The sequence below is a fragment of the Promicromonospora sp. NPDC050249 genome (assembly GCF_040656015.1).
GTDB lineage: Bacteria > Actinomycetota > Actinomycetes > Actinomycetales > Cellulomonadaceae > Promicromonospora.
This window is the reverse complement of record NZ_JBFAKY010000009.1, coordinates 53,557-168,899: the sequence shown is the minus strand read 5'-3', so window position 1 is coordinate 168,899 and position 115,343 is coordinate 53,557. Positions and strand designations below refer to the sequence as shown.

Here is a 115,343-nt window from a genome sequence, read left to right as displayed (position 1 = left end):
GCCGGTCTTCCCCGACGCCGCTGACAGCAGGCTCGGCGACTGGCCCCGCGCCACCGGGCTCGCCGAGGACGTACGCCGATACGGCGCCTGGATGCGCGAGCAGGCCAAGGAACGCATCGGTGACCTCTACCCCGACGCGACTGTCGTCGACGAGAAGACGAAGAGAAAGATCGAGGCCACCACAATCGCCTGGATCTGGGCCCGCACCATCACCTGTCCCAACCCCGCCTGCGGTATTGAGATGCCCCTCGTCCGCTCCTGGTGGCTCGGCAAGAAGAAGGGCAAGGAGGCATATGTCGTCGCCAACATCGTCGACGACGCCGACGCACCCAGCGGGCGACGGGTCGAATTCACCATCGGACATGACAAGGCGAAGGGCCAGACCGCATCCACGGACGGGACAGTCGGCCGCACGGGCGCCCGATGCATTGCCTGCGGCACCGCCGTCAACTTCAAGTATGTCCGTGCAGAGGGCGTCGCTGGTCGGATGAGCCAGCAACTCATGGGCATCGTCGCCGAGGGAAAGCGTCAACGCATCTACCTGCCGCCGAGCCAGCAACACGAAGAGGCCGCAGGAAGTGGAACCCCCCGCGATGCGCCAGCAGCCAAGATTCCGGCTCAAGCGCTCAGCTTCAGAGTTCAAGCCTACGGGATGACTCGATGGTCAGACCTGTTTACCAACCGCCAGCTGGTAGCACTGACGACGTTCAGCGACCTCGTGGCCGAGGCGCGCGCGAAGGTCGTGAAGGACGCCGTCGCCGCGGAACTCCCGGCGGGTGCTCGCCTCGCAAACGGCGGCACCGGCGCCGAGGCGTACGCCGACGCCGTCGCCACCTATCTCGGCATGGCTGTCAGCCGACTCGCCGATTACGGCGGCACGATCGCGACCTGGATGCCGGACCCGAAGAACGAGGGTATCCGCAACACGTTCGCCCGGCAGGCCATCCCGATGACCTGGGACTTCGCTGAAGCCAACCCGTTCAGCGAGTCGTCGGGGAATTTAGGATTCATGCTGCGCGGAGTCGCCCGTGTCCTGGATGAGGTTCCGGCAAAGGTGGTGTCCGAAGCTGTTCAGGCTGATGCGGCGACTCGAGAGTACACAAACCTGCTCGTCTCGACCGATCCTCCCTACTACGACAACATCGGTTACTCCGATCTTTCGGACTACTTCTACGTTTGGCTACGTCGTTCGCTCCGCGACGTCCATCCGACGCTCTTCGCCTCGATGCTCGTACCCAAGGCGGAGGAACTAGTTGCCAACCCGTACCGCCACAGTGGCAAGGCTGGCGCCGAGAAGTTCTTCGAGGCCGGTTTTGAGAATGTCTTCGCTCAGGCGCGGAAGAATGCATCCGAGCACTATCCGATCACGGTGTACTACGCCTTCAAGCAATCCGAACTCAAGGAGGAGGGGATCACCAGCACCGGCTGGGCAACGATCCTGGAGGGCATGATCCGCGAGGGCTGGGCGATCACTGCGACCTGGCCGGTGCGCTCGGAGCGCAGTGGCCGGATGATCGCGGTCGGTACAAACGCGCTTGCGTCGTCGATCGTGTTGGTGCTGCGACCGCGCCACGAGACCGCGGGGCAGACCACACGCCGAGGCTTCCTCGCGGCGCTGCGCCGCGAGCTCCCCGATGCGTTGGAGAAGCTGAGCGAGGGCGCGATCGCACCCGTGGACCTTACGCAGGCGACCATCGGTCCCGGCATGGCGGTGTTCTCGAGCTTCACGCGGGTCGTGGAGAACGACGGCAGGGACATGCGTGTGAAGTCGGCGCTCATGTTGATCAATCAGGCGCTCGACGAGGTGCTCACTGAGGGCGAGGGCGACCTGGACGCCGACACTCGGTTCTGTCTCAAGTGGTACGAGCAGTACGGGTGGGGGAAAGGCCCGTTTGGTGATGCGGACCTGCTGACCCGCTCGTACAACACCTCGGTGCGCGGCGTTGCGGACTCCGGGGTGGCCACGCAGGGCGAGGGCATCGTGCAGCTCGTCGCGCCGGCGGATCTGGCGCCGAACTGGAACCCAGTCAAGGACGACCGGATCTCGGTGTGGGAGGTGATGTGTCACCTCGCCCGGGTGCTCTCCGCCGAGGACGGCGGGCTGGCACCGGCGGCGAAGCTCATGGCTGCGGCGGCCGCGCGCTCCGATGTCGAAGTCGAGGCCGTGCAGCGCCTGGCGTACCGGCTGTACGAGATGACGAAGACCTCGCGCACCGATGATGCACGACTGTTCAACCTGGTCGGTGGATCGTGGGCGGATCTGACCGTGGCAGCTGGCAAGGTGCAGGCCAGGACCGAGATACAGGGCACGCTCGACTTTGAGGACGAGGGCTAATGGCGAAGAGCAACATCGAGGCTGTGCGTACGGCACTGGAGGCGCTGACCGGCGTGCTCGACCCGTACATCGATCAGATCACCGCCAAACACGTGCCCGACGGTGAGAACTGGACCGCGCTCCTGGCCGCAAAGGACGCCCAGAAGGGGATCACCGGGAAGCCGTACTCACGTACCGATCCTCAGGATCAGTTCCGGATCATCACCGAGCCGATCGGCTCGCTCGGGTACGTCTTCAACGAACACCTTTCTCGTGGTGAGCAGAACTTCGTCAGCGAGCTGCGAACGGTCCGTGACGCGGTGGCGCACTTCAAGCCGTTCTCGCCCGACGACGCCGTACGTGCACTCGATACCATCGAGCGAGTGATGCGGGCGATCGGTGCAGCGCGCGAGGCCGACACGGTACGCACTGCTCGGCTGGACATCTTGCGTGGCAGCTTCGAGCAGCAGACCCGCAAGGCGGTGCGTACTGCTGCGGCGTTGCCAGGCACGCCGGATGCGGAGTTGCCGTCGTGGCGGGACGTACTGAAGCCTCATCCGGACGTGGCCAAGGGCCAGTACAACAACGCGGAGTTCGCGGCCGACCTCTACTCGGTGGCGGTGCGGAAGAACGCGGCCAAGGAGTACCAGGACCCGGTCGAGTTCTTCCGGAGGACCTACATGACTGACGGTCTCAAGGAGCTGCTGCGTCGCTCGGCCGCCCGGATCTCCGGTGACGGCTCGGCCAACCCGGTGATCAACCTGCAGACCACGTTCGGCGGCGGAAAGACCCACTCGATGCTTGCCGTCTGGCATCTCTTCTCCGGTCGCCAGTTGCACGAGCTACCGCAGAACGTCCAGGACGCGTTCGATGGTGCGCAAGGCTCCGTGGTAGGTGCGCAGGTGCGCAAGGCTGCGTTGGTCGGCAACGAGATCGCGCCGGCGGAACCGGAGACCAAGCCCGACGGCACCGTGGTGCGCACTCTGTGGGGCGAGCTCGCGTGGCAGCTCGGCGGTGCCCAGGGCTACGCGATGGTCGCCGAATCGGACAAGCAGGGGACCAATCCCGGCAACAAGCTGCGCGACCTGTTCGAGAAGTTCGGCCCGGCCGTGGTGATGATCGACGAGTGGGTCTCGTATGCCCGCCAGCTCCCCGACGGCTACGACAAGGACGACCCGCGGGCTCGCGAGGTCGGTGGCGGGCTGTTCGAGACCCAGTTCACCTTTGCCCAGTCGCTGACCCTGGCGGCCGAGGCGGTGCCGGGCACGCTGCTGCTGGTCTCGGTGCCAGCTAGCGAGCGCAAGCAGGACGGCGAGGCCAGCTCTGACGGCGGAGAGGCCACGGCGGCGAGCGACCTCGAGGTCGGCGGCCAGCGTGGTCGTGATGCCCTGAACCGCCTGGACAACGTGATCCGTCGGGTTGCCTATCAGTGGAGTCCGGCGACCCGGGACGAGTCCTACGAGATCGTGCGGCGCCGACTCTTCACCGAGCCGGACGCGAAGGCGAACGCGACGATCGCGACCGCCGCCCGACGATTCACCGATTACTACCGGCATCATCCCAAGGAATTTCCGGCCGGCGTCGGGGAGAGCGAGTATGAGTCGCGGATCCGCGCGGCCTATCCCATCCACCCCGAGTTACTGGACAGACTCTATTCGGACTGGTCGACGCTGGAGAAGTTCCAGCGCACGCGCGGTGTGCTGCGGCTGATGAGCCACGTCATCCACCAGCTCTACGAGCGACAGGATCCCTCACCGCTGATCATGCCTGGGTCGATCCCGCTCGATGCTCAGCCGGTGCGCTCGGAGATCGTCCAGTACGTCGGCAACGCGTGGGACGCGATCCTGCAGTCGGAGATCGACGGCGACAACGCGGTCGCCAAGCTCGTCGACGACGAGCGGCCCGCACTGGGTGACCGCTCGCTCGCGCTGCGTACGGCCCGGACAATCTTCGTCGAAGCCGCACCGACGCTCGACGCCGCGCTCAAGGGCAAGGACCGCAAGCGGATCACTCTCGGCGTGGCCATGCCGGGTGATGTACTGGGCAACATCGGGTCGGCGCTGGACGGGTTGCAGGAGAAGTCGTCGCACTACTACGCCGAGGACGGCCGGTACTGGTACGACACCCAGCCCTCGCTCAACCGGCTCGCCGCTGAGAGGGCTGCGCAGCTGTCGACCGACGCCGTGCACGGCGAGGTGGCGACACGACTGCGGCAGGCGTTCAAGGGCTCGACCGACGTGATCGCGGAGGTGCTGCACCCGGAGTCATCCTCGGACGTGGACGAGGCCGAGCACCTGCGGCTGCTCGTGGTGCCGCCGGGGTACGTGCACAACGGCAAGGACAAGGAGTCCACCGCGTCGAGGTGGGTCGGTGAGGTGCTGCGGCAGCGCGGTAAGGCCCCGCGGTCGAACGTCAACACGATCGTCGCGGTCGCCGCCGACGAGAAGCAGTGGGGATCGCTGGAGTCAGCGGTGCGCTCGTACCTGGCGTGGAGCTCGATCTTCCGGGAGACCGCACGCCTCGACCTCACCCAGTCCGCGGCAGCGCAGGCGCAGTCGATGCTGGAGACCCAGAACCGTACGGTGGACGACCGGCTAGCGCACACCTGGATCTGGGGACTACACGCGGTGCAGGACGATCCGCAGGCACCGTTCGTTGTCGGGCAGGTCAGGGCCGACGGGCAGGAGAAGAACCTCACCAAGCGCATCGGCGCCAGGCTCGCGAACGCCGACTACGCCCACTCCTACCTCGCCAACCGCGTGGTGCGCCTCGACATCGAGGAGTTCCTGCGGGCCCGGTGGACGCGTGGGTTCATCGGTTTCACCGAGCTGTGGACGTACTTCTGCCGCTATCCCTACCTGCATAGGCTGCGGGACAAGTCGGTGCTGGTGCGGGCGCTGGAGGAGGCACTGCTCGACACCGGGTTCATGGACACCGGGTTCGCCCTCGCCACAGGGTTCGACTCGGCTGGCGGCGACTTCCTCGGGCTGGCAGTGCCTTTGGAGGACACCGAGTTCGGTCCGTTTGACGACAAGGCGCTGATCGTACGTCCCGATCTCGCGGTCAAGCAGCGTGAGCGTGAGCAGCAGACGGTGAGTGAGCCGGCTCCGGGCCCTTCGGCCGGTCCTGCACCGGGACCGAGCGTCACACCTACGCTGGCGCGCGGGCCGGGGCCCGTCCCGGCGCTGCCGCGGAAGGTGGTGTCCAACGCGTCGTTCTCCCTGCGGCATGTGGTCGACCCAACCGGTGACATGCCGGGTGATCTGCGGACGATCGCGGCGGAGATCCTGGAGGTGCTGCGCAACGCCGGTCCCGACGTTCTCGACATCACGCTCACCGTGGAGGCGCAGAAGGCCGACGGGTTCAACGAGAACACCGTGCGCGCGGTGAAGCAGAACGCCGGGGATCTGGGTGTGACCGACAGCGGCTTCAAGGACCTGTAGTGGGGCCGATCTCGGCACCGCAACCAGTGGGATCACGGGTCGTCGCGCCCGACCCGTCGATCACATCAGCGATCGGCCGTCACCACACGCTGGTGACGGCCGTCGCGGACCTCGTCGACAACAGCATCGACGCCGGGGCGACCAACGTGCTCGTCAGGTTTCTGGTCCACGGCGCCCGACCGGTCGGCCTCCGGGTGGTCGACGATGCCTCCGGTATGGACTCGTCCGACATCGACCACGCGATGACGTACGCCAGGAAACGCGATTACGACGGCAAGGATCTCGGGCATTTCGGAATTGGCCTCAAGGCCGCGTCGCTCAGCCAGGCCAACACGCTGATCGTCTGGTCGAGGAAGTACGGGTCACCCGCCGTCGGTCGGCGCCTGCGTCGGGACACCCTCGACACCGGCCCGCTGGTCGAGGAGTTCTCCAGCTCCGACGCTGCCGAGAGCCTGGCGGGGGCCGGGGTCGACTTCGCTATGGACACCGGCACGATCGTCGAGTGGCAGGACGTCCAGACCTTCCTCACATCGTCCAGCGACGAGGACCAGGCGGCCTGGACGACCAAGACCATCCAGGACCTGATCAACCACCTGGGACTGGTGCTGCACAGGATCTTGGAACGTGGCGAATTGACACTCAACATCGACATCTATGACGTGTGGCTGGACTTCCCCGGTCCGCCGCGGCCGGTGCGAGCGATCGACCCGTTCGCGTATCGCGGCATAGGACAGCCTGGCTATCCGAAGGTCCTTCCGGTCGCGGTCGGTGGCACGTCAGGTACCGCGAGGTTGCACGTCTGGCCGCAGCACGACAAGGGCCTGGGCTTCGTGCTGGGTGGACGCTCCGGGACCGAGACCCAGGGCCTCTACATCTACCGCAACGATCGGCTCCTGCAGGCCGGAGGCTGGAACGGGCTGGCGACGCCCAACGTCGATCTCGTCTTCGCACGGATGTCTTTCGACCTGACCGTCGAGATGGAGCGTCACGTCACTATCAACCCCGAGAAGGTCGGCACGACCTTCGACGACGAGTTGCGCGGCGCCTTCGTACGGGCACGGACCGTGGACGGCACGACGCTCGCCTCGTTCCGTGAGGATGCGAAGCGGGCCGCGAAGGTCGCCCGGCAGCGGGTCGCCTCACCCATCGAAGCGCCAAAACCCGGTGACGGGCTTGCCGCCCCGGTGAGGGAGGCGTTCTCGACCCATACCGAGCCCAACGATGCTTTCCCGATCGACATCAGGTGGAGGGTACTGCCCGAGAGCCAGGTCTACGACATCGACGTCGACCGCCACGAGCTCGTGCTCAACGCCCGCTACCGCACCGCGATCGTCGGCCGCAAGAGCCTGGATCGCAACGACGCTCCGCTCGTCAAGAGCCTGCTCCTGCTCCTCCTCGAAGACCACTTCATCGGCACAGGCAGCGGTGCCCGAAAGAAGCGGGAGGACGCGGCGTGGCAGGGCGTCATGCTCGCGGCCATCCAGGCACAATCCGCGGATGGAGTGTGATCGAGCATGAACAACCCGACATCGGAGCTGACCCCGGAGACCCTGGGGACCTACTTCCGTAGCGGGACAGCCACCGTTCACCATGTCAGCGCCTCACCCGAAGTGCTCTTCGTGATCGACAGTCCCGGGCAGAAGATCTCTGTGCTAACCCCGCGCAACGGGATGGTGCTCGACACCGCGACCATGCGACGGGTCACCACCGGAACGCAGACGCGAGGCGGCGTCGAGTACGCGCGACTGACGCTCGATGCGCGTGGCATGCACACCGAGGCGTACGGGCTGGTGCTTTCCATTCTGCAGGCGATGCAGGGCGGGGCGACCTTCTCGGCCGCGTCGTCGGCCGCGATGACGAACATGAAGACCCTGCTCGCCGCCAAGCCGCGGATCTCCGAGGAGAAGCAGATTGGACTGGTCGGAGAGCTTCTGCTCTTCCGTGCGCTGCTCGATGCCCACGACGAGTTCAGCGCCATCGACTGGTGGCTTGGGCCCCTCGCGGAGGAGCGTGACTATGCTTTCCCTTCCTTCGACGCCGAGGTCAAGACGACGCTGAGTGAGACTCGGAGCCACGTCATCCACGGTGCCGGGCAGCTCGAGCCGAGTCCGGGGCGGTCGCTGTGGCTGGTGTCTATCCAGATCACCCGGGCTGGCGGCGACCCCAACGGGGTCGCGCTACCCGGCCTGATCCAGGAGATCCGCGACCGACTCACATCGACGAGGGATCGATTCCTCGCGTACCTGACCGCCGAGGGTTGGGATGACGACGATGTCGCTATGTATCCCACCGCTTACACGCTACGCACCACGCCCGCGGCGTACCTTGTCGACGAGGACTTCCCGGCGGTGACGCCTGGGCGGCTACATGCCGTCGTGCCGCACAGCGACCTTGTCAGCGACGTCAATTATCGGGTGGACGTCTCGTCTCGCGCGGCGGGGGACCCAGGCGACCCACTCACTTCCTTCATCACCGCACCTACGCAGGAGGCCTGACGTGTCCGATCCGTACAGCGTCGCGATCGTGGGTGTCACTCGCGGCATGAGCAAGAGTGATCCGAAGCCCATGCTCAAACGTGTTGCATTCGAGCTCGACGACGCGGGCATCTCCGGCTACTCCGAGGCCGAGCTGGTCGATGCGATCACGGCGCCGGATGCCAACTCGGCTGCTCGTTACGAATTCCACATTCAGCTCTCCAAGTGGGACGCGGTGCCCGCCCCGGCCTGGGCAGCGGATACAGACGCCAACTCGCAGGAGCGGCGCGATGCCATCCTCACTGCGCTCGGCTTCTCCGAGGAAGCTCAGGCGAAGATCAACCATGCCTTTCAGGTGAACCTGGCCAGTGCGGTGGTGATCTCCGGCAAGCAGGCCGACTGGGATCCGTGGTACGACCCCGAGTCGGGACGCACCTTCTACTGGGAGGGCTATCGCGGCGTCCTGGAGTCGAAGGGCTGGGACGCCGGCGCTATCACGGAGCTCAGCCGCAGCACGGACGAGGTCGTCAAACGCCTGGCGAACCCCGAGCGGGACGACCCGTACCAGTCCAAGGGCCTCGTGGTCGGGCACGTGCAGTCCGGCAAGACCGCGAACTTCACCGGTGTGATCGCCAAGGCGATCGATGCTGGCTACAAGCTCGTCATCGTCCTGACCGGCACCATCGAGCTCCTGCGCGGCCAGACCCAGCGACGGCTCGACATGGAGCTCATCGGGGAGGAGAACATCCTCGGCGGCGTTCCGCGCGACATCTCCGAGCTCACCGCGTCGGTCGACTACATCGGCGACGGTGACGTCGACTGGTCAGACGGAAAGTTCGTCTCATATGGCAAGGACCCCAAGGAGCTCGGGATACCCGGAATCCGCCGACTCACCGGGGCGAAGGACGACTACAAGCTGCTCAAGGCCGGCCTCGGCTACCTCGACTTCCGGCAGACCGACCACCTGGTTGACCCGGCACGGCCGCTTTATGACCCGCAGAACCTTTACCGGCCCGACATTCGCATCGCCGTGGTGAAGAAAAACGCGTCGGTGCTGCGGAAGCTGGTCCACGACCTGCAGTCGACCAAGACCGACCTCGGTGAGATCCCCGCACTCATTATCGACGACGAAGCCGACCAAGCCTCGATCAACACCACTCGGCCGAAGAAGGACTCCGCGGAGGCCAAAGAGCGTACGGCGATCAACCGCCTCATCGCCCAGCTTCTCGGGGAGCTCGGGCGCGCACAGTACGTGGGCTACACCGCGACTCCGTTTGCGAATGTGTTCGTCGACCCCGAGGACTCCGAGGACATCTTTCCCAAGGACTTCATCGTTTCGCTCCAGCCCCCGCCCGGTTACATGGGCGGCGCAGCCTTCCACGATCTCGACCGCGACCCGGACGACACCGAGGAACGCACCGTTGCGAACTCGAACGAGAAGGCGTACGTCCGTTCACTCGTCGCAGACCCGGACGACACTGCCGAGCGCGACGCGGAGCTGCTTGCCGCCCTGGACGCCTTCGTCCTCGCTGGGGCGATCAAGCTGCACCGAGCCGCCGCGCTCGGCAATCCGAAGTTGTTCCGGCACCACACGATGCTCGTCCACGAGTCGGTGAAGACGGCCGAGCACGAGCTGCTCGCCGCAGACATCCGTCGTGTCTGGGACGCGGCCGGATACAACCTGCCGATGGGGCTCAAACGACTCCAGGACCTGTGGGCCAACGACTTCCGCAGCGTCACCGCTGTTCGGGCGCCCGAAGAACCTGTCGTCGCCGCGTTCAAGGAGTTGATCCGGCACATCGGGCACGCGGTAGGCAAGATTGCCGAGGGCGTCAACCCGGTTGTGATCGTCAACGGTGTCGCGGAGAGGGACTACGAGCAGGAAGACATCGACTTCCAGAAGCGCGATGTCTGGAAGGTGCTCGTCGGTGGCGCAAAGCTTTCCCGCGGCTTCACCGTCGAGGGCCTGACGATCTCCTACTACACCCGACGCACGGTTGCCGCCGACACGCTCATGCAGATGGGGCGCTGGTTCGGCTACCGACCGCACTACCGGGACCTCGTCCGCCTCTACATCGGTCGCAACGTCCCCGGGCCTCGAAACACGGTAATCGACCTGTACAAGTCCTTCGAGTCGATCGTCCGCGACGAGGAAGACTTCCGCGAGGAACTCCGTCGTTTCCAGGGCTTTTACGGCGATGGCCGGCCTCGAGTGCGTCCGATGGACGTCCCCCCGCTCGTTTACCAGAGCCTGCCCTACCTCAAGCCCACCGGCGCGAACAAGATGTACAACGCCGAGCTCACCGAGCAGGGCGAGGGTGGCAAGGTCGTCGACTTCAACCAGCAGGGTGAGCACGACGACAAGAAGAACGAGGCGCACTTCGAAGCCGTCCAGACGCTCCTAGATGCCGCCGCCGAGAGGGGCGAGTTCTTCTACCTCAACAAGGCCCGGGCGCCGCGGCCGTGGAAGGCCCGCTACGGCGTCGTCGACGCCGAGTCGCTGATCAAGGTCATCGAGAATTTCGACTGGGCCAAGAACTTCAAGATCGGCCCTTACCTAGCCTTCATGCACAAGGCAATCACCGAGGGCACTCTCAAGGACTGGGCCGTCATCGTTCCGGACCTCGACTCTCTCGAGCCCCGCAACATCGGCGATCGGAAGCTCAGGATCATGCGCCGCTACCGTCGTGACGACCGGCCCTGGCAGTTCTCCGGCTCGTCGACCCGCCAGCGTGAAGCCCTCCTGGCCATCTCGAGCGGAATCGACTCGGAGACAGTCGACGTCGACGGCGCCATCGCGGAGGCGCTCGAGCTCCCGGCATACAAACACGTCAAGGATCTTAAGATCCCGACGCGTGGCGCGTTCCTTCTGACCTTCGCTGGCGACAGCAGGTCGCCGAAGTTCCATGACGCCAAGGGGTACACCGATCCGAGGATGCTGCCGGATCCGACAGCCACCAAGGACATCGCGACGCTGTTCTCGTACGCGCTCCCTTTGGCCGCTGCGCCTGCCGGTCGCATCGCGTTCACGGTGCGTCGCGAGGATCGCCCTGACGACGCGATCGTCGACACGGAACCGACGGACTAGGGACTCGCACATGGTGCTCACGCAAACGCAGGCCAGCATCGAGTCCAAGCTCAGCAACGGCGGCGACTTTCTTCCCTACATCGAGGAGATCCGCTTCCCGATGTACAAGTCGCTCGAGGACGATCTCACGCTGCGGCTCAACTGGCCGATCGTCGCGCTGATCGGGCCGAACGGCACTAACAAATCCTCCGTGCTGCAGGCGATCTCTGCTGCACCGGAGGGTCGTAGCCTGGCACAGTTCTGGTTCTCGACCGCGGTAGACGATATCGACAGTGGCATACGTGGCAAGGCGACTCATCGGTTCGTCTACAAGTACAGGTTCGACGGCTCCGGTACGAGCGCCGAGTGCCGGAAGTATCGCGGCTCGAAGCAGTACCGAGCCGCGGACGTCCCCAAGGAGCTTCGCGGAAAGAGAGATCCCGACTACTGGGAGCCGACCAAGCGAGTCGCCGGGGACGGCATGGCCGAAATTCCAGCAACTGGCTTTGACTCGATGCTGTCCAAGACCCGTGACCGCTGGAACCAGATCCAGAAGAACGTCGTCTACCTGGACTTCCGCTCCGAACTCAGCGCGTTCGACAAGTACATTCACCACCAGTCGTTCAACTACTGGACGCCAGACGCGACGCAGAAGCGATACAAGGCGGTTCTCAAGTCGAGGTGGATTGCGAAAGCTCTCGAAGGACTCCCCCTTCCCAGGGATCAAGCCGATCGGTTGATCGAGAAGGTCCGAGACCTCGCGCAGCTCGAGGTTGATGCTGTTGCAGAGATCCTGGGCAAGCCGATCGAGTCGATCGCGCTGGTCCAGCATCGATTTTTCGGTCCTACTGGATACACCGTGAGACTCCGCCTCAAGACGACGGGAGCCGCCTACTCCGAGGCACACGCGGGCAGTGGCGAGTACGCAGTCGTTCGGCTCGTCGACGCCATCCGTCGTGCTCCCCAGCGCTCGCTCATCCTCCTCGACGAGCCGGAGGTGTCGCTCCATCCCGGAGCCCAGGCCGAACTGCTCCGTTTCATCGAGCGTGAGGTGCTCAAGCACGGACACCAGGTCGTCATGTCGACACACTCACCAAGCCTCGCTGCGGGGCTCCCGCCGCAAGCGATCAAGGTTCTCGGGTTCGACACCAGTCGACAGCGTGTCGTGCTGCTGGCCGATGGGTGCTCACCCACCGAGGCCTTCGCACATCTAGGTCACACCACATCGGGCCCGACCCGACCACGGCTGATCGTCGAGGACGACCTCGCCGCCGAGATGGTGAGGGCTAGCCTGAGGCGCCACGCCACAACCAAACTCGACACGTTGGAGATCGTGCCGTTCCCCGGTGGAGCGGACGGCATCGTCAAGAACGTCCTCTCGACGCTCGCTCTGGCGGGCGTCCAGAAGGCGGGGATCCTGCTCGATGGTGACCAGTTACCGATGACGGCTTCCACCGCCCGCGACGCCAAGAGTGATGCAAACGGAGCCAAGGCAGCTGGCGACCTCGATGCGCTGAAAGGAATCTGGGCGGAGCAATTCCATAAGACCCTACCCCTCCTGCACTCCAACTCAGACGGACGAAACAAGGTGGAGACGTTGCATCTCTCCCTTCTCTGGGCGGATGACCATCTCGGGTTCCTCCCCGGCAAGACACCTGAGGAGGCCATCGCCACAGCAGCCGACTTGGTGCCCGCGGTGCCGGGTGGTGATTGGAAGGCATACTGGGCCGACAAGGTCAAGTCGGACCTCCACTTGACCGCCAACGAGGTGGTCACGGCCGAACAGATTCTTCAGAGCCAGCAGGCGGAACTGGCAGGCCTGCCCGCCGACTCGAGCCTCCTGAAGGAGATCCATGAAACCGTCGGTCGGATCCTCGATTGGTGATGTAGCGGGCACTTCGGTGCTCAGAGGATTGGCGTTCCAATCCCTGTAGTCGCGGTCTCCAGTTTCGTGCCACCGAGTTCGGAATTCTCGGAGATCGAGAAGGTCCTCGAAGACGAAGCACTCGCCCTACGCCTCATCCTCGACGAGGCCGGCGATGAATCGCTTCTCAAGCCCGACGTCACCGGGTCACGGCGTAACCCGTACGCCGAACTCCCTCTCCTGGAGACGGGCCTGTCCTTGAAGTGGTCCCTGCGCACCGACCGTGCCCAGGACTGCCGGTCCCAGGGCGCGAAGATGTCGACGCTCCACCGGGGCCGGATGCCGCACTTCGCCGCCTTCACCATGGAGCCACGGCCAACCATGCTCAATCTGCTTGCTGGCGGATCGGGCGTCGTGGACTGCGTCTACTGCCTCGATCTAACGACGCTGCAGGTCGCGGTCGACAACGTGTACTCGCGCACGAACCAGAGGATCAGAACTCGGGACATGTTCCGCAGGCTCGTCGACATGCGACGGATCCGCGGCTACGACGAACTTGTCGCAACGGTCTCGGTGATGTGATCGAGTCATCGGGCTGCCGTGCCAGCGCTCTCGTCGAGGTAAGCGCCTGCTCCAGGTGAAGTTGTGGGTGAAGAGCTACCGTCGCAAGTGGCTGACGGTTGGCGAGGTTCGGTACCCCCGTTAGCCTGGCAAAGGCTCGAGGCCTGCAGACGGATGCAGGCAGCCAGGGAGGTCTGCCGAAGGTGTGGGGTACGCCGGATCCTGAGCTGCAGGAACAGGTGCGAGAGCGTCAGCGAATCACGATCGCGAACTACACCAATGACCCTGACCTGCTCGAAGAACACGTGGGCATGGAAGACAACTTCCAAGCGGGCGGCTACGGGGAACGCCAGGTCGAGGAGCTGCTTCAGAACGCGATCGATCGGCTCGTTGAGCCCGGACGTGCCGAGTTCCGGCTGGCCAACGGCACGCTCTACTGTGCAAACGAGGGCGAGCCTTTCGCAGCTGCAGGAGTCAGGGCCGTCGCGGGCGCGTTCCTCAGTCCAAAGAGAGACGAGCAGATCGGCCGGTTTGGCCTCGGCTTCAAGTCAGTACTCGGCGTCACGGACCACCCCCAGATCCTCAGCCGGACCGTCTCCTTCGGGTTCAACGAACCGGAAGCTACGGAACTGCTCTCTGACCTGCCGTACCGTCCCACGCGCGTTCCGACGCTGCGTGTGCCCAGCATCATCGACGCGAGGGCGTGCGCCGCAGAGGACCCTAACGTCGCTGAGATGATGGAGTGGGCGGCGACGATCGTCCGGCTTCCCCTTGTGCGTGGTGGTGCCCGACTGCGCGAGCGACTCAAGGGCTTCGACTTTCGGTACCTGCTCTTCCCTGACCGGCTCAACCAGGTCGTAATCTCGCTTGGAGAGCGCGGGGAGGTTGTCTCCCGGTCGTACCGAAAGACCGTGGACGTCGACTCCGGGCTCGTCACGCTCAAGTCCCCAGACGCCGACGACGGGGTGTGGCGGGTGCTTCACCGGGAACACCATGTCTCGGAAGGGGCCAAAGCCAACCTTCCCGGATTGTTCCACCGCGACCGCGTTCGAGTGTCGTACGCGCTCCCGGTGGGCCAAGGGCGGCGCGAGGATGGCGAGTTCTGGGCCTGGTTCCCGCTCCAGGACAAGACCACAGCCCAGGGCATCTTCAACGCGCCGTGGCAGGTGAACGACGACCGGACATCGCTGCTCCCGAGCAGCGAGCTCAATGGTGAGATGCTCAATGTCGCCGCCGAACTGCTCATCGACGCCGCGTTGCTCGAGTCGACACCTGCGGATCCGGCCAAGCACTTCGACGTGCTGCCCGCGCGTGGCCGTGAGGTTCGTTCGGCCGCCGACGCCTACATGTCCGGGCGAGTGCCTCAGCTTGCCCGCCGGCACCAGCTCATCCCGACCGCGTCGGGAGAGATGCGCAGCCCCGCAAAGGTGCGGGCGCCGTTCGTAACGAACGCGAGTGGCGACCGTTCGTTCGCGTTGCCTTCCGAGACAATTCGCCTCTGGTCCGAGGCCACAGGTGCGATCGACACGCCTCACTGGTCCTGTTACCAGACGCCAACGCGCGCTGCGCGCCTTACCCAGCTCCTGTCCGACGAGAAGGAAAAGATCTCGGCGACGCCAATCGCGCCCGCCGCATGGCTCGCGGAGGCTGCCGCGCCGCGCACTCTCGAGTCTCTCGATGCGGCACTGACGATCTTCCTGAAGCTTAAGGAGCAGCAGGAGCAGGTCTGGCGCCAGTTCACCGGAGCCCTTGTTGTGCCGCTCGAAAACGGCTCAATAGCGCGGATCTCGGATTTCAACAAGATTCTGCTCCCGGTCGAGGGGGTGCCGAGCCCCAACAACGTGCAGCTTGTCGCATCGGCGTTCGCCGCGGCCCCTGAGGTCAGGAGCAAGCTTCGCCGCCTTGGCGTCCACGAGGTCTCGCGCGATCAAGTCGCCATCGCCGCGGCGGCTTCTGCCAACTCCACTTGGCGCGAAGGTGATTGGAAGCACTTCTGGGAGCTGGTCTCCCAGGCGTCGCCCGACGCAGGGCGGACCGCGATCGAGGGCATCCAACAACTCAAGATCGAGATCCAGGTACCGACGAAGGCTGGAACGTGGCGGCCTGCGTCGCAGGTCTTCCTCGACGCCCGCCAAGTCCCCGGCTTGCCCGAGCGCCAGGTAGACATTCCTGGCGTGAAGGGGCGCAGCGACCTGGTGGGCTACGCGGGCTGCCTCTCAGGCGTGGCAGAGAACTGGCCCGTCCACCAAGGTGAGGTGTTCGAGGAGTACCGGGTCGCGATGCAGGCCCAACTCGAGAAAGAACTGGCGTCACAGTACGGGCGAAACGTTCGGGCGAAACTTCGTTTCGACGCACGCAAGGGCTCCGGACCACTCGAGATCCTCAAAGAGCTCGCTCAGGTCGACACTTCGGAAGCTGACATGGCTCGAGCGCGCCTCACTGTCCTCATCGCCGAGGGCATGCCCCAGCAGCGGATCAGCGTCTTGGTCGACATTCGCGGTGTGCAGCATCCGAAGAAGGCCGAGTTCGATGCCGTCGAGACGTGGTGCGTTAGGAAGTACGGGCTGTTGAACAGCACCTGGGGGGCGAGGAAATCCGAGAATGTCCTCGCCAAGGCGCTCATGGAGTACGGCGATTTGCTTCCGGTAGTCCGCGATTCGCTCGCTGGGCACTTCGCTCTGCCGAGCCGGCTCGATGAGATCCCCACTGCCATCCTGAGGGAGTTCCTCGGGCGCAGCGGGTATACCGTCGGCAACGCGGCGCTTCTCGGGAACGTTCTTGGTGAGTCGGCCGCACGCCCAGAACTTGCTGGCGTGACTGCCGTTCCCGCTCTTGAAATTCGCGGCAGGATGGTCCAGGTCACCCCGATCAACCAGGTCGTCATCGCAGCAGCCGACGAGCTGGACGACCTGGCCTCGCACGGGCTCCGGTACATCCCGTCGGGTCCGTGGGGCGAGGCACTCTCGAACGCGTGGAATGTGCAGACGGCTGCTGACCTCGTCGCGCGCTCGATCGACTGGGACGCGGTCGGCGATGCAGTTCCAGTCCTTGATGTGTACCCGACGCTCGACCGAGTACTTCCGTCGGGGTCTGGAGTGGACAACGCAATGTTGCGTCGGTGCAGCTCGATCGTCCGGCGCACGACGAGTCCTACCGGTTTTCGCGAGCAGCGACTCAGCGGACACGTTGACGGGTACACCGTGCTTGTCGACGCCGAGTTGTCGGACGCCGACGCACTTGTCGAGGTCAGCAGACTTCTTCGGCTCGGGCTCACGCGTACTGACGCTGAGGGTGTCATCGCAAGTGACGAGCGTCTACGCAAGAACGCACTCGTCCAGACCGTGCAGGCCGCGCCGACCGAGAGCGCAAAGCTCCTGAAGCTCGTCGAACGCGCGGGTCTGGTCGCAAACCTGCCTGATGGTCTCCTCGACATCATCGAGGAGAGGCAGGGCAGGCAGTCCGACGCGGCCGTCGCTGACATCTTCCTCAGCACCTATGGCAACGACTCCCTACGCAGGCTCAAGAGCGCGATCGCTGCAAGGCACCTTGCGGTTCCGCGAGCGTGGGCCGGTTCCTCCGAGGCCGAGGGGTTCGTCACCAACTTGGGATTTCCCCGTGCATTCGCGGGAACCCGTGAGAAGAAGGCACCCGCAGCCGATATCGTTCCCGGCAGGGTCGACCTCAAAGCGCTCCACGACTTCCAGGAACACCTTCTCGATCAGATACGCGAACTGGTCCTCATTCGGGAAAAGGACGGTGAGCACCGCCGGGGACTCCTGTACCTGCCAACGGGCGCTGGAAAGACCCGTGTGACGACCGAATCGATCGCTCGGATGCTTCGGGATAACGAGCTTGCCTCGCCCGTCCTGTGGATCGCGCAATCCGAGGAACTGTGCGAACAGGCAATCGTCAGCTGGGCCGAGGTCTGGCGTGCTATCGGCGACCAACGTCCGCTCGAGATCACACGCTACTGGGGCGCCTACGAGGCGGACGAGTCCCTCCAAGAACTTCAGATCGTAGTCGCGACCGACGCCAAGCTCGCGCAGATGATTGACAGCCCGGTCAACAATCAGGCCCACCGCTGGCTGCAGGACGCCAAGCTCGTCGTCATCGACGAGGCTCACCGCGCTGGGTCTCAGCGGTACACCAAGATCCTCGACTGGCTCGGCATCGATCAGCGCCGGGGATCCCGCACTGCGCGCCCGCTGCTCGGTCTCACAGCAACGCCGTACCGAGGCACCAACCTCGAGACCAACAGACTCTTCGCCCAGCGCTTCGGCGACCGGCGACTCGAGGCGCTCGACCGGGAGAACCCCACCGAGCAACTGCGCGAGATGCGTGTGCTCTCGAACGTTGAGCACCAGCTCCTGGACTCGAAGGTCACGATCTCCGAAGGCCCGACGATGGGCAAGACCGGAGCGGTCGCGTGGGACGACGTCTCGCGAGCAATCCTCGACCAGCTCGGCTCCAACCTCGACCGCACCCAATTGCTTGTCAACCACATTCTGCGTCAGGAGCCCGAGTGGCCGATCCTCGTGTTCACACCGTCCGTGGTCTCGGCGCATGTGACCGCTGCACTGCTTCGGACGCTCGACCGTACGGCCGAGGCCGTGGACGGTGAGATGAGGGGGCAGGAGCGCCGGCGCAAAATCGAGAGCTTCAGGAGTGGCGAGACCAAGGTCTTGGTGAATTGCGATCTGCTTACCCAGGGCTTCGATGCCCCAAAGGTGCGGGCGCTCTACATCGCACGCCCGACCTTCTCGCCGAACCGTTACGTCCAGATGGTCGGACGAGGCCTCCGCGGGCCACTGAATGGCGGGACCGAGAAGTGTCTCATCGTAAACATCGTCGACACGTTTGAGCAGTTCGACAAAGACCTCGCCTACACGGAGTTCGACTACCTCTGGACCCAAAAGGGAGCCCGAATCAAGTGACCTCTCCTGGCCAGGCTTCATACATCGAGTACCTTCGTAACAACTTCGTCGGGCCAAAGAACGGTCACGAGGACGAGGTCATCGAAGGCAGCCCTGTCTACGCCTACCTCACCGGAATGCTCTTCCCCGTTGAAGTTGGGGAAGGCCTGCCTCCAGATGATCTGGATGAAGATCTGCTCCCGAGCGAGACTCCACTCGACGAGGCGGACGATTCGGTCGACCCCTCCGAGGGCGAGGACGAAGCCGCCGATGACGACGACCTCGGTGGTTTGACAGCTGCGACCGGCTGGGCGCCGTCGTCGCTTGGTCTCTCGTTCATTCACGATGCCAACGAGCTCATCGTCCGAGTCCGCGCCGCACGGTACGAGTGCATCGAAGTCGCGGACGACAATGACGACAACGATGACGTGGAGTCCGATCCCGGCGTCAAGGTCGATGTCGCGGATGAGGTTGCCGTACCGCCCCATCGCGAGGCGTGGAAGCGCGTGCCGCTGCCTGAGACCGCGGTCTCCGTCACGACCGGAAGCACCGGCGCCCACGATCTGTGGGGCGGGCGCGCTCGCTTGCAGTGGCGCTCACGCCCTGAGAGAGACGAGCCCATCGTCACCGTCGCTCTGTCGAACGCGGCCGAGGTCCCCCTCGGCCGCGCGAAGCGCGAGATCGCCGACGTGCTTTTTCAGGCGAGCTTTTCCATTGAGGTGGTCACCGGTGAGATCCGTCCCTACCCGGGAAGTGTCGTCGTTAACGCCAGCGAAGAGGACCGCGAGCTCGATTACCGCTACCAGCGGCACACCAGCTACGCCGTCGGCCACGGCGTAGCTGGCACTTGGGGAGCCGAGCGGCCGGTTCAGAAGATCGAGACCGACTCCCTACCCGTGGAGACCGTGCGGCCCATCAAGCGCCTCGAGATCGTGGACGACACACTCAAGATGAGCTGGCTTGCCGACGAGAGCATCGCCCCAGATGTGCTCCGCGACAGGCTGATTGCTTCTACGTCGGGCTACGCGGCATGGTCGGCGAGGCAGAGAGTCGTAGCCGAGAGCGCCCGGCCCGACCAGATGGATGTCGCGGAGGCGATCGTCGACCGTCAGGACACGGCAATGTCGCGCATTCGAGACGGTATCGACCTCCTCACATCCAACGAGCAGGTTCGCAAGGCGTTCCGCATGGCTAACCTCGCCATGCGGATGCAGGCCGTGAGCCCCAAGAACCCCGACCCGGCATGGCGACCGTTCCAGCTGGCCTTCATCCTTCTCGCTCTGCGCTCTACCGTTGAGCAGGAGCACGACGACCGCGACCTCGTCGACCTCATCTGGTTCCCCACCGGTGGTGGCAAGACCGAGGCTTACCTTGGCCTCGCCGCGATCGAGATGGTCCGTCGTCGGCTCGACCGCGGATACGCGGGCGCCGGCACCGCCGTCATCACTCGCTACACGATGCGTCTGCTCACCGCACAGCAGTTCCAGCGCGCCTCCCGACTCGTTTGTGCCCTCGAACTCCTCCGTCGCGATGGCGAACCACTCAAGGGCACGGCGCCCTTCAGCATCGGGCTGCTCCTCGGAAACTCGACAACACCGGGCACCTATGCGTCTGCACAAGTGCAACTCGATGAGCTGATGAACCAGCAGACACCGCAGAGCCCGTTCCAGGTCCGAGTCTGCCCGTGGTGTAGCACCCCGCTGCTTCCCCCGCGACGCTCGATCCACAAGGAGAAGTACGGCTTCCGTGCGACGAAGCACTCGTTCACGGTCCGCTGCGTCTCGGACGTGTGCCCGTTCACCGAAGCTTTGCCGCTCCAGGTCGTCGACCAATCGATCTACGAGAACCCGCCGACGATCGTCGTCGCGACCGTCGACAAATTCGCGCGGTTAGCGTGGATCCCCGATGGCGGATCGATCTTCGGCCTGGACAGCGCGCCCTACGATCCGCCCTCCCTTCTTATCCAGGACGAACTTCACCTCATCTCCGGGCCACTCGGGACCATCGTCGGCATCTATGAGGCTGCGATCCGTGCGCTCCTCGGCTGGCGTGGCACCAAGCCGAAAGTCGTCGCCTCGACCGCGACCATCCGGTCCGCCGACGAGCAGGTCAAGGGCCTCATGGCCTCGCGTGTCGATGTCTTCCCACCCGCTGGCGTGGACGCCGACGACAGCTACTTCGCCAAGCTCGACACAGAGGCCCCGGGCCGTCTCTACGTCGGACTCATGCCACAGGCATTCCCGCAAGCGTGGGCCATCGGCCAGGCGGCCGGCCGACTCCTCGCCGCGGCCGAGTCGGTCGAGCTCACCCCTGCCGAACGAGACGCGTACTGGACGCTCGTGCTTTACCACAACAGCCTGCGCGAGCTCGGTCGGACTGTGACGATCCTGCGTGACGACGTCCGAGACAACCTGCAGCGCGAGCACGAGCGAGGGCTCTCCGAACGAACGCTCTCACCTGACGGCGTCTTCGAACTCACGAGCAACGTGAGTTCCCACGAACTCGTCGAGATTCTGGAGCGCCTTGAGACCCACGTCGACGAGGATGGCGCTATTGATGCGATCGCCGCGACGAACATCCTCTCGGTAGGCATCGACGTCCCTCGACTCGGTCTGATGCTCGTCAACGGGCAACCGAAAGCAACGGCCGAGTACATCCAGGCGACAAGTCGCGTCGGTCGTGACAAGGTGCCGGGCATCGTCCTGGCCCTCTACCGATCCGGCAAGGCGCGCGACCGTTCGACCTTTGAGTCCTTCAGGAACTTCCATGGGTCGTTCTACCGGTTCGTCGAGCCCACCTCGGTCACGCCGTGGGCGCTTCAGGCCCGTCGTCGCGCACTTCGCTCGGCCCTCGTCATCATCGCGAGGCACGCGATCGGATGGAGCAGCAACGACGATGCAGCACTGTTCGACTCCGAATCGGTCCAGGTGAAGAAAGCGATCAGCTTGCTCCTCGATCACATCGCGATTGCCGACCCGCGGGAGGCCAAAGCCACCGAGCTCGAGCTCCGTGCAGCGGCGGCGGACTGGAGCATGCGCGCGAAGGACAAACGATTGCCCCTGAAGTACGAGTCGCGCCGAGACCCCAAGGAGCGACTCCTCAAGAACTTCGGGGACAATGCCCAGGGTTGGGCGACGATGCACTCGATGCGTTCGGTCGACAAGTCCGTCCGTATTCGACCGGTCGGAGAGAAGGCATGAACAAGCGCATCCTTCAGGTCACCGTCGCCCAGCTGATTTCACCGTTCAGCCCCGGAGCGATCGTCGACATCCTCGGCGAATCCTTCGTGACCCAGACCGCGGAGTACTGGCCGAAGCGCAGCGTGCTACCCGAGATCGAGTGTGAACGGCTCTCCTCCCGGCTCGGCGTCCAGAGGCTCTACGGCCCGCCAGCGTCGGAGAACCCCGAGGACCCGAAGTCGATCGCGGTCAAGGTCGCTCGCTTTCCTGCATGGCTCTTCTGCCAAACGTGCCGGCGAATGATCAAGTGGGGCCCGAAGGAGGAGCAGAGCGCTGCTCCCGTATGTCCCCACGATTCCGGCCGCCTGGTCCCGATGCGTTTTGTCGTCGTGTGCCGCGAGCGCAGCCACGCGACCGACGTGCCATGGGTCGACTGGGTGCACCGTGTGGCCAAGGACGGAGTGGCGTGTATGGACGCAACACACCTGCGCTTCCAACAGGTCCGGGGCGGATCCCAGGGTCTCTCCGGACTCGAGGTCCACTGCGACGCCTGTCAGACCCGTCGAGCGCTTGGTGACCTGCGAGCAGATGTGCTTACCCGCGATGGACTCACGTGCCGCGGCATCCAGCCGTGGGAGTCCACGTGGGGCCAGTGCGCGAGCCCACTGGAAGTCTTGCAGCGCGGTGCGACAAGTTTCCACTACTCCGAGACCGAGGCGGCGATCGACATTCCTTCGATGTCCGGCCACGTCCTGGATGCAACGGATCTCATCACCCAACACGCGCTCTTCCTGGGGCTCAAGGACACCTTCGACCAGCCGTACGCGCCAGGGCTCGCGAAAGCGATTGCGGACGACCTCGCAGCACAGGGCCACGCCGTCGACGCCGTCGCTGTAATGGACACCGCCCGTGGAGCGCGTGGCGATGAGCCCGACCCGCAGCACACCCACGGTGTCCTACTCGCCGAGGAGTTCGAAGCGTTCCGCGCGGCAGCCCACGACAAGGCGGACGAAGCAAACTTCAAGACGCGGGCCGTGACGCTCGATCTTGCCTCCAGCGACGTCGTCGAGCGGACGCTGGCCTCACTGTTTGACAGCGTGATCCTTGTCGACCGGCTCCGCGAGGTGCGAGCCGCGCTCGGGTTTAAGCGTTACCGCCCCGACGCCCGCCGTATCCCCTCCGTGACGAACACTGGGGAGGAGGCATCGTGGCTCCCTGCGTCCGAGGGGTTCGGCGAGGGCATATTCCTACGGCTCGACCCCAAAGCGGTCGAAGCATGGGCGTCCACCCCCGGCGTCGTCGCTCGCTCAGGGAAGCTTGCCGAGAAGTTCAGTGCATCTCGGTTCGCGAGCCTCCTGCACCCTTTCTCTGCCCAATACGTCGCCCTCCACACGTTGGCCCACACACTGCTGCGTGAGTTCTCCTTCATATCCGGGTACGCCGCCGCATCGCTTCGCGAGCGTGTGTACTGCGAGACGAACGGCGACTACGGCATCTTCATCTACACGACATCGAGTGATGAAGAGGGAACCCTTGGCGGCCTCGTGCGTGAGGGCGAGCACGACCGCATCGGCACCGCTCTGGCCAGGGCTGCCGAGCACCTCAACTGGTGCTCGAACGATCCAGTGTGCTCAGAGTCCTCCCCCCAGAACCTTGATGGTCTCAACCTCGCCGCCTGCCACTCGTGCCTTCTCGCGTCCGAAACCTCATGCGAGGGATCGAACTTGCTACTCGACCGAATGCTCCTGGTCGGCAACGAGACCACCGAGGGCCTGCTCCAGGAGGTCATAGGCGCGGTCGTCCGGGTTTCGTAAGACGCCGCAACGAGCGAGCCTCCCGAAATGAGCCCCGGGCCAACTCCGTACGGTGGAGGCAGACGCTTGACGGGAATATGGCGCGTGACGCGGAGATCGACGAGATCCTGGCCGCTCGGGGCTGGAACGTCCTGCGCTTCTGGGAGCCCGAGGATTCGTCGGTCGCGGCCGACAAGGTGCAGGCGGCTGTCGGCAGGGCTGGCTGAGCGGGTAGGCAAGGCTTACGGACGTGACAGTGCGGGGAGGTTGTGGCTCATTTGGTGGTCTGCGCGCTAGGTATCGCCTAGGTACGGTGTGACTACTCCTGATGGTGGCGAGAGGACGGACTCGGTGACTTCAGAATCACGTACCGACGTCCTACGGCGATCGTGGAGTGTGGCTGCGAGCACTGCGTTCAATACGCCGATCGCAAGGACCTCGGACTTCCGTTACGAGCCGAAGAAGTGAACGTCGAGGTGGCCGCCGCAGCGATCTGCGGCACTGCCAAGGGACTGCACTCGATGGTGCAGAAGGCGTATCAGCCGCCATTCGGTCGGGTGGACCCTATGCAGGAAAAATTCGGCCCTGGGTCGCCTGACTTCGCACGCGGGAACCTTGAGAGCCCAGGTGGAGCCGCGCGGGGAAGTGGTGTCTCGGTGCAAATGCCAGCACCTGATCTTGGAGTGGCACGCAGCAGGCACGCCCCACCCCCGCTAGGCTATAAACCGCAGAATTCCAACGATCCAGCCCGCCAGAACCACATGATCAACTTCTAGTTGGTCGCTCGGCCGCCCCACGTTGTCCGGCCTCTTAACATCCTGGGGTTCGCGGACACCTATGGTCGTGAACAACCCGGAATTCCCGTCCCTATGACACGGGTGGCACGACGCCGGACACGAACCAGGATCCTGCGCAAGCTCCCTCGAAGCGTTGGCAGATCGGCTGCACGGGCCGAACAACAGGACCTACTCGGCACGGACCGAGGACGACAAACCACTGACGTTTCTCACCAAGGGCGCTGCGCGGGACGACCTTCCGGAAGCACGCCGTCCCGTGGCCGGAGCGGACCACAACCGAGCCCGCCAAGGGCGGCAAGCTCCGCCGGCGACGCGATCGACGTGCCAACGATTCTGCGGGCGGCAGCGCGCGACGGCTTGACCACGATGCCGGACGTGCGGACGCCGCCCCGCAGGTCCGTGCGGCACGGTGGGACGAGATCCGGCTGGAGGCGCAGCACCCGAGGACCGAAGAGAAGGTCACGCTGCTCCCGCCGGGCTGAGAGGGAGCTGGCCGCGAACTGACCCGTGGATGAGAGTTCTCTCATCGCCGTCTCATCGACGGCTCATCCGGACGGGTTAGATCTTCGGGATGCTCTCCTTGGTCCGCCGGGCGACCCGCGCCGCCCGCGCACGGTTTCGGCCTGCCCACGTGCCGGGCCAGGCGGTGCTGCGCGAGGCCTGCCGCCGGGTGGGGCACTCGGCTCAGGGCGCCGAGCTCGTCGGCCGGTCCGTCAACACCGTCTACCGTCTCGCGCACGATCCGGTCGTCGTCCGGATCCGGCCGTGGTCCGCCGCGTACGTCGTCGAGGACCAGATCCGCACCGCCCGGCTGCTCGTGACCGCGGGAGCACCGCTGACCCGGCCGCTCGACGTCGAACAGCCCGTCCGAGTCGGTGCCTACGTCGCCACGTTCTGGGTCGCCGCCGCGGCGCCCGGGCTCGAGTGGCAGACGACGCACCTGGGTTACGCGCTGCACGCGCTGCACGCCGTGCCCGCCCCGGAACGAGTGCCTCGGTGGGATCCGTTCAGCACCGTCCGCCGCAGGATCATGGCGGCCACCTATCTCGACGCGGCCAGCCGTGCCTGGTGCGACCAGGAGACCGATCGGCTCGAGCGCGCGTACCGGGACGTCGCGCACGCGCTCCCCACAGGGATACTCCACGGCGACGCGCACGTCGCGAACCTGTTGCGCGGCGCGGACGGTCGTCCGGTGCTGGCCGACCTCGACAGCATCGCCCTCGGCCCGCAGCTCGTGGACCTGACACCGACGGCGGTGGACAGCGTCCGGTTCTGCATGCGCAAGCGGCAGCTCGCCATGGTGGAGGCGTACGGCACGGACGTGACCCGGCACGAGGCGTGGCCAGTGCTCCGCCGGGTCCGCGAGCTCAGCACCACGACGTTCGGCCTGCTGACAGGAGTCCGCGACCCGCGCGTCGCCGCGCTGGCCCGCCATCGACTGCGCACGCTGCAGGACGACGACCATGAGGCGCGCTGGCACGGGTACGGTGCCCCGCGCTCCGTGCTCGATCGCTGAGCCTGCGCCGAACTCGAGCAGGTGACGGACTGCCTCCACGACGGGACAGAGCATCTCGACCTCTAGCTACTCCGTGTCCGGCTCCGAGACCGGAGGTCGCGGCTCTTCCGATCTGACCGCCGACACCCGGTCGGATCGGAAGAGCCGCGGCTTGCCGCCGTGATCGCGAAGAACGAACGGAGGCGGGCCCTGACCAGCACAGGACCCGCCTCCAACGCTCTACCCCAGGATCAGGGCTTGATCGTAGGAACGAAGTTGTTCAGCAGGAACTTGCCCTTCTTCCCCGGCGGCAGCTCACCCATGAACCGAGTCACCACACCGGTCCGCTCCGACTCGACCCACAGCTGGAAGTCGATCGTCTTGACCGAGGGGTCGTCCCAGTGCCCGGTCTGCGCGGCCGCGAGCACAGCCTCCGTGGCACCCTCGACCTCGACGTACGAGGCGTAGTAGCCGAGCTTGTCCAGCTCGTCCGGGTCCGGCATCTCCTGGTCCACGAAGGGCGACTGGACGAGGATCCGCCAGTGCTGGTCGGACTCGTCGGAGATGGTCTTGGGGGAGCTCCACTGGTGGCCCTTGCCGCCGTCGCCCACGATCTTCTCACCGGTCCACGGGGCCGGGACCTTGTAGCGGACGCCGTTGGTCTTGGCCTTCTGCCACTTGTCGGTCGCGCCCGGGGTGGGGTCACCGAGCTTGACCTCGGTCCCGACCGGGGGGCAGTCGGCGGCGGCCATGCAGGCCACCGACGCGGTGCCGGCGGTGGCGGTCGTCGCCGTGCCTGCCGTGAGGCCCACGACGAGGCCGGCCAGCAGAACCATCGAACCTATCTTTGCCTGTGTGTTTCGCATGACTCCTAAGACGCTCCGGCTCCCAGGATGGTTGTGCCTGTCCTGAAAGTCGTGCGACATACTGGCAGGTCGGACGCCTTTTCTGGCTGTTTCACAGGCCTCGGCGCCGATAGAGTCCCAGCATGACCGGCCCCCGCCGCTACCGTGACGTCCGCGCGGCCACGCTCACGGCGTCACCGGAGATCGTGTGGCGCGCCGTCCTCGATCAGGTCGAGGTGCTCGGGCTGCCGTCCTGGTACGTGCGCCTGATCGGCTGCCGCGACAGGCAGGCCTCGGGCCCCCGACCACTTGCGGCAGGTTCGGTGGTCCCGGGATTCAGGGTGACGACGGCGGATCCGCCCGCCGAGATCGTGCTCGACGGCGTCCACCGGTTCTCGGTCTACACGCTCACCTTCCGCGTCGTCCCGACGGATGCAGGCACGCGCCTGGAAGCACACACCGACGCGACCTTCCCAGGGCTCCTCGGCGCGATCTACCGGCTGCTGGTGATCGACTCGCGCATCCACAAGCTCGCGACCCGGAGCATCGTGACGCGCATCCGCCGCCGGGCAGAGCACTCCACGACGACCAGCTAGCCCACGCCGAGCTGCGGCGTCGGCCCGCTTCACGAAAACGGGTGGGTCGACCAGGTGGCGTGCGCAAGGATGACGGGCGTGGACCCACGAGCTGACGCCGCCGCCCTGGTCGCCGACCGCTACCCGGACGCGCGCTGGGCGCTCCTGGCCGGCAGCGTGCTCGACCCGGGGTCCCGGACGGCGGGTTCGGACCTCGACATCGTGGTGTGCGTGCCCGACGACGCTGTCGGGCATCGCGACGCCACGCGCTGGCGGGGCTGGCCGGCCGAGCTGTTCGTGAACACCGAGGCCGGGCACCGCTGGTTCGTCGCGCAGGAGACGGCACGGCGCAAGCCGACGCTGGCCCGGATGATCGCCACGGGCGTGCCGATCGTGGGGGAGGCCGACGTCCTCGCGCTGAAGGCCGAGTGCCAGGCGGTGTTGGAGGCGGGCCCGGGACCGGCGTCGGACACCGCGCTGGAGGACGCCAGGTACGGCGTGACGGACCTGCTGGACGACCTCGCGTACGCGCGGGACGGCGGCGAGGCGGACGTGGTGCGGTCGGTGCTGTGGGAGCGGGTCGGGCACCTGGCGCTCGCGGCAGCCGGGAGGTGGGACGGCGGCGGCAAGTGGCTGCTGCGCGAGCTGCGCGCCTGGGATCTCGGGTACGCCGCCCGGTGGGTGGCCGCCCGGCACGACGACCAGACGATGGTCGCCGTGGCGCACGCGACGCTCGACGCCGCGGGCGGGCCGTTGTTCGAGGGGTACCTGCGGCAGGCGCCCGTCGTCGACGAGATCTCCGCGACTTCCACCCCGCCGTCGGCGGTGGTGCGCCGCGCGGCACGCGCGATCCTGCTGGACGACGAGGGCCGGCTCGTCGTGATCAAGCGGACGGTCCGGGGGCGTGCCCCGTACTGGGTCACCCCTGGCGGAGGTGTCGAGCCCGACGACGCCTCGGTGGAGGACGCGCTGCACCGCGAGCTGTCCGAGGAGCTCGGTGCGACGGCGCGCATCGTCCGGCAGGTGTTCCTGACCTCCCAGCCCAAGGACACCGGGATCAGCGTGCAGCACTACTTCCTCGCGCGGGTCGTCTCGATGGACCTGGCGCTGCGGTCCGGTCCCGAGTTCCAGGAACCGGTACGCGGCACCTACGACGTCGAGCACGTCGACCTGCGCGACAACGCGGCGCTGGCCGGCATCGACCTGGTGCCCACCGCGCTGAAGGCCTTCATCCGGACCAACCGCGACGCGTTGCTCGCCGAGGCCTAGGTCCCTCTCCTGCACCTCCCGGGACCATGAGGGCCTCTCCGACGTCGGTCAGGAAATGGTGCGCCCGGCCGTCTCGCCGGACGGTGGTGATCAGACCCGCGGCGCGCAGCTTCGCGGCGTGCTGACTGATCGCCACCGTCGTCGTGCCCGCGGCGGAGGCGAGGTCGCGCTGGGTCCGCTGCCCCCGTGCGATCGCGGCCAGCATGGTCGCTCTGGTGGCGCCCAGCACACCCGCGAGGTCTGCGACCCGGGGCGATGGATAGCTCTCGGCAGCATCGACGTCGCGCGCCAGGGGGTAGGTCAGGACCAACGGCGCGTCCGGCTCGAGCGGGATGTGCCCGCTGACTCGGGCCGCGAAGTAGCTTGGGGCCACGACGAGACCTCTGCCGCCCAGGTTCAGCGCATCGTCGGCGCTCTGGTCCAGGGTCAGCGTCGAGGTGCGCTGGTCCCACCCCACCGTTCCGTGGAGACGCTGGAGGACCTGGCCGAGCCCGTCCGTGGCCAGCTCGGCGGTCCGGGCCCGCAGGTCGGCGGAGAGGTGGCTCTCGATCTTCGTCCACTCGTCGCCGATCAGACCGTGGGCATAGCGGTGGAGCGCGCGGAGGAAGGCGCGGCGTTCGGCGTCGCTGGTGGGCATGCGCCCGAGCCGCGTCAATGACGGGTCGGCGAAGCGGCTCAGGTGGTCCACCTCGGCTCTCAGCCGTTCCGCTGGGGCATCGAGGAACGCGGCGGCCGTGCCGGCCGCCGTCGGGGCCGGGCCCGTGACGCCCACGAGGTCGAACAGGCAGCCGGTGCGTGACGCGAAGCTGTTGATCTCCAGCTCGTCGGGCGCCGCGAGCGACCGGCGCATCCGGTCCCTCCACGCCAGCCAGCGCCGTCCGGGGTGTGGTTCGCGCAGGACCGCGATGCTCTCCCACGCCTCGGCCAGCGGCCCGATCGTCGGGACGAACCTGACCTTCGTGAGGTCGGCAGGGGTCAGGTGGAAGCTGATCATCGATCGACGTGTCCTCGGGTCCGCGCTTCGGTGGAAGAGCCCGAAACAGGAACGGTTCAGGCCCGGCCACGATTCCCCGGGCGATAAGGCCAGGCTTTCGACGCTCGACCGGCCGGGGGTTCCCGGGCGACGGTACTCGTTCAGCCGTCGACGAGAGGAAAGCACATGAAGGCTCGCACCCTGGGGGCCGTTCTGGCCGTCGTCGCGTTCGGTGCGGTGGCCATGGCCGCACCGGCCGCGGCCGACGACGCCACGGACTCGGTCCGCATCACCTCGGTCCGCATCACCGAGGCCGGCGCAGCGCCCGACAACCGGGAGTTCTGACCGGCCGTCGAGGTGGGGTGCCGGGTGGCTCCAGTCGCGCCCGGCGCCCCGTAGGTGCTCCTTCCCCCCACACCCACAGCGAAAGGCCCTGATGCAGCTCAGACCACTCGGACGCACCGGCATGACCGTGTCCTCCTATGCCCTCGGCGCGATGATGTTCGGTGCGGCCGGCAATTCGGACCATGACGAGTGCGCGCGCATCGTCCACGCAGCCCTCGATCACGGCATCAACTTCATCGATACGGCGGACATGTACTCCGGAGGCGAGTCCGAGGAGATCGTCGGCAAGGCGCTGCGTGGCAAGCGTGACGACGTCATCCTGGCCACCAAGGGACACTTCGCGCTCGAGGAGGGGCCGAACCGCAGCGGTAACTCTCGCCGCTACCTCCATCGAGCGGTGGAAGCCAGCCTTCGCCGCCTGAACACGGACTACATCGATCTCTACCAGGTCCACCGGCCCGACCGGGAGACCGACCTGGAGGAGACGCTCGGCGTGCTCACGGACCTCGTTCGCGAGGGAAAGATCCGGACGTTCGGAACCTCGACCTTTCCGGCGCACGAGATCGTCGACGCACACCGCGTCGCCGAGTCGCGCGGCCTGATGCGACCTCGTACGGAACAGCCGCCGTACAACATCCTCGCCCGAGGCGTCGAACGGGACGTCCTGACCGTCGCCCAGCGCTGGGGGATGGCGGTGCTGACCTGGAGCCCGCTCGCGTTCGGCTTCCTGACCGGGCGGTACCGCAAGGGCGGGACGGCGCTCGCGGAGGGCCGAGCGGCGCTGCGGCCCGCCTGGTTCGACCCGGCCGACCCGGTGACAGCCCGCAAGCTCGACGTCGTCGAGGAGCTCGTGCAGGTCGCCGAGGAGGCGGGCTGCTCGTTGCCGGAGCTGGCCACCGCCTTCCCGCTGGTCCATCCAGCGGTGACGTCGGTGATCATCGGGCCCCGCACACTTCCGCAGCTCGAGGCGACGGTCGCCGGGGCCGGGCTGCGGCTCGACGACGCCGTCCTTGACCGCATCGACGAGATCGTCCCGCCCGGTACCAACGTCTACGAACCGAACGGGTCCTTCGACGCCCCGCTGCTGGCTGACCCGGCGCCGCGTCGGAGGCAGCCGGCCGACCGGGCCGCGAGCTAGCTCCGGGCTCGGCCCTCACCCCGTCCAACCCAGGCCCAGCGGGCTCTGGGTGAACTTGTCGACTTCACCCAGGTTTCTCCTACAATAGCCTCACATGGACGATAGGCCGTGTATACGATCTTGCTCGGCCATCGACAACGATGCGGTAGCCCCGAGGCTGCCTCATCGATCCCCGGGACTACCCATGTCACGAGGGGATAGGTGGACTGCGGATGGACTCGCACGAGCATCTGAAGACTGTCGTCGAACTCCTGCGCCGACGTGCGCAGGAGGAGCCCGACCGGGTGGGGTACCGGTTCTTGACACCCGTCCGGGGCGCCGAGCCCGAGGACGTCGCAATGACCTACGGCGAGCTCGATGCTCGGGCACGAGCGGTCGCCGTCACACTCTCCGAGTCCGCGGACCCGGGGGACCGCGTACTCCTGATGACATCGCCGGGCCTGGACTACGTCGCCTACTTCTACGGCTGCCTGTACGCAGGCCTCGTCGCGGTGCCGGCCTACCCGCCGACAGGTACGCGCCACGCGCACCGGATCGAGTCGATCGCCGCGGACTCACGGGCGCGCATCCTCGTGACGGACGCGGACCTCCCCGACGGGACCGTCGGCGTGATGCCGGGGGTCACGGTGCTCGACGTCGGCGCGGCGCCGGTCGACGGTCGGGAGCGCGGCTGGCGCCCGCCCGCTGTCGCCCCGGACGACGTGGCGTTCCTGCAGTACACGTCGGGGTCGACGTCGGCCCCCAAGGGCGTGATGGTGACCCACGCCAACCTGCTGGCGAACTCCGAGACCGCCTGCGAGACGTTCGACATCGGCGCCGACAGCGTGTGCGTCACCTGGGTCCCGCCGTACCACGACATGGGCCTCATCGGCGGGATCGTCTTCCCGCTCTACGGCCGCATGGAGTCGGTGCTCATGGCGCCCACGTCGTTCATCAGGGACCCCGCGGTGTGGCTCCAGGCCATCTCCCGGTACCGGGCCACGCACGGCTCAGGGCCCAGCTTCGCCTACGACCTGTGCGTGCACCGGGTCTCCGACGAGGTCCGCGGCCAGCTCGACCTGTCGTCCTGGACCCACGCGCTCAACGGCGCCGAGCCGGTCCGCGCCGACGTGCTCGACCGGTTCGCCGAGACCTTCGCGAGCGCGGGGTTCCGCAAGGAGTCGTTCCAGCCGTGCTACGGCCTCGCTGAGGGCACGCTCGTCGTCTCCGGCGCCCGGCCGGGCGGCGAGCCGGTGATCCGGGAGGTCTCCGAGCCCGGTCTGGGCGAGGGGTGGATGCGCCCGCGGTCGGGCGACGAGGCGAGCCTCCGGCTCGTCAGCAGCGGCCAGGTCGGACCCGGCGTCGAGGTGGTCGTGGTCGACGAGGCCACCCGGCTGCCGGTCGCCGACGGCGGCGTCGGGCAGGTCTGGGTGCGCGGCGCGGCGGTCGCAGCTGGGTACTTCGACGACGCCGAGCGGACGGCGCGGACGTTCGCCAACCACCTCGCCACCGGCGAGGGGCCGTACCTGGACACGGGCGACCTCGGCGCGCTGATCGACGGCGAGCTGTTCGTCACCGGCCGTGCCAGCGACCTGATGATCTTCACCGGCCGCAACGTCTACCCGCAGGACGTGGAGGCGACGAGCACGGACAGCCACCCGGCCCTCGCGGCGCTGCGTTCCGCCGCGTTCTCGGTCGAGCACGACGGGCGCGAGGTCCTCGTCGTCGTCCAGGAGGTGCCACCCGGACCGCAGAAGGACCCTGCCGCCCGGCAGGAGATTGCCACGACGGTGCGCCGGGCCGTGCTGCGCGAGCACCAGCTCCCGGTCCACGAGCTGGTCCTGGTGCCCCGCCGGAGCCTTCCGGTCACCTCCAGCGGCAAGATCCGCCGGCGCGACACCAAGGCGGCGTACCTGGCCGGCGAGCTGGGCGCTCCCGAGCCGACCACCTCGGAGGACCGCACCCCCGCCGCTGCCGAGAGCCCGACCGGCACGCCCGTCGCAGCGCCCGAGGAAGCGCTCCCACCGACGCTCCCGCGGACCGCCGACGAGATCGAGGACCGGATGTGCCTTCTGGTCGCCCGGCACAGCGGGCTCGAGCTCGCCCGGGTCGACGCCGGGGCAGACCTCGCCGACCTCGGCCTGGACAGCGTGGGGGCGGTATCGATCGCCGGAGACCTGTCGGACTGGCTCGGGACCGAGGTCCCGGCCACGTTCGCGTGGGAGCACGGCTCGATCCGCGCCGTGGCCGCCGCACTGGCCGGAGAGTCCCCGCTCCCGGCCCGAGCCACCGCCGCCTCAGCCCCGGCCACGACCGCGCCCGCCGAGACCCCAGTCCTCGGACGCGCGCCGGTATCCGCCGGGACGGTCGACCCACGCACCGAGCCCATCGCGGTCGTCGGCATCGGCTGCCGCTTTCCCGGCGGCGTGCAGGGACCCGAGGCGTTCTGGGACCTGCTCGTCCAGGGGCGGTCCGGCGTCGTCGACGTGCCGGAGGACCGGTGGGACCTCGCCTCCGTCTACGACGCCGACCCGGGCGCGCCCGGCCGCACCTACTCCCGGCACCTCGGCGCCCTGGAGGGGGTGCGCCGGTTCGACGCCGGCCTCTTCGGCATCCCCGACGCCGAGGCGGTCAAGATCGATCCGCAGCACCGCCTGCTGCTCGAGACGGCCTGGGAGTCGCTCGAGGACGCCGGCATCGCACCCGACTCCCTCCGGGGCAGCCGGACCGGCGTGTTCGTCGGCATGAGCGGGTCCGACTACGAGCGGCTGACCCTGCGCTCGGGCGACCCCTCGCAGATCGACGCCTACACGGCGACGGGCAGCGCCGGGAACTTCGGCGCCAACCGGATCTCGTACACCCTCGGGCTCACCGGGCCCAGCCTCGTCGTCGACACGGCCTGCTCGTCGTCGCTCGTCGCCGTGCACCTCGCGGTGCAGAGCCTGCGGTCCGGCGAGGTCGACGCGGCCCTGGTGGGCGGGGTCAACCTCGTGCTCACCCCCGACTCGACGGTCGCGCTCTCCCAGGGACGGATGCTCTCCCCGGACGGGGCCTGCAAGACGTTCGACGCCTCCGCCGACGGGTACGTCCGGGGCGACGGGTGCGGCGTCGTCGTGCTGCGCCGCCTGTCCGACGTCGGCCCCGGCGACCGGATCGTGGGCGTGATCCGCGGCTCCGCCGTGAACCAGGACGGCCGGAGCAACGGGCTCACGGCACCGAGCGGCAACGCCCAGCAGGCGGTGGTCCGGGCTGCGCTGGACGCCGCGCGGGTCGCGCCGGAGGAGGTCGGGTACGTCGAGGCGCACGGGACCGGGACGCCGCTCGGCGACCCGATCGAGGTCCGGGCGCTCGCAGCGGCCCTCGGCACCGCCGCCCGCCCGCGGCCCCTGCCCATCGGCTCGGTCAAGACCAACATCGGGCACCTGGAGGCCGCAGCGGGTATCGCGGGCCTGCTCAAGGTGCTGCTCGCCGTCGAACGCGGGACGATCCCCCGGCACCTCAACGTCACGACGCCCAGCCCGCGCATCGCATGGGACGAGCTCGGCGTGACGGTGCCGGGGAACAACGTCCGCTGGGCCGACCCGGTCCGCGTGGCGGGCGTCTCGTCGTTCGGCTTCGGCGGGACGAACGCGCACGTCGTGGTCCAGAGCCCGCCGGTACGGGCCGCGGTGGACGCCCCGGTCGCCGAACCGGAGCCCGTGGTGGTCAAGCTCAGCGGGGCCGACGAGGCCGCCGTGCGCGCGACCGCCGTCCGGCTCGCCGAGCGGGTCTCGGCGTCCCTCACCGACGGGGCGTCCGACGCCGACCGGCTGCGCGGCTTCGCGTGGGCCGCGGGGGCAGGGCGCGCGGACCTGGCCGTCCGGTCGGCCGTCGTCGCGGAGTCGGGCCCCGAGCTGATCAGCGGGCTGCTCCGCGTCGCGGTGGGCGACGGCGACCTCGGCCGCGTCGTGGGCACGCCGCCGCGCGTCGCGTTCCTCGCCCCGGGGCACGGCCTGCCCGTCGCGGGATGCCTCGCCGGCATCTACGGGCGCGTCCCTGCGGTCACCGACGTGATCGACGCCCTCGGCGGGCCGGACGAGCTACCACTTTCCGTGCTCGTGACGAACGACCGGTCCGCTCTGGACGCCCTCGCCTCCACCCGTGTCACCCAGCCGGCCCTGTACGCGGCCGCCGTCGCACTGGGCACCTGGTGGCGCTCGGTCGGCGTGGAGCCCTCGATGGTGCTGGGACACAGCGTCGGCGCGTACGCGGCGGCGGCGCTCGCGGGCGTGTTCTCGCCTGCGGACGGCTACCGGCTCGTCACCGAGCGCGGCCGCCTCATGGCCGACGACGCGCCCGATGGCGCCATGGTGCTGCTGCGCTGCCGCCCGGAGGACCTCGCGGAGCTGCCGCCGCTGGTCTCCGGCGCCGTGGAGGTGGCGGTGCTCAACGGCCCGCAGGACACCGTCGTCTCGGGAGACCCCGACGGCATCACCGAGGTGCTGGACACCATGGCGCGCCGCGGCGTGCGGGGCGTCCGGCTCGGGGTGAACCGCGCGTTCCACTCGCACCACATGGACCCGGTGCTCGACGGCCTCCGGGCGGCCTTCGATCGCGTGCGGCTCCAGCCGCCCGTCGTCCCGCTGGTCTCCGACGCGACCGGCGGGCTCGCCGGTCCCGAGGTGGCCACCAGCGACTACTGGGTCCGGCACACGCGCGAGCCCGTGCGGTTCGGCCCGGCGCTCGACGCCGTCCGCGCCGCGGGTGCCCGAACGGTCCTCGAGCTCGGCCCGGGCGGCCTGCTCCCGCTCCTCGAGCGGAACGCGGCCGACGGGCGGGCCCTGCGCGGGCTGGCGTCGGTCTCGACGGCGCGGCCGGAGTGGGCGCTGCGCGGGGCGCTCGCGCAGTACTGGCGGGACGGCGGCCACGTGGACTGGACCGCGGTGACCCCGCGTCCTGCGCACGTGCCGCAGCTTCCGACCTACCCCTTCCAGGGCCGGACCTACTGGCTGTCCGAGGCGTCGGCGCCGGCCGGCGCACGGGTCGCCGTCGCACCGGCCGGCCCGCCGGCCGCCGCCGTCGTCGGCACGGGCCGGCCGGCGAGCGCGAGCCTGCCGGAGCCCGCCAACTCGTTCGACACCGGGTCCTGGTCGCCCGCTGGCACGGCCACGCACCCGATGGTCACGCTCGCGGAGGCGACCGACCCCGCGCTGTTGTTGTCGACGGCGGGACAGCCGACGGCGGGCGAGACCCCCCTCACGAGCCCGGCCGAGGTGCTCGAGCTCCTCCGGGAGCGGCTCGCCCCGGCCCTCGGTCTGGACCGGCCCGACGAGCTCGATCCCGACGCGTCCCTCTTCGACCTCGGCCTGACGTCCTTCATGGTCGTCGAGCTGCGCGGCGAGCTGGAGCGGCGGCTCGGGCGCGAGATCCCGGCCACCGTCGTCTTCGACCACCCGACCATCCGGCGGCTCGCCGCCCACCTGTCGAGCGGGCTCCCGGACGGGCCGCCCGGAGGCGGCCTCGATGCCGGTCTCGACCAAGGCCTCGACCTCGACGCGTTCGCGACCCGCCAGGTCGCCGACCGGGCGATCGGCGGTGAGCGCAGATGATCCGCTGCCGGACACGCCGTCGGCTCACCTTCGTCTACAGCGGCTACGGGTCGCAGTGGCCGGGCATGGGCCGGACGCTCCTGGCCGAGCCGGGCGTGTGGCCCACGCTGCACCGGTGCGAGGAAGCCGTGCGGGAGCTCACCGGGTGGTCGCTGCTGGAGCACCTGAGCACCGACGCGCCACCGCCCGAGGTGGGCGATGCCGTCGCAGCCCAGACGGCGATCTTCACCGTCCAGGCCTGCCTCACCGACCTCTGGCGACGCCGCGGCGTCGTCCCGGACGAGGTCGTCGGCTACTCGCTCGGGGAGGTCGCGGCGGCGCACGCCGTCGGTGCGCTGAGCACCGAGCAGGCGCTCAGGATCGTCGTCCGCCGGGCCGAGGCCGTCCAGCGGTTCGACGGCACCGGCACCATGGCGGCCGTAGGCCTCGACCTGCGCACCGTCGACCGGATCCTGGCCGCACACGGCGGAGACGTCCACGTCGCCGCCGTGAACGCGCCCTCGGTCATCGTGGTCGCCGGGAGCGACGAGGCGGTCGACGCGCTCAGCGGCGACGTCAGCGCGGCGGGCGGCTGGTGGCTCCCGCTCCGCGTCCAGCACGCGCTGCACTCGCCGCGGGCCGCTGCCATGCGCCGGCCGATCGTCGAGGCGCTCGCCGACGTCCCGGCACCGCGGGGTGACGGGCACATCGTGTCGAGCGCGGTCGGCGGGCGGGTGCCCGTCGCCGCGCTGGACGCCTCGTTCTGGGCCGACACGGTCATCCGGCCGGTCCGGTTCCGGGACGCGATCCGTACGGCGTCGGGCCGGAGGCACGACGTCCTGGTCGAGCTCGGGCCCCAGGCCACGCTGTCGATGGTGGCGGAGCAGTCGCTCGAGGGGTACGCCACGCGCGTCACCAGCCTCGTGTCGATGCGCCGCGGGACCAGCCTGAACGCCTCCCTCCTGCACGTGTCGGACCGGCTGCGCGGGCTGGGCTACGGCGTGCTCCCGGACACCCTGGGCGTCCGGGACGTCGTCCCGCCGCGTCCGCGGCGTGAGTCCCAGCTCGTCGCGCCCGTCAGCCCGACGGCGGAAGCGGCGGGATCATGAGCCTCAGCTACGCCGCGACCGTCGCGCGCGAGTACGTGCACCGCAGGGCCGTCGCCGAGGTCTTCGTCACCGACACGTCCGGCACCAGTGAGTCCGGTACCAGTGAGTCAGGTACAGACGGGACGTACCGGGTGGCGGCCCAGCTCCCGCGCGGCCACCTCATGCAGGAGGGTCCGGTCCTCGACTTCTCCCTCCTCGTCGAGACCGTCCGGCAGGCGGCCGTCAGCGTCTCCCACCGCCACCTCGGGATCCCGCTGGGCCTCGCGTTCCTCTTCCGAGACCTGGACGTGGACGTCGAGGACCTCGGCGCCCTGCGGGTCGGGGACCGGCCGGCGCACCTGGAGGTCGGCACGACCCTCGAGGCGCAGCGGACGATCGGCGGCCGGGTCACCGGTGTCCGGTTCGCCGGGCAGGTCTCGGTCGACGGCCGCCTGGCGCTCACCGGGCAGGGGTCGCTCATGGTCATGACCCCGGCGGAGTGGAAGAGCCTGCGCGCGCTCGGTCGTCGGCACACCGTGAGCGCCGCCGGTCCGCTCCTGCAGTCCGCGCAGCCGCCGTCGCCCGCACGTGCCCGGACCGTCGGCCGCCGGGACCCGCGCAACGTGGTGGTGAGCAGGCCGGTCCTGGACGGCGGGCGGCGGGCGCAGTCGTGGCTCCACGTCGACACCCGGCACCCCTACCTGTTCGACCACCCCCTCGACCACGCACCGGGCAACCTCCTGCTCGAGGCCGCGCGCCAGTCGGCCGCGGCGGCCGTCTCGCTGTCCCACGGCCTGCAACCGTCCGACCTCGTCGTCCTCGCGTGCACGGGTTCGTTCGACGCCTTCGTCGAGCTGGACCTCCCCACGCAGGTCGTCACGGAGGTCGCCGAGCTGACCACGCGTGGCGCGATCGTCGCGTGCTCCACCCGTACCTCGATCCTGCACGCAGGCAGGGTCGCAGCCCAGATCGACCTCACGATGGGAGTCACATCATGATCAGCGACCAGTTCAGTGGCCAGTTCAGTGGACAGAGGATCACCACGCTCGTGTTCGACTACGGCGGCGTGCTGACCAACCCGCTCGAGGAGACGTTCTACCTCTTCTGCAAGGCGGTGGGCATCTCGCCGCTGGAGCTGCGGGAGGCCATGGTCGCCTCCGCGCGCGAGCATCGGGCGGATCCGATGGCCGAGCTCGAGGTGGCCGCCATCACCGAGGACGACATGATCAAGCGGCTCGCCGCCTACCTGCCGGAGGGCACGCTCGACCGCCTCGAGGGCAAGCCGTTCGGCGAGTGGTGGTTCAAGGGGCGGCGCACGGAGACCGCGGTGGTAGCGGCCATCGCCGGCTTCCGCGAGCGGGGGTACACCACGGCGCTGCTGACGAACAACGTGCGGGAGTGGGAGCCGCGCTGGCGCGCGCAGGTGGACACCGACGCCCTGTTCGACGTCGTCGTCGACTCCAGCCGGGAGCGCGTGCGCAAGCCGGCCCCTGAGATCTACCGCCGCCTCCTGGAGCGTCTCGACAAGCCGGCGTCGGAGTGCCTGATGATCGACGACCTGGAGGATAACTGCGCGGCCGCCCGTGACCTCGGGTTCGGTGCCGTCCTGTGGACGAGCGCGGACGCCTCCCTGCCGGAGATCGAGGCGGTGCTCGCTGCCGGCGCCGCTCCGGCTCCGGTGGCCGAGGGCGCGTCGTGAGCTCCCCGGAGGTGGTCGTCGTCGGCGCGGGGCCTGCCGGCCTCGTCGCGGCCTGCACGCTCGCGCTGCAGGGCGTGCCCGTGCGGGTGTACGACGCGCGGCAGGGACCCGACGGCCAGCCCCGCGCCCTCGTGCTGTGGGCCGGCTGCCTCGAGGTGCTCGACCGCCTCGGCGTCGGGGACGACGTCCTGGAGCAGGGCCTGGTCCTGCAGCGGGCGCGCTACTCGTCCGTGACGCGCCCGCTGTTCACCGTCGGGTTCGGCGCCCTGGCGGGGACGCGCTTCACGCGCCCCGTCTGCCTGCCGCAGCCCGTCGTGGTCCAGCTTCTCCTGGACCGGGCGGCGACGCTGGGTGTGGACGTGCGGTGGAACCACCGGGTCACCGAGGTCAAGCTCGACGACGATCGCGCGGTGGTCCAGGTCGTCGACACGGCGGGGACGCCGACGGAGGTCACCGCCCGCTGGGTGGTCGGCGCCGACGGGTCGCGCAGCGTGGTCCGGGAGGCCGCAGGGGTGGAGATGGAAGGCCGGACGTTCACCAGGGAGTTCCTCCTGGTCGACGGCCGGGTCGTCAGCCCGGACCTGCCCGTCGACGAGGCACGCTACGACCTCGGGCCGCACGGCGTGCTCGTCGTCGTGCCGCTGCCGGACGGGACCCACCGGGTCTTCGCGGACCGCGAGATCCCGCCCGATGGCACACCCGACACGGTCTTCGACGACGCGCTGGCGGCGCTGCGGCAGCGCCAGCCGTCGGCGACGATCAGCGACGTCCGCTGGGCGAGCCGGTTCCGGGTGCACTCGCGGGTCGCCCGCGGCTTCCGGCGCGGGCCGGTCCTGCTGGCGGGCGACGCGGCGCACGGGCATTCCCCGGCGGGCGGGCAGGGGCTCAACACCGCGGTCCAGGACGGCTTCGACCTCGCCTGGCGGATCGCCGCCGTGTCCGGGGGAGCGGACCCCGCTGTGGTCGACGGGTACGAGGCCGAGCGCCGGCCGGCCGCGCAGCGCGCGGTCAAGCAGGCCGACGCGCAGACCAAGCTGTGGCTCGTGGCGAACCCGGTGCGCCGCAGGCTGCGCGACGCCCTGCTGCGGACCCTCGGCAGCAGGGCGCGGTTCCAGCAGGCGGCCGTCGGCCGGCTCGCGCAGCTCGACCTCGGGCTGCGGAACAGCCCCGCCCTGGTCGAGGGGCAGGTACCCCAGGGCACCGGCCTGCCGGCCGTGGGGCGCTGGAGCGGTCTGCCCGTGCCGCCGCGCGACGCGCTCGGCTGCGCCGTGCGGCACCGCCTGGTCGTCTCGGGCCTGACGGCGCAGCAGCGTGACGTGCTGACCAGCGAGGCGCCCTCCGGTGTGCTCGTCGTCGGCCCGCCCACAGCCGGCAGAGACGGCACGGCGGGCGCAACGGGACGGCCGTCGGTCGTCTGGGTGCGGCCGGACGGCGTCGTCGGCGGAGCGACGGACTGGGACGGGCGGGGCCAGATCCTCCGCCTGCTCGGCCGGCGACCGGCGGCGGGCCAGGAGGCGCGGCCGGTCCGGTCCGAGAGCGAGGTGGCGAAGGGCTGACGTGCCACCGGCCAGTCCGATGGCACGTCATCCCGTCGGTCCGCGGGTGGGCGACTCAGCCCGCCCGCGGCACCGGTGCCAGACCCAGGAGGACACCAACGGCCTCGAACAGGACCTGACGCTGGTCCGCGGTCAGCACGCCGAGGAACTCCTCCTCGGCCTCGACGACCGCGGCCTGGGCCTTCGTGAGCGCAGCCTTGCCCTTCGGGGTCACCACGACTATGTGGCGACGACGGTCGACAGGGCTCCGCTCACGTCGGGCGAAGCTCTGCCGCTCGAGCTCGTCGATGAGGTCGACCATCACGTTCGGGTCGATCCCCAGGGCCGTGCTCAGCTCGCGCTGAGACAGGGTCGCGTCGACCGAGAGCGTGGAGAGCACGTTGAAATGCCTCGGCTTGATCCCTGTCGGCGCCAGTACCTGCTCGGCTGTCTCCATGGCCATCTCGCCCACCTTGATCAGGCGGTACCCGATGGTCTGTGACAGCGGCGTTCGTTCTGAGATTCCCACTGCCAGCTCCTTTCTGATGGCGTGGACGACCGCAGCCGTGAACATTGCGGAAATCCATACGCCGGACCTATGATCGACACATTCTACTGTAGGCGCCACGGAGGCCTTCAATGTTCAACCATATCGCTGCGCTAGCAACGCGGCGCCCACGCCTTCTCCTCGCCGTGGCGGGGGTCCTCATCGCCCTGTGCGGAGTCCTCGGCAGCGGCGTGGAGAGCCGGCTCGGCGCGGGTGGAGTGACCGACCCCTCCGCCGAGTCGTCGCTGGTCGCCGCAGCCGTCGAGGACCATGCCCCGCAGGCCGCTCCCGACGTCGTGCTGCTGGTCACGGCACCGGAGGACGTCTCGTCGCCCGACGTCGCCGCGCCGGGTCTCCGCCTGACCGAGCGGCTGGCCGAGACACCGGGCGTCGAGGGCGTCTCGTCGTACTGGCGCACCCCGGTCAGCGCGCTGCGCTCCGAGGACGGCCAGCACGCGATCGTCGCGGCCCGCGTGGCGGGCGACGAGCAGGCGGTGAACGAAGCGGTGGCGGACATCCAGGACCAGTTCGCCGGCGAGCGGGACGGCCTGGACGTGTCGGTCATCGGTCCGGGCGCCGTCTACGCGGAGCTCCAGGCGACGATCCGCGAGGACCTCGCCCGTGCCGAGCTGATCGTGCTGCCCATCACCCTCGTCATCCTGCTCGTCGTCTTCGGCGGCTTCCTCGCAGCGGGCCTGCCGCTCGCCGTCGGGCTCGCCTCTGTCATGGGCACCAACGCGATCCTGATGGGCCTGACGCTGTTCACCGACGTCTCGGTCTTCTCGATCAACCTGACGACGGCCCTCGGCCTTGGCCTCGCCATCGACTACGCGCTGCTCGTGGTCCGGCGCTTCCGCGAGGAGCTGGTCGCCACCGACGACGTCGCGACGGCGGTGCACAACACCGTCGGCTCGGCCGGCCGGACCGTGCTGTACTCCGCCATCACCGTCGCGGCCGCGCTGTCGTCGCTCCTCATCTTCCCGCTGTACTTCCTCCGGTCGTTCGCCTACGCGGGCGTCGCGGTGGTGGCGCTGTCGGCGCTCGCCGCGCTGCTCGTGCTTCCCGCGGTGCTCACGCTCCTCGGCGACCGGCTCCGGCCCGGCCGCAGCTGGCTGTCGCGGCGGCGGAAAGCCGCGGCGTCGCCCGCGGCACCAGCGGCATCGACCTCGGCGGCCGGCGGGACATCCGGTGGGCCGACCGTCGGAGCCTGGGCGTCGTGGACCCGCGGCGTCATGCGGCACCGGTGGGTGGTCGCCCTCACCGTCGGCGCGGGCCTCCTGATCCTCGCCCTCCCGTTCCGGGGCGTCGCCTTCGGCGAGGCCGACTTCCGGCAGCTGGCCGAGGACTCGCCGGTGCGCGCGGCGCAGCAGCTCCTGCGGGACGAGTTCACCTCCGGCGGCGAGTCCATGGCCACCCTGATGCTCCCGGCGGGCAGCGACACCGACGACATCGACGCGGTGCGCGACGCCGTCCTGCGCATCGACGGGGTCGACGACGTCGAGCCGGTGCCCGGCACCGGCGCCTCGGTCTCGACGGTCGTCGGCGACCTCGTGGTCCCCGCGCCCGGCGACCACCCGGTACTGCTCACCGTGACCGCGGACGCCGACATCCCGCTGACGAGCGTCCGCGCCCAGGAGATGGCGCGCGAGATCCGGGCCCTGCCGGAGGCCGAGAACTTCTCCGTCGGCGGACAGCCCGCCACGCTCGTCGACAGCCAGGACTCGATCGGGAGCCTGCTGCCCATCGCGCTCGCCATCGCCATCGGCTCAGCGCTCGTCATCGTGTTCCTCCTGACCGGCAGCGTCGTCCTGCCGCTGCAGGCGGTCCTCGCCAACGGGCTCAGCCTCACCGCGATGCTCGGCGCGATCGTGTGGGTGTTCCAGGACGGCAACCTCTCCGGCCTGCTCGGGTTCACTCCCACGGGCTACATCGACGCGACGGTCCCGGTGCTCATGGCGTGCGTCGCGTTCGGGCTCTCCATGGACTACGGCGTCTTCCTCCTCGCCCGGACCGTGGAGGAGCACCGGCGCACGGGCGACCTGCAGGAGGCCGTCGCCACCGCCATGCAGCGCACCGGAGGCGTCATCACGGCAGCGGCGCTCATCCTCGCCACCGTGCTCATCGCCATCGGCTCGTCCCGGATCGCCAACACGCAGATGCTCGGCTTCGGCGTGGCGCTCGCGGTCCTCGTGGACGCGACCGTCGTGCGCACCACCCTCGTCCCGGCCTTCATGGCACTCACCGGGCGGTGGACGTGGTGGGCGCCCGGCCCGCTGCGCCGGCTGCACGCCCGCATCGGGTGGCACGAGGAGGGACCCGCTCCCGTCGGGGCGCCGGCGACGGCGGCCGGCACCACGCACGAGACTCCACCGGACCGGGTACCGGTCCTCGCCACCACCGCGGAGGAAAGATGACCGACCCCGTTCTCGTCACCGGCGCCACCGGACTCCTCGGCTCGTCGGTGGTGCGCCGGCTCGTCGAGCAGGACCGGCCCGTCACGGTGCTCGCCCGGGACGCCGAGCGTGCCGCCCGGCTCCTGCCGCCCGAGGCGCGGGTGGTCGTGGGCGACACCCTCGACCCGGACGTGTGGGACAAGGTCCTGCCCGACGTCGGCTCGGTGGTGCACGCCGCCGCCTACTTCCGGGAGTACTACCTGCCGGGCGCCGACCCGTGGCTCCTGTACGAGACCAACGTGACGGCGCTGGGCCGCCTCCTGGCCGCGGCCGAGCGGCACGACCTCCGCACCGTCGTGCACGTGAGCTCGACCGCGGCGCTCGCCAGGGGCGACGTGTCGGCACCCGCCGACGAGCAGTCGCCCCCGCCCGCCGACGCCGTGAACGGGTACGCGGCGAGCAAGGTCGCGGCCGAGGCGGTCGTCCAGGCGCACGTGGCGCGCGGACGCCGCCCGTCGGTCCCGCTGGTCCTGCCCGGCTGGATGTGGGGCCCCGGCGACAGCGGCCCGACGTCGTCGGGCCGGCTCTTCCTGTCGATCGCCCGGGGAGAGGTGCCCGTCCTGCCCGACGTCGGCAACAGCATGGTCGACGCGCGCGACGTCGCCGAGGTCTGCGTCCGGCTGCTCGACACGGGAGTCAGCGGACGTCGGTACGTCGCCGCAGGCAGGTGGGAGCGCCTGCGCGACGTCGCCGCGGTGATCGCGAGCGAGACGGGGAGCCGTGCACCGCGAGCCCTGCCGGGCGGGCTCACGCTCGCCCTCGCGAGCGGCCTCGGCGCCGTCAACCGGCTGACGGGCCGCGAGGACGTCACGAACCGAGCAGGGGCCGAGGTCCTCGTCCAGGGCGACAAGGCGCGCGTCAGCTCCGACCGCGTGCGGCGGGAGCTGGGCGTCGAGTTCCGGCCGGCGGCGGAGACCCTCCGTGACGAGGCCGCCTGGTACCGGACGGAGGGGCTCCTGTGAGCCGCTCGAACCGCACCCGAACGACCATGCCGGCGGACCCGCCGGCGGACCGTACCCGAGAGGTGAAGGAACCAGCACTGATGAGCACACCACATCGCGGTAGAGCCCTGGCGGTCGCCGTGCTCGGCGTCGCCGTCGTGGGCGCAGCCCTCGTCGGCCCGGCGGCGGCGGGCGCGCAGGCGGAAAAGCACGCGCCCGCCGCCGCTCCCGTGGCCGAGCTGACGCTTCCCGCGGAGCCGGCGACCGAGGCCGACGAGCCCGAGCTGGACGTGCCGCCGGGCGTCGTCGACGAGGCGGTCTCGTTCTCGGTCGTCAACCGCAACACGTCCGCGCTCGCGTGCCCGTCCGACGGCAAGACCTACACGATCCGCGGCCACCTCACCGGGCCGGCGACCATGCTCGGCGGCGGCGCGGTCACGGTGTACGAGCACGGCATCGCCTCGGGCGAGTGGTACTGGCGGGTGCCCGTCGAGGGCTTCCACCACTCGTACGAGATGGCCGAACGAGGTCACGCGTCGCTCACGATCGACCGGCTCGGCTACGACTCGAGCGATCGGCCCGACGGCCGGCACATGTGCGTCGGCTCGCAGGCGGACATGCTGCACCAGATCATCGAGGCGCTGCGGTCCGGCGAGTACGAGTGGGAGGGCGAGTCGCCCTCGCCCACGTTCACCACGGTGACGACCCTCGGGCACTCGAACGGCGGGCAGGTCGCCCAGCTCGAGGCGATCTCGTACGGCGACGTGGACGGCGTCGTCGTCTCCGGCTGGGCCGACGGCGGGCTGACCGACGAGGCGACCGCGCGGTTCCAGGCGGCGCTCGGCTCCTGCCTGTCCGGCGGGACACCGTCCGAGGAGCCGGACGACCCGTCCGGCTACGCCCTGTACGACCTGGGCCGGCGCGAGTTCGTCGAGGGCAACTTCGCGGACACCGACCCGGAGGTCGTCGAGTACAGCGCGGGAAAGCAGAACAAGCACCCGTGCGGCGACATGGTCTCCCAGCTCTCGGGCGTGATGGTCGACGCGGAGCGGCTGCGCGAGATCGACGTGCCCGTCCTGCTCCTCTACGGGGAGCACGACGCGCGCGTCCAGCTCGGCGGCGTGCACAAGACCCTGTTCGCCGGCGCACCGTCGACGACCCTGGTCGAGGTGCCCGACGCCGGCCACTACTTCGACCTTGCCCGCCGGCACGAGGTAGCCCTGGACGGGCTCGCCTCCTGGCTCGACGGAGAGGGCTTCTGATGGAAGGGGCACAGATGGAACGGAACGACACGCTCGGCAGGCTCGGCGAGGCCGTCACCCGGCGGCCCAAGCGGGTCCTGCTCATCGGCGCGCTGGTCCTCGTGGTCGCCGGGATCCTTGCCGCCGGCACGCTCCCGCAGCTCCAGCTCGCCCGCTTCGAGACCCCCGGGTCGCCCGCGGTGCTCGCCCAGGAGGAGCTCGCGGGCCTCGGTAGCGGACCGCCCAACGTCACCGTGCTGATCACGGCACGCGACGGCGACGTCAACCAGGCCGACGTCGCCGCGGCGGCCGGTGAGGTCGAGGCGGCGCTCGATGCCGAGCCGGGCATCGAGGACGTCTTCTCCTACTGGTCGTCCGACGACTGGGAGGTGCTCCGCAGCGGCGACGGGAGCCAGGCGCTGATCGTCGCGCGGGCCGCGGGCGAGGCCACCGAGGCGCGCGCGCTCGTGGGCGAGCTGTCGGCCGAGTGGTCGGGCGACCGCGGACCGGTCACCGTCGCGTTCGGCGGGCAGGAGGAGGTGTTCCGCCAGGTCTCGGACGAGGCGCGACGGGGCTTCGGCCTCGCCGAGGCGATCGTGCTGCCCGGTGTGTTCCTGCTGCTGGTCCTCGTGTTCCGCCGGTTCGTCCCGGCGGCGCTGATCCTGGCCCTCGGTGTCGTCACGATCATCGGGTCGATGGGTGCGCTGCGGATAGTCGCCGCGCTGACGGACGTCTCGACGTTCGCGGCGAACCTCGTGCTCGTCATGGCGATAGCCCTGGGCGTCGACTACGGGCTGTTCATCATCGCCCGGCACGCGGAGGGACGAGCGGCGGGACTCTCGCCCGCGCGGGCAGCGGCCGAGGCGGTGCGGGGCGCCGGCATGACGGTGCTCGTGAGCGGCGCTGCGGTGTCCGCCTCGCTGCTCGGCCTCCTGCTCCTCCCGTTCCCGTTCCTGCGGTCGTTCGCGTACGCGGGCGTGGCCGTCGTGCTGGTGGCGAGCCTCGGCGCCATCGTCGTGCTGCCTGCCGTGCTGGCGCTGCTGGGGGAGCGGCTCGACCTGTCGCGCGCCGCCCTGCCGACCACACCGACCGGCTGGTTCGAGCGCGTGGCACGGCGGACCATGCGGCGCCCCGTCGTGTACGTGGCGCTCGCCGGTGTTATTGTCCTCGCCCTGGGCGCGCCCCTGCTCGGGCTGCGGGTCGGCCCGCCGGACGACCGGATCCTGCCCGCCGAGACGACCAGCCGCCAGGTCCAGGACGCCATCCGGGCCGACTTCGACAGCGAGGTGGCCGACAGCCTCTTCGCCCTCCCGAGCTCGGGCGGGGCCTGGACGGCGGAGCAGTCCGCCGGCCTCGCCCAGGCGTTCTCGACGGTGGACGGCGTCGCCGAGGTCCACGGCGGCGGCGAGCGGTACGTCGACGGCGCGGCGGTCGGCCCGTCGCCCGAGACGTTCGCGGCACCGGTGGTCATCGTCCCGACGTCGGAGCGCCTGGACACCGACCCGTACGGGCTGGTCACCGACGTGCGCACCACCGCGGATACCTGGAACGCGGGTGCCGGCACGGACGCCCGGGCCGTCGTCGGCGGGTATCCCGCCGTGCTCGACGACTACCGCTCGGCGCTCGTCGAGCGGCTGCCGTGGGTGTTCCTCTTCGTCCTGGTGGTGAGCACACTCGTGCTCATGCTGTCGGTGCGCAGCATCGTGCTGCCGCTCAAGGCGGCGGTGCTCAACCTGCTGAGCCTGTCGGTCCTCGGCGGGGTGCTCGTCTGGGTCTTCCAGGACGGCAACCTGAGCAACCTGCTCGGGTTCACCGCTACCGGAACCCTCGACCTGTCCATCCCGATCCTCATGTTCTGCGTGACGTTCGGGCTCTCCATGGACTACGAGGTGCTGCTGCTGTCGCGCATCCTCCAGGAGCACGACGCCGGCCGCCGGCTCGAGGACTCCGTCGCGCGCGGCCTGCAGCTGTCGGCCCCGCTCGTCACGACGGCCGCCGGCATCCTCGCCCTGTCGTTCCTCGTGTACCTGTCGTCGGGGGTCGTCTACCTCAAGATGGTCGGCCTCGGCATGGCGCTCGTGGTGCTCGTCGACGCGACGCTGGTGCGGCTCGTGCTGCTCCCGGCGAGCGTGAAGCTCCTCGGGAGCGCGAACTGGTGGGCGCCGCGCTGGCTGCGGGCGCCCGAGGGGCGCCAGGGGGTGCGGCCGCAGGCGGCGCCCGCGCCAGTGCGGGAGGAGACCCCGGTCTAGTGGTGGTGCTCGTGGCTGCGGCCGGGGACCACTCGAGTGGCCCCCGGCCGTGTCCACTGCGGCACGGCCCGGCGAGTCCTTCCCCAGGTGGCGTTCCCGTCGGCGTCCGTCGCCCAGTACCAGCAGGAGTCCTTGCCCTCGGGCCAGCCCTCCGGCATGTCCTCCCAGGCCTCGCCGCGGCCGTAGGGCGTCATGTCGAGCAGCCCGAAGATCCCGGCGGCCGGCTCGTTGCCACGGCCGGTCGTCCGGTAGGTGAGGAAGGCGCGGTCGCCGTCGCGCAGGAAGCAGACGATGTGGCCCATGTCGACGCCGACCGGCGCCTCGAGCCCTCGCACCGAGTACCAGGGCTCGGTGTAGCCCATGAACTCCAGGTAGGGAGCGACCTCGTCCCACGGCCCCTCGGTGAGCATCGCGAACGAGACGCCGCGCGCCGCGAGGTACGGGGCGGACTGCTGGATGTGCCACGTGTTGATGGTGCAGCCGGGGCACTGGCGCTCGAACGGCTCGCCGTCGTGCCACATGTGCTGGTAGACGACGAGCTCGTCGCGGCCCTGGAACAGGTCGATCAGCGGCACGGGCCCGTCGGCCCCCGTGACCCGCATGGCCGGGTCGATCTCGACCATCGGCAGCCGGCGTCGCGCGGCGGCGAGGGCATCACCGGCGCGGGTGTGCTCCTTCTCCCTGGCCAGCAGCTCGTCGCGCGCCGACCGCCAGCTCTCCCAGTCGACGACGGGCGGGCGAGCGGGCCGGTCGGTCGTCGTGGATGTCTCGGTCACGGTGTCCTCCAACGTGTCGGGTGCGGTGCGGTGGCGCCCCTGTACCTACACCTACCGACGACCGACCGGGCCCTTACTCATCGGCACTGCCTCATCGGCACTGCCTCATCGGCGCCGCGCCCTCAGCGCGGCCGCGTCACCCCACGGCGGTCCCTTCGAGCTCGACCAGCTGCCCCGGGATCGCCAGCCGGGTCACCCCGAGCATCGTGGTGGACGGCGACACCTGGGCGGCGCCCAGGCGCGACGCCAGCACCCCGTAGTGCTGGAAGAGCAGGTCGACGTCGGTGGTGTAGACGTTGAGCCGGACGAGGTTCGTCAGGGACATCCCGGCCTCGCCGAGCACCGCCTCCAGGTTGGCGAGGCTCAGCTCCAGCTGTGCCGCCATGTCACCGTCGTGCTCCGGCCTGCCGTCGGCGCTCATCGCCGTCTGCCCCGAGCAGTACAGGGTCCGGGCGTGCCCGGAGACCAGCTCGCCCTGGTTGAACCCCATCGCCACCGACCACGTCACCGGGTTGACCGCGGTTCGTTCCATCGCCACATCAGCTCCATTCGGTTCCTGTCTGGTTCCTGTTTGGTTCCTGCGAGGACGAGCCTCTCCACAAATCACGACACCCTGTGTCAGGTATTCCGTAGGATCTTCGGATGCGCGCGGATCGTCTGGTCTCCCTGGTGCTGCTGCTGCGCCAGCGCGGCCGGCTGTCCGCACAGGCGCTGGCCCGTGAGCTCGAGGTCTCCACCCGCACCGTGCTGCGGGACATCGAGGCGCTCTCGGCCGCGGGCGTCCCGGTCTACGCCGAACGCGGCCGCCACGGCGGGTTCGCCCTGCTGCCCAGGTTCCGGACCGAGCTCACCGGGCTGAACCACGACGAGGCCCTCGCCCTGCTGACCGCCGGTTCGGGCAGGGGCGAGCAGGTGTTCGGCCTGGGCTCCGCGCTCGCGTCGGCCATGCGCAAGGTCGTCGACGCACTACCGGAGGGCCACCGGGCCACCACGAGCGACGCGGCCCGGCGGTTCCTCGTCGACCCGGAGACGGACCTGCTCTCCCGCAGGGCGCCCGCCGACGAGGTGCCAGGCACCGCGATGGCCGAGGTCCGGCGGGCGGTGCTGGCCGGACACAAGCTGCGCATCCACTACGCACCGGCGGACCGGCCGGCGAGCTGGCGCACCGTGGACCCGATCGGCCTGGTCACGGTGCGGGACAAGGGCTACCTGCTGGCCACGACGTCCGGCGCGGACCGTACCTACCGGCTCTCGCGGATCATCGCCGCCGAGGAGCTCGCCGAACCCGCCGAGCGACCGGACCAGGTCGACCTGGACCGGATCTGGCAGGAACGCAGCAACCGGTTCCGTACGGGCGGGGACCAGGTCGTCGTGCTCGTCCGGCTGGATCCTGCCCGGCGCGAGGAGCTCGTGGGCACGGCGCTCGCCGTCCTCAGGGAAGCGGCGGACGACGACGGCCGGCTGCGGCTCGAGGTGACCTTTCAGGACCTCCGGCATGCCGTGTGGGCGCTCTGGCAGCTCGGCACGGACGCAGAGGCGCTGGCCCCGCCGTCGTTGCGTACCGCCCTCAGGGACCGCGCCGCCGCGCTGGCCGCCCGTTACGCGGCGCCGTCCGCGTCCCCGGTCGACGGCTCGACCTGAGCACCGTCGGGGGCTGCCCTCAGCGGGCCGCGACCGCCTCGGCAGCAGCCTCGGCGGCCGCCGCGAGCAGCGTGTACCCGCGCTCGTGCGCGATGGTGCCCGCGCGCTCGGCAGCGAGCCGGGCAGGCTCGTCGTCGCCCCTCAGGCTGAGCGAGCGGGCGAGCCCGAGCTGAGCTCTGGCCTCGAAGTAGGTGAAGGAGTGCTCCACGGCGATGTCGGCACTGGTGCGCAGGTGGTCGACCGAACCAGAGAGGTCGCCGCAGTTCCGGAGCGCGTCCCCGAGCGTGCAGGCGGTCATGACGCGCGCACGGTTGTCGTTCACCCGGAGCGCGAGCTCGTAGGCCTGCCTGGCCAGGCTCAGCGCCTGGGGGTGGTTCTCGTGGTCGGTCGCGAGCTGGCTCAGCTCGTCGAGCGTCGAGAGCTCACCCCGCACGTCGCCACGGCGGCGGTAGCCGTGCAGCGCGACGTCGAGGTGCCGAGCCGCCTCGTCCAGGTCCCCGCGCCGGCGCAGCGCGCTCGCGAGGTTGCCGCGGTTGGCGAGGGCTGAGGCCTCCCTGCCTGCGGCCTCGTTGATCGCGAGGGCCGCTCCGAGGTGCTCGGCGGCCTTGTCGAGGGATCCTCTGTCGAGCTGCACCATGCCCGACCCGTTCAGCGACGCCGCGCGCACGTGCCCCTCCGGATCGTCCGCGGTCAGCTCGAAGGCCTTGCCGAACCAGGTGTCGGCCTCGGCCGGCATACCGAACTCGAAGTACTGCCAGCCGACGTTGTGGGCGAGGTAGGCCGCCGCGGCACTCCACGCGCAGCGTTCGGCCATCGCCTGGGCCTCGAGCATGACGTCGAGCGCCTCGGCGTCACGGCCGGTCGCGCTGAGGGCCTGCCCCCGGCCGAGCAGGGCGGCGACCCTGACCCGGAGGTCGGGCGATCCGGCAGCGGCGCGCCACCCGGCCTCCGCCACCCGCGTCCAGCCGTCGAGGTGGCGCCGGATGAGAAAATAGCCCCGCAGCTGGTCGGCGACCGTCCAGGCGAAGGATGCCCGGTGGGCGTCGTCGGCCGCCTGCTCGACCAGGCGGATCAGGGTGCCTGACTCCATGTCGAGCCAGTCGAGGGCCTGTGGCTCGTCGTCGAACCACCGCTCGCGTTCTGGGTGACCGCCGAGCCGGACCAGCTGCGGGTACACCCACTCCATCGCCGCGGTGACCCGCTCCGCGTACCACTCCATGAGGCGGTCCAGTGCCTCCTCCGCCTCGTTCCGCTCGGCACCGGCGCCGGCCAGCCTGCGGGAGTACAGCCGGAGCAGGTCGTGGAGACGAAAGCGGTCGGGCGAGTACTGCAGGAGCACGTTCGCGTCGAGCAGCTCGTCGAGCAGACGTTCCGCGGCGGCCAGGTCGATGCCGAGGAGAGCGGCGGTCGCCGGGACCCCGAAGTCCTCGCCGGGGTGCACGGAGGCGAGCCGGAAGGCCCGCCGTGCGGAGTCGTCCAGCCGGTCGTAGCTGAGCTGGAAGCTCACGAGCACGCTCGACGTCCCGTCGTCGAGCTGGGCGAGCCGCCCGTTCTCGTCGCGCAGACGGTGCGCCAGGTCGCTGACGGCCCACGACGGCCTGCTGGCGAGACGCCCCGCCGCGATGCGCAGGGCGAGCGGGAGATGGCCGCAGGCCTCGCCGAGCTCGTTCGCGGCAGAGCCGTCGACGCCGGTCCGGTCCCTGCCCGTCACGAAAGCGATGAGGTCCACCGACTCCGCGGGCGACAGCGCACCGAGCCCGATCACCGCAGCGGCGTCCAGGCCCCGGATCAGGTGGCGGCTGGTCACCAGGACGTCGCTCCGGCCGGTCCCGGGAAGCAGGTGGCGCACCTGGTCCGCGTCCCGCGCGTTGTCGAGGACGACGAGCATCTGGCGGTCGGCCAGCTCGCTGCGGAAGTGGGACCCCGCCTCGTCGAGGTCCCGGCCCACCTGGTGCCCCGGAACGCCCAGCGTGCGGAGAAAACGGTCGAGCACCGTCATCGGCTCGACCGTCGTACCGGACGAACCGCCGAGGTCTGCGTAGAGCTGGCCGTCCGGGTAGTGCGGCCGGAGCCGGGTGGAGGCCGCGTGCGCGAACGCCGTCTTGCCGATGCCTGCCGGGCCGTGCACCAGGACGAGCCGGGACGAGGAGTCGTGTGCCTCCAGGGCCGGCCGGGCGAGGCTCGCGGCGATGCGGGAGAACTCGTCTGTCCGCCCGACGAACCCGGACGGCGCAGCGGGTACCTGCTGGAGCCCCCGATGCGCTACCTGGCCGGCTGGCGTCTCGAGCAGGCGTACACCGCGCTGACCACCACGACCGACTCGGTCGCCACGATCTCCCGCCGGGTCGGCTACGGCTCCGAGGCGGCGTTCGGCAGGGCCTTCAAGCGGCACCACGGCACATCGCCCGGAGCGGTGCGCCGATCCGGGCCGGCCAGGTCCGCCGGGTCGCTGCGGACGGCGGCGGACGCCGTCCGGTGAGGTCACCGTTCGGTCAAAACCGCGTCCACTTTGTGGCGGCCGTCACATGCCCGGAGGTACTGTCGCGAATCAGTACACGGATCAACCTCTGCCGGATCAACGATGATCGGAGACGGAAATGAATCCCGCTGGATCCCGCAAGGTGGCCGCGCGCATCGGTGCGCTGGCCGGCCTCGGTCTCATCCTGGCCGCTTGTTCCTCGGGTGGTGGCGGTGACCCCGCCGCCTACCCCGAGGACGACATCGAGGTGATCGTGCCGTTCTCCGCCGGCGGCCCGACCGACACCGTGACACGCATGGTCGCCGAGCCCATGTCGGAGGACCTGGGCGTGCAGCTCGTCGTCCAGAACGTCGACGGCGCCGGCGGCACCGTCGGGGCGGGTCAGGCCGCCACGGCCGACCCGGACGGCTACACGGTGCTCATGCACCACATCGGCATGTCCACGGCGCCTGCGCTCTACGAGGACCTCGCCTACGACCCGGTGGCCGACTTCAAGCCGGTGGGCCTCGTCACCGAGGTGCCCATGACGATCATCGCGCGCTCCGACTTCGAGCCGGAGACGTTCGAGGAGTTCGTGACCTACGTCCAGGAGAACGCCGACACGGTGACGATGGCGCACGCCGGCGAGGGTTCGGCGTCCAACCTGTGCGGCCTGCTCCTGACGAACGCCCTCGGCGTCGAGGTGACGGCGGTGCCCTACGACGGCACGGGTCCCGCGATGACCGAGCTCGTCGGCGGCCAGGTCGACTTCATGTGCGACCAGACCACGAACACGACCGGCCAGATCACGGCGGGCGAGGTCAAGGCGTACGCGGTGACCACGCCGGAGCGCGTCGAGGCGCTCCCGGACCTGCCCACGACCGCGGAGGGCGGGCAGCCCGACATCGAGGTCAGCGTGTGGCACGGCCTGTATGTCCCGGCCGAGACGCCCGACGAGGTCGTCACCAAGCTCACCGAGTCGCTCCAGGTGGCTCTGGCCGACCAGACCGTGATCGACCAGATGGCAGACCTCGGCACGGCGCCCGTGAGCGAGGACCAGGCAACCCCGGAGGCGCACGCGGCGCTGCTCGAGGAGCAGATCGCCACCTGGGGCGAGATCATCGGCGCCGGGCAGGGAGGCTGACATCGGCGTCCTCCGGCCCCGCTCGACGGGCGACCTCGTCTCGGGCCTGATCTTCGTCGGGCTCGGTGCGGCCTTCGCCATCGGGGCGCTCGGGTACGACCTCGGCTCCCTGCTCGAGATGGGGCCGGGGTACGTGCCGCTCGCCCTGGGCCTGGTGCTCGCCGCGCTCGGCGGAGTCATCGTCGCCAAGGCGTACGTCGCCCCGGACCCGGCGTCGGGTGCGGTGTCCGACGCCGCACCGTCCGATCGCGGGGTGCCCGATCGCGGGGTGTCGGACGGCGAGGCGTCCGCCACCCCGCCGTCCGACCGCGTGGTACCCGACGCGGACGTCCCGGACCCCCGCCCGCTCGCCGGGATCCAGTGGCGCCCGACGGCGGCGATCTTCGCCGCGGTGGGGTTCTTCGCGCTCACCGTCGACGGCCTCGGCCTGCTGCCCGCGACCTTCGGCACCGGCCTGCTCGCGGCCATGGCGCGGCCCGGCACCAGACCGCTGCGGGCCCTGACCATCGCCGCCGGCCTGGCGCTGGCGAGCTGGCTCATCTTCGTGGTCCTCCTGCAGCTGCGCCTTGCGCTGTTCGGCGACTGGCTCGGCGGGTAGGAGGCCCTGATGGACCTGCTGGACAACCTCACGCTCGGGTTCTCCGAGGCGCTGCAGTGGCAGAACGTCCTGTTCTGCCTGCTCGGCGTCGCGCTCGGCACCGCAGTCGGCGTGCTGCCCGGCATCGGGCCGACGGCGACCATCGCCCTGCTGCTCCCGATCACGTTCGGGTTCGACGACCCGACGTCGGCCCTCATCATGCTCGCGGGCATCTACTACGGCGCCCAGTACGGCGGGTCGACGACGGCGATCCTGCTCAACCTGCCGGGTGAGTCGTCGGCCGCGGTGACGGCGATCGACGGGCACGAGATGGCGCGTGCCGGGCGGGCCGGCGTGGCGCTCGCCGTGGCGGCGATCGGGTCGTTCGTGGCCGGGACCGTCGCGACGGTGGTGCTCGCCGTCGCCGCCCCCGTGCTGGCCCGTGCCGCACTGTCGTTCGGCTCCGCCGAGTACTTCTCGCTGGTGGTCCTCGGCCTCATCGCGTCGATCGCGCTGGCGAGCGGGTCCACGCTCAAGGCGCTCGCGATGATCGTGTTCGGCATCCTGCTCGGCACGCTGGGACAGGACATGTACACCGGCACGCCGCGGTTCACGTTCGGCGTGCGCGAGCTGTACCAGGGTCTGAACTTCGTCGCGGTCGCCGTCGGCGTGTTCGGCATCGCGGAGATCCTGCGCAACCTGCACGACCCGCGGACCAGGACCCGCGTGGTGAGCCGCGTGGCGAACCTGTGGCCCAGCCGGACGGAGCTGCGGCAGATCGTCGGCCCGGTGCTCCGCGCGACCGGCCTCGGCTCCCTGCTCGGCGTGCTGCCGGGCGGCGGGCACGTCCTCGCCTCGTACGCCTCCTACGCGGTGGAGAAGCGGGTCTCGCGGAACCCGGGCGAGTTCGGGCACGGGGCGATCGCCGGCGTGGCCGGGCCGGAGTCGGCCAACAACGCGGCGGCGCAGACGTCGTTCATCCCGCTGCTGACGCTCGGCCTGCCCGCCAACCCGGTCATGGCGCTCATGGCCGGGGCGTTCGTCATCCAGGGCATCACGCCGGGGCCGGACGTGATGACCGAGCAGCCCGCCCTCGTCTGGGGCCTGATCGCGTCGATGTGGATCGGCAACGTGCTGCTGGTGCTGCTCAACCTGCCGCTCATCGGCCTGTGGGTGCGCATGCTCTCGGTGCCGTACTCGGTGCTGTTCCCCGCCATCGTGGTGTTCGCCTGCATCGGGACCTACTCGCTGAGCCAGAACCCGTACGACGTCCTCGCGGTCGCCGTCTTCGGCGTGCTGGGCTTCGTGCTGATCCGGTCCGGGTGCGAGCCGGCGCCGCTGCTGCTCGGGTTCGTGCTCGGCCCCCTGCTGGAGGACAACCTGCGCAGGGCGCTGCTGCTCTCCCGCGGCGACGCCACCGTCTTCGTCACGCGACCCATCTCGGGAATCCTGCTGGCGCTCGCGGCGGTCGCGCTGGTGGTCACGGTGCTGCCGATGATCCGACGCAAGCGGGACGTGGTGTTCGCGGAGGACGAGTAGACCGGCGGGGCAGGGTCAGACGGTGAGGAGGCCTCGGGTCAGGGCCGTCAGCGCGCCCGCCACGGCCACCGTCAGCGCGATCGCCGACGCGACCCGGGTGGGGATCCGGCGGGCCAGGAGGGCCCCGAGGCCCACGCCCGCGAGCACGCCGGCCAGCAGCAGCGGCCAGACCCACCACGCCGGCAGGTGGCCGGGCGGGATCGCGCCGAAGGCCAGCTTGGTGGCTATCGACATGGTGTTCATGACGACGAGCAGGGGCTGCAGGGTCGCGGCGAACGACCGGTGGTCCCAGCGGGTGGCCAGCGCGTAGGCGGTCCACGCGGGTGCGGCGACGCCCGACGTCGTGTTCATGAAGCCCGCCGCCAGGCCGGTCGCGACGGCCACGGACCGGCCCTTGATCCGGACCCGCCGCCGCAGGACCGCCGACGCCGCCAGCGCGAGCAGCACCGACCCGCCGACGATGACGTCGAGCCACGCGGCGTCGGCCTCGCGCACGGTGAGCGCCCCGAGCACCGAGCCCACGAGCATCAGCGGCAGGATCGTCACGACGCGCCGCCACTCGACCCGGTCGCGCAGCGCCCGCAGGATGAGCAGCGCCGTCACGATGGCAGCGACGTTGCTGACCAGGACGCCGACCGACGCCCCGAGGAACACGGTGAGCACCGGGGCGGCCACCATGCCGAGACCCATCCCGGCGACCCGCTGCAGGCCGGCCCCGAGTACGACGGCGACGCAGGCTGCGATCAGGGCCGTCGTCTCCACCCGGCCACGCTATCCCGCCGAGGTGGTCCGCCTACGAAAGGTGAGGACGAGCCTTCAGGACGGTCGTCACGCGCTGCTGGCCGGATGCCCACTGCTCGGGCACCGTGTCGATCGCTCGCAGTACGTGCAAGACATCGGTGAGCCGATCGCGGACCACTCCGGTGCGGATCAATGGCTCCAGGTGAGCGACCCTGTTTCGCAGCAGGTGAATGTCGTGCACCTTCGCGGTAAGCGACCGTGGTGCCGTTGCCAGCTTCGGGAATGCATCACGGAGAGCCTCGTTCCACAACCGTTGCCGCCCAGCGTCCTTGTTGGGAAGCAGGTAGCGCCATGTCCCGAGCGGGACCTGCGCGAGCACGTCTGAATGGGCGATGGCGCGGCTCGGTTGCCAGGACCTCGCGCTCGCAGTTGCATGGTCACGAGCTTTTCGAATGTCCTGCCCGTTTCTCGTGAGCCGGGTCAGCAGAGGAGCCGGATCCAGTAGCCAGTCAGGGCAGTGGAGGCCGCCACCGCTTGTGTTGGGCTGCTTGGCGTTCCAAGTGCACAACTGCTCGTCCATCGAATTTCTGAGGACCACCTCGAACATGTGCAAGAGCTCATAGACCGCTCCTGAGAGGTCGCGGTTCCAGTCGTAGAGACGTAACCCGTTCCGAGCGTTTCCGGACGCTGCACGGAGGTATGGGGCAAACCGTTGAGAACTGATCCAACGGGTCAGGGGCAGAGCTGTGGGAGCGGTCGTAGTCACCTTGTGCAAGCCTCCGGGGCCGGATAACGTAGGTCTCGAAGGCGGAGGCAGGTCACTCCGTTCGAGCTTTTCCTCTGGGTCCGTCGGTCTTCACCGGCGGGCCCTTTGGCATTCCGGAGAGCCAACGTGGCGAGCCTAGAGAGGTCTAGCCCAGTGCGCGCGCGGAAGCGTGATGGCTGTCGTACCCGAAGCACAACGCCCGACGCCGTCGCGTGCCTCCCGTACGGAAGGCATGCGACGGCGTCGGGCGTGATCTCTGCGCGTGACCGGAGCGTCAGGCGCTGACGTTGGTGTCGTACTCGACGTCCCGCGTCTCGCGCGTCATGAGCAGGGCGACGAGCGTGATCACGGCCATCGCGGAGAGGTAGACGCCCACCAGGACGGGGGAGCCGGCCTGGGCCCACAGCCACACCGCGATGAACGGGGCGACCGCCGCGCCGAGCACCGACGACAGGTTGTACGCGACGCCGGAGCCCGTGTACCGGACGTTGGACGGGAACAGCTCCGGCAGGACGGCGGCCATGGGGCCGAACGTGAGGCCCATGAGCGTGAAGCCGAGGATCAGCAGCGTCTGCACGCCGAGGTCGCCCGCCGCGAACAGCGGCACGAACGACCCGCCGAACAGGATGATCGCCACGGTGACCCAGATCAGGTGCTTGCGGCGGCCGAACCGCTCCGCCATCGGCCCGGACACCAGCGTGAAGACGCCGAAGAACACGACACCGATGATCAGCATCCAGAGGAAGTCGATCTTCTCGTAGCCCAGGCCGGCCGGGGCGCCGTCGGTGGGCGCGGTCGGGGCGACGCCGTAGTTCAGCGTGAACGTCGTCATCAGGTAGAACAGCACGTACGTGGCCAGCATGATGAACGTGCCGGACACGATCTGCTTCCAGGACGTGCGGAACACACGGGCCACGGGCACCTTGGTGACGGCCTCGGCCGCCAGCACCCGCTGGAATGCCGGCGTCTCCAGCAGCGAGAGCCGCACCCACAGGCCGACGATCACCAGGATCGCGGACGCGAGGAACGGGATGCGCCAGCCCCAGTCGGCGAACTGCTCCGGGGTGAGGGCGGTCGACAGGGCGATGAACACCGTGTTGGCCAGTATGAAGCCGATGGGCGCGCCCAGCTGCGGGAACGTGCCGTAGATGGCGCGCTTGCCCTGCGGCGCGTTCTCCGTGGCGAGCAGCGCGGCACCGCTCCACTCGCCGCCGAGGCCGAGGCCCTGGGCGAACCGGCAGAGCACGAGCACGGCCGGCGCGGCGAAGGCCCAGCCGGGTGTCGACGCCGCAGGGATGAGGCCGATCAGGATCGTCGCGATACCCATCGTGAGCAGCGAGGCCACGAGGGTCGTCTTGCGGCCGATCCGGTCGCCGAAGTGGCCGAACAGCACCGAGCCGAGCGGCCGCGCGACGAACGCGACGCCGAACACGGCGAACGACGACAGGAGCTGCGTCGTCGGGTCCTGGGCGTTCGGGAAGAACAGCGCCGGGAACACCAGCGACGCCGCGGTCGCGTAGATGTAGAAGTCGTAGAACTCGATCGAGGTACCGATGAGGGACGCGACGACGACGCGGCCCCTGGGGTTGCCTGCCGGAGGCTCGCCCTGGCCGCCGGAGGCGGTCCCGGCGGTCGAAGATGCGGAGGTGCTCATGCCTGGGACATTAGGAGGAGGTCCGCGATCCGGGAAGGGCGTCTCATGGTGTGGATGCCCCCTTGACGTAGGCTGCCGACCGCGACCTCGCGCGCGTGTGTGCACCTGGCGTGTCGTGATGCGGCAGCGCGCTTCGCGAGTGAAGGTGTAGTGAACGGTGAATACTCCCGCCCGTGCCCGTGTTGGCACGACCGGCGGTGGGGGACAAGGATCAAGGACCGACCGGGCACCCTCAGCCACTGAGAGCCCGACCCCGCCATCGGAAATCCATCATCGGTACAACGAGATGACGACGAGGATATGAACGATCTGCTGTATGTGAACGGCGGCAACCCGTTGACCGGGACCATCACCGTTCGAGGCGCAAAGAACTTCGTGTCGAAGTCCATGGTGGCTTCCCTGTTGGGGGAGACCCCCAGCGTGCTGCGGAACGTACCGCAGATCCGCGACGTCAAGGTCGTCTCGGGGCTCCTGGACCTGCACGGTGTGAACGTCAAGTACGACACCGACGCGGGCATCCTCGACCTCGACCCGTCCAACGTGGAATCGGCGCACGTGGCCGACATCGACGCCCACGCGGGTTCCAGCCGCATCCCGATCCTGTTCTGCGGGCCGCTGCTGCACCGGCTCGGCGAGGCCTTCATCCCTGACCTGGGCGGCTGCCGCATCGGCGACCGGCCGATCGACTACCACCTCGACATCCTGCGCCAGTTCGGCGCCGTCGTGGACAAGCGGCCCAACGGCATCCACCTGCGGGCGCCGCGGCGTCTCCAGGGCACCAAGATCTCGCTGCCGTACCCGTCCGTCGGCGCCACCGAGCAGACGCTGCTCACGGCGGTCCGTGCCGACGGCATCACCGAGCTCTCGGGCGCGGCGATCGAGCCGGAGATCATGGATCTCATCGCGGTGCTGCAGAAGATGGGCGCCATCATCTCGGTCGACACCGACCGCGTGATCCGCATCGAGGGCGTCGACCGCCTCGAGGGCTACAGCCACACCGCTCTGAACGACCGGATCGAGACCGCGTCCTGGGCCGCTGCGGCCCTCGCCACGGGCGGCGACATCACCGTCAAGGGCGCCACGCAGCCCGAGATGATGACGTTCCTCAACACGTTCCGGAAGGTCGGCGGCCGGTTCGAGGTGCAGGACGACGGCATCCGCTTCTGGCACGCCGGCGGCGACCTGAAGTCCATCGTGCTCGAGACCGACGTGCACCCCGGCTTCATGACCGACTGGCAGCAGCCGCTCGTCGTCGCGCTCACGCAGGCCACCGGCCTGTCGATCGTGCACGAGACCGTGTACGAGAACCGCTTCGGTTTCACGGACGCGCTGCGCAAGATGGGCGCGACCATCCAGGTCTACAAGGAGTGCCTGGGCGGGCGCGACTGCCGGTTCGGCCAGCGCAACTTCCACCACTCCGCCGTCATCTCCGGCCCGACGCCGCTCTCCGCGGCCGACATCGAGGTGCCGGACCTGCGCGGCGGGTTCAGCCACCTCATCGCGGCCCTGGCCGCCAAGGGGCAGTCCACGGTGCGCGGCATCGGTCTGATCGACCGCGGCTACGAGAACTTCCAGGACAAGCTGCTGGCCCTGGGCGCCGACGTAACCCGCGGCTGACCCGTGAGCGGTCTGTCGAAGTAGAGCGCTTGTCCGAGTCTCCCCGGGGTAGCCCCGACGAGACTCGGACAGGCGCTCTACTTCGCGGAGGGGTTGGGTTGGGGGTGGACGCGAGTATCCTTTCCGACCGTGTCCATCCCACGCCCTGAGTCACGCATGTACCGCTTCATCGCGTTCATCGTGCGGAACCTCATGTTCTCGTTGTGCAAGTACGAGTGGAAGGGTGGGGAGAACTTCCCGGCCAAGGGCGGGTTCATCGCCGCGGCCAACCACGTCACCGAGCTCGACGCACTGACGCTGGCGCACTACCTCTTCGACATGGGCCGCGAGCCCCGCATCCTCGCGAAGCGCGGCCTGTTCGACTCGCCACTGACGGGCTGGGCCCTGCGGGGCACCAACATGATCCCGGTGGACCGTGAGTCGGCCAAGGCCACCGAGTCCCTCAAGGACGCGGCGAACCAGCTCGGCGACGGCGCCTGCGTGGCGATCCTGCCCGAGGGGACGCTGACGCGGGACCCCGAGTACTGGCCCATGGAGGGCAAGACCGGCGTGGCCCGGATCGCGCTGACGACCCGCCTGCCGGTGCTGCCGGTGGCGCAGTGGGGCGTCACGGAGATCATGCCGCGGTACGGCATGCTGCGCTGGCCGTGGCCGCGCAAGAAGGTGACCATCCAGACCGGCCCGCCCGTCGACCTGAGCGACCTGTACGACCGCCCGCAGGACACCGCGACGCTGCGCGAGGCCACCAGCCGCATCATGGACGCCATCACCGCCGAGCTGGAACAGATCCGCGGCGAGGTGGCGCCCAAGCCGAGGTTCGACCTGCGCAAGCACCCCGACTACGAGGCCAAGATGACTACCTACCCCCCGGTGGAGCGCCCGTGAGCGCCACCCCGCCCGTCAGCCTGCCCGACCCGACCAAGGTCGCCGTCCTCGGCGCCGGCTCGATGGGCACCACCTTCGCCATGGTCCTGGCCGACGCCGGGTGCGACGTCACCCTGTGGGGTCGCGACGCCGTGGTGCTCGACGCCGTGGACCAGACGCACCGCAACGAGAAGTACCTGCCCGGCGTGCAGCTGCCCGCGATGCACGGCACGACCGACCCCGCCGTCGCCCTCAAGGGCGCGTCGATCGTCGTGGTCTCGGTGCCGTCCCAGGTCGCCCGCGCCACCCTGTCGTCGATGAAGGACCTGGTCGAGCCGGACGCCGTCGTCGTCTCCCTGATGAAGGGTGTCGAGCTCGGCACGGACAGGCGCATGAGCCAGGTCATGGCCGAGGTGCTGGACCTGCCCGACGAGCGGGTCGCCGTCGTCTCCGGGCCCAACCTGGCGCCCGAGATCGCCGAACGGCAGCCGACGGCGACCGTGGTCGCCTCGCGCAGCGAGGCCACCGCCCAGCTCGTGGCGGACGCCTGCTCGACCGGGTACTTCCGCCCCTACACCAACACCGACGTGGTGGGTGTGGAGCTGTGCGGCGCGGTCAAGAACATCATCGCCCTGGCGGCAGGCATGGCGCAGGGTCAGGGCTTCGGCTGGAACACGCTGGCGACGCTCATCACGCGTGGCCTCGTGGAGATCACGCGTCTCGGCCTCGCGCTCGGGGCCGAGCCCGCCACGTTCTCCGGCCTGGCCGGCATGGGGGACCTGACGGCGACTTGCGCTTCACCCCTGTCGCGTAACCACCGGCTCGGCAAGCACATCGGCGAGGGGCTCACGCTCGCCGAGGCGATCAAGGTGACCGGCGGCACGGCAGAGGGCGTGAAGTCGTCGGAGTCGGTGCTGGAGCTGGCCCGGGCGCACGACATCGAGATGCCGATCACCGCGGGCGTCGTCGAGGTGCTGGCCGGCACGCTGCCGCTGGCCGACCTGGCGGCCACACTGCTGGCGCGGCCGAAGAAGTCGGAGGTCGCGGGCTGAGGTTCGCGGGTTGAGCCCGTCGGAACCTCAGTGCTGGACGTCGACCACCACGCGCGTCGGGTTCTCCAGGAGAAACACCCGGAACGGCCGCTTGCCCTCGTCGATCCCGAGGAACGCCGTCGTGTACCCCTCGAACCAGTAGCGGTACACGATCTCGTTCACCGACTCCGTGTCGGCGGGCGCTGTGCGCTCGCCCGGGAACTCCTCGACGCCGCTGTCCATCGGGTTCGCCGTGCCGGACAGCGACACCCGCAGGATCGCCTCGCCGTCGACCTGGACGTCGTGCCCGGAGCCGTCGTCGGTCGCCTGATCGACGTACTCGACGCGCCAGCCCGGCCGGCCGCTGCCCCTGCCGTCGAGGTCGAAGACCACGCGGTCGTAGCGGTCGTGCTCGGCGACGCGGACGTTCGTGACGGACAGGAACGTCTCGCCCTCGCCCGTCGGCTCGGCGGTGTCCGGCTCGGTGTTGGCGGCAAACGGTGGCCCTGCGGCCGTCTCGGTGGCGGTGACGCCCGGCTCGGGTGCGTCGTCACCCGTCCCCGGGTCCTCGGTGGCCTTGGTGTCCGACGGCGTCGGCTCGGCCGGCTCCGAGACGATGGGCTCGGGGTCGGATATGCCCGGCAACGGCTCGTCGGGCCCCGCCTGACCATTGGTGCAGCCGACCAGGAGCAGTGCGGCGAGCAGCGCCCCGGCCTGCCTGAACGTGCCGGCTCTCCGTCGTGTCCCCATGCATCGAGGCTAATCCGATCCCTGGCCGTACGGGCAGGTGAGGCCTCCGGCGGCGCCGAACTGCAACCTGCGCGTTCAGGCCGCCCCGTGGAACGTCCGGCGGTAGGCCGTCGGCGTCACGCCGAGGGTCGCCTGCACGTGTGCGCGCAGGGACTGCGCGGTGCCGAAACCGCACCGTCGCGCCACCTGCTCGACCGGTAGGTCGGTGGACTCCAGCAGGGTCCGCGCGTGCTCGACCCGTTGCCGCAGGAGCCACTGGCCGGGGCTCTCGCCGGTCTCCTCGCGGAACCGGCGGGTGAACGTCCGCACCGACATCGCGGCGTGCCGGGCCATGGCGGCCAGCGTCACGGGCTCGGCCAGCCGCTCGGCCGCCCAGGCGCGGGTCGTGGCGGTGCCTGGCCCGTCGGCGTCGGGCATGGGCCGGGCGATGTACTGCGCCTGGCCACCGTCCCGGTGCGGCGGCACCACCGTGCGGCGAGCGACGTCGAGCGCGACGGCGGCGCCGTGGTCGCGCCGCACCACGTGCAGGCACAGGTCGATCCCTGACGCGACGCCCGCCGCGGTGAGCACGTCGCCGTCGTCCGTGTACAGCACGCCGGGGTCCAGCTTGACCTGCGGAAACAGGGTCTGGAAGTGCTCGGCCGAGCTCCAGTGCGTGGTGGCGGGGCGGCCGTCGAGGATCCCGGCGGCGGCAAGCGCGAAGGCGCCGATGCAGATCGACATGATCCGGGTGCCCGGCCGGATGCGCCGGAAGGCGTCCTCGAGCTCTGGCGTGAGGCGGCCCTCGTCGTACACCGGCCCGAACTCGTGCGACGCGGGGACGACCACCGTGTCCGCCGTCTCCAGCGCCTCGGGGCCGTGCGCCACCTGTACGACCACGTCCGAGTCGGACTGCACGGGGCCGGGCGCGCCGGGCGTGCAGGTCACCACCTCGTAGAGGGGACGTCGCTCGGCGTCGCGTGCGATGCCGAAGATCCGGTGCGCGATCCCGAGCTCGAACGGGATGAACCCGTCGACGATCAGCACGGCGACGCGGTGCGGTGCGGTCATGGCCCGATCCTATTGGACAGTGACCTTCCGGTCACTGTCCGGTGTGCCGCCGCGCCAGCAGACTGAGCCCGTGACACAGATCAGCACGCCCGTGCCCGACGCCGGTGGCGCGTCGGCCCCGCCGTCGTCCCCCCGCCCTCGGACGCCCCGGATCCACCCCGCCTGGTGGGTCGCCGCGGTCAGCTTCGTGACCGTCATGAGTGCCGCCGCGTTCACGGCCGCACCCGGCCTGTTCGTGGAGCCGCTGAACGCGGAGCTCGGCTGGTCGCGCGCGACCGTCGGTCTCGGCGTCGGCCTGCAGGTCATCCTGTACGGGCTGACGGCACCGTTCGCCGCGGCGCTCATGGACCGGTTCGGCATGCGTCCGGTGGTCACGGCCGCGCTCGTCGTCATCACCGTGGGCGCCCTGTCGACGGTGTGGATGTCGGAGCCGTGGCAGTTCGTCCTCGGCTGGGGGCTCCTGGTCGGGGTGGGCAGCGGCAGCATGGCGCTGGCGTTCACCGCGACGGTGACCGGCCGCTGGTTCGTGGCCCGGCGCGGCCTGGTCAGCGGCGTGCTGACGGCGGCGACGGCGTCGGGCCAGCTCGTGTTCCTGCCGCTGCTCGCGTGGATCGTCGAGAACCAGGGCTGGCGCCCTGCGTCGGTCACGGTGGCCATCGCCGCGCTCGTGGCGATCCCGCTCGTGCTGTTCCTGCTGCGCGACCACCCGGCGGACCTGGGCCTCGCCCCCTACGGCGGCGAGTACGTGCCGAAGCCCGCGCCCGCCCACGGGGCCGCCAGGCGCGCGGTCACCGCACTGTTCGACGCCGCCCGCACCGGCCCGTTCTGGCTGCTCGCCGGCGCGTTCGCGATCTGCGGCGCGACGACGAACGGGCTGGTCCGGACGCACTTCGTACCCGGCGCGCACGACCACGGCATGCCGATCACCGTCGCCGCCAGCCTGCTCGCGGTCATCGGCGTGGTCGACGTGATCGGCACCATCGGGTCGGGCTGGCTGACCGACCGCTACTCGCCGCGCGTCCTGCTGGGCGTCTACTACACGCTGCGCGGCGTCGCGCTGCTCTTCCTGCCGTCGCTCATGGCCCCGCACGTGGAGCTGCCGATGGTGTTCTTCATCGTGTTCTACGGGCTGGACTGGGTGGCTACCGTGCCGCCCACCCTCGCCCTGTGCCGCGAGTTCTACGGCGAGGACGCACCGATCGTCTTCGGCTGGGTGCTCGCCTCGCACCAGATCGGCGCCGGGGTCGTCGCGTTCGCGGGCGGCCTGGTGCGCGACCTGACCGGCTCGTACGACGCCGTCTGGTACGGCGCGGGCGTCCTGTGCGCGGGTGCAGCGCTCATGTCGCTGGTGCTCCGGAGGCGGCGAGCGGACGTGTCACCGGTCTGACGGCCGCCGGGGCGCGGACGGGACGGTCGGCAGTGGCGGGTCCGTCGTATTCTCGCCGCCATGAGCACCACCCCCGAGCACCCCGGGCCGTCCGCACTCGCGCCCGCCACCATCGTCGTCTCCGCCGGGCGTCCCGCCCGGGCCCAGGGCGGGCACATCAACCCGTCCGTCCCGATGAACTCCACGTACGTCTCCCGCGGCGTGGTCACGCCCGACGAGCTGTCGTACGCGCGTGGCGACAACGACGCCTGGCACCCGTTCGAGGAGGCGCTCGCCGCCCTCGAGTGCGGCGGGGGAGAGCCGGGCGAGGCGCTCGTGTTCTCGTCCGGGATGGCGGCGGTCGCCGCCGTCTTCGCCCTGGTGCCGGACGGCGGCACACTTGTGCTGCCGAGGCACGCCTACCAGGCCGGCATGGTGCTCGCGCGCCAGGTCTCGGAGCGGCACGGCGTGACCCTGCGGTACGTCGACATCGCCGACACCGACGCCGTGGTGGCGGCCCTCGCCGGCGCGGACCTGCTGCTCGTCGAGTCGCCCACCAACCCGATGCTGGAGGTCGCCGACCTGCCCGCCGTGCTCGGCGCGGCGCGCGCCGCCGGCGTCCGCTCGGTGGTCGACAACACCTTCGCGACGCCGCTGGGCCAGCAGCCGCTGCAGCACGGCGCCGACGTCGTGCTGCACTCGGTGACGAAGTACCTCGCGGGCCACTCCGACGTCGTGCTGGGCGCGCTCGTGACACGTGACGCCGAGCTCGCCGCGACCCTGCGTGAGCACCGCACGCTGCACGGCGCGATCGCCGGACCGTTCGAGGTGTGGCTCGCCCTGCGCGGCCTGCGCACCCTCGCGCTGCGCTTCGAGCGCGCCCAGGCGAGCGCGGCCGAGCTGGTCCGGCGCCTCGCGGAGCACCCCGAGGTGGCGGAGGTGCGGCACCCCTCGCTGCCCGGCGACCCGGGGCACGAGCGCGCAAAGGCGCAGATGAACGGCTTCGGCGCGATCATCGGCGTCCGGCCGAAGGCGCGGGCGGGTGCGGCGGACCCCGTCGGCCGGGCCGACGCCGTCGTCGACGCCGTGCGCCTGTGGCTCCCCGCGACGTCGCTCGGCGGGGTGGAGTCCATGCTGGAGCGTCGCCGCCGCTGGGGCACCGAGGCGGAGACGGTGCCCGAGGACCTGCTGCGCCTGTCGGTGGGTATCGAGGACGTCGAGGACCTCTGGGCGGACCTGGACCAGGCGCTCCGCGCCTCCTGACCCACCCGACCCGCCCGACCCTCGCTCTACCTCGCGGAGTCGTTAGTCCAGGGGGCCCAGGAGGGACTGGGCGACCGTGGCGTGGGCGGAGTCGTCGCTGGACGGGTGGAAGATCCCCGCGAGCACGTCGCGGTAGAGGCGGCCCAGCTCGGACCCGTTGAAGTAGGTGGAGCCGCCGGACACCCGGACGGCCTGGTCCACGACCTCGCGCGCCGTCTCGGTGACGCGCACCTTCAGCCCTGCGGTCGCCCGGAACCAGCCCGCCCCCCGGTCCAGCGTGCTGTCCGACGCCGAGGCGTCGAGGTCGCGGGTGATCCCGTCGATCTGGAGCCAGACGCTGTCCTGTGCCAGGGCCATGTCGGCGATACGACGGCGGACGTCGGGGTCCTGGGCGTACTTCTTGCCCGTCTTCATCGACGTGCGACGCCCGGCGGCCTCGACGGCGAGCTCCAGCGCCCGGTCCGCGATCCCCGCGTACACCGCGGAGAGCAGTACCTCGAACGACGTGAAGATGCCAAGGACGTACGGGTCGAGCGACGGCCCGGGCGGCAGCAGCCGCAGTACCCGATCGGCAGGCGCGTGCGCGCCGTCGAGCAGCGTGGACCGCGACTGGGAGGCGCGCATGCCGATCGTGTCCCAGTCGTCGAGGATCTCGAACCCGCCGCCGTCACGCGTCACGAAGGCGTGCACGAGCCGGGGCTCGGCGCGCCGTCCGTTCTTCGACGAGTCGAGACCCAGCACGCCCAGCCGCGTCCAGGCGGGGGAGTTCGACGTGAAGATCTTGCGGCCGTGGAACGAGTAGCCCCCCGCGCCGTCGGGCCGCGCCTCCGTGCGTGAGCCGAGCAGCACCAGGTCGTTGCCGGGCTCGGAGTAGCCGAAGCCGAAGATCTCTCCCGATGCGGCCTCCGCCAGCAGCCAGTCCAGCGACGAGTCGCCGCGTTCGTGCAGGTAGCGGCCGACGCCCACCCACACGTGGTGCATGTTCACGGCCAGCGCCGTCGCGGGCGCGTGGGCGGACAGCCTGGCCTGTTCACGAGCCGTCTCGCGGAGCGTCCGGCCGGCGCCGCCGAGCGCGGTGGGGACCATCGCGCCGAGGTAGCCGGCGGCCTGCAGGTCTGCCAGGTCCTCGGCGAAGAAGGCGTTGTCTCGGTCGTAGTCGGCGGCGCGCTCGCGCAGGGTGGCGAGCAGCTCGTCGGACAGGAGTGGGGTCACGCCCCGAGGCTAACGTTTTCGGGCGAATTCGTGGGCTGGAACGGCCATCGAATATCACCCGCTCGAAACTGCGCGGTGCTCCCGGGGGCTACGGCGCCTCGCCCTGGAGGCGGAGGGCGCGCACCGCCGCGTACAGCTCGGCAGCGGCCCTGGGGTCGTTGATGTCGCGGCCCGTCAGGTCGGCGACCCGCGCGAGCCGGTTCAGCACCGTGTTGCGGTGGCAGTGCAGCGCGGCCGCTGCCCTGGTCCCGGACCCGCCGTGCTCGAACCAGGCCTCGACGGTGGCGAGCAGCTGCTCCTCGTCCCGCGGGTCGCGGTCCCTGAGGCCGCTCAGCACCGCGGTCGCGAGCTCGGCGGCGCGTTCGCCGTCGGCCACGAGCAGGGCGTCCAGCGGACGGTCGCCGTAGCGGGCGAGCCCCACCCGGCCCAGGGGCAGGGACCGCACCGCCGTGCGGGCCTCGACGAGAGCGGCGGGCGCGTCGGCCAGGCGGGTGAACGGCCGGCTCGCGCCGGTCCGGGTGTGTGCGGCGAGGCCCGTCAGGGCGCTGTACGTGTCCTCGGAGGTGGACGCGGCCACGAGCGTCAGCCGGGCGCCCTCGTGCGTGAGCCAGCGGACGGTCGGCCGATCCGGTTCCGCCGCGCCGTCCGGGGCGGGAGTCGTGCCGGCCGCGGGGACGGCGGGCATGCCGGGTGCCGTGACGGCCACCACGAGCATCACGTCGGCGGGCAGGCCGAGCGCGCGCCGGGCGGTCTCGAGGTCGTGCACCGCGCCGGTGAGGACGCCGCGCAGGAGCTCGGTGCGGGCCATGTTCTCGCTCAGGCCCGCGCTGGACTCGAGGTGGGTCCGCACTGCCACGTTGGACGAGCGGTCGATGGCGAACCAGACGCGCGACGAGGCGCGGAGCAGCGCCGTGGTGTCGGTCCGGGAGCGCAGCCGACGGGCGAGCTCTTCCCAGATGCGCAGGCCGGCCAGGCGGTAGGCGTGCTGCAGCTGGTCCAGCGGCATGCCTTCGGCGGCAGTGACGCGGCCGGTCTCCCGTGCCGGTTCGAGCGACGACGGCTCGCCGGCGAGCGCGGCGAGGATCTCCGCCAGATTGGCCCGGACCAGGGGCTGGACGAGGGCGGCCGGGAGGTGGGAATCGGGGTGGACGGGCTCGGCGTGCAGGATCTCGTCGGCGACCTGCTCGCTCAGCAGGTCGAGCGCATCACGCAGGTCGTGACGCCCACTGACGGCCCCACTGACGGCGATGTCCGACATGCCAGGCAGCCTAACTGCGGTGGCCGCACTGTGCACCGAAGGTCGAGATGTAAAGCTCGGGGGTCTCGCCCGAGGTTGCCGGCACCCCTACGCTATTGCAGAGCGGGTCAGTGAGTGCTGGCCCCGTGCGGTCAGATCTACGGTCGGATCTACGGTCGGATGCAGCGCGGTCGAAGGAGACAGCAGATGAGCGTGACGGACACGCGAGCCACCACGGAGCGCGAGCTCGACAAGGCGGTCGAGGAGCTCAAGGCCGGTGCCGAACGGTGGGCGCGGCTGCCCGTCGCGGACCGGGGCGCGCTGTTCCGGAGGGTGCACGCGTCGATCGCCGGCGTCGCCGAGGAGTGGGTGGCGGCGGCCGCCGAGGCCAAGCACATCGCGCCGTCCGCCCCCTACACGGGCGAGGAGTGGATGACCGGCCCGTACGGCGCGCTGGAGAGCGCCGCCGCCTACGCGCGGTCCTACGAGGCGCTCGCGGCGGGCGGGTCGCCGCTCGACGGGCTCCGCGTCGGCACGGCGCCGGGTGGCCGCGTGGCGGTGCGGGTGCTGCCGCGCACCGCCAAGGAGTGGGTGCTGTTCAACGGCTTCAAGGCAGAGGTGTGGATGCCGCCGGGCGTGCCGGAGCGGCAGGTGCGCGACGAGGCGGGCCTGCGGGCCGGCACGGTGGGCGAGTACGGCGGCGTCGGGCTGGTGCTCGGCGCAGGCAACGTCTCGTCCATCGCGCCGCTGGACGCGTTCTACGAGCTCGTCGCGCTGGGCCGCGCCTCGCTCGTGAAGCTCAACCCGACGTTCGCAGGCCTGCTCGACGTGTACCGCACTGCCCTCGCGCCCCTGATCGAGGCCGGCGTGGTCCGGATCGTCAACGGCGACGCCGCCGTCGGCGCCTACCTCACGCGGCACAGCGGCATCGACAAGGTGCACATCACCGGCTCCGCCGTCACGCACGACGCGATCGTGTGGGGCACCGGCGAGGAGGCCGAGCGGCGTCGGGCGTCGGCCGACCCGAGGCTCACGGTGCCGATCACGAGCGAGCTGGGCGGCGTCGCGCCCGTCATCGTGGTGCCCGGCCGGTGGAGCGCCGCCGACCTGCGGTTCCAGGCCGAGCACGTGGCGACCATGCGCCTGCACAACGCAGGCCACAACTGCGTGGCGGGACAGGTCGTCGTGCTGTCGGCGGACTGGGCGCAGAAGGACGCGTTCCTCGCCGAGCTGCGGCGGGCCCTGGCGACGACGCCTGCGCGCGGCACCTGGTACCCGGGCGCTGAAGCCAAGGTCGCGCGGGCCGCCGAGGCGCACCCCGACGCCGAGCACATCGACGGCAGCCTCCTGATGGAGATCGCCGCGGACGACCCGGCGTGCGCCGACGAGTACTTCGCGCCGGTGCTCGCGTGGACGCAGCTGCCCGGGCAGGGCACGGCGTTCCTGCGGGCCGCCGTCGGCTTCGCCAACGACTCCCTGTACGGGACGCTGGGCGCCAACGTGCTGGTGCGGCCCGAGGACCGCAAGGCGGCAGGTGCCGTGTTCGACGCCGCGATCGCCGACCTGCGCTACGGCAACATCGCGATCAACGCATGGACCGGCATGGGCTTCCTCCTGTCCGGCGCCACGTGGGGCGCGTTCCCCGGGCACACGGTGTCCGACGTCGGCTCCGGCATCGACGTCGTGCACAACGGGCACCTGCTCGCCGGGCCAGAGCGCAGCGTCGTGACGGGCCCATTCCGTGCGTTCCCGCGCAGCGTGCTGCACGGCGAGCTCTCGCTCTTCCCGAAGCCGCCGTGGTTCGGCAGCTCCCGGAGCGTGACGGACACGGGCCGGGCGCTCACCCGCTATGCGGCGGCGCCGTCGTGGAGGCGGCTGGTGCCGGTGCTGCTCGCGGCCTTCCGTTCCTGACGGCAGAATGCTCGTGCACCGGGCCAACGGCGGTCAGGTGCCAGAGAAGAAGGAGACCGACGATGGTTGTCCGGAGCATGCTGCCCGACGTGGTGATCCCGTCCGTCAGCGTCCACGAGTACCTGTTCGGTGACCTCACCGGGGACGAGCTGGACCGCGTGGCGGTGGTCGACGGCGTCAGCGGTACGGAGACGACGTTCCGTTCCCTGCTCGCGCAGATCGACGCCGTGGCGGGCGCCGTCGCGGCGCGCGGCCTCGGCGTGGGCGACGTGGTGGCGCTGCACGCCCCGAACGTGCCCGCCTACGTGCCGGTGTTCCACGGTCTGCTGCGCGCGGGCGTGACCGTGACCACCATCAACGCCCTGGCGCCGAGCCCGGACATCACCAAGCAGCTCCTGGACTCGGGCGCCCGGCTCGTGATCACCGTCTCGGCACTGCTCCTGGCGGCCGAGGCGGGCGCGAAGGGCGCGGGCCTCGCTCACGAGCAGCTCGTGGTGCTCGACGGCGACTCCGCGGTGGCTCCCGAGTACACCTCCCTGGCCGACCTGCTGGCCGATCCGCACCCGGCCCCCGAGGTCTCGTTCGACCCGGCGACGCACCTCGCGGTGCTGCCGTACTCGTCGGGGACGACGGGTCATCCCAAGGGCGTCATGCTGACCCACACCAACCTCGTGGCGAACGTGGCGCAGTGCTTCGCGATCGGTGTCGAGCGTGACGACGTCGTGCCGTGCGTGCTGCCGTTCTTCCACATCTACGGCATGACCGTGCTGCTCAACGTTGCGCTGCGCACCCGGGCGAAGCTCGTCACGCTGCCCCGGTTCGACCTGGCGCAGTACCTCGGGGTGATCCAGGACCACCGGGCGACCTTCCTGTTCGTGGCGCCGCCGATCGCGCTCGCCCTGGCCAAGCACCCGCTCGTGGACTCGTACGACGTCTCCAGCGTGCGGGCCGTGCTGTCCGGTGCCGCGCCGTTCGACGAGAAGCTCGCGGCAGCGGTGGTGGCCCGGCTCGGCTCGGGTGTCCGGGTGCTGCAGGGCTACGGCATGACGGAGATGTCGCCGGTCTCGCACGTCATCCCGTTCGGCCGCCCCGAGATCTCGGCCGGGTCGGTAGGGCTGCTGGTGGCCAACATGGAGGCGAAGATCGTCGACCCGGCGACGGGCGCAGAGATCGAGCAGCCGGCCGAGGGCGTCTCCGGTCCGGGCGAGCTGCTGTGCCGCGGGCCGAACGTGATGGTCGGCTACCTCGGCAACCAGCGGGCGACGGAGGACACCCTGGAGCCCGACGGGTTCCTGCACACCGGCGACATCGTCACCGTCGACGCCGACGGCGTGTTCCAGGTGGTCGACCGGCTCAAGGAGCTCATCAAGTACAAGGGCTACCAGGTGCCGCCCGCCGAGCTGGAGGCGCTGCTGCTGTCCCACCCCGGCATCGCCGATGCCGCGGTGATCGGTGTGCCGGACGAGGAAGCGGGCGAGATCCCCAAGGCGTTCGTCGTGACCGCGCCCGGTTCCACCCTGACCGAGGGCGAGGTCATCGCGTTCGTCGCCGAGCAGGTGGCCCCGTACAAGAAGGTACGGGCCGTCGAGTTCATCGAGGCGGTGCCGAAGTCGGCGTCCGGGAAGATCCTCCGCAAGGATCTGCGGGCGGCCCCGTAGGTCCGCCGTGGACGGGCCGGGTCAGGCGGGCCCCGGTAGGTTGAGTGCGATGTCGCACCACACCGAGCCGGCCTCTGCCGTGGACTCCACGAATCCCGTGCCGACGTCGGACGCCGCCCGCAGGACTCGTGTCGTCGTCCTGTTCGGGGGACGTTCCGGCGAGCACGGGATCTCGGTCGCGACCGCCGGTGGCGTGATGGGCGCCATCGACCGCTCGAGGTACGAGGTGGTGCCCGTCGGCATCACCCCGACCGGGCAGTGGGTCATCGCCGCCGACGAGCCCGAGCGCTGGGCGATCACCGACGGCAAGGTGCCAGAGGTCCCGGCGTCCGCCGCCGAGGTCGTGCTCCCGCTGACCGTCGGCGACACCACGCTGCGGGTTCTCGAGCCAGGTCAGGTGCCGTCGGCCCTCGCCGACGTCGACGTGGTGTTCCCGCTGCTGCACGGCCCGTACGGCGAGGACGGGACCGTCCAGGGCCTGCTCGAGTTCGCCGACACGCGGTACGTCGGCTCCGGTGTGCTCGCGTCCGCCCTCGGCATGGACAAGCACTTCATGAAGCTGGTGTTCGCGGGACACGGCCTGCCCATCGGCCCGTACACGGTGATCAGGCCGGGCGACTGGCCGGACCGCCGCGACGTCGTCCGCCAGACCGTCGAGACCCTGGGGCTGCCGCTGTTCGTCAAGCCGGCCCGGTCCGGGTCGTCGCTCGGCATCTCCAGGGTGGTCTCGCTGGACGACCTGGACGCGGCCATCGAGGAGGCGCGCGAGCACGACCCCAAGGTGATGGTCGAGGCGGGTATCGCCGGCCGCGAGATCGAGTGCGCGGTGCTCGGCGGCCGGGGCGGGGCGCGCCCCCGCGCGTCCCTGCCGGGCGAGATCGTCGTCACCGACGAGACCAGGCACGGCTTCTACGACTACGAGGCCAAGTACTTCGACGAGGCGGCCGTGGAGCTCAGCTGCCCGGCGGACCTGCCCGACCACGTCGTCAAGGAGATCCAGGAGATCGCCGTGCGGACGTTCGAGGCGATCGGCGCCGAGGGCCTGGCGCGCGTGGACATGTTCATGACGCCCGAGGACGGGGTGCTGGTCAACGAGATCAACACCATGCCGGGCTTCACGCCGTTCTCGATGTATCCGCGCATGTGGGCGGCCTCCGGCATGAGCTATCCGGAGCTGATCGACGAGCTCGTCCAGCTCGCGCTCGAGCGGTCCACCGGCCTGCGCTGAACACCTGTACTCTGCCTCTCGCGACTGGTCGTGGCACCGGTCGTCACACCGGCTGTCACCCGGTCGACAGGGCCGAAAATGGTGTCTGAGGAGGCAAGATGTGGGGCGAGCCCCGCTACAGCTACGCCGCGCGTGACGTGCGGGTCGCGAACGGGACGCTCACCATCGGTGTCACCACCTTCGCCCTGAGCAACGTCATGCGGGTGGAGGTGGTCAATGTGGCGAGCCCGAAGCCCATCGGTGCCTGGGCGAACCAGGTGGCCTACCCCTTCTTCATCGTCGCGGTGATCGTCCTGCTGCTCCGCCTGGTGGGGGCCGACGGCATCCCCTGGGAGGCCGCGCTCGCCATGGCCTGTGCGGGCCTGGCCTGGCCCGTCGCGCGCGTGTGGCAGCGGACCCGGTTCTGGCAGCCGCTGTGGAGGTACCCGGTGTACGCCCTGCAGATGGTCACCGCCACCCAGCACGTGCACCGCATCTGCGCGCACGACCTGCGGCACCTCGCGGCGCTCGCCGATCTGGTGGGCGCGGCGATGAAGGATCCGAGGATCTCCTACCACGGGACCGTCCAGCTCATCTCGAACGCGGACAAGCTGCACACGATGGACGCCGGACGGGACTCGATGGTGCGCTGAGCCGTGCTCGCGCGCCGACCCGGTGCTCAGCGCACGGTCGGGTGCGGATCCAGGCCCATCTGGACCAGCAGCGACGAGACGAGGTCCTCGTGGAGCGCCACGTGGTCGCCGAACGCGAACTCCTGGTGGCCGTAGACGGCCATGCACTGCAGCCCGTAGACCTGGCGCCAGCTGGTCACCATGAGGTGGGCGACGCCGAGCGGCAGGTCGTGGCCGCCCACCGCGTCGCGGTAGCGGCGCACCTGCTCGGCGAGCTCAGGGCCGAGCTCGCCGTGGGCCGGGCGCGGGATGCCCGCCGCCGCCAGCTCGCGGAAGAGCGGCACGTAGTGGCCGCCGACCATCTCGGCCATGCGGCGCTGGAGGGCGTGGCTGTCGGTGAGCTCCGCGCGGATGCCGGAGCCGATGACGAGGTCGAACTCCGCAGGGTTGCGCACCGCCCAGTCGAGCGAGGTCCGGGTCGAGGCGACCAGGGCGGCGGCGATGTCGCCAGGCTCCTGCCGGGCCACCGCGACGGCGAGCAGCTCCAGCACCTCCTCGACGATCAGCACGCAGAGCTGCGCGATGACGTCCTGCCGGTTCTCGAAGTGCCGGTACAGCGCCGGCGGCGTGACGCCCACCTCCTTCGCGACGGCGGCCATCGTGAGCTTGCTCAGCCCGTGCTGTCCGGCGAGCTGGTGTCGGGCGGCGGCGAGGACCTCACGCCGCAGCTCGTCGCGCAGGCGCTCGCGGCGCGACTGCACCGGAGAATGGTCCGTCGGTGCTGCTGGCACTGATACAACCGGGCTCACTGACACTCCTTCGTGGCAGGTACCTGCGTCACGGCATCGGCGAGGTCCGCGATGAACGACGTCGAGTGGTTCTCGGTGACCGCGGGCGGCACGATCACCTCGGCCGCGGGCTCACGGCCGTAGGTGACGAACGACCAGGTGCCGGCGTCGTCGGTGGTGACGATCCAGTCGACGGCGGTCCCGTCTCCCGAGTCGACGTGCTGGCAGTCCGCGGCGGGTCCGACCTGGGCCACGCCGCAGCGCATGGTGACCGCGGCGCCCGGTTCGCCCCATGCCGCGGTGGCCTGGGCGTTGGTCGACAGCTTCGGCAGGTCCGGACCGAGCTCGTCCGGGACGGCGAGCATGACCTCGGCGCACTTCGGGTCGGCGGCGTTCGGCGCGACCTCCACGCCGATCGTTCGAGCACAGCCTCCGAGCGCCACGACGGCGAGAACGGCGGCAGTCGTTGCGAACACGAATCGGGCGGGAAGCACGGAGATACGTTACCCGTACCGGATAGTGCCCGTCCCCGATGCCCGTTTGCTGCTGGTGTGCGGCTCGCGCACCAGCCGGTATGCGGCGTCCGGCCCGTGCTGGGCTTTAGGGTCTACCGGTGACCCGCGTCCGTGACCTCTCCGAGGAGCAGATCCTCGAACGCATAGTGCCCCTGCTGCCCCGGGGGAGTGCCACGCTGCTCGGCCCCGGCGACGATGCCGCCGTGCTCGCCGCGCCCGACGGCCGGTTCGTCGTCTCGACCGACGTGCTGGTCGAGGACCGCCACTTCCGCGCCCGCTGGTCCACCGGATACGACGTCGGACGGCGTGCCGCCGCGCAGAACCTCGCCGACATCGCCGCGATGGGTGCGCGGCCCACCGGGCTGGTCACGTCCCTCGTCGTGCCGGGTGACACCGAGCTGGACTGGGTGACGGGTTTTGCCAGAGGGCTGGCCGACGGCTGCGCGTCGACGGGTGCGGCCGCCGTCGGCGGGGACCTGTCCGGTGGACCGTGCCTGGTCGTGAGCATCACCGTGCACGGTGACCTGGAGGGACGCCCGCCGGTGCTGCGGTCGGGAGCCCGGCCGGGCGACGTCGTCGCGCACGCCGGGGTGCGCGGCTGGTCCGCAGCCGGGCTGGCGCTGCTGGAGTCCGGTCTGGTCCGCGTGCCGCTGTCCTCGGCCCCGCTGGAGGTCACCGACGGCGTGCTCCTCGAGGACGAGTGGGAACGGCTCGTCGCCGCGTACCTGCGGCCGGACCCGCCCCTTGCGGCAGGTGTCCTGGCAGGTCAGGCGGGCGCCACCGCGATGCTCGACCTGTCCGACGGCCTGCTGCGGGACGCCGGACGGGTGGCGCGTGCGAGCGGCGTGCGGATCGACCTCGATGCCGGGGCGTTCGCGAAGGACCGGGAAGCGCTGCGTTCCGCAGCGCGTGCGGTGGCCGCGGCGACCGGCCTCGGTGACCCCGGCTGGGGGCCGGGGAACGCCGACATCGACGGCCTGGTCGGCAGGTGGATCTGGGCGGGCGGAGAGGACCACGGGCTGCTCGCCACGTTCCCCGCCGGCACCCGGCTGCCGGCGGGCTGGACCGCCGTCGGCCAGGTGCACGCCGTCGGAGACGGTCGGGACGGTGAGGAGGCCGGGCCGGTCGTCACGATCGGTGGCGAGACGCTCGACGTGGGCCCGGGCTGGGACCACTTCCGCTCCTGACCCCGCCCTACCTCGCCGGGTTCAGCGCTTGCGGAAGCGGAGCTGCGTGACCGGCTGGCCGCCGATGTCGTCGATGCGCTCGGTCCCGTCGTGCTGGAACCCGTGCCGCCGGTAGAAGTGCTGCGCGCGCTCGTTGCCCTCGAGGATCCAGAGCGTCACGACTGTGCCGGGGGTGAGCCCGTCGAGCACCGTGCGCATCAGGTCACGGGCGACGCCGGTGCCCCAGGCGCGCGGATGCAGGTAGATCGCGTAGATCTCACGGTCGCCCGGTTCGGCGTCCTCGTCGCGAGACGGACCGACGCTCGTAAAACCTACGGTGCCGCTCTCGTCCTCCGCGACGAGCACGGTGACGTCGCGCGCGGCGACTGCCGCGTTCCACCGCCCGGCGCGCTCGCTCACGTCGAGCGAGGAGAGGTACGAGTCGGACAGGATCTCTGAGTAAGCACCACGCCAGGAGGCGATGTCGACACGAGCGATGGCTTCGGCGTCGGCCGTCGTTGCTGGGCGGATGGTCACATCTTCAGGTGCCATCATGAGTTCACCTTTTCACCCTGTGGGTGCGAGGCGCAACCACTTCTGTGGGTCCGATCGAAGGCTACGGGAACGCCGAAGACGCCCGCCAGGTGCAAACCCGACAGGCGTCTTCGTCAAACGTCTTCGTCCAAGCATGACGGGTCGCGTCAGCGACCCGGCTGCGGCAGCGTCAGGCCGAGACCTTGCGCGTGACCTTGCCGGCCTTGAGGCAGGAGGTGCACACGTTGACGCGCTTGGGAGTCCCGCTCACGATCGCGCGGACGCGCTGGATGTTCGGGTTCCAGCGGCGCTTGGTGCGGATGTGAGAGTGCGAAACAGAGTGCCCGAAGCCCGGGCCCTTGCCGCAGACGTCGCAGTTGGCAGCCACGGTGTCTCCTGAATGTCGTGCACGCCTGTGCAGAAACGACAGCACGACGTGATGGATGGTCAAAAAAGGGGGAGCCCGGACGCTTCAGAGCGATCAACGCTTCGTAGCGGACCAGGCAACTTTCACAGAGTACCCGATCCCGGGCCGGGCCCTCAAACCGTAGCCACCGCGGGGTGCGTCACACCGCCGTCGGCGGGTCCGAGCCGGGTATCGGACCTGTGGACGGCCGGACGCGAGCGGTCCGGCCGCTGGGTACGGTGGGATCCGTCCGGGCAGGCATCCGGTCCGTTGTCCAGCCACATTGTTCAGCCATATGCAGGAGGGCAGAGCGTGACCGACGTCGACAGCAGCAGCCGGCCGGCCGATTCTGGTCCGGGGTCGTTCCCGGACGGCGTCCGTCTCGAGGACCCGGGACTTGTGCGCGTCTGGACCCGTGGTGCGACGGCGGCCCTGCGGCGGGAGCGGGCCGCGATCGACCGGGTGAACGTCTTCCCTGTCGCCGACGCCGACACCGGTACCAACCTCTACCTGACCCTCCGCGAGGGGGACCGGGCGGTCGCGGCGGCGCCCGCCGGGGCGACCGGCGCGGAGCTGCTGACGACGCTCGCCAGGGCGGCCCTGCTGGGTGCGCGCGGCAACTCCGGCGTGATCCTCAGCGAGTGGCTGCGCGGCCTGGCGGTAGCAGCGCGGCGTGGCGGTGGAGCGGCGGACCTGCTCACCCGGGCGGCGACGTCCGCCAGGTCCGCCGTGGCGCGGCCCGCCGAGGGCACGATCCTCACGGCTGCCGACGCCGCGGCGGCTGCCGCGCGCGCCGCCGAGGGCTCTGCCGACGGGGATACCGGACCGCTGGCGGTCGTGTCCGCCGCCGCGGCCGCCGCGCGCGCCGCTGCTCGCGCCAGCAGGGACGAGCTCCACCACCTCCGTACGGCAGGTGTGCTCGACGCCGGAGCCCTCGGGCTGGTCCTCGTGCTCGACGCGCTGGTCGTCGCCACCGCGGGGGCCACCACCGGAGGCGTGGGCGGAGCTACGGCGGGAGCGGCCGCCGGAGTGTCAGAGGTGGACGGCAGCATGGACTCCGTGAACCTGGACCAGCTGCTCGAACCCGCCTCGTCGTCGCCCGTGCGTGGCACGGCGGACGTCGGCGCGGCGGCGCCCGATGCCGTGGCGCACGGCGCCGAGGCCGGCGCGGGCGCCCTCGAGCTCATGTTCGTGCTCATCGGGCCGGTCGGGGCGACGGCTGACAGCGTGGCGGCCGGGCTGCGCACCGCGCTGGGCGAGGTGGGCGACTCGGTGGTCGTGGTCGGCGGGGACGCGGGCACCGGAACCGGCGTCTGGCAGGCGCACGTCCACACCGACCGCCTCGACCAGGCGCTCGCCATCGCCGCGGAGGCGTCGCGCACCGGCTCCCTGGCGCAGGTGCACGTGCGGCACCTCGAAGCCGTGGCGCAGCACGAGTGGGGTGTCGTCGCGGCGACGTCGGCCCCGGCCCTCGCCGGGGCGCTCGCGCACGCGGGCGCCGTCGTCCTGCTCACGGGAGGGCTCGGCAGCACCGTCGAGGCGCTGACGGCCGACGACGTCGGCCGGGTCGCCGCATCGACCGGAGCCCGGCGCGTGCTGCTCCTCGGGGTGCCGGACGGGCCTGCTGACGTGAAGCAGCATCTCGACGTCGACGAGGTCGTCGCCGTGCCGACGCCCACCGACGTGCACGCCGTCGTGGCGCTGGCCGCGCTCGGGACGCTCCTGCCGATAGGCCTGCCCGACGAGCTCGACGCCGACGTACGCGCGACGGTGGACGAGGCGCTCGCGGGGCTGACCGTGACGTCCGTGCGCGGCGACGACGCCGTCGAGGCCCTGCGCGCCGCGGCCGGACCTGCGACCGTCGTGGTGACGGCGCTGCTCTCCGCTGAGGTCCCGGACGGCCTGCCCGACCTGCTCGCCGCAGCGCTCACGGAGCGGGCGCCGGAGGCGGAGCTCGTCGTCCTGGCGACGGGCCGCCCGGGCGACGGCGTATGCCTGGGCATGGAGGAGGAGCGCGCATGACCGAACGGGCGGACGAGCGCCTGGAACGGGCCTTCGACAAGCGGACGGCGACCGCACTGGGCAAGCTCGGGCTGCATACGGTCGGCGACCTGCTGGGCCACTACCCGCGCCGGTACGCCGACCCGGGCGCGCTCTCGGACATCGCGGCGCTCGAGGTGGGCGAGCACGTGACCATCCTGGCCCGCGTGGAGCAGGCGACCGTGCGGCCCATGCGCAACCGCACGGGCGCGCTCATGGAGGTCGTGGTGACGGACGGGAAGAGCCGGCTGTCGCTCACCTTCTTCGGCAAGCACCGCGGCTCGCTCTTCAACCACGAGAAGCGGCTGGTCCCCGGAGCGAAGGGACTCTTCACCGGAACCGTCGGCCTGTACAGGGGGTCGCGGCAGCTCAGCCACCCGGACTTCACGCTGATGGGGGAGGAGTCCGACCTCGACAGCGACGAGGCGCTCCTGGAGCACGCGACCAAACCCATCCCGATCTATCCGGCGGCCGCAGGCATCCCGAGCTGGAAGATCCAGGGCGCGCTGCGCGTCGTGCTCGACACGCTGGCCGACAGCGACGTGCCCGACCCCGTGCCCGATGAGGTGCGGGAGCGTCAGGGTCTGCCCCCGCGTGCGGGCGCGCTGCGCAGCCTGCACCGGCCGGCGACCCTCGAGGAGGCCTACCGCGCCCAGCACCGGATGCGGTTCGAGGAGGCGTTCGTGCTCCAGGCGGCGCTCGCGCAGCGCCGGGCACGGACCGCCGCCGAGGACGCCACCGCCCGGCCACCGCTACCCGCGGGGAAGTCCGGTCTTCTCGCCGAGTTCGACGCCTCGCTGCCCTTCGTGCTCACCGACGGCCAGCGCGAGGTGGGCGACGAGATAGCCGGCGAGCTCGCCAGCCCGCGCCCGATGCACAGGCTGCTCCAGGGCGAGGTCGGCAGCGGCAAGACGGTGGTCGCGCTCCGCGCCATGCTGCAGGTGGTCGACGCCGGCGGCCAGGCCGCGCTGCTCGCACCCACCGAGGTGCTCGCCTCGCAGCACGCCAGGACCCTGCGCGCCCTGCTCGGCCCGATGGCCGAGGGCGGCACCCTCTTCGGCGCGGAGCGCACCGGCGCGAGCACCCGGGTGGCACTCCTCACCGGCTCGCTCGGCGCGAAGGCCCGCAAGGAGGCCCTGCTCCAGGCCGCGAGCGGCGAGGCGGGCATCGTGGTGGGCACGCACGCGCTCCTGTCGGAGCAGGTGCAGTTCGCCGACCTCGGCCTCGTCGTCGTGGACGAGCAGCACCGCTTCGGCGTCGAGCAGCGGGACGCGCTGCGCGCCAAGGGGCGGGTGTCCCCGCACCTGCTGGTCATGACGGCCACGCCCATCCCGCGGACCGTGGCGATGACGGTCTTCGGTGACCTGGAGACGTCGTCCCTCACCGAGGTGCCCGCCGGACGCGCCGGCATCACCACCGTCGCCGTCCCCGCCGGCAACACCCGCTGGACGGACCGCACCTGGGCTCGCGTCCGCGAGGAGGTCGACGCCGGACGTCGTGCCTACGTCGTCTGCGCGCGGATCCACCCGGACGAGGAGACCAAGGCGACCACCAAGGACTTCGACGACGTGCCGGAGTTCCTCGACCCGTCCGGTCCCGGAGCCGGGGGCGGCGCCGACCGGCCGCCGCTGCGCGCCGTGCTCGAGGTCGTCGAGGAGCTGCGCTCGCGGCCCGAGCTGGCGGGCATCGAGATCGGCACCCTGCACGGACAGCTGCCGCCCGACGAGAAGGAGGCGGCGATGGCCCGGTTCGCCTCCGGAGAGGCACCCGTCCTGGTCGCCACCACCGTGATCGAGGTGGGTGTCGACGTCCCCGAGGCCACGGCGATGGTGATCTTCGACGCCGACCGGTTCGGCATCTCGCAGCTGCACCAGCTGCGCGGGCGCGTGGGGCGCGGCACCGACCCGGGCCTGTGCCTCCTGGTCTCCGACGCGGAGCCCGGCACGCCCGCCTTCGCCCGCCTGGAGGCGATGACCCAGACCACCGACGGTTTCAAGCTCGCGAACCTCGACCTGGAGCTGCGCAGCGAGGGCGACGTGCTCGGCGCCGCACAATCCGGCCGGACCAGCTCCCTGCGCCTGCTGCGCGTCGTCAAGGACGCCGGAATCATCGAGGAGGCGCGCGCCGCGGCCGTCGACGTCGTCCGGGCGTCTCCCGACCTGACGGAGTTCCCCGAGCTTGCGAAGGCGATCCGCGCGCAGCTCGACGAGGACCAGGAGGAGTTCCTCGAACGGGCCTGAACGGCCCCAGGTGAGCCCTCGCCACGTTTCAGCAGGGTGAAATAACTCGGGTGAAAGGAATGACCTACTCCTTACGCCCGAAACGCACAGCCGATAGAGTCCCCGCCGATGACGGACGCAAAGCATGCGATCCATACCGGCCCGCCGGGAAAGAGCGCGTGGCAGCGCGGGAGGCTGCTGGCGCTCGGTTCCCTGGTGGTCGCAGTGCTGCTCGTCGCGCACGATGTCGTGCCGAACCGTTGGGGAAACCTCGGCAGTCTCGTCCAGTCGTTCCTGCCCTGGCTCGGGCTCGCGGTCCCGCTCGGGATCCTCGCCGCGCTGCTGCGGCGGTCGGCGCTCGCGATCCTCGCCGTCCTGCTCCCGCTCGCCGCCTGGATCTGGGTCTTCCTGCCACAGGTGCGCCCGGTGGACCCGGAGCCCGGCGACCTGACGGTGGTGCAGCACAACGCCAGCGACACCAACTCCGACGTCGCGGGTACCGCGGAGGGGCTCCTGGCCGCCGAGCCGGACGTCGTCACGCTGACCGAGGTGTCCGACACCGTGGCAGAGGAGTACACCCAGGCGTTCGGCGAGACGCTGCCGCACCACGAGACGCAGGGCACCGTCGGGGTCTGGTCCAGGTTTCCGCTCGAGGGTGCCACCGCCGTCGACATCCGGCCCGAGGGCATCGACGCCTCCTGGGACCGGTGCGTTCGCGTGGTGATCCAGCGGGAGGGCGGCGCGGTCGCTCTGTTCGTCGCGCACCTGCCCTCCGTCCGGCTCGGGAGCGGCGGCTTCGAGACGGAGCTGCGCAACGCGAGTGCCCTCCAGCTGGCGGACGCCGTCAACGCAGAGGAGAACGAGACGGTGATCGTCGCGGGGGACCTGAACGCGGTACTGGCGGACGGTGCGATAGCGCCCCTGACGAACCTGGTCACCGCCCCGACCACCGGCTTCCAGTTCACCTATCCGGAGGCCTTCCCGGTCGCCCAGATCGACCACGTGCTCGCGCGCGGAGCCACGGTGACCGAGGTCCGCACCCTGGACCGGACGGCCAGTGACCACCTCCCGCTGGTCGCGCACATCGACACCCCCTGGTCCTGACCCGCGCGTTAGGCTCGCCGCGTGACCAGGATCGTGGCCGGAGTGCTCGGCGGACGCACCATTGCCGTGCCGGGTAAAGGCACCCGGCCCACCAGCGACCGCGTTCGCGAGGCGATCTTCTCCCGCCTGGAACATCTCGGAGTGCTCGACGGCGCCCGCGTGCTCGACCTCTACGCCGGCTCCGGTGCGCTCGGGCTGGAGGCGGCCAGCCGCGGCGCCGCATCGGTCACGCTGGTGGACAGCGCGCGGCCGGCGGCCGACGTCGCGCGCAGGAACGTGGCGGGGCTGGGGCTGACCGCGGTGCGCGTCGTCACGGAGACCGCCGAGCGGTTCGCGGCGGCGCTGGCGGGTGCGGGACCGCGCCCTGCCGCTCCCGGCACGGCGGCGGCCCTGGACCTGGTCTTCCTCGACCCGCCCTACGACCTCGACGACGACGCGCTCGCCACCGTGCTGACGCATCTTGCGGCTCCCGGCGTCCTGGCCGACGACGCGGTGGTCGTCGTCGAGCGCTCGATCCGCACGCCCGAGCCTGCCTGGCCCGACGGCCTCGCCGCGTTCGCCCGCAAGGACTACGGCGACACGGCGGTCTACTACGTGGAGCCTTCGGCCGCCGAGCCATCGGACGCAGGACCGTCGGATAGCGTGGACGCGTGACCACTGTCGTCTGTCCCGGGTCGTTCGACCCCATCACCCTCGGCCACCTGGACATCGTGCGCCGCGCCGCCACGATGTTCGACGACGTGGTGGTCGGCATCGCGAAGAATCCCGGCAAGTCCGGCCTGCTCGACCTGGAGACGCGCGCAGAGCTCGTGCGCGCGGCGGTGCACGGCCTCGCCCGGACGGAACCCGCGATGTCGCGGGTGCGGGTCGACGTCGTGCCGGGGCTGCTCGTGGACTTCTGCCGGGAGATCGGCGCGGTCGCCGTCGTGAAGGGGCTGCGCGGGGGCGGCGACTTCGACGCGGAGCAGCCGATGGCGCTCATGAACCGGCACCTGTCGGGCGTCGAGACGATCTTCCTGCCGGGCGACCAGCGGTACGCGCACGTCGCGTCGTCGCTGGTGAAGGACATAGTGCGGCACGGCGGACCGGTCGACGACCTGGTGCCGGCTGGCGTGGTCGCGGCGCTGCGGACGGCGCTGGGTCAGCAGCTGGGGCGTTCGGTGGCCCAGCCCGTGAGGGCTGTCACCCCGCACGGGCGCGCGTGAGCCCCGTTCCATGTCGTAGGATTGGTTTTTGGCCCGTGGCGTGATGGCTTGCGCCGGGTCCACCCCCCTTCACCGTCCTCTCGGACACTGCCATTCATGGAGTCTGTTATTTCCCGCGAACCGAACTCACCGCTCGTGCTCGACACGCACGAGCTGTCTCGGCGTGCCGGATCCATGCGTACGCACAGCGCGACCGTGCAGGCGCCGTCGGATCTCGGTACCGCTGTGATCGGTATCCCGGAAGGCTCCGACCTCGAGCTGGATCTTCGACTCGAGTCCGTGATGGAAGGCGTGCTGGTCTCCGGCACGGTCCGCGGCACGGCAAAGGGTGAGTGCAGCCGCTGCCTCGACGACATCACCCGTGATCTCACGGTCGATGTCACCGAGCTGTTCGCCTACCCCGAGAGGGCTGCGGCGTCGGCCAAGGCAGGGGACGTCGACGTGGAGGACGAGGAGTCGGTCCTTGACGACGACGACAACGCCGACCTGGAGCCTGCGCTTCGGGATTCGGTAGTGACTGCACTACCATTTCAACCGCTGTGCCGGGAGGACTGCCCGGGCCTGTGCTCCGAGTGTGGAGCGCGCCTGGCTGACGACCCCGGTCATCAACATGACGTAGTCGACCCTCGTTGGTCGGCGCTTCAGAGCATGCTCGAATCTACGAGCGTGTCGGACGAGACGAAAGAGAGCTAGCCGTGGCTGTTCCGAAGCGCAAGATGTCGCGCAGCAACACCCGTGCGCGTCGCTCGCAGTGGAAGACCACCGCAGCGACCCTCACGACCTGCCCGCAGTGCCAGGGCAACAAGCTGCCGCACACGGCGTGCCCGACGTGCGGCACCTACAAGGGCCGCACGTACCGCGACGCCCTGAAGACCGTTCACGCGGGCTGACGTGGCCAAGGGCGGGACGTCGCCGGCGAGGCCGGAACCTACCGCGCTGCTCGAGAAGCTCGGGGTCCATCTGGACCCCGAGCTTCTTGTGCTGGCACTGACGCATCGGTCGTTCGCACACGAGGCCGGTGGCATCCCCACGAACGAGCGCCTGGAGTTCCTCGGCGACACCGTGCTGGGGCTCGTGGTCACCGAGGCGCTGTTCCGGCGTCACCCGGACCTGTCGGAGGGTGACCTCGCGCGCATGCGCGCGGCGACGGTGTCGCAGCGCGCGCTCGCCGCGATCGCGCGCACCCTCGGCCTGGGCAAGTACGTGCTGCTGGGCAAGGGCGAGATCCGCACGCGCGGTTTCGAGAAGGACTCGATCCTCTCCGACACCGTCGAGGCGCTGATCGGCGCGACCTACCTGTCGCACGGCCTGGAGACGTCGCGGGCGCTGGTGCACCGCCTCGTGGACTCGACGCTCGACGTCGCAGCAGGCCTGGGCGCGGGGCTCGACTGGAAGACCTCGCTGCAGGAGGCCTCGGCGGAGCGTGGGCTGGGTGCGCCCGACTACATCGCCACGTTCGAGGGACCGGAGCACGCGCGGGTCTTCCACTCGACGGTCGTGATCGACGGCGTCACCTACGGCTCCGGTTCGGGCAGTGCGAAGAAGCACGCCGAGCAGGGCGCGGCCGAGGAGACCTACCGGGCCCTGCTGGAGAAGTTCCCGCTGCCCAAGTCGGGGGACGACGGCGCGGCGGCCGCCGGCCAGACCTCCGGGAGCAAGGCGCCGGTCGCCGGTGCCTGAGCTCCCCGAGGTCGAGACCGTCCGTGACGGTGTCGACAGGCTCGTCGTAGGCGCGGTCGTGCGGGACGTCGAGGTGTTCCGCGAGTACAGCGTCCGTCGGCACGACGGCGGCCCGAAGTCGTTCCGCGACCAGCTCGTCGGACGGCGGCTCAGCGCCGCCGTCCGACGCGGCAAGTTCCTCTGGCTCCCCCTGGAGGAGCCGGCCCCGCTGGTCGAGCCGACCCCGCTGGCCGAGCCCGTCGAGACCCCCGCCACCCCGCAGGTCGAGCCCGTCGAGGCCCACCCGGCCGCAGCGCTCCTGGCGCACCTCGGCATGTCGGGACAGCTGCTGGTCCGGGGCGCCGAGGCGGGCGACGATCCAGGGCATGCGTCGAGCGTGGTGCTGGGTCTGGAGCAGTCCGGCGCGGAGGCGGGTCCCGGGCCGAGTCCGGCGGTGGGCACGCCGGCGGACGACTGGCGCCATCCTCACCTCCGGGTTCGCCTCCACCTGACCGACGCCCCGTCCGGCGCGCGCTACCTGGACTTCGTGGACCAGCGCACGTTCGGTCACCTGAGCGTGCAGGACCTGGTGCCTGGGGACGGCGAGGCGCTCGGCGACGGCGAACCGGCGTCGGGCATCCCGGCCGGGTACGGCTCGGACCTGCCCCTCCTGCCGCAGCCGGTCGCGCACATCGCCCGTGACCTGCTCGACCCGAACCTGGACCTGGACGGCCTGGTCCGCCGGGTGCGCCGCCGCCGGACCCAGGTGAAGCGCGCACTGCTGGACCAGACGGTCGTGTCCGGCGTCGGCAACATCTACGCCGACGAGGCGCTGTGGCGCGCGCAGGTCCACTGGGCGCGGCCGACCGACAAGCTCAGGGCCGTGGACGTGCGCCGGGTGCTGGACTCGGCGGCCGAGGTGATGCGCGAGGCGCTGGCCCAGGGCGGCACCAGCTTCGACGAGCTGTACGTCAACGTGAACGGGGAGTCGGGATACTTTGACCGCTCGCTCGCGGTGTACGGGCAGGAGAACGAGGCCTGCCGACGCTGCGGTGCGCTGGTGCGCCGGGACGCGTTCATGAACCGCTCGTCGTTCACCTGCCCGGTCTGCCAGCCCGCCCCCAGGGCGAAGTAGAGCACCTGTCCGGACGCACGCTCTACTTCGGCGGCAGGTTACGGGTCGAGGTAGAGCGTGCGTCCGGTTGGACTACCTCGAGGCGACGTTGCGGAGCTCGCCGCCGGTGCGCCATGCCGTGAGCTGGTCCGCAAGGAAGCGGGCGGCGCCTCGCGGCCTGCCGCCGGCCACGTGCGGCGTGAGGATCAGGTTCGGGAGGTCCCAGAGCGGGGAGTCCTCCGGCAGGGGCTCCGTCTCCATGACGTCGAGCGCCGCTCCGGCGAGCCGCCCGGACCGCAGCGCGTCGGCGAGCGCGCCCTCGTCGACCGTCGCACCTCGGCCGACGTTCACGAACCGGGCAGACGGCGGCAGCAGGCCCAGCAGGCGGGCGTCGAGGATGTGCCGCGTGGTGGGGATCGCGGGCAGCAGCGAGATGAGCAGGTCGGTCTCCGCCAGCAGGGCGTCCAGGCCGTCGGGCCCCACCACTGGATACCCGGAGCGTTCGCCCGCACGCGAGGCGACGCCCGTGACCCGCGCACCGAGCGCGGTCAGCAGCGGGGCCAGCCGCAGTGCGATCGACCCGAAACCCCAGATCGTCACGCGGGCGCCGTCGAGCGTGTACTCGCGGCCGGTGACCGGGTCGCTCTGCGCGAACGCGATCTCCTTGGCCCAGTGGTGCTCCCGCTGTGCGGCGAGGGAGACGTCGATGCGGCGCACCGTCGCGAGGACCAGCGCCAGGGTGTGCTCGGTGACGGTGTCGTCGTGCAGGGACTGGCCGGAGGAGATGACGACGTCGGGCCCGAACCCGGCGCGCAGCGCGACGTCGGGCCCCGCGGAGAGGGTCTGCACCCAGCGCAGCCGGGGGAGCCGGCGGGCGGCGTCGGCGAGGATCTTGGGCGGGCTGGACCAGGTGACCAGCATCTCGGCGTCGGTGTGCTCCTCGGGGACCGGCTCGTTCATCGCGTAGGCGACGACGGTGCTGGTGCCGCCGGGTGCGAAGGAGGCTCCGCCGTCAGGCAGCAGGGCCGGGAAGTCGAGGTCGAAGGGCACGTCCGGTACGAGGATCTTCACGCCCGGGACGTTACCGGACATGTACCCGGACGAGCCCCGGACGAGAACGAGGTGTGTCGCGCCAGGGGCTGGCGCGACACACCTCGCGGTCCTGAGCTGTGGTCCGGCGTGGGGGTAGGCGTCAGCCCGTCACCCGGATGAACACCGGGTTGTTCTGCCACATCTCGCCGTACTGCACCGGAGTGCCCTGCTGCTGGGCCTCGACGACCATGCCGTTGCCCGCGTAGAGGGCGACGTGGCCCGGCGTCCAGACGATGTCGCCCGGCTGCGCGGCGGCGGCGGAGACCTGGTACCCGATGGTCGAGATCGCGCTCGAGCTGTGGGGGATCGAGATGCCGAGCTGACCGTAGACGTACTGGATGAGCCCTGAGCAGTCGAAGCCGCTGGGGGAGGCTCCGCCCCACACGTAGGGCACACCGACGTACTCGAGTGCGAGGTTGACGGCCTGCTGACCCAGACCGGACGCGTCGGCGACCGTCTCGGCGACGGCAGCTGCCTCCGCCTCGGCGGCTGCCTCGGCCGCTGCTGCGGCTTCCGCTGCCTCGGCCTCGGCCTGTGCCCTCGCCTCGGCCTCAGCCTTGGCACGCGCCTCTGCCTCGGCCTTCGCCTTGGCCTCGGCGATGCCCGCCTTGGTCTCGGCGTACGGCGTCACGGACACGCGTCCGCGCTCGGCGTAGAAGTCGGCGTCCTGGGTGACCTTGACCTTCGTCACGAGGTTCTCGGCGAACCCGGCGCGGGTCGTGCTGTCGACCGTGTTGCTGATGGTGTTGCTGACCGGCGTCGCGTTGGCGAGCGCGGCCTGCGTGTGCGTCTCGGCGGGCGCGGTGTGGGCGGTCTGGGTGAAGACCGACGCCAGCATGCCGGACGTGACGACCGCGATGGCGCCGGTCCGGGCAGCATTCTCGGCGGCGGTCTGGGTCAGTGCGGTGAAGGGGGTGAGCGCGGGGCCGTCGGCGCGGTGCCTGCCCCGGTTGCTGGGACGGTTTGCCTGGTCGTCCGCCCAGTCGTGGGTGCGGTCGGTGAGTACGGTCACCAGTGATCTCCTCGGACGCCTACGAAGTGAGCTGTCGGGTTCGGATGGGAGAGCGATTCACCCGGCCTCACAAGGAGGCTTTACCCCAAGGACACTCGCGTGCCCGCTTACTTGGTTCCCCCGCCCCTGTCACGGTTCTGGCTGCCAAGGTCCGGTGACAGGGTTCGGCGTCCGGACCTGGACCTCCCCGTTGCTGGAGAGGCGAGATCGACCGTACCTGCCCCTCGCGCAAATGTCACGATTAGGTCACATAGCGACCTGTGATGGAACTCTCTTGGCAATCTGTGCCCCATGCCACTATGGCGTCCATGACCGATTCGATGCGTTCCAGATACGACGTCGTGGTCGTGGGCGGGGGTCACAACGGCCTCACCGCGGCGGCCTACGCGGCCCGTGGTGGCCGGTCCGTCCTCGTCCTCGAACGTGCGGACCACGTGGGCGGCGCCGCCGTCTCGGCCCGCCCGTTCGCCGGGGTGGACGCGCGGCTCTCGCGCTACTCCTACCTCGTCTCGCTCCTGCCTCGCCGGGTGGTCGACGAGCTCGGACTGCCCGTCACGCTGAAGCGCCGCCGCTGGTCCTCGTACACACCGGTTGCCGACGGCGGTCTTCTCGTCGACAGCCAGGACGACGGCGCCACGCGCGCCTCGTTCCGGCGGCTCACCGGTTCGGACGCCGACTTCGAGGCCTGGGGCCGCTTCTACGCCATGACCGCCGAGGTGGCCCGCCGGCTCGCGCCGACGCTCACCGAACCCCTGCTCCCGCGGTCGGTCGTCCGGGATCTGGTGGTCGACGGGGTGGGCGAGGAGGCCTGGCGCGCGCTCTTCGAGGAGCCCCTCGGGGAGGTGCTGCGCCGCACGTTCGCCGACGACGTGGTCCGCGGGGTAGCGGCCACCGACGGCCTGATCGGGACGTTCGCCGACGTCGACGAGCCGTCCCTGCGGCAGAACCGGTGCTTTCTCTACCACGTCATCGGCAACGGGACCGGCGACTGGGACGTGCCGGTGGGCGGCATGGGCGCCGTATCGGGCGCCCTGCGCGACGCCGCGGTCGCGGCCGGCGCGACGATAGTCACCTCGGCGACGGTCACCGCCGTCGATCCCGGGGCCTCCGGCGGTTCCGGCGCGGAGGTCGCCTGGACCGACGCCGAGGGGCGGACCCAGGGAGTCACTGCCGGGCACGTGCTCGCGGCGTGCGCCCCGGCGGAGCTGGACCGGCTGCTGGGCGGCGACGCCGCGCCGACTGCCGACCATCCCGAGGGCGCCCAGCTCAAGGTGAACATGCTGCTGACACGCCTGCCCAGACTGCGCGACGACGTCGACCCCGTCGCGGCGTTCAGCGGGACCCTGCACGTCAACGAGTCCCTGACCCAGCTCCAGGCAGCGCACGCGCAGGCCGCCGCCGGGCGCATCCCCGACCTGCCGCCCAGCGAGATCTACTGCCACACGCTCACCGACCGGACCATCCTCGGGCCGGAGCTCGCCGCGACGGACGCGCAGACCATCACGCTGTTCGGGCTGCACATGCCGGCACGGCTCTTCCGCGCCGCACCCGACGCCGCCCGCGACCAGGCGCTCCGGGCCACGCTCGCGTCCCTCGACTCCGTGCTGGCCGAGCCGATCGAGGACGTGCTCGCGCTCGACGCCGACGGTGCCCCGTGCCTCGAGGTGCGCACCCCGGTCGACCTGGAGCGCGAGGTCGGGCTGCCGGGCGGTCACATCTTCCACCGCGACCTCAGCTGGCCGTTCGCCGAGCCGGACGCCGGCGACGAGTCCGGCCCGTGGGGCGTCGCGACCGAGCATCCCCGGGTTCTCCTGGCGGCCGCCGGAGCCCGCCGCGGCGGTGGCGTCAGCGGTATCCCGGGCCGGGCCGCGGCCATGGCGGTGCTCGGGAGCGACGTCGGCTGACGGACTCTGACGCCGGGTCACGGCCTAGGATGGACCGGTGCATATCCGACGCGCCCTCCCCGTCGACGCCCCTGCGATCGCCCCGCTCCTCGGTCAGCTCGGTTATCCCAGCACCGCGGAGGACGTCGCCGCCAGGTTCGCCCGTCTCGCGGGCAGCGAGAACGACGTGGCCTGGCTGGCGGTCGACCCGGGCGGAGACGATGCGGAAGCAGTGATCGGGTTCGGCGCAGGCCACCTCTTCTGGCCCTACGAGCTCGACGCGCCGCTGGCCGAGCTCACCGCGCTCGTCGTCGCCGAGTCGAACCGTGGCACCGGGGCGGGCCGCGCCCTCGTCACGACCTTCGAGGAATGGGCGACGGCGGCGGGCGCCGTCCGGGCCACCGTCTCGTCGGCCGTGCGCCGGACGGGTGCGCACGCCTTCTACGAGCGGCTGGGCTACGAGCAGCTCTCGAAGAAGTTCGACAAGCGCCTCTGACGCTCCGCCCGGTACCCGTCCGGCGAGCCCGATCGACCATGCGGTTGCTGCCAGGAAGGGCCCCGGTACGGCAGCAACCGCATGGTCAGCCCTCCTGGGTTGTCGACCAGGCGTAGGAGGGGTCGGTCACCAGGAGGTGCTCATGGCTGCCGCGGGCCACGACGGTCGCCGGGGCCGCGCCCGTGGTCGCACCCGCGATCGTGGCGAGCGCGCCGTTCCCGAGCAGCAGGACCTCGTCGGCGGCCGCGAGCGGCGTCAGCCGGTGGGTCGCCAGCAGCACGGCCCGCCCCGTCTCGCGCGCGTGGTCGGCGAGGGTGCGGACCAGGGCGTCGGCGGTCTCGCCGTCGAGGTGCTCGGCGGGCTCGTCCACGAGCAGCACCCGGGCGGGGGCAAGGAGCGCACGAGCGACCAGGAGCCGACGGCGCTCGCCGCCCGAGACCGCCGCCGCGTCCGTGCCGACCAGGGTGTCCAGTCCTTCGGGGAGCGCGGTGAGCCAGCCACCCAGTCCGACGGCGGCGAGCGCGGCCCGTGCCTCGGCCTCCGTCACGTCGCCGCGCGCGACCCGCAGGTTCTCCAGCACGCTGGTGTCGAAGACGTGCCCGTCCTCGGCGACGAACAGTCGGTCGGCGGGGAGGTTCCGCAGGACGCCGGATGCCCGGTGACCCGGAGCGCCGACTTCCTGGCGCTCCGCGGGCCGCGTACCGAGCGTCCCCGTCAGGGGCGGGATCAGGCCGGCCGCAGTCATCAGCAGCGTCGTCTTGCCGACGCCGGACGGTCCCGCCAGCGCCACCACCGACCCCGGGCGCAGCGTGAGGGACACCTGCTCGACGACGGCATGTGGTTGGCCGTCGCCGTCGGGCCAGCCGGCGGTCACGCCGTCGAGCACGAGCAGCGCCTCGCCGTCCGCCTCGCCGTCCGCCTCGTCGGCGCTGCTCCCGGTACCGGACGCCGAGGTCACCGGGGCGACCTGCTCGTCCGGCGAGGGCAGCAGCTCCAGCAGCCGCCGCGCGGCCTCCCGCGACCGGTGCAGCTGGATCGCCGCCGCCGGAAGCCCGGCGGTCGCCTCGAACACGGCGAGCGGCGTCAGCACGATCACTGCCAGCGCCTCCACGGACAGCGAACCCGACAGCGTCGCCGGGATCCCCAGCGCGATCGAGGCGAGCACCGCGAGACCCTGCGCCAGCGCTCCCAGGGCTGCGGCCAGCCCGGACGTGCGGGCGCCGTCGTCCGCGACGGCGGACAGGCGGGCGTCCGCGGCGTCCAGGTCGGCCAGCCGCGCGCCGAACCGCCCGGAGACGCGCAGCGGCGCCGACTCCTCGAGGATCTCCAGGGACAACGCGGTCACCTCGCCCCGGGCAGCCGCGCCCCGTGCCTCCGTCAGGGCAGCGGCCCGGGCCGCGAGCCACGGCGTCACCACCCCGGCCAGCACCAGGCACAACGCCAGCGCGACCCCCGCCGCAGGCAGCAGCACACCCAGCAGGATCACCGAGCCGAGCGACGTCACCACCGCGACACCCGCCGGCACCATCGAGCGGACAACCACGTCGCCGACGTCGTCCACGTCCTGGCCGATCCGTGCCAGGAGCTCGCCCCGCCGGACCGTCACCGGACGGTCGTCGGCGGCGAGCCTGTCGTACAGGTTCGCGCGGAGCGCCGCCATGCCCCGCAGCGCGACGTCGTGGGACGCGAGGCGCTCGCAGTAGCGCAGGACGCCGCGCCCGATCCCGAACGCCCGCACCGAGACGACCGCCACCGAGAGGGTGAGCACCGGGGGCATCTGCGAGGCCCTGGCGACGAGCCATGCGGCGACCGCCGCGAGCCCGATCGCGCAGGCCAGGGCCAGGACGCCGAGGCCGATCGCCGCCGCGACCTTGACCGGCCGCACCTCCAGCAGCGGCAGCACCCGGCGCAGCGGATCGGCGGTTCCCCTGGTCAGGCGCTGTGTCGGGGCGCCCGGTATCGGAGTGGTCCGTGCCGGGGCGCCCGGCGTCGGGATGTTCATCGTGCCTCCGGATCTGCCGCCGAGCGGACGTCGATCACCTGGTCGGCGAGCCCGAGCAGCGAGGTCCGGTGCGCGACGACCAGCACGGTCCGCCCCGCGTCGCGCCACGCACGTACGGTCTCGAGCACCGCCTGCTCGCCGCGTGCGTCGAGGTGCGCGGTCGGCTCGTCGAGGATCACCAGCGGCTTGGTCGCGGCGTCGTCGAGCAGGGCCGACGTGAGCGCCACGCGCTGACGCTGGCCCACCGACAGGCCCGCGCCGCCGAGCCCGACCCGCGTGTCCCAGCCGTCCGGGAGCGAGTCGACGACGACGTCGAGCCCGGTCAGCCGCGCCGCATCGGCAAGCGCCTCGTCGCTCGCTGCCGGGGTGCCGTCCAGCACCACCTCCCGCAACCGCCCAGGCGCCAGTGAGGGCCGCTGCGGAACCCAGGTCAGCGCCCCCCACCAGCTCTCCAGCCCGCCCGCCGAAAGTTCGTCAAGCCCATGAAACGCACCAGTGGGGTCGACGAGCCCCACCCGCCCCTCATCCGGCGTCAGCAACCCGAGCGCCACGAGCACAGCGGTCGACTTGCCCACCCCGCTCGCCCCCCGTAGCGCGACGACCCGTCCACGCCCGCCAACCCCGGACCCGAGCGCCACCCGAGCCGACAGCCGGGACGGTGCGACGACCCCCCGCCCAGCAGCCCGCACCGACACCCCGTCCAGCACGAGCTCCCACCCGTCCAGCCCCGCCCGACCGCCCGAACCCGCCCCGCCGTCCGCACTCTCCGACCGGACGGGACCAGAAGCAGGCCCAAGAATCGCGAACGCCCGAGCAGCCGCAGCGACCCCGTCGACCGAAGCATGGAACTCCGCCCCGACCCGCCGCAGCGGCAGATACACCTCAGGAGCCAGCACGAGCACGGCGAGCGCCGGCTGCAGCTCCATGGCGCCCTCGACGAGCCGCAGCCCCACGCCGACGGCGATGATCGCCACCGAGAGCGTCGTGAGCAGCTCCAGCACCATCGAGGAGAGGAACGCGATCCGCAGCGTCCCCATGGTCGCCCTGCGGGACGCGTCGCCGAGCGCCCGCACCCGCTCACCCGGCCCGAAGGACCGCCCGAAGGCGCGGAGCGTCGGCAGTCCGGCGACGAGGTCGAGCACCTGGGCGCCGAGCCGTTCGACGGTCGCGAGCCGCCGCTCCGACGCTCCAGCGGTCAGCCGCCCGACGAGCACCATGAACACGGGCACGAGCGGCAGCGTGACGACGAGGATCACCGCCGATACCCAGTCCAGGCCCAGCACGACGGCCACGAGGGCAGGCGTGAGCAGCGCCGTCAGCACCAGCTGCGGCACGTACCGCACGAGGTACGGCTCGAGCGCGTCGAGCCCGCGGGTCGCGAGGGTCGCGACCTCCGCCTCCGGGCTCGCGCCGTTCCCGCCACCCGACGCCGGAGCGCGGGACCCGCCGATCGCCGTCGTCTCGCTCGCCGCCGCCCCGACCGCCGTACCGACCGCCCGCGGGCCGCGCAGCGCCCAGGCCTCGACCACGGCGTGCCGCAGCTCGGCGATGGTCCGGGCGGCGGCGCGCAGCGCGTATCGCTCCTGCGCCCACGCGACGGCCGCCCGCCCGGCGATCACGAGTGCCAGCCCCGCGAAGGACCGCACCGTCGCCGGCCCGGACGTGCCGTCCCCGCGGATCACCGGTGCCAGCAGGTCCGCGATGAGCAGGGCCTGCGCGACGATCAGCCCCGCCGCCGCCACGCCGAGCCCGACCGTGAGCACCACGTACCAGCGCGCCGCGCGGACCTGCCGCAGCAGCCGGGGGTCGATCGGTCTCATGCGTCCGTGCTCCAGTCGTTCAGAACGCCGAAGGTGTTCAGAACGCCGAGTCCTTGATCTTCTTCCAGGTGAGGCCGGCCGGTGCGGGGATGTGGTCCACGGTCAGCCGGCGCCTGAACACCCAGTACGTCCATCCCTGGTAGAGGATCACCAGCGGTGTCAGCACCACTGCCACCCACGTCAGGATGGTCAGCGTGTACGGGGTGGACGCCGCCTCGGCGATGCTGAGCGCGCTGCCGCCGTCGAGGCCCGGCAGCACGTCGGGGAACATGGACCCGAACATCAGGACCACCGCGGCGATGATCGTCACGGCGGAGAGCCCGAACGCGTAGCCCTCGCGCCCCGCACGGTTCGTCCGCAGGACGCCGATCAGGGCCAGCCCGCCCACGATCACGACCGCCCACGTCCAGGCGGGCGCGAACGCGGTCTGCGTCCAGCCCGCCCAGACCCCGGCGACGGCCAGGGCGACCACCGTCAGCACCCCGGCGAACCGGCGGGCCCGCGCCCGGATCGCGCCGTCGGTCTTGAGCGCAACGAACACCGTGCCGTGCAGCAGGAACAGCACGAGCGTCGTGAGGCCGCCGAGCAGCGCGAACGGGTTGAACAGGGCAGCGAGCCCGCCCACGTACTGGTGCGCGTCGTCGAGCTGGACGCCGCGCACCAGGTTCGCGAACAGCACGCCCCACAGGATCGCCGGGGCCCAGGAACCCACCTGGATCGCGATGTCGCAGCGGCGCGCCCAGACGGCGTCGGAGATCTTGCCGCGGTACTCGAAGGCGACACCGCGCACGATGAGCGCCACCAGGATGGCGAGCAGCGGCAGGTAGAAGCCCGAGAGCAGGGTGGCGTACCACTCGGGGAACGCCGCGAAGGTGGCGCCCACGGCGGTGATCAGCCAGACCTCGTTGCCGTCCCAGACCGGGCCGATGCTGTTCACCAGCACCCGCCGCTCCTTCTCCCGGTGCGCGGCGTCGCCGCGGGGCAGCAGCGACATCAGCATGCCGACGCCGAAGTCGAAGCCCTCGAGCACGAAGTACCCGGTCCACAGAACCGCGATGATGACGAACCACACGATGGCGAGGTCCACGGTCACGTCCTTATCTCTCTGGCAATCTCATCGATCAGGCAGTAGGCGAATCAGTAGGCGAAGGAGAGCGGACGGTCGGTCTCGTCGCCGGCGGCCTCCGGCGACTCGTCGCGCACCGTCGAGGGCACTCCCTCGATCGCGTACCGGTGGATGAGCCGGTACCAGATCACGCCCAGCACGCCGTAGAGCACCGTGAACACGACCATCGAGGTGATGATCATGCCGGGGCTGACCACCGTGGAGACGCCCTGCATCGTGAGCAGCCGGATCTGGTCGATCCCCGTGGGGTTGGGGGCGACCACCCAGGGCTGGCGTCCCACCTCCGTGAAGATCCAGCCGAACGACGAGGCGAGGAACGGCGTGGGGATCGCCGCGATGGCGATGCGGGCGAACCAGGGGTTGTCGCTGACGCGGCCGCCACGGGTGAACCACAGGGCGGCCAGCGCGAGCAGCGCGGACCCGGCGGCGAACCCGATCATGAGCCGGAAGCTCCAGTAGCTGGCGGCGAGGTTGGGCGTGTAGGAGATCGGGTTCCCGGCCTCGTCCGTGGCGCCGTACCGCTCGGCGTACTGCTCCTGTACGTCGTTGACGCCGGGCAGGTAGCTGTCCTCGCCCGAGAACTTGCCGGTGCCGAGGTAGCTCGACAGGCCAGGCACCTCGAGGATGTGCCGCACGCCCTCGCACGAGTTCGACAGGTCACCGATGGTGAGGATCGAGAAGGGGGCTGCTTCCTCGCCCTCGCACAGCGCCTCGGCCGACGCCATCTTGCCAGGCTGCTGCTCGAACATCAGCTTGCCCTGGGCATCGCCCGTCAGAGCGACGCCTGCGCCGGAGACCAGCATGACGACCGTGCCGAGGACCACGGCGGGTCGGTAGACGTTCCGGGCGAGCTCGACGGACTCGGGCCGCCTGGTCCGGACCAGGCGCACCATCCACCAGGCAGCGATCCCGGCCACGAACGTCCCGGCCGTCAGGAAGGCGGCGGCCACCGCGTGGGGGAAGGCCGCCCAGAGCGTGTTGTTGCCGAGGATCGCCCAGATCGACTCCATCTCGGCGCGACCGGTCTCCGGGTTGTACCGCGCCCCCACGGGGTGCTGCATCCACGAGTTGGCGGCCAGGATGAAGAAGGCGGACAGGTTGACGGCGACGGCGACCGCCCAGATGCAGGCGAGGTGCACACGCTTGTTCAGCCGGTCCCAGCCGAAGATCCACAGACCGAGGAACGTGGACTCGATGAAGAACGCGGCGAGGGCCTCCATGGCGAGCGGTGCCCCGAAGACGTCGCCCACGAACCGGGAGTACTCGCTCCAGTTCATCCCGAACTGGAACTCCTGCACGATGCCGGTGACGACGCCGAGCGCGAAGTTGATCAGGAGGAGCTTGCCGAAGAACTTCGTCAGCCGCAGCCAGCGCTCGTTCCCCGTGCGTACCCAGGCCGTCTGCATCACGGCCACCAGGGGTGCGAGGCCGATCGTGAGCGGAACGAAGATGAAGTGATAGACGGTGGTGATGCCGAACTGCCAGCGTGCCAGGTCGAGAGCTTCCACTCCGGGCTCCTGTGGTGTCTCCGTACGGCTCTGTCCCGCGGACGCTGGCCTGATGTGGCAGGTCGGGGCGCTGTGGGGGCGGATCCGTCGCTTGTGAATGTCTTCACAAGCCACTGTACACGCAGTTGGACCACCGCAGGGCGAGGTCGATGTGCTGTGCGATACTTGACGAACCCGCGTAGGCCCACATCCCTGCGCGGCCTGCAGAGTCCAACACTGCCCGCGATCCGCACGCGGTGCCGCTGTCACGACAGAAACGTGGCCGCAGGCGTCCGCGAAGATCGCAGGAACAGGGCCGCAGACCGAGACTTCCGCCCGGGTGTGTCGCTTCGCCGCGATGCACAGCCGGACGACCGACCGCCTGGCGGTCCGCGTGGTGTGGGGCGGACGCCGGCTACAGGAGCACCTCACGTGACGCCTTCCAGCACCACCGGTTCGACCATCGGGTCACAGGATGATCACGACGCACCTGAGGCGAACGCCCAGGTCACCACTGGTGGGGAGGCTCCGGCGGGCACGACGCCGGCCAAGCGCCCGCGCCGCCGCGTCACCAGGTCCGTCGTCTCGACGGCGAACGTCGAGCCCATCGTCGTCGGTTCGGCCGGCACCGGGGAGGCCCCGGCCGAGTCCCAGCCGGTGACCACTGGCGGCACCGCCGTCGTGTCGACCTCCGCGGCCGCTGAGCCCGCCACCAAGCGCCCGCGCCGGCGCGCCACGCGGGGCGTCTCGTCCCCCACGGCACCCGCCGTGGCCGAGCCGACGGCGGCCGAGCCGGCCGTCGAGACCGTCGTCGAGCCCGCCGCGGTGAGCGAGCCGGTCCAGAGTGAGACAGATGTCACTGTCGAGCCCGTGCCTGCGGCCGAGCCCGAGCCGGTCGAGCCGGAGGCTGCCGTCGAGGAGCCTGCCGAGGCATCCACCGAGGTGACGGCGCCGAGCGACATCGTGCTGCCCGAGCCCGCGGCGGCGCCCGTCGACGCCCCGGTGCGCGGGGTCGCGAGCCTGGACGACATCATCCTGCCCGGCAGCCCGACGGCGGAGCCCGAGAAGTCGGCTCCGAAGCGTCGTACCCGGAAGAAGGCGGAGCCCGTAGCAGAGGTTCCGGCAGAACCGGCCGCCGAGGACGCCCCCAAGCGTGCCCGGTCGCGCCGCAAGCCCGTCGCCGCGGAGCCCGTCGCCGCGGAGCCGCTGGCGACGGAGCCCGTCGTGGAGACCCCCGTGGCCCCCGCCGCCGAGGCACCGGTCGAGACCCCGGCCGCCGAGGTGGCGCCGGAGGCTCCGACGTCCGAGGCGCAGGCGGCAGAGGCGCCGAGGACCCGCGGCCGCCGCAGCAGCCGCCGTCCGGCAGCGGAGCCCACCGTGGCCCCAGCGGTCGAGACGCCTGCCGCCGAGGCACCCGCGCAGCCCTCGGTGTCGCCCGCCGCGACGACGTCGGGCACGCGCGTCCCGCGGCTCGCCACCACCGCGCTGCTCTTCCAGGCGCCCGACGAGTCCGCCGCCCGCCGCTCGCGGCGTGCGCAGGCACCTGCCGGGCCGCCGCGTCCGCAGGACCTGACGCCGACGTTCGCCCGCCCGGTCGCTCGCCCCGTCGAGCAGGCCGCCGAGGCGCCCGCACGTGCGGCGGAGCACGTCGTCGAGCGTCCCGCGGAGCCCCGCTCCGAGCGGGTGACCGAGGCCGGGGCCGAGCCCCAGGAGGCAGCCGAGGCCCCGGCCGAGCCCAGGGCGCGCCGGTCCGGCTCGCGCCGGGCGGTGCGTCGTACGGGCGGACCCAGCATCGAGCCGGCCGTGCGGCCGGACACGCAGGACACTGCCCCGAGCGCGCAGGCCGATGCCGTCGAGCCCGTCGCGGACGCGTCCGTGGCGTCTCCCGACCGGGAGACGAGCGCCGCCGTGCCGTACTTCGTCGCGGCCGAGCTGAGCGAGGACGACGCCGCCGCCGTGGACGAGGTCGGCGCGATCGAGGACGAGCTGGCCGCCGAGGGCGTCGAGCTCGAGGAGCTCGCCCCGGCGGACTTCGAGGAGTACGACGACGAGGAGGTGCGCCCGTCGCGCCGCCGTCGGCGTCGAGGTGGACGTGGCCGTCGTGGCGGCCGCGCGAACCGCCTGGACGACGAGGACGACTCGGCGGACGAGGAGCAGGACGACGACTCCGAGGAGGACGCGCAGGCGTCCGACGAGGACGATGACGAGCAGGACGCCGCCCAGGACGCGGCTGACGGCGAGGGTGACGCCGAGGGTGAGGGCGGCAGCCGCCGTCGTCGCCGGCGCCGCCGGGGTACGCGGGGCGAGCGCGCCGAGGCGGCCGCCGTCCGCACGACCCGTACCGACGAGGTCACCGCGCTCAAGGGGTCCACACGCCTCGAGGCGAAGCGCCAGCGTCGCCGCGAGGGCCGCGACCACGGGCGTCGTCGTCAGATCATCACCGAGGCCGAGTTCCTGGCCCGCCGCGAGTCGGTGCAGCGGTCGATGATCGTGCGCGAGAAGGACGGCCGCACGCAGATCGCGGTGCTGGAGGACGGCGTGCTCGTCGAGCACTACGTCTCGCAGCAGTCACAGGCGTCGATGGCAGGCAACGTGTACCTGGGCCGCGTCCAGAACGTGCTGCCCTCCATGGAGGCCGCGTTCGTCGACGTCGGCAAGGGCCGCAACGCCGTGCTGTACGCGGGTGAGGTCAACTGGGACGCCGCGGGCCTGGAGGGGCAGCCGCGCCGGATCGAGCAGGCGCTGAAGTCGGGCGACTCGGTCCTGGTGCAGGTCACCAAGGACCCGATCGGCCACAAGGGTGCCCGGCTCACGAGCCAGGTCACGCTCGCGGGCCGGTACCTGGTGTTCGTGCCGGGTGGTGGCATGACCGGCATCAGCCGCAAGCTCCCCGACACCGAGCGTTCGCGCCTCAAGAAGATCCTCCGCGAGGTGGTTCCCGAGGGTGCGGGCGTGATCGTGCGCACCGCGGCCGAGGGGGCGAGCGAGGACGAGCTGCGCGCCGACGTCGAGCGGCTGCAGGGCCAGTGGGACGCGATCCAGGAGAAGTCGAAGAAGGCCAACGCCCCCGCTCTGCTCCAGGGCGAGCCGGACATGGCCATCCGCGTCGTCCGTGACATCTTCAACGACGACTTCTCGTCGCTGGTGGTGCAGGGCGAGGGCGCGTGGGACGAGATCGCGCACTACGTCGAGGAGCTCGCCCCGGACCTGCGCGAGCGCGTGTCCAAGTGGGTCGAGAACACCGACGTGTTCCACGTGCACCGGGTGGACGAGCAGCTCGCCAAGGGTATGGACCGCAAGGTCTGGCTGCCCTCGGGCGGCTCGCTGGTCATCGACCGCACCGAGGCGATGACGGTCGTGGACGTCAACACCGGCAAGTTCACCGGTGCCGGCGGCACGCTCGAGGAGACCGTCACGCGGAACAACCTCGAGGCGGCCGAGGAGATCGTGCGGCAGCTCCGCCTGCGCGACATCGGCGGCATCATCGTCATCGACTTCATCGACATGGTGCTCGAGTCCAACCGGGACCTGGTGCTGCGTCGTCTGGTCGAGTGCCTCGGCAGGGACCGCACCAAGCACCAGGTGGCGGAGGTGACCTCGCTCGGGCTGGTCCAGATGACGCGCAAGCGTGTGGGCCAGGGCCTCGTCGAGGCGTTCTCCGAGACCTGCGAGCACTGCAAGGGCCGCGGGTTCATCGTGCACGAGGAGCCCATCGAGAAGTCGGGCAACGGCATGGGTCCGGGCAGCGCGCCCGCGTCGTCCGACGAGGGCCTGCGCTCCCCGCGTGCGCGCCGCAAGCGCGGCAAGGAGGGCAAGGTGGCTCCCGTGCTGGAGACCACGCCCGTCGCGAGCCTGCCCGAGGAGCGGTCCGAGGCCCGCGAGGCCGTCAAGGCCACGCTCGCCACCATCGCCGCCGCCGCGCAGCATGCGCACGAGCCGAAGGAACCTTCGGACGACGGTCCCGCCACCCTGGACGAGATCCAGCTGCCAACCGCCGGTGCTACCGGCACCACGTCGACGTCCGCGAGCTCCGGCTCGGCGGCTTCTCCTGACTCACCCGACCCTGACTCACGCGACTCTGCGGGATCGCCGGCGGACGCCGCACGGTCGGCGAGCGATGCGCCGGAGGGGGGCTCCGACACTGGGCAGTCGGAACCGCCCAAAGGAGCTGGCGACGAGGTCGCCTGAGCAGAAGAAGGGTTTCTGGGCGAGGCTGCTCGGCCTCTGACCTGATCCGGACGAGGGTCGCCACCGCGAGGTGGCGGCCCTCGTTTTTTCGTGCCCGGACACTGCCCACCCAGATCTCCCTTGCGGAACCACCACGTTCTGTGGTTCATTAGTCGAGTAATGAACCACGGAAGCAGTGAACCGCACGAGACTCGGAGACCTACGATGACCACCACCGCCGTACGGCCGACCACTACCCGAATGGGGTACGTCGACAACCTGCGGGTGCTGCTGACCGTGCTGGTCCTGGCGCACCACAGCGCCCTGACCTACGGCGCGCTCCCGCTCTGGTACTGGACCGAGCCGAGCACCAGCCCGTCCGGCATCGCGCTGATGCTGCTGGTGATCGTGAACCAGCTCTATTTCATGGGGTTCTTCTTCCTGCTCTCCGGCCTGTTCGCTCCCGGGTCCGTCGACCGCAAGGGGCCCGGCGCCTTCGCCAGGGACCGGTTGCTCCGGCTCGGCGTCCCGCTGGTGGCCTTCTGGCTGGTGGCCCGGCCGCTGCTGTCCCTGCAGAGCTGGCCGGACCACCGCGCGGAGGGGGAGTCGTTCCTGCAGTTCTGGTTCACCGTCGGTGACGTCGGCCCGCTGTGGTTCGCTGAGGTGCTCCTGGTGATGTCTCTCGCGTACGCCGCCTACCGCGCGCTGCGCGCCCGCTCGACGGCACGGTCCGGCATCGCGGACGCCGGATCGCCGACGACGGTCGACGCCGAACCCCGACCGGTCCGCTTCCGGGCGATCGCCGGGCTGGTCGCGGTGCTGACCGCCGCCACGTTCCTCTGGCGCCTCGCGGTCCCGTCCGGGACCTACTGGGAGTTCGCGGGCCTGCCCTCCCCGGCGTACCTGCCGCAGTACGTGGTCCTCTTCGTGGTCGGCCTGCTCGCGGTGCGCCGCGGGTGGCTCACCGCTCTCACCGTGCGGCAGGGGCGCGTGGCTCTGGTCGTGGCGCTCGTCAGCCTGGGGCCGGCACTCGGTGGCGCCGCCCTCGCGACCGCGCCCGGCGCCGGGCCGCTCGCCCAGCTGGGTGCGAGCCTCGCGGAGAACGTCTTCGCCGTCAGCACGATAGTGGCCCTGCTGGTCCTGTTCCGGGAGCGGTTCTCGGGCCAGCCCGCCTGGGCGCGCTGGGCGGCGCAGAACTCGTTCGCGGTGTACGTCATCCACCCGCTCGTGCTGGTCGGTGTCGCGATGATCTTCGCGCCGCTGGCCGCTCCGGCCGGCGTGAAGTTCCTCATCCTGCTCGCCCTCTCGGTGCCGCTGTGCTGGGGCTTCGCCCACCTGCTGCGAAAGATCCCGGGCGTTTCGCGGGTGCTGTGATGTGGAGGCTGGGCCAGCGGTCGGCGAGCTGTCGGCCAGGGGGTCGGTCGGTGGCCGGGGGCGCCTGGGGTGGCTGACTTCGGTCCCTTGCACCGGCCCAGCCATGACTTCGGTCACCTGCCCTGAGATCGGTCAATCAACCGACCGATCTCAGGGCAAGCGACCGAAGTCATGAAGCCTGGCTTGCCACCGACCGACCGGCCCGAGCACGACTGGCATCGCTGGGACGGCCCGTACTACCCGGCGCCCACCGGCGAACAAGCGGATGCGATCGTCCAGGCTCTCGCCTGGAACCACGGCCTGGCCTGGTCGGCGTCCCGGGTTCCGCAGCCTGAGCCCTCAGGCGCCGGGGCACCGCCGTCGGGCGCCGGGGCACTGCCGCCGGGCAGGCTGGTGGTCGACGTCGGCGGCGAGCTCGTCGGGACCGTGGCGTGGTACTGGGAGTCGCGCGAGACGCAGTGGGCCCGATGGGCGTCACCGTGTACGACCCGGCGGTGCGCGGCCAGGGGATCGGACGCACGGCGCTTGCCCTCTGGACGTCTGTACTGTTCGAGCGCACGCCCTGGGTGCGGCTGGACTTCGCGACATGGTCGGGCAACGAGGCGATGCTCGGGGTCGGGAAGGCGCTGGGCTTCGTGGAGGAGGCGCGGTTCCGCCAGGCCAGGGTGGTCGACGGCGTGCGCCACGACTCGGTGGTCATGGGCGTGCTCCGCGGCGAGTGGCAGGAGCCCTTGGAACCTCAGCCGTCCGCGGACAGCCGCTCGTAGAACTCGGCGATCGTCCGGGAGAAGAGCTCCGGCTCCTGCTGGTTCCACGGGTGGCCGACCCGCGGGACGATCCGCAGCTCGGCGTTCGGGATCGTCGCGGCGAGCTCCCGCGCCGGTGCGAGGTTGGCGAAGTCGCGGCTGCCGCACAGGACGAGCGTCGGCGCCTGGATGCTCGCCAGCCGCTCGCGGAAGTTCATGTCCCCGACCACCTGGAGGGCCCCGAGCCACTGCGCCTTGGTCAGGACCATGCGCTCGGCGGCGCGCTCCGGCAGCATCCGGACGATCGTCCGCTGGATCGCCATGAGCGCGGGAGGCACGCGGACCTGGCTGCCCGAGAGCACGAGCGAGGCGACCCGCTCGGGGAAGTCGAGCACGAGCTGGGTCGCCGTCATCGCGCCGAGCGACAGGCCGCAGACGTGCGCCCGGTCGATCCCGTGCTCGTCGAGCAGGTCCCGCAGCGCGCGTGCCGCTCCGGCGAACGTGAAGGCGCCGGGCGTCGCGGCACGGTCGAGCCCAGGGATGTCCGGGGCCAGGCCCGTGAACCCGGCGGGCAGGGCGCGCAGCTGCGCCTCCCACGGATCGGTGCCGGCGCCCAGCCCCGGCAGGAACAGCACGGTCTCGACGTCGGTGGTCATGCTCGTCAACCTAGTGGAATGGTTGACTGACGACCATGGAAGACGGCCTGGGCGCTGGGCGCCTCGAAGTGATCGCCGGCCCTATGTTCGCGGGCAAGTCCGAGGAGCTGCTGCGCCGGGTGCGGCGCGCCCGGATCGCCCGGCGCGGGGTGCTGGTGGTGAGTCACTCGCTCGACGCACGCAGGGGGCTGGGCAGGGTGACCTCGCACTCGGGTCAGGGCGTGCCCTCCCACACGGTGTCGGACGCCGCGGAGATCCTCGCCCTGCTGGACGCCGACGCCGGGGACGGCGCCCGGACCGAGCTCGTCGCCGTCGACGAGGCGCAGTTCTTCGGCGCGGGCCTCGTGCCAGTGGCCTCGGAGCTCGCCCGCCGCGGGCTCGTGGTGGTGGTCGCGGGGCTGTCCGTCACGTTCGACGGCCGGCCGTTCTCGCCCCTGCCCGAGCTGATGGCGCTCGCCGAGTCGGTGGAGAAGCTCACCGCCGTCTGCTCGGTGTGCGGCGCGGACGCGGCCTTCCACGTCAGGGTGCCTGGAGCGCCACCGGTGACCACCGCCGACGACGACACGGGCGGCGCCCTGGTACCGGTCGCCGCGCACGTCGGCGGCTCGGAGTCGTACGAGGCGCGCTGCCGTCGGCACGCGGACCGGCGCGCGGAAGGGCGCGAGTGACCGGTAGACGCTGACGCGCTGGCGGCCGCTCGCGCCCTTCGGCACGGCGAGGTCTGCTGCTGCCCCGAAGGTCAGACCTTGCGGAGCGAGTGGTACTCCGGGCAGTCGAACGGGTCGCGTGCCGCGAGTCCCACCCGGTTCAGGTAGTTGACGACGAGCAGGTACGAGTGCGCCAGGGTCGTCTCCGTGTAGGGGATGCCGAGGTTGGCGCAGTGCTCCCGGACGATCACGGCGGTCCGGATGAGATGCGGGCGCGGCATGCTCGGGAACAGGTGGTGCTCGGTCTGGAAGTTCAGCCCGCCCATGAGGATGTTCATGAACCAGCCACCCCTGATGTTGCGCGAGGTGAGCACCTGCTTCGAGAGGAAGTCGAGCTTGCTGTCGGCGGGGATGATCGCCATGCCCTTGTGGTTCGGGGCGAACGATGCGCCCATGTAGACGCCGAAGACGGCCATCTGGACACCGAGGAACGCGAAGGCCATGCCGACCGGCAGCACCAGCATCAGGATCGCGACGTACACGCTGAGGCGTACCGCGATGGTCACGAGCTCGCCCACGCGGGAGCGGAGTGTCTCCGGCGTTCCCTGGAACAGCGACTGGATCGAGGTGACGTGCAGGTTCAGGCCCTCGAGGGTGAGGAGGGGGAAGAACAGCCAGCCCTGGTAGCGGTTGATCCACCGCTTGAGCCCGCGGTGCTGGCGGACGCCTTCCTCGGTGAAGGCGATCGTGTCGTTCGCGATGTCCGGGTCCTTGCCGACCCGGTTCGGGTTCGCGTGGTGCCGGGTGTGCTTGTTCATCCACCACGAGTAGCTGATGCCGACCACTGCGTTGGCGAGGAAGCGGCCCAGCTGGTCGTTACGGCGTCCGGACTCGAGGACCTGGCGGTGCGACGCCTCGTGTGCGACGAAGGCGAACTGCGTCAGCACCAGGCCGAGCGCTCCTGCCATGAGGAGCTGGAACCAGGAGTCACCCAGCAGGACGAAGCCCGTGATGATCCCGCCGAGCGCGACGGTGAGCGCGGCGAGGGTCCAGGCGTAGTAGCGGTGCGCCCGGTGGAGCAGTCCGGCGTCGCGCACGGTGCGTGCCAGCGACGTGTACGTGCTGGTCACCGGCTGCGCATTGGGGTCGCGGGGTTTCGTCGGGCGGAAGCCGTCGCGGACGAGGGGGGCAGCTTGGGCCATGTGGTCCTCACATGCTCGGTGTCGACTTCCCAGTCGGGGAATCGGACGATTTCGTCCATAGTGCAGATGTCCTGAGCCTACGGGAGCGTAGGTTAGCTCGCGAGGGGCAGGATGTGGACGCCTCGCGAAGGGTTGCAGACGGTGTTTTGACCTGTGCTTGTCCTTCGCTGCCCGTCTGCATGTCAAACGTGCCGGTTTGCGGGTGGCGGCTCACGCCTCGGGATCTTCGATCAGCGGCACGAACCGGTACCCGCCGTGGTCGGTCGCGCGGGTGCGGCCGTCGGGCAGCCGCTCGATGAGCAGCAGCGTGGTCCGGATGGGGATGACCATGCGGCCGCCGTACCCGATCTGGTCCACCAGGGCCCGCGGCAGCGCGGGCGCCGAGGCCGAGACGAGGATCCGGTCCCAGCCGTTGGGGCGGGGATGCCCGAGCACACCGGGTGTGGCCTGCTCGATGCTCGCCCAGCTCATCCCGGTGCGCTCGACGTTGGCCGCGCCCCACTCGGCGAGCCTGCTGTCGCGCTCCACGCCGAGCACCGAGCCCTGGGGTCCGGCAAGGTAGGCCAGCAGCGCGGTGGTCCAGCCGGAGCCCGAGCCGACGTCGAGCACGCGGGCGCCGAGCGGTACGCGCAGCAGACGGAGCATGGCGGCGACGGTCGCGGGCTGCGAGGAGGTCTGCCCGCGCCCGATGGGCAGCGGCCGGTCCTCGTGCGCGAGGGGCCGCTGGGAGCGCGGCAGGAACTCCCGGCGGGGGACCGCGCGCATGGCGCGTTCGATGTCGTCGTGCACTGCTACCGGTTCAGAGGCCATCGGGATCACCCGATCCCAGGGTAGGCACAGGCCGATCAAGGTCGCCAGGTGCCGACCCTGGCGGTCCGGCGACCGCCCGGGAGGGGGTTCGCGGCAGAGGGTGGGCAAGACCACGCACCCGTCGGTTTGAACCCGTCGGGGGCGTCGCGTAACCTAGTGCTTCGGTGTGCTGTCTGCGCACCCGTCCTGCGTGCCCATGGCGCACCGCACTCGACCGCCGCGGCGGAGCGAGTCACAGCAAAGCCGGTGGATCCCGTCGTGCGCGCACGCCAAGACTAGAGAGATGAGTTGAACGTGGTTTACGCGATCGTCAAGGCTGGTGGCCGTCAGGAGAAGGTGTCCGTCGGGAGCATCGTCGTCATGGACCGTGTCCAGGCGAAGCCCGGTGAGACCCTCGAGCTCACGGCCCTCCTGCTCGTGGACGGGGAGAAGGTGACCACCGACGCGAAGAAGCTGGCGAAGGTCAAGGTCACCGCTGAGGTCGTTCGGGACGAGAAGGGTCCCAAGATCACGATCCTCAAGTACAAGAACAAGACCGGCTACCGCAAGCGTCAGGGTCACCGTCAGTCGCTGACCCGGCTCAAGGTCACCGGCATCAAGTGACTTCCGCTGCGGGCCTCCTCTGACGAGTGAGCCTGCGCGTGATCCAGATACTTCTTCTTCTCCTTCGTAGCGAAAGACAGGTCCTGAGATGGCACACAAGAAGGGCGCGAGCTCCTCGCGCAACGGTCGTGACTCCAACGCCCAGCGCCTCGGTGTGAAGCGCTTCGGTGGCCAGGTCGTGAAGGCCGGCGAGATCATCGTCCGCCAGCGCGGCACCCACTTCCACCCCGGCATCAACGTGGGCCGCGGCAAGGACGACACGCTGTTCGCCCTCACCCCCGGCGCCGTTCAGTTCGGTGCGCGTCGTGGCCGCAAGGTCATCGACATCGTGACAGTCGAGGCCTGAGTACCGGCTTCCGCGTAAGGGGGCGCACCGGTGACGGTGTGCCCCCTTCGCCTTTTTCTTGAGCGGCTCGTACTGAGCTGCTCTGCCTGAGGCCGTTCGTGCCTGAACAGTTTTGCCTGAGCAGTTTTTGAGAGGATCGAGACATGGCCAGCTTCGTAGACCGGGTGGTGCTTCATGCCGCCGGGGGAAACGGCGGGAACGGCTGCGCCTCGATCCGTCGCGAGAAGTTCAAGCCCCTCGCGGGGCCCGACGGCGGTAACGGCGGCGACGGCGGCACGGTGAAGCTGGTCGTCGACGCGAACACCACCACCCTGCTCGAGTACCACCACTCGCCGCACCGCCGGGCGACGTCGGGCACCCAGGGGATGGGCGGCGACAAGGACGGCAGCAAGGGCGGCGACCTGATCCTGAAGGTGCCGGACGGCACCGTCGTGAAGGACCTGGACGGCAACGTCCTGGCCGACCTCGTGGGTGAGGGCGCCGAGTACGTCGTCGCAGCGGGCGGCAAGGGCGGCCTGGGCAACCGGGCGCTGTCGTCGCACACGCGCAAGGCCCCCGGCTTCGCGCTGCTCGGCGAGGAGGGCGACATCGCCGAGATCGAGCTCGAGGTCAAGACGATCGCCGACGTCGCGCTCGTGGGCTTCCCGAGCGCCGGCAAGTCGTCGCTGATCGCCGCGATCTCTGCCGCCCGGCCCAAGATCGCCGACTACCCGTTCACCACCCTGGTGCCGAACCTCGGTGTGGTGCAGGCCGGCCAGTCGCGGTTCACCGTCGCGGACGTCCCGGGCCTGATCCCGGGTGCGAGCGAGGGCAAGGGCCTCGGCCTGGAGTTCCTGCGGCACATCGAGCGCACGGCGATGATCGTGCACGTGCTCGACTGCGCCACCCTGGAGCCCGGTCGTGACCCGATCACCGACCTCGACGTGATCGAGGAAGAGCTCGCCAAGTATGAGGGCGACATCGGCCTCGAGGGCGGCCGCGTGCCGCTGGGCGAGCGTCCCCGCCTGGTGGTGCTCAACAAGATCGACGTGCCCGAGGCCCGCGAGCTCGCGGAGTTCGTGAAGTCGGACCTCGAGGAGCGCGGGCTGCGCGTCTTCGAGATCTCGACCGCCAGCCACGAGGGCCTCCGCGAGCTGAAGTTCGCGCTGGCCGAGACCGTCGAGAAGGCCCGCGCCGCGGCGCCGCCGCCTGCGCCCGCCCCGGTCGTGCTGCGCCCGCGCGCCGTCGACGAGGCGCGGTTCACCGTGCGCCGTCTCGGTGGCGACGAGACCGGCTACTGGTTCGAGGTGCGCGGGACCAAGCCGGAGCGCTGGGTCAAGCAGACCGACTTCAACAACGACGAGGCCGTCGGCTTCCTCGCGGACCGGCTCGCGAAGATCGGCGTCGAGGACGGCCTGTTCAAGGCAGGCGCCGTCGCCGGCGACGAGGTGCGCATCGGCGACCCGAAGAACGCCGTCGTCTTCGACTGGGAGCCCACGCTGCAGACCGGTCCCGAGCTGCTCGGCGGCCGCGGCACCGACCTGCGTCTCGAGCAGAACGACCGGCCGACGCGTGGCGACAAGCGCCGGGAGTTCAACGAGCGCATGGACGCGAAGACCGAGGCCCGGCGCGAGCTGTGGACCGAACGCGAGGCCGGCCACTGGACGGACCCGGACTCCGAGTAACCAGTCCGCCGAAGTAGAACCCTGGCGAGGTAGAACCACAGGTTCTACCTCGCCAGGGTTCTGTCTCGGCAGGGTGGGTGTGACCGGTGCGTGAAATGGCCGCGCGTCGCGGGTGGTACTCCGGCGAGGATGGGGGAGTGAGCTCCATCGAACCTTCGGTCAGCCCTCAGGACGCCCCGGGCGCCCGGTCCGTGATCGCCGGCGCGCGGCGTGTGGTGGTCAAGATCGGCTCGTCGTCCCTGACGGGCCCGGACGGGCACCTCGACGTCGGGGCGCTGCGCGGGGTGGTCGAGGTGCTGGCCGCACGGCAGGCCGCCGGCACCCAGATAGTGCTGGTGACCTCTGGCGCGGTCTCCGCTGGCATCGGCCCGCTCGGCCTCGGCTCGCGGCCGCGCGACCTCGCCACCATGCAGGCGGCGGCGTCGGTGGGCCAGGGCCAGCTCGCCGGCCGGTACCAGGAGGAGTTCGCGGCGTTCGGGATCCAGATCGGCCAGATCCTGCTCACCGCCGAGGACACCGTCCGCCGCGCCCGCTACCGGAACGCGCAGCGGGCCCTCGAGCGCCTGCTCGTGCTCGGCGTCGTGCCGGTCATCAACGAGAACGACGCGGTCACCACCGACGAGCTGAAGTTCGGCGACAACGACCGCCTGGCCGCACTCGTGTCGCACCTCGTGCGGGCCGACGCGCTGCTGCTGCTGACCGACGTCGACGGCCTGCACGACGCGCCGCCGTCGCGCCCCGGCGCCCGGCGCATCCCGCAGGTCGACGATCTCGCCGAGATCTCGGGCGTCGAGGTGACCGCGCGCGGCAGCTCGGTCGGCACGGGCGGCATGGTCACCAAGCTCGAGTCGGTACGGATCGCCACCGGCGCGGGCGTCCCCACCGTCCTGACGCTCGCGAGCAACGCCGCGGCTGCCCTCGCCGGGGACGACGTCGGCACCTTCTTCTCCGCCACGGGACGCCGCACGTCGGCGCGCCGGCTGTGGATAGCGCACGCGGCACGCACGGAGGGCCGCCTCCACCTGGACGACGGCGCCGCGCGTGCCGTTCTCGGCGGCCGCGCCTCGCTCCTGCCCGCCGGGATCACGAAGGCGGAGGGCCAGTTCGACGCGGGTGACCCGGTGGAGCTCGTCGGGCCCGACGGCACGGTGGTCGCGCGCGGGCTCGTCGCCTTCGACGCGAGCGACCTCCCCGCGCTCCTCGGGCGCTCCACCTACACGCTCCGTGAGGAGCTGGGGGAGGGTTACGACCGCGTGGTGGTGCACCGGGACGACCTGGTGCTCGACCGGCCGACGGGCCAGTAGGGCGCATCCGTCCCTGCGAGTGTCCGCACCACGGATCTGCGCTCCGTGATCTGGCCCGTCCGACGTACTCTCGACGCATGACGACTGTGAGCCAGGACGAGGCGATACGTACCGGAGGCGACACTCCCGGGGCAGCCACGCCGCCGCCGTCGGGTGCCGCGGAGGTGGACGTCACCGCCGCGGTGCGCGACGTCGCCCGGCGCGCCAAGGTCGCGTCGCGCACCCTCGCCACGGCGAACCGCATGACGAAGGACGCCGCGCTCGGTGCGATCGCGGGTGCCCTGGTCGGCGCGGCGGACCGGATCGTGGCCGCGAACGCCGAGGACCTGGAGCGGGGGCGCGCGAACGGGATGTCCGACGGGCTCCTGGACCGGCTCGCGCTGACCCCGGAGCGGATCGCGCAGATCGCCGACGCGCTGCGCGACGTCTCGGGCCTGCCGGACCCGGTCGGCGAGGTGGTGCGCGGGCAGACTCTGCCCAACGGCCTGCGCCTGCGCCAGATCCGCGTGCCCATGGGTGTGGTCGGCATGATCTACGAGGCCCGTCCCAACGTCACGGTCGACGCGGCGGGCCTGGCGCTGAAGTCGGGCAACGCGGTGATCCTCCGCGGGGGGAGCGCCGCCGCGGCGTCGAACGACGTGATCGTCACGGTGATGCGGGACGCCCTCGTGGCGCAGGGCCTGCCGGCCGACCTGGTCCAGACGATCGACGCGTACGGCCGGGCCGGCGGCGTGGCGCTCATGCGCGCCCGCGGCCTCGTGGACGTGCTCATCCCGCGCGGTGGCGCCGACCTCATCCAGACGGTGGTCCGCGAGTCTCTCGTGCCCGTGATCGAGACCGGCGTCGGCAACGTGCACGTCTACGTGGACGCGACCGCCGACGTCGCCATGGCCGTGGCGATCGTGATGAACGCCAAGACCCAGCGGGTAGGCGTCTGCAACGCCGCGGAGACGCTGCTCGTGCACGAGGACGCCGCGGCGGGCTTCCTCCCGGCGGCGCTCACCGCGCTGTCCGACGCCGGTGTGGTGCTGCACGGTGACCCTGCGGCCATGGCCTTTGCCCCGGCCGGCGCCGACATGGTTCCCGCGACGGACGAGGACTGGGCGACCGAGTACCTCGCGCTGGAGCTCGGCGTCCGGGTGGTGCCGTCCCTCGACGAGGCGATCGAGCACATCCGCACCTGGTCCTCCGGGCACAGCGAGGCGATCGTGACGCGGGACATCGCCGCGGCGGACCGGTTCGTCGCCGAGGTGGACTCCGCGGCCGTGATGGTGAACGCGTCGACCCGGTTCACCGACGGCGGTGAGCTCGGGCTGGGTGCCGAGATCGGCATCTCCACGCAGAAGCTGCATGCGCGTGGTCCCATGGGACTGACCGAGCTCACCACCACCAAGTGGGTGGTGACGGGCGACGGGCACGTCAAACCGTGACGGCCCGTCAGCGTCCGGAGATTTCCCCAGGATCTCCTTGTGGCCCAGTGCCGCGATGTACAGGCCGCAATTCGTCCGTGAGAGACTAAAGCCCACCTGAGCACGTCCGACCGGGAGGAACCCCCGTGCTGCACAACGCTGTCCTGGCCGCCGAGGCCGCTACGGAGCACGCCAACGAGCCGATCGCACCGATCGTTCTCGGCCTGATCGCCTTCGGCTCCCTCGTGGCCGCGCTGGTCGTCACGTACGCGTTCCGCAACGTCGGCAACCGACACTGATCCGCCTGACGGGAGCCTGACGACCAGATGAGTGCACCCACGGTATGAGTGCCCCTACTGGGAGCAGGCCGCGCATCGGGGTGATGGGCGGTACGTTCGATCCCATCCACCACGGCCACCTCGTGGCCGCCAGCGAGGCGGTCGCCCACCTGGGGCTGGACGAAGTCGTCTTCGTCCCCACGGGCCGACCAGGATTCAAGCAGCAGCAGCGGGTCACCCAGGCCGAGCACCGTTATCTCATGACGGTGATCGCGACGGCGTCGAACCCCCGCTTCACGGTGAGCCGCGTCGACATCGACCGAGCGGGCCTCACCTACACGGTGGACACCCTCCGGGATCTGCGTCGGCAGCGGCCGGAGGCGGACCTCTTCTTCATCTCCGGTGCGGACGCCATCCAGCAGATTCTTCGGTGGAAGGATGCCGAGAAGCTGTGGGACATGGCACACTTCGTCGCTGTCACACGGCCAGGGCACAAGCTCTCCGTTGACGGGCTTCCTCGGGACGGCGTGACGACGCTCGAGGTGCCTGCGCTAGCCATCTCCTCGACCGACTGCCGTCGTCGGGCCGAGGAGGGGTTGCCGGTCTGGTATCTGGTGCCTGACGGCGTGGTCCAGTACATCGCCAAGCACGGACTGTATCGAGGTCTTCACGATGAGTGACAACAATGGTCGTCCCATGACGCGCCGCGAGATTCGCGAGCGCGAGGCTGCCGCCGCGGCTGCAGCCGCCGGTGGTACCGGTGGCAGCGCCTACCCGCCCCAGGGCGGGCAGCAGCAGCCTCCGCACCGTGGCGCGCCCGCGCCCGAGGGCGGCTGGTCGCCGCAGAACCCGCCGGTCGCCCGGCCCCCGCAGGCGACAGGTGGCTCGCGCGGCGTCGACGCGACCGGTCGCCTGACACCCGTGCAGCAGCCCGGTGGCAACCCGCCGCCGTACGGCGGCGGTGCGCCCGGACAGGGCCGGCCGGGTGCCGCGCCGTCCGGTCCTGGTGGCTTTGCTCCCGGTCGTGGCCA

89 protein-coding genes and 1 riboswitch (2 of these 90 only partly in view) are annotated in these 115,343 nt (G+C 70.7%); of the genes, 63 read left to right on the top strand and 26 right to left on the bottom strand.

What is annotated here, in order from left to right:
- From AB0I32_RS09955 to AB0I32_RS09900, 12 genes are all read left to right on the top strand, one after another.
- Positions 1-2,335 carry the 3' portion of a DUF1156 domain-containing protein gene (locus AB0I32_RS09955; RefSeq protein ID WP_357505346.1) on the top strand. It extends 506 nt beyond the left edge of the window, so only the last 2,335 of its 2,841 coding nucleotides appear in the window; its start codon lies beyond the left edge, outside the window; it ends in the stop codon at positions 2,333-2,335.
- Entirely contained in the window at positions 2,335-5,757 is a 3,423-nt protein-coding gene (locus AB0I32_RS09950; RefSeq protein ID WP_357505344.1) for a DUF499 domain-containing protein, read from the top strand. Before AB0I32_RS09955 ends, AB0I32_RS09950 begins: the two co-directional genes overlap by 1 nt.
- Positions 5,757-7,265, top strand: coding sequence for an ATP-binding protein (locus AB0I32_RS09945; RefSeq protein WP_357505342.1), 1,509 nt, complete (start codon positions 5,757-5,759; stop codon positions 7,263-7,265). The genes AB0I32_RS09950 and AB0I32_RS09945 overlap by 1 nt, the downstream gene beginning before the upstream one ends.
- A 6-nt stretch (positions 7,266-7,271) precedes the next feature.
- Positions 7,272-8,252, top strand: a complete 981-nt coding sequence (locus AB0I32_RS09940; RefSeq protein WP_357505340.1) for a PD-(D/E)XK motif protein — start codon at positions 7,272-7,274, stop codon at positions 8,250-8,252.
- Position 8,253: 1 nt separating this feature from the next.
- Entirely contained in the window at positions 8,254-11,319 is a 3,066-nt protein-coding gene (locus AB0I32_RS09935) for a Z1 domain-containing protein (RefSeq protein ID WP_357505338.1), read from the top strand.
- A 10-nt stretch (positions 11,320-11,329) separates the two neighbouring features.
- Positions 11,330-13,183, top strand: a complete 1,854-nt coding sequence (locus AB0I32_RS09930) for an AAA family ATPase (RefSeq protein ID WP_357505336.1) — start codon at positions 11,330-11,332, stop codon at positions 13,181-13,183.
- 66 nt (positions 13,184-13,249) lie between these two features.
- On the top strand, positions 13,250-13,744 hold the full coding sequence (locus tag AB0I32_RS09925) for an NgoMIV family type II restriction endonuclease (protein WP_357505334.1): 495 nt from the start codon (positions 13,250-13,252) through the stop codon (positions 13,742-13,744).
- Positions 13,745-14,034: 290 nt separating this feature from the next.
- Positions 14,035-18,657 (top strand): DEAD/DEAH box helicase family protein, encoded by a 4,623-nt coding sequence (locus AB0I32_RS09920; RefSeq protein WP_357505332.1) that lies wholly within the window; start codon positions 14,035-14,037, stop codon positions 18,655-18,657.
- Entirely contained in the window at positions 18,654-21,836 is a 3,183-nt protein-coding gene (locus tag AB0I32_RS09915) for a helicase-related protein (protein ID WP_357505330.1), read from the top strand. The genes AB0I32_RS09920 and AB0I32_RS09915 overlap by 4 nt, the downstream gene beginning before the upstream one ends.
- Positions 21,833-23,629 (top strand): DUF1998 domain-containing protein, encoded by a 1,797-nt coding sequence (locus AB0I32_RS09910; RefSeq protein WP_357505328.1) that lies wholly within the window; start codon positions 21,833-21,835, stop codon positions 23,627-23,629. Before AB0I32_RS09915 ends, AB0I32_RS09910 begins: the two co-directional genes overlap by 4 nt.
- Before the next feature lie 77 nt (positions 23,630-23,706).
- Positions 23,707-23,835 (top strand): hypothetical protein, encoded by a 129-nt coding sequence (locus AB0I32_RS09905; RefSeq protein ID WP_357505327.1) that lies wholly within the window; start codon positions 23,707-23,709, stop codon positions 23,833-23,835.
- Between the two features lie 1,141 nt (positions 23,836-24,976).
- Positions 24,977-25,921: a phosphotransferase gene (locus AB0I32_RS09900; protein WP_357505325.1), complete on the top strand. Its 945-nt coding sequence runs from the start codon at positions 24,977-24,979 to the stop codon at positions 25,919-25,921.
- 230 nt (positions 25,922-26,151) lie between these two features.
- Here the strand turns inward: AB0I32_RS09900 and AB0I32_RS09895 are convergent, their stop codons facing one another.
- A complete protein-coding gene (locus tag AB0I32_RS09895) occupies positions 26,152-26,736 on the bottom strand; it encodes a hypothetical protein (protein ID WP_357505323.1) in 585 nt (194 codons plus the stop codon).
- A 152-nt stretch (positions 26,737-26,888) separates the two neighbouring features.
- Between AB0I32_RS09895 and AB0I32_RS09890 the strand changes: the two genes are divergently transcribed.
- Complete coding sequence (locus tag AB0I32_RS09890) at positions 26,889-27,341, top strand: SRPBCC family protein (protein ID WP_357505321.1); 453 nt, start codon at positions 26,889-26,891, stop codon at positions 27,339-27,341.
- A gap of 78 nt (positions 27,342-27,419) precedes the next feature.
- Complete coding sequence (locus tag AB0I32_RS09885; RefSeq protein ID WP_357505319.1) at positions 27,420-28,589, top strand: NUDIX domain-containing protein; 1,170 nt, start codon at positions 27,420-27,422, stop codon at positions 28,587-28,589.
- On the opposite strand, the gene AB0I32_RS09880 is transcribed toward AB0I32_RS09885, so the two are convergent.
- Positions 28,549-29,583 carry a DUF5937 family protein gene (locus AB0I32_RS09880; RefSeq protein WP_357505317.1) on the bottom strand — a complete coding sequence of 345 codons (1,035 nt, stop codon included), beginning with the start codon at positions 29,581-29,583 and terminating at the stop codon, positions 28,549-28,551. The two genes, AB0I32_RS09885 and AB0I32_RS09880, sit on opposite strands and share 41 nt — an antisense overlap.
- Before the next feature lie 165 nt (positions 29,584-29,748).
- Here AB0I32_RS09880 and AB0I32_RS09875 point away from each other — a divergent pair, with 165 nt between their 5' ends.
- The 7 genes from AB0I32_RS09875 (at position 29,749) to AB0I32_RS09845 (ending at position 40,934) form a co-directional block, all read left to right on the top strand.
- A complete protein-coding gene (locus tag AB0I32_RS09875; RefSeq protein WP_357505315.1) occupies positions 29,749-29,907 on the top strand; it encodes a hypothetical protein in 159 nt (52 codons plus the stop codon).
- Between the two features lie 121 nt (positions 29,908-30,028).
- Positions 30,029-31,045 carry an aldo/keto reductase gene (locus tag AB0I32_RS09870; RefSeq protein ID WP_357505313.1) on the top strand — a complete coding sequence of 339 codons (1,017 nt, stop codon included), beginning with the start codon at positions 30,029-30,031 and terminating at the stop codon, positions 31,043-31,045.
- Positions 31,046-31,257: 212 nt separating this feature from the next.
- On the top strand, positions 31,258-36,612 hold the full coding sequence (locus AB0I32_RS09865; RefSeq protein WP_357505311.1) for a beta-ketoacyl synthase N-terminal-like domain-containing protein: 5,355 nt from the start codon (positions 31,258-31,260) through the stop codon (positions 36,610-36,612).
- Positions 36,609-37,700, top strand: a complete 1,092-nt coding sequence (locus AB0I32_RS09860; protein ID WP_357505309.1) for an acyltransferase domain-containing protein — start codon at positions 36,609-36,611, stop codon at positions 37,698-37,700. Before AB0I32_RS09865 ends, AB0I32_RS09860 begins: the two co-directional genes overlap by 4 nt.
- The gene (locus tag AB0I32_RS09855; RefSeq protein ID WP_357505306.1) at positions 37,697-38,677 is read left to right on the top strand and encodes a ScbA/BarX family gamma-butyrolactone biosynthesis protein; all 981 of its coding nucleotides are present in this window, start codon (positions 37,697-37,699) and stop codon (positions 38,675-38,677) included. The genes AB0I32_RS09860 and AB0I32_RS09855 overlap by 4 nt, the downstream gene beginning before the upstream one ends.
- The gene (locus AB0I32_RS09850) at positions 38,674-39,378 is read left to right on the top strand and encodes an HAD family phosphatase (RefSeq protein ID WP_357505304.1); all 705 of its coding nucleotides are present in this window, start codon (positions 38,674-38,676) and stop codon (positions 39,376-39,378) included. The genes AB0I32_RS09855 and AB0I32_RS09850 overlap by 4 nt, the downstream gene beginning before the upstream one ends.
- The gene (locus tag AB0I32_RS09845; protein WP_357505302.1) at positions 39,375-40,934 is read left to right on the top strand and encodes an FAD-dependent monooxygenase; all 1,560 of its coding nucleotides are present in this window, start codon (positions 39,375-39,377) and stop codon (positions 40,932-40,934) included. The genes AB0I32_RS09850 and AB0I32_RS09845 overlap by 4 nt, the downstream gene beginning before the upstream one ends.
- Positions 40,935-40,989: 55 nt before the next feature.
- Here the strand turns inward: AB0I32_RS09845 and AB0I32_RS09840 are convergent, their stop codons facing one another.
- Positions 40,990-41,442 (bottom strand): MarR family transcriptional regulator, encoded by a 453-nt coding sequence (locus tag AB0I32_RS09840; protein WP_357505300.1) that lies wholly within the window; start codon positions 41,440-41,442, stop codon positions 40,990-40,992.
- A gap of 110 nt (positions 41,443-41,552) precedes the next feature.
- On the opposite strand from AB0I32_RS09840, the gene AB0I32_RS09835 reads away from it, so the two are divergent.
- The 4 genes from AB0I32_RS09835 (at position 41,553) to AB0I32_RS09820 (ending at position 48,344) form a co-directional block, all read left to right on the top strand.
- Entirely contained in the window at positions 41,553-43,874 is a 2,322-nt protein-coding gene (locus AB0I32_RS09835; RefSeq protein ID WP_357505298.1) for an MMPL family transporter, read from the top strand.
- The gene (locus AB0I32_RS09830) at positions 43,871-44,875 is read left to right on the top strand and encodes an NAD-dependent epimerase/dehydratase family protein (RefSeq protein WP_357505296.1); all 1,005 of its coding nucleotides are present in this window, start codon (positions 43,871-43,873) and stop codon (positions 44,873-44,875) included. The genes AB0I32_RS09835 and AB0I32_RS09830 overlap by 4 nt, the downstream gene beginning before the upstream one ends.
- Positions 44,876-44,955: 80 nt before the next feature.
- Positions 44,956-46,116 carry an alpha/beta hydrolase gene (locus AB0I32_RS09825; protein WP_357505294.1) on the top strand — a complete coding sequence of 387 codons (1,161 nt, stop codon included), beginning with the start codon at positions 44,956-44,958 and terminating at the stop codon, positions 46,114-46,116.
- 14 nt (positions 46,117-46,130) lie between these two features.
- Entirely contained in the window at positions 46,131-48,344 is a 2,214-nt protein-coding gene (locus AB0I32_RS09820; protein WP_357505292.1) for an MMPL family transporter, read from the top strand.
- Here AB0I32_RS09820 and AB0I32_RS09815 read toward each other — a convergent pair.
- Positions 48,341-49,120, bottom strand: a complete 780-nt coding sequence (locus tag AB0I32_RS09815; RefSeq protein ID WP_357505290.1) for a DUF899 family protein — start codon at positions 49,118-49,120, stop codon at positions 48,341-48,343. The two genes, AB0I32_RS09820 and AB0I32_RS09815, sit on opposite strands and share 4 nt — an antisense overlap.
- Before the next feature lie 136 nt (positions 49,121-49,256).
- Positions 49,257-49,652, bottom strand: coding sequence for a RidA family protein (locus tag AB0I32_RS09810; protein WP_357505288.1), 396 nt, complete (start codon positions 49,650-49,652; stop codon positions 49,257-49,259).
- Between the two features lie 110 nt (positions 49,653-49,762).
- Between AB0I32_RS09810 and AB0I32_RS09805 the strand changes: the two genes are divergently transcribed.
- Positions 49,763-50,761, top strand: coding sequence for a WYL domain-containing protein (locus tag AB0I32_RS09805; RefSeq protein ID WP_357505286.1), 999 nt, complete (start codon positions 49,763-49,765; stop codon positions 50,759-50,761).
- A gap of 19 nt (positions 50,762-50,780) precedes the next feature.
- On the opposite strand, the gene AB0I32_RS09800 is transcribed toward AB0I32_RS09805, so the two are convergent.
- Positions 50,781-52,925: an NB-ARC domain-containing protein gene (locus AB0I32_RS09800; RefSeq protein WP_357505400.1), complete on the bottom strand. Its 2,145-nt coding sequence runs from the start codon at positions 52,923-52,925 to the stop codon at positions 50,781-50,783.
- Between AB0I32_RS09800 and AB0I32_RS09795 the strand changes: the two genes are divergently transcribed.
- The 4 genes from AB0I32_RS09795 (at position 52,914) to AB0I32_RS09780 (ending at position 56,479) form a co-directional block, all read left to right on the top strand.
- Positions 52,914-53,240 (top strand): AraC family transcriptional regulator, encoded by a 327-nt coding sequence (locus AB0I32_RS09795; protein WP_357505398.1) that lies wholly within the window; start codon positions 52,914-52,916, stop codon positions 53,238-53,240. The genes AB0I32_RS09800 and AB0I32_RS09795 overlap by 12 nt on opposite strands.
- A gap of 118 nt (positions 53,241-53,358) precedes the next feature.
- Entirely contained in the window at positions 53,359-54,363 is a 1,005-nt protein-coding gene (locus tag AB0I32_RS09790; protein ID WP_357505284.1) for a tripartite tricarboxylate transporter substrate-binding protein, read from the top strand.
- Between the two features lies 1 nt (position 54,364).
- Positions 54,365-54,961, top strand: coding sequence for a tripartite tricarboxylate transporter TctB family protein (locus AB0I32_RS09785; RefSeq protein ID WP_357505396.1), 597 nt, complete (start codon positions 54,365-54,367; stop codon positions 54,959-54,961).
- 9 nt (positions 54,962-54,970) lie between these two features.
- A complete protein-coding gene (locus AB0I32_RS09780; RefSeq protein ID WP_357505282.1) occupies positions 54,971-56,479 on the top strand; it encodes a tripartite tricarboxylate transporter permease in 1,509 nt (502 codons plus the stop codon).
- Between the two features lie 15 nt (positions 56,480-56,494).
- Here the strand turns inward: AB0I32_RS09780 and AB0I32_RS09775 are convergent, their stop codons facing one another.
- The 3 genes from AB0I32_RS09775 to AB0I32_RS09765 all read right to left on the bottom strand — a co-directional run bounded on the left by AB0I32_RS09775 (position 56,495) and on the right by AB0I32_RS09765 (position 59,640).
- A complete protein-coding gene (locus tag AB0I32_RS09775) occupies positions 56,495-57,241 on the bottom strand; it encodes a sulfite exporter TauE/SafE family protein (protein ID WP_357505280.1) in 747 nt (248 codons plus the stop codon).
- 31 nt (positions 57,242-57,272) lie between these two features.
- Positions 57,273-57,827: a hypothetical protein gene (locus AB0I32_RS09770; protein ID WP_357505278.1), complete on the bottom strand. Its 555-nt coding sequence runs from the start codon at positions 57,825-57,827 to the stop codon at positions 57,273-57,275.
- A 433-nt stretch (positions 57,828-58,260) separates the two neighbouring features.
- The gene (locus tag AB0I32_RS09765; RefSeq protein ID WP_357505276.1) at positions 58,261-59,640 is read right to left on the bottom strand and encodes an MFS transporter; all 1,380 of its coding nucleotides are present in this window, start codon (positions 59,638-59,640) and stop codon (positions 58,261-58,263) included.
- Positions 59,641-59,940: 300 nt separating this feature from the next.
- Here AB0I32_RS09765 and murA point away from each other — a divergent pair, with 300 nt between their 5' ends.
- From murA to AB0I32_RS09750, 3 genes are all read left to right on the top strand, one after another.
- A complete protein-coding gene (gene murA / locus AB0I32_RS09760) occupies positions 59,941-61,257 on the top strand; it encodes a UDP-N-acetylglucosamine 1-carboxyvinyltransferase (RefSeq protein WP_357505274.1) in 1,317 nt (438 codons plus the stop codon).
- 129 nt (positions 61,258-61,386) lie between these two features.
- Positions 61,387-62,142 (top strand): lysophospholipid acyltransferase family protein, encoded by a 756-nt coding sequence (locus AB0I32_RS09755; RefSeq protein WP_357505272.1) that lies wholly within the window; start codon positions 61,387-61,389, stop codon positions 62,140-62,142.
- The gene (locus tag AB0I32_RS09750; protein WP_357505270.1) at positions 62,139-63,173 is read left to right on the top strand and encodes an NAD(P)H-dependent glycerol-3-phosphate dehydrogenase; all 1,035 of its coding nucleotides are present in this window, start codon (positions 62,139-62,141) and stop codon (positions 63,171-63,173) included. The genes AB0I32_RS09755 and AB0I32_RS09750 overlap by 4 nt, the downstream gene beginning before the upstream one ends.
- A gap of 27 nt (positions 63,174-63,200) precedes the next feature.
- Here AB0I32_RS09750 and AB0I32_RS09745 read toward each other — a convergent pair whose 3' ends face one another.
- Positions 63,201-63,902, bottom strand: coding sequence for a hypothetical protein (locus AB0I32_RS09745; RefSeq protein WP_357505268.1), 702 nt, complete (start codon positions 63,900-63,902; stop codon positions 63,201-63,203).
- 75 nt (positions 63,903-63,977) lie between these two features.
- Complete coding sequence (locus tag AB0I32_RS09740) at positions 63,978-64,952, bottom strand: helix-turn-helix domain-containing protein (RefSeq protein WP_357505266.1); 975 nt, start codon at positions 64,950-64,952, stop codon at positions 63,978-63,980.
- Positions 64,953-65,022: 70 nt separating this feature from the next.
- Here AB0I32_RS09740 and AB0I32_RS09735 point away from each other — a divergent pair, with 70 nt between their 5' ends.
- Entirely contained in the window at positions 65,023-66,339 is a 1,317-nt protein-coding gene (locus AB0I32_RS09735; RefSeq protein ID WP_357505264.1) for an MFS transporter, read from the top strand.
- Between the two features lie 60 nt (positions 66,340-66,399).
- Entirely contained in the window at positions 66,400-67,581 is a 1,182-nt protein-coding gene (locus tag AB0I32_RS09730; RefSeq protein WP_357505262.1) for a PLP-dependent transferase, read from the top strand.
- Positions 67,582-67,623: 42 nt separating this feature from the next.
- On the opposite strand, the gene AB0I32_RS09725 is transcribed toward AB0I32_RS09730, so the two are convergent.
- Complete coding sequence (locus AB0I32_RS09725) at positions 67,624-68,793, bottom strand: acyl-CoA dehydrogenase family protein (protein ID WP_357505260.1); 1,170 nt, start codon at positions 68,791-68,793, stop codon at positions 67,624-67,626.
- A gap of 88 nt (positions 68,794-68,881) precedes the next feature.
- Entirely contained in the window at positions 68,882-70,051 is a 1,170-nt protein-coding gene (locus AB0I32_RS09720) for a helix-turn-helix domain-containing protein (RefSeq protein ID WP_357505258.1), read from the bottom strand.
- A gap of 186 nt (positions 70,052-70,237) precedes the next feature.
- On the opposite strand from AB0I32_RS09720, the gene AB0I32_RS09715 reads away from it, so the two are divergent.
- From AB0I32_RS09715 to AB0I32_RS09700, 4 genes are all read left to right on the top strand, one after another.
- The gene (locus AB0I32_RS09715; protein ID WP_357505256.1) at positions 70,238-71,941 is read left to right on the top strand and encodes an aldehyde dehydrogenase family protein; all 1,704 of its coding nucleotides are present in this window, start codon (positions 70,238-70,240) and stop codon (positions 71,939-71,941) included.
- A 62-nt stretch (positions 71,942-72,003) separates the two neighbouring features.
- The gene (locus AB0I32_RS09710) at positions 72,004-73,599 is read left to right on the top strand and encodes an AMP-binding protein (protein ID WP_357505254.1); all 1,596 of its coding nucleotides are present in this window, start codon (positions 72,004-72,006) and stop codon (positions 73,597-73,599) included.
- A 49-nt stretch (positions 73,600-73,648) separates the two neighbouring features.
- Positions 73,649-74,827: a D-alanine--D-alanine ligase family protein gene (locus AB0I32_RS09705; protein ID WP_357505252.1), complete on the top strand. Its 1,179-nt coding sequence runs from the start codon at positions 73,649-73,651 to the stop codon at positions 74,825-74,827.
- 98 nt (positions 74,828-74,925) lie between these two features.
- On the top strand, positions 74,926-75,459 hold the full coding sequence (locus AB0I32_RS09700) for a DUF6232 family protein (protein ID WP_357505250.1): 534 nt from the start codon (positions 74,926-74,928) through the stop codon (positions 75,457-75,459).
- 26 nt (positions 75,460-75,485) lie between these two features.
- Here AB0I32_RS09700 and AB0I32_RS09695 read toward each other — a convergent pair whose 3' ends face one another.
- Positions 75,486-76,199, bottom strand: coding sequence for a helix-turn-helix domain-containing protein (locus tag AB0I32_RS09695; RefSeq protein ID WP_357505248.1), 714 nt, complete (start codon positions 76,197-76,199; stop codon positions 75,486-75,488).
- A gap of 44 nt (positions 76,200-76,243) precedes the next feature.
- Entirely contained in the window at positions 76,244-76,720 is a 477-nt protein-coding gene (locus tag AB0I32_RS09690; RefSeq protein WP_357448463.1) for a DUF3515 family protein, read from the bottom strand.
- Between the two features lie 119 nt (positions 76,721-76,839).
- On the opposite strand from AB0I32_RS09690, the gene AB0I32_RS09685 reads away from it, so the two are divergent.
- A complete protein-coding gene (locus AB0I32_RS09685) occupies positions 76,840-77,928 on the top strand; it encodes a thiamine-phosphate kinase (protein ID WP_357505246.1) in 1,089 nt (362 codons plus the stop codon).
- Between the two features lie 21 nt (positions 77,929-77,949).
- On the opposite strand, the gene AB0I32_RS09680 is transcribed toward AB0I32_RS09685, so the two are convergent.
- Together AB0I32_RS09680 and rpmB are read right to left on the bottom strand one after the other, a co-directional pair.
- On the bottom strand, positions 77,950-78,462 hold the full coding sequence (locus tag AB0I32_RS09680) for an N-acetyltransferase (protein WP_357505244.1): 513 nt from the start codon (positions 78,460-78,462) through the stop codon (positions 77,950-77,952).
- Positions 78,463-78,631: 169 nt separating this feature from the next.
- Entirely contained in the window at positions 78,632-78,829 is a 198-nt protein-coding gene (gene rpmB, locus AB0I32_RS09675; RefSeq protein WP_357448457.1) for a 50S ribosomal protein L28, read from the bottom strand.
- Between the two features lie 330 nt (positions 78,830-79,159).
- On the opposite strand from rpmB, the gene AB0I32_RS09670 reads away from it, so the two are divergent.
- The 9 genes from AB0I32_RS09670 (at position 79,160) to mutM (ending at position 88,209) form a co-directional block, all read left to right on the top strand.
- Positions 79,160-80,869 carry a DAK2 domain-containing protein gene (locus tag AB0I32_RS09670; protein ID WP_357505242.1) on the top strand — a complete coding sequence of 570 codons (1,710 nt, stop codon included), beginning with the start codon at positions 79,160-79,162 and terminating at the stop codon, positions 80,867-80,869.
- Positions 80,866-83,127 carry an ATP-dependent DNA helicase RecG gene (locus AB0I32_RS09665; RefSeq protein ID WP_357505240.1) on the top strand — a complete coding sequence of 754 codons (2,262 nt, stop codon included), beginning with the start codon at positions 80,866-80,868 and terminating at the stop codon, positions 83,125-83,127. The genes AB0I32_RS09670 and AB0I32_RS09665 overlap by 4 nt, the downstream gene beginning before the upstream one ends.
- Positions 83,128-83,235: 108 nt before the next feature.
- On the top strand, positions 83,236-84,210 hold the full coding sequence (locus tag AB0I32_RS09660) for an endonuclease/exonuclease/phosphatase family protein (RefSeq protein ID WP_357505238.1): 975 nt from the start codon (positions 83,236-83,238) through the stop codon (positions 84,208-84,210).
- A 21-nt stretch (positions 84,211-84,231) separates the two neighbouring features.
- The gene (gene rsmD, locus AB0I32_RS09655) at positions 84,232-84,864 is read left to right on the top strand and encodes a 16S rRNA (guanine(966)-N(2))-methyltransferase RsmD (protein WP_357505236.1); all 633 of its coding nucleotides are present in this window, start codon (positions 84,232-84,234) and stop codon (positions 84,862-84,864) included.
- The gene (gene coaD, locus AB0I32_RS09650) at positions 84,861-85,415 is read left to right on the top strand and encodes a pantetheine-phosphate adenylyltransferase (protein ID WP_357505234.1); all 555 of its coding nucleotides are present in this window, start codon (positions 84,861-84,863) and stop codon (positions 85,413-85,415) included. The genes rsmD and coaD overlap by 4 nt, the downstream gene beginning before the upstream one ends.
- Before the next feature lie 96 nt (positions 85,416-85,511).
- A complete protein-coding gene (locus AB0I32_RS09645; protein WP_357505232.1) occupies positions 85,512-86,108 on the top strand; it encodes a YceD family protein in 597 nt (198 codons plus the stop codon).
- A gap of 2 nt (positions 86,109-86,110) precedes the next feature.
- Positions 86,111-86,305 (top strand): 50S ribosomal protein L32, encoded by a 195-nt coding sequence (gene rpmF / locus AB0I32_RS09640; RefSeq protein ID WP_108495103.1) that lies wholly within the window; start codon positions 86,111-86,113, stop codon positions 86,303-86,305.
- 1 nt (position 86,306) lies between these two features.
- Complete coding sequence (gene rnc / locus AB0I32_RS09635) at positions 86,307-87,095, top strand: ribonuclease III (RefSeq protein WP_357505230.1); 789 nt, start codon at positions 86,307-86,309, stop codon at positions 87,093-87,095.
- A complete protein-coding gene (mutM, locus tag AB0I32_RS09630; protein ID WP_357505228.1) occupies positions 87,088-88,209 on the top strand; it encodes a bifunctional DNA-formamidopyrimidine glycosylase/DNA-(apurinic or apyrimidinic site) lyase in 1,122 nt (373 codons plus the stop codon). Before rnc ends, mutM begins: the two co-directional genes overlap by 8 nt.
- Before the next feature lie 72 nt (positions 88,210-88,281).
- Here mutM and AB0I32_RS09625 read toward each other — a convergent pair whose 3' ends face one another.
- Positions 88,282-89,259, bottom strand: a complete 978-nt coding sequence (locus AB0I32_RS09625) for a phosphoglycerate dehydrogenase (protein WP_357505226.1) — start codon at positions 89,257-89,259, stop codon at positions 88,282-88,284.
- Positions 89,260-89,380: 121 nt separating this feature from the next.
- On the bottom strand, positions 89,381-90,292 hold the full coding sequence (locus AB0I32_RS09620) for an NlpC/P60 family protein (RefSeq protein ID WP_357505224.1): 912 nt from the start codon (positions 90,290-90,292) through the stop codon (positions 89,381-89,383).
- A riboswitch (cyclic di-AMP (ydaO/yuaA leader) is annotated at positions 90,293-90,472 on the bottom strand.
- A 140-nt stretch (positions 90,473-90,612) separates the two neighbouring features.
- On the opposite strand from AB0I32_RS09620, the gene AB0I32_RS09615 reads away from it, so the two are divergent.
- Together AB0I32_RS09615 and AB0I32_RS09610 are read left to right on the top strand one after the other, a co-directional pair.
- On the top strand, positions 90,613-92,196 hold the full coding sequence (locus AB0I32_RS09615; RefSeq protein ID WP_357505222.1) for an NAD(P)/FAD-dependent oxidoreductase: 1,584 nt from the start codon (positions 90,613-90,615) through the stop codon (positions 92,194-92,196).
- 37 nt (positions 92,197-92,233) lie between these two features.
- Positions 92,234-92,671: a GNAT family N-acetyltransferase gene (locus tag AB0I32_RS09610; protein WP_357505220.1), complete on the top strand. Its 438-nt coding sequence runs from the start codon at positions 92,234-92,236 to the stop codon at positions 92,669-92,671.
- 85 nt (positions 92,672-92,756) lie between these two features.
- Here AB0I32_RS09610 and cydC read toward each other — a convergent pair whose 3' ends face one another.
- The 4 genes from cydC to AB0I32_RS09590 are packed head-to-tail and all read right to left on the bottom strand — an operon-like array spanning position 92,757 to position 99,127.
- A complete protein-coding gene (gene cydC / locus AB0I32_RS09605) occupies positions 92,757-94,673 on the bottom strand; it encodes a thiol reductant ABC exporter subunit CydC (protein ID WP_357505218.1) in 1,917 nt (638 codons plus the stop codon).
- On the bottom strand, positions 94,670-96,493 hold the full coding sequence (cydD, locus tag AB0I32_RS09600) for a thiol reductant ABC exporter subunit CydD (RefSeq protein ID WP_357505216.1): 1,824 nt from the start codon (positions 96,491-96,493) through the stop codon (positions 94,670-94,672). The genes cydC and cydD overlap by 4 nt, the downstream gene beginning before the upstream one ends.
- Before the next feature lie 37 nt (positions 96,494-96,530).
- Positions 96,531-97,580 carry a cytochrome d ubiquinol oxidase subunit II gene (gene cydB / locus AB0I32_RS09595; protein ID WP_357505214.1) on the bottom strand — a complete coding sequence of 350 codons (1,050 nt, stop codon included), beginning with the start codon at positions 97,578-97,580 and terminating at the stop codon, positions 96,531-96,533.
- Between the two features lie 50 nt (positions 97,581-97,630).
- A complete protein-coding gene (locus AB0I32_RS09590; protein ID WP_357505212.1) occupies positions 97,631-99,127 on the bottom strand; it encodes a cytochrome ubiquinol oxidase subunit I in 1,497 nt (498 codons plus the stop codon).
- 411 nt (positions 99,128-99,538) lie between these two features.
- On the opposite strand from AB0I32_RS09590, the gene AB0I32_RS09585 reads away from it, so the two are divergent.
- The 3 genes from AB0I32_RS09585 (at position 99,539) to AB0I32_RS09575 (ending at position 105,414) form a co-directional block, all read left to right on the top strand.
- The gene (locus AB0I32_RS09585) at positions 99,539-103,294 is read left to right on the top strand and encodes an Rne/Rng family ribonuclease (protein ID WP_357505210.1); all 3,756 of its coding nucleotides are present in this window, start codon (positions 99,539-99,541) and stop codon (positions 103,292-103,294) included.
- Between the two features lie 204 nt (positions 103,295-103,498).
- Complete coding sequence (locus AB0I32_RS09580) at positions 103,499-104,647, top strand: acyltransferase family protein (RefSeq protein ID WP_357505208.1); 1,149 nt, start codon at positions 103,499-103,501, stop codon at positions 104,645-104,647.
- A 467-nt stretch (positions 104,648-105,114) separates the two neighbouring features.
- Positions 105,115-105,414, top strand: a complete 300-nt coding sequence (locus tag AB0I32_RS09575; RefSeq protein WP_357505206.1) for a GNAT family protein — start codon at positions 105,115-105,117, stop codon at positions 105,412-105,414.
- Here the strand turns inward: AB0I32_RS09575 and AB0I32_RS09570 are convergent.
- Positions 105,387-106,049 carry an alpha/beta fold hydrolase gene (locus tag AB0I32_RS09570; RefSeq protein WP_357505204.1) on the bottom strand — a complete coding sequence of 221 codons (663 nt, stop codon included), beginning with the start codon at positions 106,047-106,049 and terminating at the stop codon, positions 105,387-105,389. The genes AB0I32_RS09575 and AB0I32_RS09570 overlap by 28 nt on opposite strands.
- A 35-nt stretch (positions 106,050-106,084) precedes the next feature.
- Between AB0I32_RS09570 and AB0I32_RS09565 the strand changes: the two genes are divergently transcribed.
- Positions 106,085-106,717: a thymidine kinase gene (locus AB0I32_RS09565; RefSeq protein WP_357505202.1), complete on the top strand. Its 633-nt coding sequence runs from the start codon at positions 106,085-106,087 to the stop codon at positions 106,715-106,717.
- A gap of 71 nt (positions 106,718-106,788) precedes the next feature.
- On the opposite strand, the gene AB0I32_RS09560 is transcribed toward AB0I32_RS09565, so the two are convergent.
- Entirely contained in the window at positions 106,789-107,898 is a 1,110-nt protein-coding gene (locus AB0I32_RS09560; RefSeq protein WP_357505200.1) for an acyl-CoA desaturase, read from the bottom strand.
- Between the two features lie 210 nt (positions 107,899-108,108).
- Complete coding sequence (locus AB0I32_RS09555; protein ID WP_357505198.1) at positions 108,109-108,708, bottom strand: protein-L-isoaspartate O-methyltransferase; 600 nt, start codon at positions 108,706-108,708, stop codon at positions 108,109-108,111.
- 294 nt (positions 108,709-109,002) lie between these two features.
- Between AB0I32_RS09555 and rplU the strand changes: the two genes are divergently transcribed.
- The 8 genes from rplU to AB0I32_RS09515 form a co-directional block, all read left to right on the top strand.
- Positions 109,003-109,311 (top strand): 50S ribosomal protein L21, encoded by a 309-nt coding sequence (gene rplU, locus AB0I32_RS09550; RefSeq protein WP_357505196.1) that lies wholly within the window; start codon positions 109,003-109,005, stop codon positions 109,309-109,311.
- A gap of 88 nt (positions 109,312-109,399) precedes the next feature.
- A complete protein-coding gene (gene rpmA / locus AB0I32_RS09545) occupies positions 109,400-109,657 on the top strand; it encodes a 50S ribosomal protein L27 (protein WP_108495115.1) in 258 nt (85 codons plus the stop codon).
- 143 nt (positions 109,658-109,800) lie between these two features.
- Positions 109,801-111,321 carry a GTPase ObgE gene (obgE, locus tag AB0I32_RS09540; protein WP_357505194.1) on the top strand — a complete coding sequence of 507 codons (1,521 nt, stop codon included), beginning with the start codon at positions 109,801-109,803 and terminating at the stop codon, positions 111,319-111,321.
- Positions 111,322-111,458: 137 nt separating this feature from the next.
- The gene (gene proB, locus AB0I32_RS09535; RefSeq protein ID WP_357505192.1) at positions 111,459-112,625 is read left to right on the top strand and encodes a glutamate 5-kinase; all 1,167 of its coding nucleotides are present in this window, start codon (positions 111,459-111,461) and stop codon (positions 112,623-112,625) included.
- 77 nt (positions 112,626-112,702) lie between these two features.
- Complete coding sequence (locus AB0I32_RS09530) at positions 112,703-114,055, top strand: glutamate-5-semialdehyde dehydrogenase (protein WP_357505190.1); 1,353 nt, start codon at positions 112,703-112,705, stop codon at positions 114,053-114,055.
- Positions 114,056-114,180: 125 nt separating this feature from the next.
- Complete coding sequence (locus AB0I32_RS09525) at positions 114,181-114,333, top strand: hypothetical protein (RefSeq protein WP_165827280.1); 153 nt, start codon at positions 114,181-114,183, stop codon at positions 114,331-114,333.
- A gap of 44 nt (positions 114,334-114,377) precedes the next feature.
- Positions 114,378-114,992, top strand: coding sequence for a nicotinate-nucleotide adenylyltransferase (gene nadD / locus AB0I32_RS09520; RefSeq protein ID WP_357505188.1), 615 nt, complete (start codon positions 114,378-114,380; stop codon positions 114,990-114,992).
- Positions 114,985-115,343: the 5' portion of a hypothetical protein gene (locus AB0I32_RS09515; protein WP_357505186.1), read on the top strand. Its footprint extends 832 nt past the window's final position; 359 of the gene's 1,191 nt are visible here — the first part of the coding sequence; its start codon is at positions 114,985-114,987; the stop codon falls past the right edge of the window. Before nadD ends, AB0I32_RS09515 begins: the two co-directional genes overlap by 8 nt.

What these genes read in the sequence shown, in the direction of transcription:
- AB0I32_RS09950 (WP_357505344.1), top strand. Translation starts at nt 2,335, where the DNA reads ATGGCGAAGAGCAACATCGAGGCTGTGCGTACGGCACTGGAGGCGCTG.
- AB0I32_RS09940 (WP_357505340.1), top strand. Translation starts at nt 7,272, where the DNA reads ATGAACAACCCGACATCGGAGCTGACCCCGGAGACCCTGGGGACCTAC.
- AB0I32_RS09930 (WP_357505336.1), top strand. Translation starts at nt 11,330, where the DNA reads ATGGTGCTCACGCAAACGCAGGCCAGCATCGAGTCCAAGCTCAGCAAC.
- AB0I32_RS09920 (WP_357505332.1), top strand. Translation starts at nt 14,035, where the DNA reads ATGGAAGACAACTTCCAAGCGGGCGGCTACGGGGAACGCCAGGTCGAG.
- AB0I32_RS09910 (WP_357505328.1), top strand. Translation starts at nt 21,833, where the DNA reads ATGAACAAGCGCATCCTTCAGGTCACCGTCGCCCAGCTGATTTCACCG.
- AB0I32_RS09905 (WP_357505327.1), top strand. Translation starts at nt 23,707, where the DNA reads ATGGCGCGTGACGCGGAGATCGACGAGATCCTGGCCGCTCGGGGCTGG.
- AB0I32_RS09900 (WP_357505325.1), top strand. Translation starts at nt 24,977, where the DNA reads ATGCTCTCCTTGGTCCGCCGGGCGACCCGCGCCGCCCGCGCACGGTTT.
- AB0I32_RS09895 (WP_357505323.1), bottom strand. Translation starts at nt 26,736, where the DNA reads ATGGTTCTGCTGGCCGGCCTCGTCGTGGGCCTCACGGCAGGCACGGCG.
- AB0I32_RS09890 (WP_357505321.1), top strand. Translation starts at nt 26,889, where the DNA reads ATGACCGGCCCCCGCCGCTACCGTGACGTCCGCGCGGCCACGCTCACG.
- AB0I32_RS09880 (WP_357505317.1), bottom strand. Translation starts at nt 29,583, where the DNA reads ATGATCAGCTTCCACCTGACCCCTGCCGACCTCACGAAGGTCAGGTTC.
- AB0I32_RS09875 (WP_357505315.1), top strand. Translation starts at nt 29,749, where the DNA reads ATGAAGGCTCGCACCCTGGGGGCCGTTCTGGCCGTCGTCGCGTTCGGT.
- AB0I32_RS09870 (WP_357505313.1), top strand. Translation starts at nt 30,029, where the DNA reads ATGACCGTGTCCTCCTATGCCCTCGGCGCGATGATGTTCGGTGCGGCC.
- AB0I32_RS09865 (WP_357505311.1), top strand. Translation starts at nt 31,258, where the DNA reads ATGGACTCGCACGAGCATCTGAAGACTGTCGTCGAACTCCTGCGCCGA.
- AB0I32_RS09860 (WP_357505309.1), top strand. Translation starts at nt 36,609, where the DNA reads ATGATCCGCTGCCGGACACGCCGTCGGCTCACCTTCGTCTACAGCGGC.
- AB0I32_RS09855 (WP_357505306.1), top strand. Translation starts at nt 37,697, where the DNA reads ATGAGCCTCAGCTACGCCGCGACCGTCGCGCGCGAGTACGTGCACCGC.
- AB0I32_RS09850 (WP_357505304.1), top strand. Translation starts at nt 38,674, where the DNA reads ATGATCAGCGACCAGTTCAGTGGCCAGTTCAGTGGACAGAGGATCACC.
- AB0I32_RS09835 (WP_357505298.1), top strand. Translation starts at nt 41,553, where the DNA reads ATGTTCAACCATATCGCTGCGCTAGCAACGCGGCGCCCACGCCTTCTC.
- AB0I32_RS09830 (WP_357505296.1), top strand. Translation starts at nt 43,871, where the DNA reads ATGACCGACCCCGTTCTCGTCACCGGCGCCACCGGACTCCTCGGCTCG.
- AB0I32_RS09825 (WP_357505294.1), top strand. Translation starts at nt 44,956, where the DNA reads ATGAGCACACCACATCGCGGTAGAGCCCTGGCGGTCGCCGTGCTCGGC.
- AB0I32_RS09820 (WP_357505292.1), top strand. Translation starts at nt 46,131, where the DNA reads ATGGAACGGAACGACACGCTCGGCAGGCTCGGCGAGGCCGTCACCCGG.
- AB0I32_RS09810 (WP_357505288.1), bottom strand. Translation starts at nt 49,652, where the DNA reads ATGGAACGAACCGCGGTCAACCCGGTGACGTGGTCGGTGGCGATGGGG.
- AB0I32_RS09805 (WP_357505286.1), top strand. Translation starts at nt 49,763, where the DNA reads ATGCGCGCGGATCGTCTGGTCTCCCTGGTGCTGCTGCTGCGCCAGCGC.
- AB0I32_RS09790 (WP_357505284.1), top strand. Translation starts at nt 53,359, where the DNA reads ATGAATCCCGCTGGATCCCGCAAGGTGGCCGCGCGCATCGGTGCGCTG.
- AB0I32_RS09780 (WP_357505282.1), top strand. Translation starts at nt 54,971, where the DNA reads ATGGACCTGCTGGACAACCTCACGCTCGGGTTCTCCGAGGCGCTGCAG.
- AB0I32_RS09770 (WP_357505278.1), bottom strand. Translation starts at nt 57,827, where the DNA reads ATGTTCGAGGTGGTCCTCAGAAATTCGATGGACGAGCAGTTGTGCACT.
- AB0I32_RS09765 (WP_357505276.1), bottom strand. Translation starts at nt 59,640, where the DNA reads ATGAGCACCTCCGCATCTTCGACCGCCGGGACCGCCTCCGGCGGCCAG.
- murA (WP_357505274.1), top strand. Translation starts at nt 59,941, where the DNA reads ATGAACGATCTGCTGTATGTGAACGGCGGCAACCCGTTGACCGGGACC.
- AB0I32_RS09745 (WP_357505268.1), bottom strand. Translation starts at nt 63,902, where the DNA reads ATGGGGACACGACGGAGAGCCGGCACGTTCAGGCAGGCCGGGGCGCTG.
- AB0I32_RS09740 (WP_357505266.1), bottom strand. Translation starts at nt 64,952, where the DNA reads ATGACCGCACCGCACCGCGTCGCCGTGCTGATCGTCGACGGGTTCATC.
- AB0I32_RS09730 (WP_357505262.1), top strand. Translation starts at nt 66,400, where the DNA reads ATGAGCACCACCCCCGAGCACCCCGGGCCGTCCGCACTCGCGCCCGCC.
- AB0I32_RS09720 (WP_357505258.1), bottom strand. Translation starts at nt 70,051, where the DNA reads ATGTCGGACATCGCCGTCAGTGGGGCCGTCAGTGGGCGTCACGACCTG.
- AB0I32_RS09715 (WP_357505256.1), top strand. Translation starts at nt 70,238, where the DNA reads ATGAGCGTGACGGACACGCGAGCCACCACGGAGCGCGAGCTCGACAAG.
- AB0I32_RS09710 (WP_357505254.1), top strand. Translation starts at nt 72,004, where the DNA reads ATGGTTGTCCGGAGCATGCTGCCCGACGTGGTGATCCCGTCCGTCAGC.
- AB0I32_RS09705 (WP_357505252.1), top strand. Translation starts at nt 73,649, where the DNA reads ATGTCGCACCACACCGAGCCGGCCTCTGCCGTGGACTCCACGAATCCC.
- AB0I32_RS09700 (WP_357505250.1), top strand. Translation starts at nt 74,926, where the DNA reads ATGTGGGGCGAGCCCCGCTACAGCTACGCCGCGCGTGACGTGCGGGTC.
- AB0I32_RS09680 (WP_357505244.1), bottom strand. Translation starts at nt 78,462, where the DNA reads ATGATGGCACCTGAAGATGTGACCATCCGCCCAGCAACGACGGCCGAC.
- AB0I32_RS09665 (WP_357505240.1), top strand. Translation starts at nt 80,866, where the DNA reads ATGACCGAACGGGCGGACGAGCGCCTGGAACGGGCCTTCGACAAGCGG.
- AB0I32_RS09660 (WP_357505238.1), top strand. Translation starts at nt 83,236, where the DNA reads ATGACGGACGCAAAGCATGCGATCCATACCGGCCCGCCGGGAAAGAGC.
- AB0I32_RS09645 (WP_357505232.1), top strand. Translation starts at nt 85,512, where the DNA reads ATGGAGTCTGTTATTTCCCGCGAACCGAACTCACCGCTCGTGCTCGAC.
- AB0I32_RS09615 (WP_357505222.1), top strand. Translation starts at nt 90,613, where the DNA reads ATGCGTTCCAGATACGACGTCGTGGTCGTGGGCGGGGGTCACAACGGC.
- cydC (WP_357505218.1), bottom strand. Translation starts at nt 94,673, where the DNA reads ATGAACATCCCGACGCCGGGCGCCCCGGCACGGACCACTCCGATACCG.
- cydD (WP_357505216.1), bottom strand. Translation starts at nt 96,493, where the DNA reads ATGAGACCGATCGACCCCCGGCTGCTGCGGCAGGTCCGCGCGGCGCGC.
- AB0I32_RS09580 (WP_357505208.1), top strand. Translation starts at nt 103,499, where the DNA reads ATGACCACCACCGCCGTACGGCCGACCACTACCCGAATGGGGTACGTC.
- AB0I32_RS09575 (WP_357505206.1), top strand. Translation starts at nt 105,115, where the DNA reads ATGGGCGTCACCGTGTACGACCCGGCGGTGCGCGGCCAGGGGATCGGA.
- AB0I32_RS09570 (WP_357505204.1), bottom strand. Translation starts at nt 106,049, where the DNA reads ATGACCACCGACGTCGAGACCGTGCTGTTCCTGCCGGGGCTGGGCGCC.
- AB0I32_RS09565 (WP_357505202.1), top strand. Translation starts at nt 106,085, where the DNA reads ATGGAAGACGGCCTGGGCGCTGGGCGCCTCGAAGTGATCGCCGGCCCT.
- AB0I32_RS09560 (WP_357505200.1), bottom strand. Translation starts at nt 107,898, where the DNA reads ATGGCCCAAGCTGCCCCCCTCGTCCGCGACGGCTTCCGCCCGACGAAA.
- AB0I32_RS09555 (WP_357505198.1), bottom strand. Translation starts at nt 108,708, where the DNA reads ATGGCCTCTGAACCGGTAGCAGTGCACGACGACATCGAACGCGCCATG.
- rpmA (WP_108495115.1), top strand. Translation starts at nt 109,400, where the DNA reads ATGGCACACAAGAAGGGCGCGAGCTCCTCGCGCAACGGTCGTGACTCC.
- obgE (WP_357505194.1), top strand. Translation starts at nt 109,801, where the DNA reads ATGGCCAGCTTCGTAGACCGGGTGGTGCTTCATGCCGCCGGGGGAAAC.
- AB0I32_RS09530 (WP_357505190.1), top strand. Translation starts at nt 112,703, where the DNA reads ATGACGACTGTGAGCCAGGACGAGGCGATACGTACCGGAGGCGACACT.
- nadD (WP_357505188.1), top strand. Translation starts at nt 114,378, where the DNA reads ATGAGTGCCCCTACTGGGAGCAGGCCGCGCATCGGGGTGATGGGCGGT.